General features: G+C 47.7%; 102 protein-coding genes, 4 tRNA genes, 3 pseudogenes and 1 riboswitch (1 of these 110 running past the window's edge). Of the genes and pseudogenes, 67 read left to right on the forward strand and 42 right to left on the reverse strand.

The genetic code is table 11. The features are described from left to right. Positions 1 to 100 precede the first annotated feature (100 nt). The 10 genes from dnaA to ACZ5EJ_RS00050 all read left to right on the forward strand — a co-directional run bounded on the left by dnaA (position 101) and on the right by ACZ5EJ_RS00050 (position 8017). The gene (dnaA, locus tag ACZ5EJ_RS00005; protein WP_011633139.1) at positions 101 to 1480 is read left to right on the forward strand and encodes a chromosomal replication initiator protein DnaA; all 1380 of its coding nucleotides are present in this window, start codon (positions 101 to 103) and stop codon (positions 1478 to 1480) included. Positions 1481 to 1684: 204 nt separating this feature from the next. Further along, positions 1685 to 2806 carry a DNA polymerase III subunit beta gene (dnaN, locus tag ACZ5EJ_RS00010; RefSeq protein ID WP_011633140.1) on the forward strand — a complete coding sequence of 374 codons (1122 nt, stop codon included), beginning with the start codon at positions 1685 to 1687 and terminating at the stop codon, positions 2804 to 2806. Positions 2807 to 2863: 57 nt separating this feature from the next. Then, positions 2864 to 5293 (forward strand): DNA topoisomerase (ATP-hydrolyzing) subunit B, encoded by a 2430-nt coding sequence (gene gyrB, locus ACZ5EJ_RS00015; protein ID WP_464557210.1) that lies wholly within the window; start codon positions 2864 to 2866, stop codon positions 5291 to 5293. A gap of 20 nt (positions 5294 to 5313) precedes the next feature. Continuing rightward, positions 5314 to 5757, forward strand: coding sequence for a YbaN family protein (locus tag ACZ5EJ_RS00020; RefSeq protein WP_011633142.1), 444 nt, complete (start codon positions 5314 to 5316; stop codon positions 5755 to 5757). Positions 5758 to 5812: 55 nt separating this feature from the next. After that, entirely contained in the window at positions 5813 to 6544 is a 732-nt protein-coding gene (locus ACZ5EJ_RS00025; RefSeq protein ID WP_011633143.1) for a pseudouridine synthase, read from the forward strand. A 134-nt stretch (positions 6545 to 6678) separates the two neighbouring features. After that, positions 6679 to 6754 (forward strand) — tRNA-Gly (locus ACZ5EJ_RS00030). Between the two features lie 105 nt (positions 6755 to 6859). Further along, a tRNA-Cys gene (locus ACZ5EJ_RS00035) sits at positions 6860 to 6933 on the forward strand. A gap of 25 nt (positions 6934 to 6958) precedes the next feature. Beyond that, positions 6959 to 7047, forward strand: a tRNA-Leu gene (locus ACZ5EJ_RS00040). Between the two features lie 212 nt (positions 7048 to 7259). After that, positions 7260 to 7583, forward strand: coding sequence for a ferredoxin FdxA (gene fdxA, locus ACZ5EJ_RS00045; RefSeq protein ID WP_011633260.1), 324 nt, complete (start codon positions 7260 to 7262; stop codon positions 7581 to 7583). Positions 7584 to 7654: 71 nt separating this feature from the next. After that, positions 7655 to 8017 (forward strand): exosortase system-associated protein, TIGR04073 family, encoded by a 363-nt coding sequence (locus tag ACZ5EJ_RS00050; protein ID WP_011633261.1) that lies wholly within the window; start codon positions 7655 to 7657, stop codon positions 8015 to 8017. 19 nt (positions 8018 to 8036) lie between these two features. On the opposite strand, the gene mfd is transcribed toward ACZ5EJ_RS00050, so the two are convergent. From mfd to ACZ5EJ_RS00085, 7 genes are all read right to left on the reverse strand, one after another. Further along, positions 8037 to 11501 (reverse strand): transcription-repair coupling factor, encoded by a 3465-nt coding sequence (mfd, locus tag ACZ5EJ_RS00055; protein ID WP_074456192.1) that lies wholly within the window; start codon positions 11499 to 11501, stop codon positions 8037 to 8039. Between the two features lie 26 nt (positions 11502 to 11527). Next, positions 11528 to 12808, reverse strand: a complete 1281-nt coding sequence (locus tag ACZ5EJ_RS00060; RefSeq protein ID WP_074456193.1) for an MgtC/SapB family protein — start codon at positions 12806 to 12808, stop codon at positions 11528 to 11530. Beyond that, positions 12801 to 14564: a single-stranded-DNA-specific exonuclease RecJ gene (gene recJ, locus ACZ5EJ_RS00065; protein ID WP_041353396.1), complete on the reverse strand. Its 1764-nt coding sequence runs from the start codon at positions 14562 to 14564 to the stop codon at positions 12801 to 12803. The genes ACZ5EJ_RS00060 and recJ overlap by 8 nt, the downstream gene beginning before the upstream one ends. A gap of 191 nt (positions 14565 to 14755) precedes the next feature. Next, the gene (locus ACZ5EJ_RS00070; RefSeq protein WP_011633265.1) at positions 14756 to 15352 is read right to left on the reverse strand and encodes a cytochrome P460 family protein; all 597 of its coding nucleotides are present in this window, start codon (positions 15350 to 15352) and stop codon (positions 14756 to 14758) included. Positions 15353 to 15439: 87 nt separating this feature from the next. Next, on the reverse strand, positions 15440 to 16360 hold the full coding sequence (locus tag ACZ5EJ_RS00075; protein WP_011633266.1) for an indole-3-glycerol phosphate synthase TrpC: 921 nt from the start codon (positions 16358 to 16360) through the stop codon (positions 15440 to 15442). Positions 16361 to 16370: 10 nt separating this feature from the next. Beyond that, positions 16371 to 17396, reverse strand: coding sequence for an anthranilate phosphoribosyltransferase (gene trpD / locus ACZ5EJ_RS00080; protein ID WP_011633267.1), 1026 nt, complete (start codon positions 17394 to 17396; stop codon positions 16371 to 16373). After that, positions 17393 to 17995 (reverse strand): anthranilate synthase component II, encoded by a 603-nt coding sequence (locus ACZ5EJ_RS00085; RefSeq protein ID WP_011633268.1) that lies wholly within the window; start codon positions 17993 to 17995, stop codon positions 17393 to 17395. The genes trpD and ACZ5EJ_RS00085 overlap by 4 nt, the downstream gene beginning before the upstream one ends. Positions 17996 to 18121: 126 nt before the next feature. On the opposite strand from ACZ5EJ_RS00085, the gene ACZ5EJ_RS00090 reads away from it, so the two are divergent. From ACZ5EJ_RS00090 to ACZ5EJ_RS00100, 3 genes are read left to right on the forward strand one after another with little or no spacing between them, the layout of a single operon-like run. Next, positions 18122 to 19621 carry a sensor histidine kinase gene (locus tag ACZ5EJ_RS00090; RefSeq protein WP_011633269.1) on the forward strand — a complete coding sequence of 500 codons (1500 nt, stop codon included), beginning with the start codon at positions 18122 to 18124 and terminating at the stop codon, positions 19619 to 19621. 56 nt (positions 19622 to 19677) lie between these two features. Next, a complete protein-coding gene (locus ACZ5EJ_RS00095) occupies positions 19678 to 20157 on the forward strand; it encodes a hypothetical protein (protein ID WP_242500184.1) in 480 nt (159 codons plus the stop codon). 16 nt (positions 20158 to 20173) lie between these two features. After that, positions 20174 to 21541 (forward strand): sigma 54-interacting transcriptional regulator, encoded by a 1368-nt coding sequence (locus ACZ5EJ_RS00100; protein WP_011633271.1) that lies wholly within the window; start codon positions 20174 to 20176, stop codon positions 21539 to 21541. An 8-nt stretch (positions 21542 to 21549) separates the two neighbouring features. On the opposite strand, the gene ACZ5EJ_RS00105 is transcribed toward ACZ5EJ_RS00100, so the two are convergent. After that, complete coding sequence (locus ACZ5EJ_RS00105; RefSeq protein ID WP_464557217.1) at positions 21550 to 22818, reverse strand: ChaN family lipoprotein; 1269 nt, start codon at positions 22816 to 22818, stop codon at positions 21550 to 21552. Positions 22819 to 22875: 57 nt separating this feature from the next. Then, positions 22876 to 26778, reverse strand: coding sequence for a phosphoribosylformylglycinamidine synthase (gene purL, locus ACZ5EJ_RS00110; RefSeq protein ID WP_074456196.1), 3903 nt, complete (start codon positions 26776 to 26778; stop codon positions 22876 to 22878). 219 nt (positions 26779 to 26997) lie between these two features. Between purL and ACZ5EJ_RS00115 the strand changes: the two genes are divergently transcribed. From ACZ5EJ_RS00115 to ACZ5EJ_RS00125, 3 genes are all read left to right on the forward strand, one after another. Then, a complete protein-coding gene (locus ACZ5EJ_RS00115; protein ID WP_464557219.1) occupies positions 26998 to 28014 on the forward strand; it encodes an IS481 family transposase in 1017 nt (338 codons plus the stop codon). Positions 28015 to 28071: 57 nt separating this feature from the next. Next, entirely contained in the window at positions 28072 to 29616 is a 1545-nt protein-coding gene (locus ACZ5EJ_RS00120; protein ID WP_041353627.1) for a c-type cytochrome, read from the forward strand. 92 nt (positions 29617 to 29708) lie between these two features. Beyond that, the gene (locus tag ACZ5EJ_RS00125) at positions 29709 to 29855 is read left to right on the forward strand and encodes a GDCCVxC domain-containing (seleno)protein (protein WP_439895587.1); all 147 of its coding nucleotides are present in this window, start codon (positions 29709 to 29711) and stop codon (positions 29853 to 29855) included. Between the two features lie 101 nt (positions 29856 to 29956). Here the strand turns inward: ACZ5EJ_RS00125 and ACZ5EJ_RS00130 are convergent, their stop codons facing one another. Then, entirely contained in the window at positions 29957 to 30220 is a 264-nt protein-coding gene (locus ACZ5EJ_RS00130) for a type II toxin-antitoxin system PemK/MazF family toxin (protein ID WP_369668792.1), read from the reverse strand. 533 nt (positions 30221 to 30753) lie between these two features. On the opposite strand from ACZ5EJ_RS00130, the gene ACZ5EJ_RS00135 reads away from it, so the two are divergent. From ACZ5EJ_RS00135 to ACZ5EJ_RS00165, 7 genes are all read left to right on the forward strand, one after another. Beyond that, a complete protein-coding gene (locus ACZ5EJ_RS00135; protein WP_074456031.1) occupies positions 30754 to 31188 on the forward strand; it encodes a GFA family protein in 435 nt (144 codons plus the stop codon). A gap of 30 nt (positions 31189 to 31218) precedes the next feature. Next, positions 31219 to 32778 (forward strand): NAD(P)H-hydrate dehydratase, encoded by a 1560-nt coding sequence (locus ACZ5EJ_RS00140; protein WP_464557222.1) that lies wholly within the window; start codon positions 31219 to 31221, stop codon positions 32776 to 32778. 423 nt (positions 32779 to 33201) lie between these two features. After that, the gene (locus ACZ5EJ_RS00145) at positions 33202 to 34020 is read left to right on the forward strand and encodes an ABC transporter permease (protein ID WP_011633279.1); all 819 of its coding nucleotides are present in this window, start codon (positions 33202 to 33204) and stop codon (positions 34018 to 34020) included. Between the two features lie 148 nt (positions 34021 to 34168). Next, complete coding sequence (locus ACZ5EJ_RS00150; protein ID WP_049753073.1) at positions 34169 to 34372, forward strand: hypothetical protein; 204 nt, start codon at positions 34169 to 34171, stop codon at positions 34370 to 34372. 174 nt (positions 34373 to 34546) lie between these two features. Then, positions 34547 to 35101: an ORF6N domain-containing protein gene (locus tag ACZ5EJ_RS00155; RefSeq protein WP_011633281.1), complete on the forward strand. Its 555-nt coding sequence runs from the start codon at positions 34547 to 34549 to the stop codon at positions 35099 to 35101. Positions 35102 to 35182: 81 nt separating this feature from the next. Next, on the forward strand, positions 35183 to 35530 hold the full coding sequence (locus ACZ5EJ_RS00160; RefSeq protein WP_218117883.1) for a hypothetical protein: 348 nt from the start codon (positions 35183 to 35185) through the stop codon (positions 35528 to 35530). 126 nt (positions 35531 to 35656) lie between these two features. Beyond that, positions 35657 to 36706 carry an Rpn family recombination-promoting nuclease/putative transposase gene (locus ACZ5EJ_RS00165; protein WP_464557224.1) on the forward strand — a complete coding sequence of 350 codons (1050 nt, stop codon included), beginning with the start codon at positions 35657 to 35659 and terminating at the stop codon, positions 36704 to 36706. A 475-nt stretch (positions 36707 to 37181) separates the two neighbouring features. Here the strand turns inward: ACZ5EJ_RS00165 and ACZ5EJ_RS00170 are convergent, their stop codons facing one another. After that, entirely contained in the window at positions 37182 to 37487 is a 306-nt protein-coding gene (locus ACZ5EJ_RS00170) for a HigA family addiction module antitoxin (RefSeq protein WP_011633283.1), read from the reverse strand. Positions 37488 to 37496: 9 nt separating this feature from the next. Beyond that, the gene (locus ACZ5EJ_RS00175) at positions 37497 to 37784 is read right to left on the reverse strand and encodes a type II toxin-antitoxin system RelE/ParE family toxin (RefSeq protein ID WP_464557225.1); all 288 of its coding nucleotides are present in this window, start codon (positions 37782 to 37784) and stop codon (positions 37497 to 37499) included. 80 nt (positions 37785 to 37864) lie between these two features. On the opposite strand from ACZ5EJ_RS00175, the gene ACZ5EJ_RS00180 reads away from it, so the two are divergent. The 17 genes from ACZ5EJ_RS00180 (at position 37865) to ACZ5EJ_RS00260 (ending at position 53913) form a co-directional block, all read left to right on the forward strand. Further along, positions 37865 to 39217 (forward strand): ABC transporter ATP-binding protein, encoded by a 1353-nt coding sequence (locus ACZ5EJ_RS00180; protein ID WP_464557227.1) that lies wholly within the window; start codon positions 37865 to 37867, stop codon positions 39215 to 39217. After that, positions 39214 to 39984: a class I SAM-dependent methyltransferase gene (locus tag ACZ5EJ_RS00185; RefSeq protein ID WP_464557228.1), complete on the forward strand. Its 771-nt coding sequence runs from the start codon at positions 39214 to 39216 to the stop codon at positions 39982 to 39984. Before ACZ5EJ_RS00180 ends, ACZ5EJ_RS00185 begins: the two co-directional genes overlap by 4 nt. Then, on the forward strand, positions 39981 to 41069 hold the full coding sequence (locus ACZ5EJ_RS00190) for a DegT/DnrJ/EryC1/StrS family aminotransferase (RefSeq protein ID WP_464557229.1): 1089 nt from the start codon (positions 39981 to 39983) through the stop codon (positions 41067 to 41069). Before ACZ5EJ_RS00185 ends, ACZ5EJ_RS00190 begins: the two co-directional genes overlap by 4 nt. A gap of 9 nt (positions 41070 to 41078) precedes the next feature. Further along, positions 41079 to 41765, forward strand: coding sequence for a WbqC family protein (locus tag ACZ5EJ_RS00195; RefSeq protein ID WP_464557230.1), 687 nt, complete (start codon positions 41079 to 41081; stop codon positions 41763 to 41765). A 31-nt stretch (positions 41766 to 41796) separates the two neighbouring features. Next, on the forward strand, positions 41797 to 42741 hold the full coding sequence (locus ACZ5EJ_RS00200) for a sulfotransferase (RefSeq protein WP_464557232.1): 945 nt from the start codon (positions 41797 to 41799) through the stop codon (positions 42739 to 42741). A 54-nt stretch (positions 42742 to 42795) separates the two neighbouring features. Further along, positions 42796 to 44061 carry a glycosyltransferase gene (locus tag ACZ5EJ_RS00205; RefSeq protein ID WP_464557233.1) on the forward strand — a complete coding sequence of 422 codons (1266 nt, stop codon included), beginning with the start codon at positions 42796 to 42798 and terminating at the stop codon, positions 44059 to 44061. 237 nt (positions 44062 to 44298) lie between these two features. Continuing rightward, complete coding sequence (locus ACZ5EJ_RS00210) at positions 44299 to 45687, forward strand: hypothetical protein (RefSeq protein ID WP_464557234.1); 1389 nt, start codon at positions 44299 to 44301, stop codon at positions 45685 to 45687. Positions 45688 to 45698: 11 nt separating this feature from the next. After that, entirely contained in the window at positions 45699 to 47246 is a 1548-nt protein-coding gene (locus tag ACZ5EJ_RS00215; protein ID WP_464557235.1) for a glycosyltransferase family 4 protein, read from the forward strand. A gap of 2 nt (positions 47247 to 47248) precedes the next feature. Beyond that, positions 47249 to 48118 carry an NAD-dependent epimerase/dehydratase family protein gene (locus ACZ5EJ_RS00220; protein ID WP_464557237.1) on the forward strand — a complete coding sequence of 290 codons (870 nt, stop codon included), beginning with the start codon at positions 47249 to 47251 and terminating at the stop codon, positions 48116 to 48118. 16 nt (positions 48119 to 48134) lie between these two features. After that, positions 48135 to 49166: a GDP-mannose 4,6-dehydratase gene (locus ACZ5EJ_RS00225; protein ID WP_464557238.1), complete on the forward strand. Its 1032-nt coding sequence runs from the start codon at positions 48135 to 48137 to the stop codon at positions 49164 to 49166. A gap of 48 nt (positions 49167 to 49214) precedes the next feature. Beyond that, positions 49215 to 50246 (forward strand): GHMP family kinase ATP-binding protein, encoded by a 1032-nt coding sequence (locus tag ACZ5EJ_RS00230; RefSeq protein ID WP_464557239.1) that lies wholly within the window; start codon positions 49215 to 49217, stop codon positions 50244 to 50246. Beyond that, positions 50243 to 50827, forward strand: a complete 585-nt coding sequence (locus tag ACZ5EJ_RS00235) for a D-sedoheptulose 7-phosphate isomerase (protein ID WP_011633291.1) — start codon at positions 50243 to 50245, stop codon at positions 50825 to 50827. The genes ACZ5EJ_RS00230 and ACZ5EJ_RS00235 overlap by 4 nt, the downstream gene beginning before the upstream one ends. After that, positions 50827 to 51513 (forward strand): nucleotidyltransferase family protein, encoded by a 687-nt coding sequence (locus ACZ5EJ_RS00240; RefSeq protein ID WP_464557241.1) that lies wholly within the window; start codon positions 50827 to 50829, stop codon positions 51511 to 51513. The genes ACZ5EJ_RS00235 and ACZ5EJ_RS00240 overlap by 1 nt, the downstream gene beginning before the upstream one ends. 3 nt (positions 51514 to 51516) lie before the next feature. Then, positions 51517 to 52074, forward strand: a complete 558-nt coding sequence (locus tag ACZ5EJ_RS00245) for a D-glycero-alpha-D-manno-heptose-1,7-bisphosphate 7-phosphatase (protein ID WP_011633293.1) — start codon at positions 51517 to 51519, stop codon at positions 52072 to 52074. Between the two features lie 48 nt (positions 52075 to 52122). After that, positions 52123 to 52995, forward strand: coding sequence for an ATP-binding protein (locus tag ACZ5EJ_RS00250; protein ID WP_011633294.1), 873 nt, complete (start codon positions 52123 to 52125; stop codon positions 52993 to 52995). Positions 52996 to 53012: 17 nt separating this feature from the next. After that, a complete protein-coding gene (locus ACZ5EJ_RS00255) occupies positions 53013 to 53372 on the forward strand; it encodes an STAS-like domain-containing protein (RefSeq protein ID WP_074684617.1) in 360 nt (119 codons plus the stop codon). Further along, entirely contained in the window at positions 53356 to 53913 is a 558-nt protein-coding gene (locus ACZ5EJ_RS00260; RefSeq protein ID WP_219997557.1) for a type II toxin-antitoxin system VapC family toxin, read from the forward strand. The genes ACZ5EJ_RS00255 and ACZ5EJ_RS00260 overlap by 17 nt, the downstream gene beginning before the upstream one ends. Positions 53914 to 53938: 25 nt before the next feature. On the opposite strand, the gene cysC is transcribed toward ACZ5EJ_RS00260, so the two are convergent. Next, positions 53939 to 55678 carry an adenylyl-sulfate kinase gene (cysC, locus tag ACZ5EJ_RS00265; protein ID WP_464557243.1) on the reverse strand — a complete coding sequence of 580 codons (1740 nt, stop codon included), beginning with the start codon at positions 55676 to 55678 and terminating at the stop codon, positions 53939 to 53941. Positions 55679 to 55803: 125 nt separating this feature from the next. Between cysC and cysQ the strand changes: the two genes are divergently transcribed. Together cysQ and ACZ5EJ_RS00275 are read left to right on the forward strand one after the other, a co-directional pair. After that, positions 55804 to 56592 carry a 3'(2'),5'-bisphosphate nucleotidase CysQ gene (gene cysQ / locus ACZ5EJ_RS00270; protein WP_464557244.1) on the forward strand — a complete coding sequence of 263 codons (789 nt, stop codon included), beginning with the start codon at positions 55804 to 55806 and terminating at the stop codon, positions 56590 to 56592. A 21-nt stretch (positions 56593 to 56613) separates the two neighbouring features. After that, positions 56614 to 57558: a glycosyltransferase family 2 protein gene (locus ACZ5EJ_RS00275; protein ID WP_464557246.1), complete on the forward strand. Its 945-nt coding sequence runs from the start codon at positions 56614 to 56616 to the stop codon at positions 57556 to 57558. 365 nt (positions 57559 to 57923) lie between these two features. Here ACZ5EJ_RS00275 and ACZ5EJ_RS00280 read toward each other — a convergent pair whose 3' ends face one another. Both ACZ5EJ_RS00280 and ACZ5EJ_RS00285 read right to left on the reverse strand, forming a co-directional pair. Further along, positions 57924 to 58241 carry a HigA family addiction module antitoxin gene (locus ACZ5EJ_RS00280; RefSeq protein WP_011633300.1) on the reverse strand — a complete coding sequence of 106 codons (318 nt, stop codon included), beginning with the start codon at positions 58239 to 58241 and terminating at the stop codon, positions 57924 to 57926. Positions 58242 to 58253: 12 nt separating this feature from the next. Continuing rightward, positions 58254 to 58577, reverse strand: coding sequence for a type II toxin-antitoxin system RelE/ParE family toxin (locus tag ACZ5EJ_RS00285; RefSeq protein ID WP_464557247.1), 324 nt, complete (start codon positions 58575 to 58577; stop codon positions 58254 to 58256). A 138-nt stretch (positions 58578 to 58715) separates the two neighbouring features. On the opposite strand from ACZ5EJ_RS00285, the gene ACZ5EJ_RS00290 reads away from it, so the two are divergent. Further along, a complete protein-coding gene (locus ACZ5EJ_RS00290; RefSeq protein WP_464557248.1) occupies positions 58716 to 59063 on the forward strand; it encodes a hypothetical protein in 348 nt (115 codons plus the stop codon). 201 nt (positions 59064 to 59264) lie between these two features. Here the strand turns inward: ACZ5EJ_RS00290 and ACZ5EJ_RS00295 are convergent, their stop codons facing one another. From ACZ5EJ_RS00295 to ACZ5EJ_RS00305, 3 genes are all read right to left on the reverse strand, one after another. After that, positions 59265 to 59591 (reverse strand): CopG family antitoxin, encoded by a 327-nt coding sequence (locus ACZ5EJ_RS00295; protein WP_074456025.1) that lies wholly within the window; start codon positions 59589 to 59591, stop codon positions 59265 to 59267. Beyond that, the gene (locus ACZ5EJ_RS00300) at positions 59588 to 59959 is read right to left on the reverse strand and encodes a BrnT family toxin (RefSeq protein ID WP_256211914.1); all 372 of its coding nucleotides are present in this window, start codon (positions 59957 to 59959) and stop codon (positions 59588 to 59590) included. The genes ACZ5EJ_RS00295 and ACZ5EJ_RS00300 overlap by 4 nt, the downstream gene beginning before the upstream one ends. Before the next feature lie 774 nt (positions 59960 to 60733). Continuing rightward, complete coding sequence (locus ACZ5EJ_RS00305; RefSeq protein WP_074709772.1) at positions 60734 to 60982, reverse strand: transposase; 249 nt, start codon at positions 60980 to 60982, stop codon at positions 60734 to 60736. A 623-nt stretch (positions 60983 to 61605) separates the two neighbouring features. Between ACZ5EJ_RS00305 and ACZ5EJ_RS00310 the strand changes: the two genes are divergently transcribed. The 3 genes and pseudogenes from ACZ5EJ_RS00310 to ACZ5EJ_RS00320 all read left to right on the forward strand — a co-directional run. Further along, complete coding sequence (locus tag ACZ5EJ_RS00310) at positions 61606 to 62019, forward strand: nucleotidyltransferase substrate binding protein (RefSeq protein ID WP_074456022.1); 414 nt, start codon at positions 61606 to 61608, stop codon at positions 62017 to 62019. 1 nt (position 62020) lies between these two features. Next, positions 62021 to 62386, forward strand: coding sequence for a nucleotidyltransferase domain-containing protein (locus tag ACZ5EJ_RS00315; protein WP_074456021.1), 366 nt, complete (start codon positions 62021 to 62023; stop codon positions 62384 to 62386). A gap of 48 nt (positions 62387 to 62434) precedes the next feature. Then, positions 62435 to 62770, forward strand: a pseudogene (locus ACZ5EJ_RS00320) (transposase); the annotation flags it as partial. Here the strand turns inward: ACZ5EJ_RS00320 and ACZ5EJ_RS00325 are convergent. The 3 genes and pseudogenes from ACZ5EJ_RS00325 to ACZ5EJ_RS00335 all read right to left on the reverse strand — a co-directional run. Further along, positions 62761 to 63314 (reverse strand): annotated as a pseudogene (locus tag ACZ5EJ_RS00325) (transposase); the annotation flags it as partial. The pseudogenes ACZ5EJ_RS00320 and ACZ5EJ_RS00325 sit on opposite strands and share 10 nt — an antisense overlap. Positions 63315 to 63391: 77 nt before the next feature. Further along, positions 63392 to 64435: an Rpn family recombination-promoting nuclease/putative transposase gene (locus ACZ5EJ_RS00330; protein WP_074456019.1), complete on the reverse strand. Its 1044-nt coding sequence runs from the start codon at positions 64433 to 64435 to the stop codon at positions 63392 to 63394. Beyond that, entirely contained in the window at positions 64413 to 64778 is a 366-nt protein-coding gene (locus ACZ5EJ_RS00335; protein WP_464557250.1) for a type II toxin-antitoxin system RelE/ParE family toxin, read from the reverse strand. Before ACZ5EJ_RS00335 ends, ACZ5EJ_RS00330 begins: the two co-directional genes overlap by 23 nt. A 220-nt stretch (positions 64779 to 64998) precedes the next feature. Here ACZ5EJ_RS00335 and ACZ5EJ_RS00340 point away from each other — a divergent pair, with 220 nt between their 5' ends. Next, positions 64999 to 65721 (forward strand): glycosyltransferase, encoded by a 723-nt coding sequence (locus ACZ5EJ_RS00340; protein WP_074456016.1) that lies wholly within the window; start codon positions 64999 to 65001, stop codon positions 65719 to 65721. 49 nt (positions 65722 to 65770) lie between these two features. On the opposite strand, the gene ACZ5EJ_RS00345 is transcribed toward ACZ5EJ_RS00340, so the two are convergent. Both ACZ5EJ_RS00345 and ACZ5EJ_RS00350 read right to left on the reverse strand, forming a co-directional pair. Further along, on the reverse strand, positions 65771 to 66727 hold the full coding sequence (locus ACZ5EJ_RS00345; RefSeq protein ID WP_074456015.1) for a UDP-glucose 4-epimerase family protein: 957 nt from the start codon (positions 66725 to 66727) through the stop codon (positions 65771 to 65773). Between the two features lie 330 nt (positions 66728 to 67057). Further along, the gene (locus ACZ5EJ_RS00350; RefSeq protein ID WP_074456014.1) at positions 67058 to 70453 is read right to left on the reverse strand and encodes an ATP-binding protein; all 3396 of its coding nucleotides are present in this window, start codon (positions 70451 to 70453) and stop codon (positions 67058 to 67060) included. A gap of 111 nt (positions 70454 to 70564) precedes the next feature. Between ACZ5EJ_RS00350 and ACZ5EJ_RS00355 the strand changes: the two genes are divergently transcribed. Further along, positions 70565 to 70738 (forward strand): hypothetical protein, encoded by a 174-nt coding sequence (locus tag ACZ5EJ_RS00355; protein WP_166484983.1) that lies wholly within the window; start codon positions 70565 to 70567, stop codon positions 70736 to 70738. A gap of 13 nt (positions 70739 to 70751) precedes the next feature. Here ACZ5EJ_RS00355 and ACZ5EJ_RS00360 read toward each other — a convergent pair whose 3' ends face one another. After that, a complete protein-coding gene (locus ACZ5EJ_RS00360) occupies positions 70752 to 72836 on the reverse strand; it encodes an AarF/UbiB family protein (RefSeq protein ID WP_074456013.1) in 2085 nt (694 codons plus the stop codon). A 230-nt stretch (positions 72837 to 73066) separates the two neighbouring features. On the opposite strand from ACZ5EJ_RS00360, the gene ACZ5EJ_RS00365 reads away from it, so the two are divergent. Then, positions 73067 to 73804, forward strand: a complete 738-nt coding sequence (locus ACZ5EJ_RS00365; protein WP_464557252.1) for a hypothetical protein — start codon at positions 73067 to 73069, stop codon at positions 73802 to 73804. A gap of 93 nt (positions 73805 to 73897) precedes the next feature. Here the strand turns inward: ACZ5EJ_RS00365 and ACZ5EJ_RS00370 are convergent. Beyond that, positions 73898 to 74322: pseudogene (locus ACZ5EJ_RS00370) on the reverse strand (transposase); the annotation flags it as partial. A 208-nt stretch (positions 74323 to 74530) separates the two neighbouring features. Here ACZ5EJ_RS00370 and ACZ5EJ_RS00375 point away from each other — a divergent pair. From ACZ5EJ_RS00375 to ACZ5EJ_RS00400, 6 genes are read left to right on the forward strand one after another with little or no spacing between them, the layout of a single operon-like run. Further along, positions 74531 to 76006 carry a DUF3375 domain-containing protein gene (locus ACZ5EJ_RS00375; RefSeq protein WP_074456011.1) on the forward strand — a complete coding sequence of 492 codons (1476 nt, stop codon included), beginning with the start codon at positions 74531 to 74533 and terminating at the stop codon, positions 76004 to 76006. Between the two features lie 50 nt (positions 76007 to 76056). Then, positions 76057 to 76734, forward strand: coding sequence for a DUF4194 domain-containing protein (locus ACZ5EJ_RS00380; RefSeq protein ID WP_074456010.1), 678 nt, complete (start codon positions 76057 to 76059; stop codon positions 76732 to 76734). After that, a complete protein-coding gene (locus ACZ5EJ_RS00385) occupies positions 76724 to 80140 on the forward strand; it encodes an ATP-binding protein (protein ID WP_464557253.1) in 3417 nt (1138 codons plus the stop codon). The genes ACZ5EJ_RS00380 and ACZ5EJ_RS00385 overlap by 11 nt, the downstream gene beginning before the upstream one ends. Continuing rightward, positions 80140 to 81309 (forward strand): DUF3322 domain-containing protein, encoded by a 1170-nt coding sequence (locus ACZ5EJ_RS00390; protein ID WP_218117882.1) that lies wholly within the window; start codon positions 80140 to 80142, stop codon positions 81307 to 81309. The genes ACZ5EJ_RS00385 and ACZ5EJ_RS00390 overlap by 1 nt, the downstream gene beginning before the upstream one ends. A 52-nt stretch (positions 81310 to 81361) precedes the next feature. Then, positions 81362 to 81922, forward strand: coding sequence for a sugar transferase (locus ACZ5EJ_RS00395; protein ID WP_074456036.1), 561 nt, complete (start codon positions 81362 to 81364; stop codon positions 81920 to 81922). Between the two features lie 9 nt (positions 81923 to 81931). After that, positions 81932 to 83914 (forward strand): polysaccharide biosynthesis protein, encoded by a 1983-nt coding sequence (locus ACZ5EJ_RS00400; protein ID WP_074456007.1) that lies wholly within the window; start codon positions 81932 to 81934, stop codon positions 83912 to 83914. Positions 83915 to 83932: 18 nt separating this feature from the next. Here ACZ5EJ_RS00400 and ACZ5EJ_RS00405 read toward each other — a convergent pair whose 3' ends face one another. Further along, positions 83933 to 84520: a guanine deaminase gene (locus ACZ5EJ_RS00405; protein WP_074456006.1), complete on the reverse strand. Its 588-nt coding sequence runs from the start codon at positions 84518 to 84520 to the stop codon at positions 83933 to 83935. Positions 84521 to 84723: 203 nt separating this feature from the next. On the opposite strand from ACZ5EJ_RS00405, the gene motA reads away from it, so the two are divergent. The 3 genes from motA to ACZ5EJ_RS00420 are packed head-to-tail and all read left to right on the forward strand — an operon-like array spanning position 84724 to position 87343. Beyond that, complete coding sequence (gene motA, locus ACZ5EJ_RS00410) at positions 84724 to 85584, forward strand: flagellar motor stator protein MotA (protein ID WP_074456005.1); 861 nt, start codon at positions 84724 to 84726, stop codon at positions 85582 to 85584. A gap of 42 nt (positions 85585 to 85626) precedes the next feature. Further along, on the forward strand, positions 85627 to 86571 hold the full coding sequence (gene motB / locus ACZ5EJ_RS00415; RefSeq protein WP_074456004.1) for a flagellar motor protein MotB: 945 nt from the start codon (positions 85627 to 85629) through the stop codon (positions 86569 to 86571). Then, positions 86555 to 87343: a class I SAM-dependent methyltransferase gene (locus ACZ5EJ_RS00420; protein ID WP_256328316.1), complete on the forward strand. Its 789-nt coding sequence runs from the start codon at positions 86555 to 86557 to the stop codon at positions 87341 to 87343. Before motB ends, ACZ5EJ_RS00420 begins: the two co-directional genes overlap by 17 nt. Before the next feature lie 12 nt (positions 87344 to 87355). Here ACZ5EJ_RS00420 and cysS read toward each other — a convergent pair whose 3' ends face one another. Then, positions 87356 to 88759, reverse strand: coding sequence for a cysteine--tRNA ligase (gene cysS / locus ACZ5EJ_RS00425; RefSeq protein WP_074456002.1), 1404 nt, complete (start codon positions 88757 to 88759; stop codon positions 87356 to 87358). Between the two features lie 121 nt (positions 88760 to 88880). Between cysS and ACZ5EJ_RS00430 the strand changes: the two genes are divergently transcribed. The 3 genes from ACZ5EJ_RS00430 (at position 88881) to ACZ5EJ_RS00440 (ending at position 90562) form a co-directional block, all read left to right on the forward strand. Then, positions 88881 to 89522, forward strand: coding sequence for a peptidylprolyl isomerase (locus ACZ5EJ_RS00430; RefSeq protein ID WP_011633323.1), 642 nt, complete (start codon positions 88881 to 88883; stop codon positions 89520 to 89522). 18 nt (positions 89523 to 89540) lie between these two features. Continuing rightward, complete coding sequence (locus ACZ5EJ_RS00435) at positions 89541 to 90032, forward strand: peptidylprolyl isomerase (protein ID WP_011633324.1); 492 nt, start codon at positions 89541 to 89543, stop codon at positions 90030 to 90032. A 77-nt stretch (positions 90033 to 90109) separates the two neighbouring features. After that, a complete protein-coding gene (locus tag ACZ5EJ_RS00440; protein ID WP_074456001.1) occupies positions 90110 to 90562 on the forward strand; it encodes a rhodanese-like domain-containing protein in 453 nt (150 codons plus the stop codon). Positions 90563 to 90576: 14 nt separating this feature from the next. Here ACZ5EJ_RS00440 and ACZ5EJ_RS00445 read toward each other — a convergent pair whose 3' ends face one another. After that, complete coding sequence (locus ACZ5EJ_RS00445; RefSeq protein WP_011633326.1) at positions 90577 to 91398, reverse strand: undecaprenyl-diphosphate phosphatase; 822 nt, start codon at positions 91396 to 91398, stop codon at positions 90577 to 90579. 47 nt (positions 91399 to 91445) lie between these two features. Beyond that, entirely contained in the window at positions 91446 to 93344 is a 1899-nt protein-coding gene (gene thiC, locus ACZ5EJ_RS00450; RefSeq protein ID WP_011633327.1) for a phosphomethylpyrimidine synthase ThiC, read from the reverse strand. 32 nt (positions 93345 to 93376) lie between these two features. Continuing rightward, a riboswitch (TPP riboswitch) is annotated at positions 93377 to 93483 on the reverse strand. Positions 93484 to 93549: 66 nt separating this feature from the next. Here thiC and ACZ5EJ_RS00455 point away from each other — a divergent pair. Together ACZ5EJ_RS00455 and ACZ5EJ_RS00460 are read left to right on the forward strand one after the other, a co-directional pair. Continuing rightward, positions 93550 to 94206 (forward strand): protein-L-isoaspartate O-methyltransferase family protein, encoded by a 657-nt coding sequence (locus ACZ5EJ_RS00455; RefSeq protein WP_083331342.1) that lies wholly within the window; start codon positions 93550 to 93552, stop codon positions 94204 to 94206. Positions 94207 to 94308: 102 nt separating this feature from the next. Beyond that, positions 94309 to 95631 (forward strand): TolC family outer membrane protein, encoded by a 1323-nt coding sequence (locus tag ACZ5EJ_RS00460; protein WP_074456034.1) that lies wholly within the window; start codon positions 94309 to 94311, stop codon positions 95629 to 95631. A 62-nt stretch (positions 95632 to 95693) separates the two neighbouring features. On the opposite strand, the gene ACZ5EJ_RS00465 is transcribed toward ACZ5EJ_RS00460, so the two are convergent. The 10 genes from ACZ5EJ_RS00465 to groES all read right to left on the reverse strand — a co-directional run bounded on the left by ACZ5EJ_RS00465 (position 95694) and on the right by groES (position 109055). Then, positions 95694 to 98147 (reverse strand): Lon protease family protein, encoded by a 2454-nt coding sequence (locus ACZ5EJ_RS00465; RefSeq protein WP_074456000.1) that lies wholly within the window; start codon positions 98145 to 98147, stop codon positions 95694 to 95696. A 382-nt stretch (positions 98148 to 98529) separates the two neighbouring features. Beyond that, entirely contained in the window at positions 98530 to 99744 is a 1215-nt protein-coding gene (locus ACZ5EJ_RS00470; RefSeq protein ID WP_074455999.1) for a pyridoxal-phosphate-dependent aminotransferase family protein, read from the reverse strand. A 321-nt stretch (positions 99745 to 100065) separates the two neighbouring features. After that, the gene (lon, locus tag ACZ5EJ_RS00475; protein ID WP_074455998.1) at positions 100066 to 102489 is read right to left on the reverse strand and encodes an endopeptidase La; all 2424 of its coding nucleotides are present in this window, start codon (positions 102487 to 102489) and stop codon (positions 100066 to 100068) included. 105 nt (positions 102490 to 102594) lie between these two features. Further along, complete coding sequence (gene clpX, locus ACZ5EJ_RS00480) at positions 102595 to 103878, reverse strand: ATP-dependent Clp protease ATP-binding subunit ClpX (RefSeq protein WP_011633333.1); 1284 nt, start codon at positions 103876 to 103878, stop codon at positions 102595 to 102597. A gap of 59 nt (positions 103879 to 103937) precedes the next feature. Beyond that, entirely contained in the window at positions 103938 to 104582 is a 645-nt protein-coding gene (gene clpP, locus ACZ5EJ_RS00485; RefSeq protein ID WP_074455997.1) for an ATP-dependent Clp endopeptidase proteolytic subunit ClpP, read from the reverse strand. Continuing rightward, on the reverse strand, positions 104566 to 105882 hold the full coding sequence (gene tig / locus ACZ5EJ_RS00490) for a trigger factor (RefSeq protein WP_074455996.1): 1317 nt from the start codon (positions 105880 to 105882) through the stop codon (positions 104566 to 104568). Before tig ends, clpP begins: the two co-directional genes overlap by 17 nt. Positions 105883 to 105961: 79 nt before the next feature. Beyond that, positions 105962 to 106047: transfer RNA gene (locus ACZ5EJ_RS00495), tRNA-Leu, on the reverse strand. A gap of 168 nt (positions 106048 to 106215) precedes the next feature. After that, positions 106216 to 106971 carry an SDR family oxidoreductase gene (locus ACZ5EJ_RS00500; RefSeq protein ID WP_074456033.1) on the reverse strand — a complete coding sequence of 252 codons (756 nt, stop codon included), beginning with the start codon at positions 106969 to 106971 and terminating at the stop codon, positions 106216 to 106218. A gap of 110 nt (positions 106972 to 107081) precedes the next feature. Further along, positions 107082 to 108725 (reverse strand): chaperonin GroEL, encoded by a 1644-nt coding sequence (gene groL, locus ACZ5EJ_RS00505; RefSeq protein WP_074455995.1) that lies wholly within the window; start codon positions 108723 to 108725, stop codon positions 107082 to 107084. A gap of 39 nt (positions 108726 to 108764) precedes the next feature. Further along, positions 108765 to 109055: a co-chaperone GroES gene (gene groES / locus ACZ5EJ_RS00510; RefSeq protein WP_074455994.1), complete on the reverse strand. Its 291-nt coding sequence runs from the start codon at positions 109053 to 109055 to the stop codon at positions 108765 to 108767. 165 nt (positions 109056 to 109220) lie between these two features. Between groES and bioA the strand changes: the two genes are divergently transcribed. Beyond that, positions 109221 to 110531 (forward strand): adenosylmethionine--8-amino-7-oxononanoate transaminase, encoded by a 1311-nt coding sequence (bioA, locus tag ACZ5EJ_RS00515; protein WP_074455993.1) that lies wholly within the window; start codon positions 109221 to 109223, stop codon positions 110529 to 110531. Positions 110532 to 110537: 6 nt separating this feature from the next. Then, a complete protein-coding gene (locus ACZ5EJ_RS00520) occupies positions 110538 to 111944 on the forward strand; it encodes an MBL fold metallo-hydrolase RNA specificity domain-containing protein (protein ID WP_011633340.1) in 1407 nt (468 codons plus the stop codon). Positions 111945 to 112042: 98 nt separating this feature from the next. Here the strand turns inward: ACZ5EJ_RS00520 and ACZ5EJ_RS00525 are convergent, their stop codons facing one another. After that, positions 112043 to 112351, reverse strand: coding sequence for a c-type cytochrome (locus ACZ5EJ_RS00525; RefSeq protein ID WP_011633341.1), 309 nt, complete (start codon positions 112349 to 112351; stop codon positions 112043 to 112045). Positions 112352 to 112512: 161 nt separating this feature from the next. Here ACZ5EJ_RS00525 and xth point away from each other — a divergent pair, with 161 nt between their 5' ends. Further along, entirely contained in the window at positions 112513 to 113277 is a 765-nt protein-coding gene (xth, locus tag ACZ5EJ_RS00530; protein WP_011633342.1) for an exodeoxyribonuclease III, read from the forward strand. Between the two features lie 46 nt (positions 113278 to 113323). Then, entirely contained in the window at positions 113324 to 114436 is a 1113-nt protein-coding gene (ald, locus tag ACZ5EJ_RS00535; protein WP_011633343.1) for an alanine dehydrogenase, read from the forward strand. Between the two features lie 137 nt (positions 114437 to 114573). On the opposite strand, the gene ACZ5EJ_RS00540 is transcribed toward ald, so the two are convergent. Together ACZ5EJ_RS00540 and ACZ5EJ_RS00545 are read right to left on the reverse strand one after the other, a co-directional pair. Then, a complete protein-coding gene (locus tag ACZ5EJ_RS00540; RefSeq protein WP_011633344.1) occupies positions 114574 to 115095 on the reverse strand; it encodes a CreA family protein in 522 nt (173 codons plus the stop codon). Positions 115096 to 115229: 134 nt separating this feature from the next. Then, positions 115230 to 115343: the end of an MFS transporter gene (locus ACZ5EJ_RS00545; protein WP_011633345.1), read on the reverse strand. The gene runs 1059 nt beyond the window's last position; only the last 114 of its 1173 coding nucleotides appear in the window; its start codon lies beyond the right edge, outside the window; the stop codon is at positions 115230 to 115232.

Genomic DNA, 115343 nt, shown 5'->3' on the forward strand with positions numbered 1-115343 from the left:
TGCTTTTACACCGCACTTAACTGTTTGTTTTTCCTCTCTAGTTTTTTTCAAGTTTCACCGGAATACTTTTCTAAATCCGGGTTAATTTCTTCTACTTGTCATGCAGAAAATAGAGACTTTCTGGTATTTCTGTCTTAAGCATTTCAAACAGGAATTGAATGGACAGCAGTTTAATACCTGGATCAAGCCGCTCAAGCTGGAAATCTGTCCGGATGTGGAAAATACCCTGGTCTTAATTGCTCCCAATCGTTTTGTATTGCAATGGATCAAGGATAATTTTGTCAACCGCATCGACGAAATGGCACAAGGTCATTTCAATGAAAAAATCCATTTCAAACTGGAGCTGAAAGATCCAGCCGAGATCAAAACAGCAACAATCAAGGCACCTGAACCGAAAAGCAAGGAAGACAAGAAACCACCTACAGATAAAGCGCATGGCACCACCGCCAGAAAAACCAATCCCAGCCGGCTCAATCCTGCTTTTACCTTTGACGCCTTTGTTACCGGGAAGGCCAATCAGCTGGCACGTGCCGGGGCCATTCAGGTAGCAGAACGACCAGGTATTGCCTATAACCCTTTGTTTATTTACGGGGGGGTAGGATTAGGCAAAACGCATCTGATGCATGCGGTCGGCAATTACGTTATGGAACTGGATGCCGGGGCCAAAATCCGCTATGTCCATGCTGAAAAATATGTATCGGATGTCGTCAGTGCTTATCAGCACAAGTCATTCGATAAATTCAAGCTTTACTATCATTCGCTTGATCTGTTGCTGGTGGATGATGTTCAGTTTTTCAGCGGTAAAAACCGGACACAGGAAGAATTTTTCTACGCCTTCAACGCATTAATCGAAGCACACAAGCAAGTAATCATAACTTCCGATTGTTATCCGAAGGAGATTTCCGGGCTGGAGGAACGTTTGGTATCAAGGTTCGGTTGGGGATTGACCGTGGCGATCGAACCCCCCGAACTCGAAATGCGCGTAGCCATTCTGCTCAAAAAAGCTTTCATCGAGAAGATCGAACTGGACGAAAGTACCGCCTTTTTCATCGCTAAATATATCCGTTCCAATGTCCGGGAACTGGAAGGCGCACTAAAACGGGTTCTGGCGTATTCACGCTTTACCGGTCATCCGATTTCCCTTGATCTGGCCAAGGAAGCGTTAAAGGATCTGCTAGCCATACAAAATCGGCAGATTTCAATCGAAAACATTCAGAAAACCGTAGCGGATTACTACAAAATAAAAGTAGCCGACATGTACTCAAAGAAACGTGTCAGGGCTATCGCCCGACCCAGACAAGTTGCAATGGCTATCGCCAAGGAACTAACTCAGTTAAGTCTGCCTGATATAGGCGAAGCTTTCGGTGGAAGAGACCATACAACTGTACTGCATGCCCATCGTAAAATCGTAGAACTACGTGCTTCTGATCCCGGAATAAACCGGGATTACAGTACATTGATACATATCCTGCGTGGATGACGTAATACGCCAATAACCCCTGCATGTTTTGTGGATAACTCGCATAAAATCCTGATTGGAAAATTTTGTTCACAATTCATCCACAGGCTATACTCAAATCATACAGGATTAATTTAACGTGTAAATATATAATATGTAAGTAATTTTGTTACTTATCCTTATTTTTTTCACTGCTTAATTATTATTATTTAGTTTTTAAATTAAATGAAACTAACAATATCCGACCGGGATTTGCTGTTCAAACCACTACAAACAGTGAGTGGTATCGTAGAACGAAGACACACGCTTCCCATACTTTTAAACGTCCTGATTTCAATCAGGGATGGCAAACTGGCACTGGTGACAACAGATCTGGAAATAGAAGTCGAGGCAACTTCCAATATTCCGGAACTGGAAAATCAGGGTTCACTGCAAATGACTGTTTCTGTCAGAAAATTACAGGACATATTGCGCGCTTTGCCATCTGGTTCCCCAGTCGAACTGATCCGGTCAGAAAACCGGTTACAAATTGTTTCTGGAAAAAGCCGTTTTAGTCTGCAACTACTTCCGGCTGAAGATTTTCCGAGAATGGCCAAGGACAATGAGCGTTGCGATGCCTCGTTCACACTGACACAACAAATACTGAAAAAGCATCTGCAGCGGGTATCACACGCCATGGCGCAGCAGGATCTGCGTTATTACCTGAACGGGACATTATTGCTGATCGAAGACAACAAGCTGATGCTGGTAGCCACTGACACGCACAGACTGGCGATAACTTCTTTCGATCTGGATGGACAGTTTGAAAAATCGGAAACAATTATCCCGCGCAAGACGGTGTTGGAACTGATCAGACAGCTGGAAGATAGTGACAAACCGGTAATTGTCGAAATTTACTCAAAAAAGATCTGCTTCCACTTTTCAGATGCTGTGTTAGTGTCGAAAGTCATTTCAGGAAAATTTATCGATTTCAGACGTGCAATTCCGCAAACCAGTGTTTTTCAGTTCGATATAAATCGTCTTGATTTCCTCCACGCACTGCAGCGCACCGCGATTATTTCCAGTAGTAATGATTTATTTCGCAACGTTCATCTGAATATCACGAACGGAAAGCTGAATATATCCGCCAAAAACAAGGAACAGGAAGAAGCACAGGAAGAAATTGAAATCGTTTATTCAAATGAAACAATTGATACCAGTTTTAATATCGTTTACCTGATGGAAGTATTGAACAACCTGGATAGCGAGCATATCAGGTGCTCTTTTGAGAACATGCAAAGCGCTATATTAATTACGTTGCCGGATGATGATCAGTTCAATCATGTCCTAATGCCAATGCGCGAGTAGTACAAACCTGCTCGCCTTATCAGATTTACCGGAATTACAAAAGAGATAACTTTAAATATGAATACAAGTCAGCCAGAGTCCACCAAAAATACCGAGAGCAGTCAACGCGATTACGACTCGAACAGCATTAAAATTCTGAAGGGACTGGATGCTGTTCGCAAGCGCCCCGGAATGTATATTGGTGATACCAGTGATGGCACCGGGCTGCATCATATGGTGTTCGAGGTTGTCGATAATGCCATCGACGAGGCCTTGGCAGGCTACTGTGATGAAATTTCCGTAATTATCCATGCTGATAACTCCATCAGTGTTCAGGACAATGGTCGCGGGATTCCTACTGATATCAAGCAGGATGATGAGCAGAAACGTTCTGCTGCTGAAATTGTCATGACGGAGCTGCATGCGGGCGGCAAGTTTGATGACAATTCCTACAAGGTATCTGGCGGGTTGCATGGTGTTGGTGTGTCCGTGGTGAATGCGCTGTCAGAATGGTTACGACTGACGATTTACCGCAAGGGAAATGTTCATCAGATAGAGTTTCGGGACGGCGTAGCGGTTGCTCCATTGGCAGTTACTGGCCAAACCGATAAACACGGAACAGAGGTGCACTTCCTCGCCAGTCAAGTGATATTTGGTAATGTAACTTATCATTACGATATCTTCGCCAGACGATTGCGCGAACTCTCCTTTCTTAATTACGGAATCAGGATCAGGCTGGTCGACCGGCGTGATAATCGGGAAGAGACTTTTGCGTTTTCCGGTGGCATCCGTAATTTCGTCGAATACATCAACCGTACCAAAACTGTGTTGCACCCGAGCATCTTTTATGCGAAAGGAATGAAAGATGATATTACTGTCGAAATTGCAATGCAGTGGAATGACAGTTATGCTGAACAAGTACTGTGTTTCACTAATAACATCCCACAGAAGGATGGTGGCACCCATCTGACCGGATTGCGTGCAGCGATGACGCGCACACTCAACAGCTATATAGAAAAAAACGAGCTGGCCAAGAAAGCAAAGGTTGATACCACGGGTGATGACATGCGAGAAGGGATGACCTGTGTGTTGTCGATCAAGCTGTTCGAACCTAAGTTTTCATCCCAAACCAAGGAAAAACTGGTTTCATCCGAAGTACGTCCGGTGGTTGAGGAAGTTGTTTCACATAAACTTTCAGAGTTTATGCTGGAAAATCCCAATGAAGCAAAGATTATCTGCAACAAGATTATTGAAGCTGCCAGAGCACGGGAAGCTGCCAGAAAAGCCCGCGAACTGACACGCAGAAAAGGCGTCCTGGATAGTATGGGTTTGCCTGGAAAACTGGCAGACTGTCAGGAAAAAGACCCGAAACTATGCGAGCTTTATCTGGTGGAGGGAGATTCTGCCGGCGGTTCTGCTAAACAGGGACGTGATCGTAAATTCCAGGCAATTATGCCGCTCAAAGGCAAAATCCTGAACGTCGAGAAATCCCGCTTTGACAAGCTAATTTCCTCCCAGGAAATCGTGTCACTTATAACTGCTTTGGGAACAGGCATCGGCAAGGATGAATACAACCCGGATAAACTGCGTTACCATCGCATTATCATCATGACTGACGCGGACGTGGATGGATCGCACATCCGGACTCTGCTGCTGACCTTTTTCTACCGGCAAATGCCTGAATTGATTGAGCGTGGTCACATTTACATTGCGCAACCACCTTTGTACAAAATCAAACATGGCAAGCAGGAACGTTATCTCAAGGATGATTATGAACTCAAGCGCCACATACTTGGTTTAGCGCTCGTGGGTGCAGAACTGCATCCCGGGATGGATAATCCACCGATTGTCGGAGAAACATTAGCAAAGATTGCAGATGAATACCTGGTAGCTGAGGCAGTGATTGAACGAATGAGCCAGTTGATTGATCGGGCTGTGATGTATGCGCTACTTAAGCAACCTAATATCGATCTAAGTTCAGAAGCCAGTGCACAAGACAGCGCCGTCAGATTGGCATCGTTGCTGGATGATGTTGAAATTACTGCGGAATACGATGAAGATTCTGAGAATTACCAGCTCAGGATTAATCGTAAACAGCACGGCAATCTTCGAACTAGTTATCTGGATACTGATTTTCTGAAAAGTGGTGATTTCGCCAAGATCAGGCAAACTGCACAAATATTGCATGGTCTGATCGGTGAAGGTGCGAAGGTTAAGCGGGGTGAACAGGAAGTACCCATTCTGGAATTTAAGGAAGCTCTGGAATGGTTGCTGGCGGAGGCCAAGAAGGGTGTTACTATCCAGCGTTACAAGGGGCTGGGAGAAATGAATCCGGAGCAGTTATGGGAAACGACGATGGATCCGAGTAATCGCCTCCTGTTACGTGTACAGATTGAGGATAGTATCCTGACCGATGAAATCTTCACTACCTTGATGGGCGATGTGGTCGAGCCTCGCCGGGCATTCATTGAAAGTAATGCTCTTCGCGCAAGGAATATTGACATTTAGGTGAATTTTGAGGATTTTTTATGTCGACAGAATTTAATAAATCAATGAATCAGGCACAAACGAATATTAACCTGCTTCAACTGCATGATTCACCTGTCGTGCGCTGGCTATACTTGAGTATCGGTGTAACTGCCCTGTTTATAGGTATATTAGGCATATTTTTACCCATACTGCCAACAACACCATTTGTTTTACTGGCGGCAGGCTGTTTTGCGCGCAGCTCCGAGCGTTTTCATGGCTATCTGCTCAGTCATCGTATCGCCGGACCGATTATTTACGAATGGTGCGAATATCGCAGTGTGACGCGCCAGGTCAAGCGTTGGGCATATCTGGTGATGTCGTTATCCTTTGGCAGCTCGATTTTGATCGTTTCTTCCTGGGGATTAAAAAGTATGTTGGTTTTACTGGCTGTAATCCTGTTTACGTTTATCTGGCGCTTGCCTGTACGGGATGAGAACAAGTAATACACCTATTTCACGTTTTTGATGATGTGTAGTTCTATAAGCAGTTTGTTTATTGATGGAAAAAGTTCGCTTGTCCAAGCTGATGTCCGCGCAGGGAATGTGCTCGCGCAGGGAAGCAGATGTTTATATCGAACAAGGTTGGGTCTATGTGGATGGACAGCCGGCTCGTGAACTGGGGACAAAGATTTATCCCTGGCAGGAAATCACACTTGATCGAACAGCCCAGATCAAACAGAATCAGCAAGTAACGATTTTGTTGAACAAACCGGTTGGTTATGTATCCGGTCAGCCTGAGCTTGGCTATAAACCAGCGGCCAGTCTGATTTGTCACGATTCTCGTTTTCATCGAGATCGTTCTTCTCTGAAATTTACTTCGCAACACCTTAAAAATCTTGCCCCGGCTGGTCGGCTTGATATTGATTCACAGGGATTGCTGGTATTCACTCAGGATGGCCGTGTTGCCAAACAGTTGATCGGAGAATATTCGCGAATTGAAAAGGAATATCTGGTACGGGTAATCGGCAATCTGACGCGCAAAGGGCTGGCATTACTCAATCATGGTTTGCAGCTCGACGGCCAAGTATTAAAACCCGCCAAGGTGAGTCTCTTAAATCAAGATCAGCTTCGTTTTATCCTGCAGGAAGGTAAAAAGCGGCAAATCCGGCGGATGTGTGAGTTGGTTGGTTTAAACGTGTCCGGATTAAAACGTGTCCGGATTGGCCAGATCAGATTGGCTGACCTGCCAGAAGGAAAATGGCGCTATCTTGGCAAGAACGAATTGTTTTGAATGTCCTGGATCCCGAGTTAGTTTCAATCAAAACAATTATTATCAAAGCCATAATTCTTGACAAATTTGAAGGGGTCTCTATAATCACCCGTCTGTCGAGAGGCAAATCCAAGTTTATTAGTCCGTTGTAGTTTGCGGGAATAGCTCAGTTGGTAGAGCACGACCTTGCCAAGGTCGGGGTCGCGAGTTCGAGTCTCGTTTCCCGCTCCATTTTATTGTTTTATGCTGTGTTCTGCATATTCCGGCGTTTCTTGGTCCACGTCAAATTTCCATGCTTGGCGTCGTAAAGTAAGCGACGCTTATCAAACGGTTCATGGCGGGGTGGCAGAGTGGTTATGCAGCGGCCTGCAAAGCCGTCTACGCCGGTTCGATTCCGACCCCCGCCTCCATACATATCAGAAGTGCTTCGTAATTGCCCGGGTGGTGAAATTGGTAGACACAAGGGACTTAAAATCCCTCGGACATAAACGTCCATGCCGGTTCGATTCCGGCCCCGGGCACCAGGAAGTCACAGCGTACTTACTGAGTATTCTGGTATGCGCTGGATTATCAGCACGATCGGTAGTAAAACGTTCTGTAAAAACAGCATGCCCGTCACAATTGTCGAAATAATGGAATAACCCGCAATTTTGCTGTGTGGTAGTGGAATTCACCCGGATTCTGATAAAATTACAGATTCGTTATAGGAAGTGCCGTTCGAGGACAAAATACCATCATGACTTATGTAGTGACTGAAAGTTGTATCAAATGTAAATATACCGATTGTGTTGACGTGTGCCCTGTGGATTGCTTTCGTGAGGGCCCCAATTTTCTGGTAATCGATCCGGATGAATGTATCGATTGTACGCTGTGTGTGGCGGAATGCCCGGTGGAAGCAATTTATGCAGAAGATGACGTTGCTGAAGATCAGCGACGGTTCATCGCACTCAATGCGGAGTTATCCAAAATCTGGGAACCGATTATCGAGAAGAAAGATGCACTGCCGGATGCAGATGAATGGGCGTCTGTCACAGACAAACTGGATCATCTGGAACGCTGATAAAGGTTGCAATCGCAAAGCCGTTAATCATCATCACAATCACATATAACAAAACGGTCAAGGAGACGTGAATGATGAAAACTTCGATTATATGGATTTTTTTTCTGATGCTGCTTTGTGTACTTCCGCAGACTGTCATGGCAGAGCATGGTTCAGCACAAAGCTATCCGGCCGCAGCAAGTGAAAAACTGGTTAACGGTATTGCTAACGCAGCAACCGGTTTTGTTGAACTTCCCAAAAACGTGATTCTTGCCACTCAGCGGGACGGTGCTGCATACGGGGTGACTATCGGTTTTTTGACCGGTATCCTGCATACCATTGGACGCACTGTATTTGGCGCACTGGATGCAGCAACCTTTCTTATTCCCACTCGACCGACTGTTCGCCCGCCTTATATCTGGCAAGATTTTGATAAAGAAACTACCTACGGGTAATTTTTATTGCCTGCCTGCTTCAGTTTTTCAATTCCGTCATCAATTTCCTGATTTTCTTTATCCGCTCTCCGATATCCGGGATTTGCGCCCGGATGATCAAGCGATCAGGCCCGGACATACTGTATTCCTTACCACTTTGGATAAGCTGAATGATTTTTATAGCTTCGATCGGTGGATCAGTTACAAACTGTAACTGAATACTATCTTGGCTTGCGTCAATACGCGTAATACCCATTTTTTTGGCTTCAATGCGTAGTCGGTGACTGTCCAGTAATGCACGGGCTGGATCAGGTAACAGGCCAAAGCGATCAATCAACTCCTGGTGAATCTCATCCAGCTCCGCCTCATCGCTGCAACCCGCCATGCGCTTGTACAGAACGAGCCGTTCATGAATATTGTTACAGTAATTTTCTGGCAGTAGTGCAGGAACATGCAGCCTAACCTCCGTTGAAATACCGAGAGGTTGCTGCATATCCGGCTCATGACCTGCTTTCAATGATTTAATCGCCGCATCCAGTAACGAATTGTAAAGGCTAAATCCGACCTCTTGCATCTCGCCACTTTGTGAATCCCCCAACACTGCACCTGCACCACGAATCTCCAGGTCATGCATGGCCAGATAAAAACCGGATCCAAGCTCTTCCATTGCCTGAATGGCTTCCAGTCGTCTGATTGCCTGTATTGTCAGTGCTGCTTTTTCCGGTGTCAGCAAATAGGCATACGCTTGATGGTGCGAACGGCCCACCCTGCCGCGCAACTGATGTAACTGTGCCAGGCCGAACTTATCAGCGCGATGGATAATAATCGTATTGGCGGTGGGAACATCAATTCCTGTTTCAATGATGGTCGTACACAGCAGCATATTGAAACGCTGCTGATAAAAATCACGCATAACATGTTCCAACTCGCTTTCCCGCATTTGCCCATGTGCAATGTTTATTTTTGCTTCTGGCAGCAGTTTGATCAGCTTGGTATACATGTTCTGAATGGTGCTGACCTCATTGTAGAGAAAATAGATTTGTCCACCACGTTTCAGTTCGCGCAGGCAGGCTTCGCGAATGATTCCCTCTGTGTAAGGGTGTACGAATGTCCGGATTGCCAATCTTCTCTGGGGAGCAGTAGCGATAACTGAAAAATCCCTGAGACCTTCAAGCGACATTGCCAGTGTGCGTGGAATTGGCGTTGCAGTCAGTGTTAGTACATCTACTTCAGCACGTAATTTCTTGAGTTGTTCCTTCTGGCGCACACCGAAACGATGTTCTTCATCGATGATAACCAGCCCCAGGTTTTTGAATTTGACCTTGTCCTGAATCAGCTTATGTGTTCCGATAATAATATCGGTTGTTCCTTGCGCCAAGCTTTGCAGCGCTTCGGATTGTTCTTTGGTCGAACGGAAACGTGAAAGCTCAGCAATTTTTACCGGCCATTGGTCGGCAATCAGCCCGAAGCGATCAGAGAAACTCTGATAATGCTGCTCTGCCAGCAGCGTGGTTGGCACCAAAATCGCAACCTGCTTGCCATCTGCGATCGCAATGAAAGCAGCGCGCAAGGCGACTTCAGTCTTGCCGAAGCCAACATCTCCACAAATCAGTCGATCCATTGGCTTTCCGGAAACCATATCCTGAATGACCGCATGAATGGCGGCAGCCTGATCTGGTGTTTCCTCAAAACCAAAGCCGTCTGCGAAGACATTGTAATCATGTTGATTAAGGCGAAATGTATGGCCTTTGCGGGCGGCACGCTGTGCATACAGATTCAGCAGCTCAGCAGCGGTATCGCGTACCTGTTGCATCGCCTTGCGCTTGGCTTTTTCCCATTGGCCACTTCCCAGCTTGTGCAAAGGAGCCTCCTCCGGCGCAGCACCGCTGTAGCGGCTGATAAGATGAAGCTGTGTGACCGGTACATACAGCTTGTCTCCTCCCTGATATTCCAGCGCGAGGAATTCGTCAGATTGGTCTGAATTATTCTCGCCAGCATCCATACTTACCAAGCCGAGATAACGGCCGATACCATGTTGTTCGTGCACCACTGGATTGCCGGGTTTGATTTCAGACAGATCACGCAAAATGGAATCAGCAGAAGTGGTTTTGCGTGCATCGCGCGCGCGCTGTCCGCGTACATGGGTAGCATACAGCTCGGTTTCAGTGATCAGTGCCAGTTTTTCTGCAGCCAGAATAAAACCATTGTGCAAGGCCGCCACACCGAGCATGCAGAGCGTGTGATCCGATTGAAAAGCAGCATAGTCTTCGCAGAGTTTTAATTGCAGGCCATATTCACGCAAGTATTCGGCCATCAGCTCGCGCCGCCCCAGGCTTTCTGCCAGCAGTAAAATCCGGCCCCCGTCCTGCGTAAATGTGCTGATAAAAGTGGTTAACTGCTCGATTGGGTCGGCAGCACGACGATCTACCCGCACAGATGGAAGAGGAAGAGAAAACGGCTCACTAATTGTTTGCTGATCACCGCCCTGTATTTCTATCCGACTATATGCTTTGAGGTAGCCGTAAAACTGATCTTCCAGCAAAAACAGATCAGCGGGGGGAAGTAAGGGGCGATCAATATCACTGCGCATCAGCTGAAAGCGTGATCGGGTATCCTGCCAGAAATTTTCAATGGTGGATGCAATTTCACCGTGCAGGCATAGCGTGGAATGCTGTGGTAAATAATCAAATAATGTAGCAGTCTGTTCAAAAAAAAGTGGCAGGTAATATTCAATTCCGGCAGGAATATTTCCCTTGCTGATTTCCTGATACAGCCAGCTGCGTGTTGGATCTCCCTCAAATTTTTCCCGGAAGCCGGTACGGAAACGACTGCGCCCGGTATCGTCGAGGGGAAATTCTCGTGCCGGTAACAGCCGGATTTCATTGACTGGATAAATACTGCGCTGGGTATCCGCATCGAATGTACGTATGGATTCAATTTCATCATCGAACAGATCAATACGATAAGGAAGCGGGCTCCCCATGGGAAACAGGTCGATCAACCCTCCGCGAATACTGTATTCTCCCGGCGAAATTACTTGTGAAACATGGGAATAGCCAGCCAACGACATCTGGCTGCGAAATGACTGCAAATCCAATGTACTTTTTTGTTTGATGAAGAACGAATACGCTGCCAGAAACTCTCGTGGCGGCATTCTGTATAACGCAGTTGTAACCGGTACGATCAATACGTCGCAGGCATTGTTTACAATCTGGTGAAAAGTAGCCAGGCGTTCTGAAATCAGATCATGGTGTGGGGAAAAAACATCGTAAGGTAAAGTTTCCCAGTCCGGCAATAAACTCACACGCAAATCGGGTGCAAAAAAAGGGATTTCCTCAAGTAATCTTCGTGCATCCTGTGCATTGGCGGTGATAACAGCCAACAGCTGGTTGTCCTGATTCTGCTGGTTTGCCAGTTGTGCCAGGGCACAGGCATCACTGGACCCTACAAAACCAGTGTAACGTTGTAGATGTCCTGGACGAATTTTGATTGGTTTGGATGACATGGTTTTACAAACGGAGTTTGGATTGTTCAGAAATATGCCAGATGTGAAGCCAGGAAAAATGCACCAACCAGACCGATAATGGTAGCTATTGTTCCCAGGAAACATCGTTTGGCCAGTACAATGTTTCCGGTAAAAAATATTAGTCCCAGCTTGAAAATGAGATTGGCAATTACTCCGAGCGTAATTGCGATCACAACTTCGATGATTTCCAGTTGACCCATCTCGTACAAACGTAAGCTGCTCAGTGTGATCGCATCCACATTGGTTAGCCCAGAAATAATGGCCACAGCGTATAATCCGCTATTGCCGGCGATCTCTGATAACCAGCCGGAAAGAAACAATACTGCCGCGTAAAGCAGGCCAAATCTTACGGCGATCGAGATTTCTGTCGGATTTTTGGTATCCGGCATTGGAACAGCTTGCTGCTGGCTAAATTCACGCCACCTGAATACTGAAGCGATTAATCCCAAAAAAAGACCGCCACCCAGAATGGGCGTAAGGTAGGGAAAAATAGTTGGAGAAATGATCTCGGTAATCAATGCAAGCCTGACCAGTACAACCAAATTGGCCAGTAAAATTACAATAACTGCCGTATTGATCAGATCAGGCTTATCTCCGTTATGGCGCGTAAACACCATCGTGGTAGCCGTACTGGAAACCAGTCCTCCCAGCACACCCAGCAGAACAGCACCATGACGCTGACCGACGAAACGTAATGCAATATAGCCAGCCAGGCTAATGCCAGAGATCAGTACGATCATCAGCCATATCTGATAAGGATTGAATGCGTTGAAGGGACCATAATCCTTATCAGGCAAAATGGGCAGGATAATGAAGCTGAGTACCGCGAATTGCAGTATCGAAATCAGATCCTTTCGGCTCAGGTTTTGTGAAATTCCCTGAAGCTCGGTTTTAAAATAAAGCAGTATAGTTGTGATAATGGCAAGCATAACTGCCAATATTGATTCTTCATACCATACCAAAGCTCCCAATCCGTAGCAGATCAGTATCGCAGCAATTGTGGTGGTACCTGGATCCTTCTGTTTTTCCCGTTTATCCCGGTAGGATGAAATCATCATGATTCCGGTTAGCAACAATCCGCTGATTAGCAGCCAGGGTGTTTGCACCTTATCCGATAGCACGGCGGCCAGCGTGCCGAACATGGCCACCAGGGCAAAAGTGCGTAACCCCGCTTTGGCTGCTGGATGCCGTTCACGCTCCAGACCGATGAGCAAGCCAATCGCCATACTGGTGGCAAATTCAACCAGATAAACCCGCTCATGTTCAGGAAAAAATAGTTCATCCATATTGTGCGCAACCAGATCCAAACCAGTGTTCAAGTAGTAACTGCATACGAGTGCTTCCGTTATATTCGTTCAGCTGCACCCGGTAGACAGCGTCAATCTCGGCTGGCAAACGTTCAGTATGAAAAAACAGAATGCCATCATATATCCGGCTGGCGCCAGCTTTGCGCAGCTTCAGTTTCAAATGTTTTTCTCCTACAATTCGTTGATTTTCAACCCGGAAGCGGCCGTTGAAACTGGGTTCAGGAAAACCTTGTCCCCAGACTTGATTGGTCAGATATTGTGCCAGTTCCAGAGTCAGATCTCTTTCTTCCAGTTCACCATCGGTTTCAATTACTTGTATCAAATCGACAGGCGTCAGCAGTGACTGCGCAACTTGCTCGAATACTGCGCGAAATTGTTCAAAATGCTGTGCATGTACTGTCAGACCGGCAGCCATAGCATGGCCACCAAATTTGACGATTAATCCTGGGTGACGTTTTGTAACCAGATCCAGTGCATCGCGCAAATGCAAGCCCGGAATTGATCTGCCGGAACCTTTGATTTCCCCATTATTTCCCTGTGCAAACACGATAACCGGTCGATGCAATCTGTCTTTGATGCGCGATGCAATCAGGCCGATAACACCCTGATGCCAATCTGAATCGTACAAACACAGGCTGTAAACAGGGTGCACCCTGTTATTGGCTGGCGCATCGAACTGATCAAGCATATTTATCACCCCTTCCAGCTTGCTCATCGCTTCATCCTGCATGCCTGCCTCGATTTCACGACGCTGGCGGTTCAGTTCATCCAGCTCGCTGGCCAGATGCAGGGCACGGGATTCATCTTCGGCCAGTAAACATTCGATTCCTAGTGACATATCATCCAGCCGTCCGGCAGCATTTAATCTGGGGGCAAGAATAAATCCCAGCTCATAAGTGGTGACGCGACTGAAATCACGCCCAGCTACCTTGAACAACGCATGAATACCAGCACAGCAATGGCCGCTGCGGATTCGCTGCAATCCTTGCTGTACCAGGATGCGGTTGGTTCCTTCCAGCCTGACCACATCGGCAACGGTGCCCAATGCCACCAGATCAAGCAGGTTGGCCAGATTGGGTTCTTTACCTGTCGCAATGAAGGATCCTCGTTCACGCAGTTCTGCTCGTAACGCCAGCATTACGTAAAAAATTACGCCAACTCCGGCAATATGTTTATCAGGAAAATCACATCCTGGCTGGTTGGGATTAACGATAACCGCTGCCTCTGGCAGTTGATCTCCAGGCAGATGATGATCAGTGATAAATACCTGCATGCCCAGCCGGTTTGCTTCCGCAACGCCCTCCACGCTGGCAATGCCGTTATCCACAGTAATCAGGATTGCGGGAGGAGGATTGCAATTTGCTGCCAGCTGCACGATTTCCGGTGTCAGCCCATAGCCGTATTCAAAACGATTGGGTACAAGATAATCCACCACAGCACCAAACTGGCTTAATGCGCGCAAGGCGACTGCACAAGCAGTTGCGCCGTCTGTATCGTAGTCGGCAATGACAAGTAAACGCTTTTTTGCTGCAATCGCATCGGCTAGTAAAACTGCAATTTGCCTGATATTTTTTAGTTGCTGAAATGATGCCATGTGGGAAAATGTTGTATCGAGCTGATTCGGTTTTTCTATGCCACGTGCAGCAAAAATACGTGCAAGTACCGATGGCAGGCCGTGTGCAGTGAGGGTTTCGTATGCGTGAGAGGGAAACTTGCGGATAATAATATTAGTCATGACCAATATGTTATCACCGGGTTGCAATAAGCCGGTTTGAAGAAACAGTTTGCAAGCTGGAGGAGGTGGGTTTTGCTATATCAAGAAATCAGTATCAATCCCGGGAAAAGGAAGTAAAAGGGACAGGAGTATTTCGATTGCGGATGAATTACCGCCGAAAATACTCCTGTCAGATGGGTGGGTATCAGAACTTACTTCGGTGCAACCACACCTGATTCGCCGGTTGCTTTGGCTGCACGCAGTACCGGATAAAACTGTGTGTAAACCATATCTGTCTTGGCATTTTCCTTGTGACATGCAGCACACTCAGCCGTAGGCAAGTTTTTCGCTGCGGTAACCAGCGGTGTACCAGGCACATAGAAAATGTAGAAAGCCCAGTTTCCTGGTTCATCTGGGAAGCGTTTTGAATCCTTGACGGATGCTTCCAGGCCGATATAGTCGCCCATGAAATAGCCATTACCGCTGCCCGGGCCTTTGCGGCCGCCAACGCTGATCAGCTCTTTTACGGTCATGGCGCCATCCCGGAATTCCCCTGTTTTTTTCCAGTGGGCATAGCTTTCAGGATCAATGTAAACGGTTCTGATTTCGGTAAAGGGTGCTTTTCCGTCATTCAGTTCGTCGGGTGTCACCTGAGTACCGACCATTACCCATTCACGATAATTTTTTGGTAACAGCAGCTCTCCCTTATCATTAAATTCGGCCATACTTGCTGCCAACGTACCGCTGACCATCACGGCAGAAAAAACCAGACCACTCAAGCTACTCACCAGTTGTTTTTTAAAGTTCATGAAGATCTCCTTTTAGTTGATGTTGATAACATAATTATTTCATCCCGATCGGGAAGATGCTTATCCGGTCGGCAGGTGCGGCGCAGTTTACGCCAGATTTGTTGTGAACAGGTTTGCCAGCGCAACACCAGGGTCCGGTGCGCGCATGAAGGTTTCCCCGATCAGAAAAGTGTGGATGCAATGAGATAGCATCATTTCTACATCAGCTGGTGTACGAATGCCACTTTCGGTAACGATAATTCGTCCGGACGGGATATGTTTGACCAGCTGCAAGGTCGTATCCAGTGTGGTTTCAAACGTTTTCAGATTACGGTTGTTGATTCCGATCAATGGTGTGGACAATTGTAATGCGAGATCAAGCTCATCTGCGTTATGCACTTCCACCAGTACGGCCATGCCCAGTTCCTGTGCAATGGTTTCCAGTTTGTGCATCCGTTCGAGTGCACTGTCACCTTGATTGATAGCGGAATCATGTTGAAAAATGGGTGAAAAAAAGGCTGCAACGATCAGCAGAATACAATCGGCACCCATGGCACGCGCTTCGTAGACCTGATATTCGTCTAACATAAAATCCTTGCGCAGCACCGGTAAATCACAAGCAGCGCGTGCCTGCCGTAAAAAATCAGCATTGCCCATGAAGAACTGCTCATCCGTCAGCACGGATAGACAGGCCGCCCCGTTTCTGGCGTAACTGGCTGCAATGTCTGTCGGGATAAAATCTTCCAGGATCGGATTCCGCCCGGATAAATTTCCCACATGTCCTGATCCAGAAACATTTTGTGACTCTGTTTGTCCGCGCAATAAGCCCTTGCTTGGGCTGGCCCGTTTGATCTCTGCAATGACAGCAGCGTGGTTTTGATTAATCCGGCTGCGTATGGCCTGGAGAAAATCACGTGGAGCGGGTACTGCCCGTGCTTCGTCATGAATTTTATCCAGTGATTTTTGTGTTTGGGTAGCTGAAATCTCCTGCTTTTTTACGGCGAGGATGCGATCAAGAATATCTGACATGCAAAACTAATTAATGGGTTAACTGATTGGAGAATTTGATTAATGCCAGCATTTTTTCTTTGGCAGCACCACTGGCCAGCTTGTCACGGGCAATTTCCACCCCTTCGGCCCAGGAATCAGCTTTTCCAGCGACATAAATTGCTGCGCCTGCATTGAGTAGAACAATATCTCTGGCAGGTCCGGGATGATTATCCAGCACAGACAGAAGCATTACTCGTGCATCATCCGTACTATTTACCTGCAGAGATTCTATTGCGGTACGTTCCAATCCGAAATCTTCCGGCTGCACCGTATATTCCCGGATTTCTCCCTCCTTGAGTTCAGCAATTTTGGTTGGGCCGGAAATGGTAATTTCATCCAGCCCATCGCTGCCATGGACGATCATTGCGTGCTGGCTTCCCAGCCGGAGCAAGGCCTGTGCCAATATCCCGGTCAGATCTTCATTGAATACACCCAACAACTGGTTTTTAGCACCTGCAGGATTGGTTAACGGCCCCAGGATGTTGAATAACGTGCGCACACCCAGCTCTCGACGAACGGGAGCCGCATGTTTCATGGCATGATGAAAATTAGGAGCAAACATAAAACCAATGCCAACTTCGGTAATGGATTGGGCAATTTGGTCAGGCGTTTGATTAAGATGGATGCCGATTGCTTCTAGTACATCTGCACTGCCCGCTTTGCTCGAAACAGAACGTCCGCCGTGTTTGGCTACCTGTGCATCTGCAGCAGCAGCCACAAAGGCGGAAGCTGTTGAAATATTGAAGGTATTGCATCCATCCCCACCGGTACCGCAGGTATCGACCAGATTGACTGAATCGGCCACTTCAATGTGCAAAGCCAGTTCACGCATGACTTGAGCCGCTGCAGTAATTTCACCGATGCTCTCACGTTTCATGCGTAAACCCGTCATCAGGGCAGCAGTCATTGCCGGTGAAACGTTTCCTGACATGATTGCGCGCATCAGCTCAACCATTTCCTCATAAGGAGTTTCGCGCTGCTCCAGGATTCGAGCGAGAATAGCTTGTGGTTTCACGCTTCGCACAGTTTTGATGAATGGTCTTGAATATGATGTTCGCGCAGAAAATTTTTGAGCAGCTGATGACCATGTTCACTTAAAACCGATTCTGGATGAAATTGCACACCTTCGACTGGCAACGTACGGTGTCGCACGCCCATAATTTCGCCTTCTTCAGTCCAAGCGGAGATAGCAAGACAGTCAGGTATACTTGATGGTTCGATAATTAGTGAATGATAGCGGGTTGCCATGAACGGACTGGCAATTCCCTGGAAAACGCCCCGACCATCATGAAAAACCGGCGATGTTTTACCATGCATGACTTTTTCGGCACGTACAATCCGCCCACCGAAAGCCTGGCCGATACTTTGATGACCAAGACACACTCCCAATATGGGAATTTTTCCACTAAACCGGGTGATCAATTCCATAGAAACACCCGCTTCATCCGGTGTGCATGGGCCTGGTGAAATAACGATGCCGGCTGGATTCAACTGCTGAACTGCATCTAGCGAAATTTCATCGTTTCGAACAACCGTAATTTCCTCACCGAGTTCACCCAGATATTGCACTAGGTTGTAGGTAAAGGAATCGTAATTATCAATCATCAGCAACATGGCGAGTACAATGGTTATTTAATATCCGGGGAAAAATTGCTGTGCAGAGAATCAATGCGTGAAAATGGCCATAATCTTTCTACTCAGGTATTTTCGCCCAGGTCGCACGAAAGGTAAACCTGATATATGAAAATTTCTACAGATGTTTCATCTTCTGAGCGAATACACCGGGAAAACAGATCCAGATATAAACCGAAATCATTTCTGGCTCTAATCCTGCTTGGATTTTCAATTGTCGGCTTGCCTCTGATCAGTGCGCTGATATACAGTGCCATACGTATTGATCAGCTATCCGAACAAAGCCGATACAATGTTTATCAAGCCACCCAGATTACCAATGGTACCGGGGTTATTATTGGTGAAATCATGGCGATGGAGCGTAGTGTGCAACATGCGCTGGTGCTGGATGATGCAACTCTGCTAGAAGGCTATTTTATTGCGCACACCAAGTTTGAAAACATTACCAATCACCTCTCCATTATTTCCACGTATCCGGAACAACAGCTTCCACTGGAAAAGCTGCGGCTACTGGAAACTGGAATTTTTCGGGAAATACTGGATCTGAAAGAACACCCGCAGGATTTACAGTATCTGCTTGAACGTTTCGCTTCTTTGCTCGACCTTGCCCAGGAATTTTCAACCAACAGTTTTCGTATGATCGGGCAAAGTGTCGGTAATGTAAGTGAGATTGCCACACAAACCCGCTCACTGGTTGAATGGGAGTTACTGATTCTGGTTCCACTGGTTATTTTTCTGGCACTGGTTTTTTCCGTATTTATTGCTCGTCCCGTCCGCCAGATTGATGAAGCAATTGCTCAAATGGGGCGTGGTAATCTTTCCCGACCAATCCGTGTCAACGGGCCGCAAAACCTCACCTACATTGGGGAACGTTTGGACTGGCTGCGACAGCGCCTGCTCAAGCTGGAGAACCAGAAAATACAGTTCTTTCGCCATATTTCCCATGAGCTGAAAACACCCCTGACAGCAATTCGGGAAGGCGCTGATCTTTTGGCTGAGGGGGTGACGGGCAATCTCAACCGGAAACAACAGCTCATTGCCGGGATTCTTCATACCAGCAGCATACAATTGCAAAAACGTATAGAAGATTTGCTCAATTTCAGCGCGCTCCAGGCGGAGATCATTACGCTTGCCAAACAGAATGTTAATTTGGAAAAAATGATAAATTCAGTTATTCAAGCGCAAAATCTTTCCATCTTGAGCAAAAGCCTTACAATTAACCTGAATTGCCCGGAGTTATTTCTGGAGTGTGACAAACAGAAGCTGGACATCATGCTTGATAACCTACTTTCCAATGCCGTCAAATTTTCTTCGGCATATGGTCACATTGAAATTACTGCTTTGTGTGATGAAAACAAGGTGCAGATCGACATTATGGATTTCGGCCCAGGTGTTGATAATGCTGATGGAGATCGGATATTTGAGCCGTTCTACCAGGGGCGCAATACGCCTGAAAATCATGCCAAGGGCACGGGCCTCGGCCTGGCGATTGCGAAGGAATATGCCGTCGCACATGGAGGAAATATCGAACTTGTTCGGGATACCGGAAAATGTGGCGCACATTTTCGATTAACACTGCCCACCAACAGTTCTGAATCCACATCATGAAAACAATTTGTAAATTATTGGCAGGGCTGATTTTAATCACGACCCTTCCCGGGTGTATGCGTACACTAGTTCAGCCGGTACATCAGCCATCCGAACATATGGAAACCCGGATTATCCAGGAACCGGATGATCTGGGTGAGCTAATGCGTTACTACAGCGCACTACAAGATAAATCCAAATCAGAGCTCATCGAAGAGTATCAGTACGCCAACAGTCATTATCGCGACAGCATCGATGCACACCAGCGACTTAAATTATTGATACTGTTGTTGTTGCCCGATACCGGTTTTCAAAGTACGCGAGCTGCACTGGATCTAATGGAAAATCCTCCGGAGCAGATCGAGTCGACTCCCGCTACGACCGCCTTTCAAAACTTGCTGATATTATTACTTAAGCAGCAGCGAGCAGCGAATTTCAAAATACGAAGTTTATCTGTAAAGTTACGGACAACAGAGGCAGAAGTAAAAACACTGCAAGATAAGATCAACGCAATTAAAAATATTGAAAAACACTTCATGCGCAAAAGTGCATTCTGATTAATTAGCTGGCTAAATGATGCAAAGTAAAAAAATTCTTCTGGTGGATGATGATCCGGATTTACTTGAGCTGCTTTCCATTCGCCTGACAGCAGCCGGATATGAAACGGTTCCCGCCGAAAGTGCCGAAGCGGCCATCAATTATCTCGACATATCACGACCGCATCTCGTCATTAGTGACATACAGATGAGCGGCATGGATGGTATGGCATTGTTCGAGCATATCCATCGTCATATTCCAACGCTTCCGGTCATTATCCTGACCGCGTTCGGTACCATTCCGGATGCTGTCGCAGCGACGCAGCGCGGGATTTTTGGTTATCTCACAAAACCATATAATCCTAAAATTCTGCTGAGCCAGGTCGAGCGTGCAATTGATCTGGCGCCTGCTGTAGATACAATCTCCAGCAAAGTGCCTGCCCCGACATGGCGGAAAGCGATCATTACTCGCAGTGCGCTCATGGAAGATCTGCTTGCCAAAGTGGATCGCGTCGCGCAAGGCAATGCCAGTGTGCTGCTGTCTGGTGAAAGCGGTGTCGGCAAGGAATTATTTGCTCGTGCCATTCATCAAGCATCCAAACGCTGTGAGCAGCCGTTCATCACCATTAATTGTGCGGCCATTCCTGAACAACTCCTGGAGTCTGAGCTGTTCGGTCATGCCAAAGGTGCATTTACCGGGGCAGTCCGGGAGCATAAAGGGCTGTTCCAGCTGGCAGAAGGAGGTAGTTTGTTTCTGGACGAGATTGGTGATATGCCTTTGCTGTTGCAGGCAAAATTGCTACACGCACTGCAGGAGAGGGTTATCCGGCCGGTTGGAACAGCTCAGAGCATCCCGATTGATGTACGTATCATTTCTGCTACGCATAAAGATCTGAAATCGGAGATCCAGGCAGGAAATTTCCGTGAAGACCTGTATTACCGGCTTTTTGTGGTGGGTTTGACAATTCCTTCACTTGCCCAGCGTGGTGAAGACATTCCTCTGCTGGCCAATCATTTTCTGCGTGTATTTGCCGAGAAGCACCAAAAGGATATCAATGGCTTTTCTCCGGAAGCAATCAGTTTTCTGCTGGCATCTTCCTGGCCAGGCAATATCCGCCAGCTGATGAATGTTATCGAACAAAGTATCGTCATGAGTGCGGTTCCTCTCATCTCCAGCGAACTGATCCGCGATGCCATGCACAAGGATGAAGAGCAGATGATCTCGTTTGAGGAAGCCCGCAAGCAGTTTGAAAGAGATTATCTCGTCAAGGTGCTGAAAATAACTGCCGGAAATGTAACCCAGGCGGCCAGGCTGGCCAAGCGCAACCGCACCGAATTTTACAAACTGCTGCAACGACACCAGTTGGATTTCACACTCTATAAGTCCTTGCAGGAAAAGGTCTGATTTCCCGTTTATTTCACTAAAGGCGGGAATTTCGCAATGATTTCAATGATGACACCTTCCCGCAACACTTTCAGGGGCAACCAGGTACCCGGTGTCTGACGTTTAACCGCAGCAATCACATCACTGCTTTCCTGAAGGGTATTGCCAGCCATTTCAAGAATTACGTCTCCGGCCTGTAATCCGGCAGATTCGGCGATACTCCGTTTTTCGACTTGTAGCACGAGAGCCCCCCCGGTTTTCTTGCTGAACTCAAAGCCGATGCCCAAACGCTGCTGTAATGGAGCGGCGGATACCGATGTAAACGGCATCAGGCCAAATACTGCATCAGCATAACCTTCAACCAGTGGCTTGCAGGATCGGTTGGTATCCCATGGCAACAATGCAGCAATTTTTTTCACACCGAGATCTTCTAGCTGGTGAGGTACACCAAAGCCTTTCAGGATATGACCGGAGCCCATAATGCCCACCACCAGCGGATTTTTGTTCTTGTCATAACTGCTGAGCGTCATATGGATTTCCTGTGCCATCGCGCGATCCCATAACTGCTGACTGACAACAAAGCGCAAAAAATCGGGATCATAAACGTTTGGTTTTTGAGCTTTTCCAGTAGATTTATGAGCGGGGCGATCATGCTGTACATAAATGGGCAGCAGAAATTCCAGATATTCCGGTGTGGGAGGTGCTGGTCGCGTGACGCCTTCCCGATCTTTTTCCGGTACACCATCGAATCCCTTGGAGGTGACAGCCCGTCTCAGTGCAATATCAATGTTAAGGGCGCGCATTGGAATGCGGTTCATCCGCGCAAAGTGGAACAGCGGCAGGTACAGATTGGCATCCGTATTCCAAACCGATTGCCATTCAGATCGAGCCAGAAATTCGGACTCTGTCAGTTCTCCCGCCACCCATTGATCCAGAATTTTCTGCACCCGGCGTGGAAACATCTCAAAGCCGATTACCATGTCCGGACGTGCAGCGTACAAGGTAGCCAACATTTGCAGTTGCCAGCGATGATGTTCAGGATTAGCGTGCATCTCGCCCAGTAATACCACGGATTTGTCCTTTACTGACGTCAGCACGCTGGACAGTGTTGTTTCCCCTTTACCGGGGATTATCCAGCTTGCAACCGGAACACATTTGTCCGGTGTGATCTGCTTACTGGTAGAAACTATTTTTTTCTCCGAAGCAGTTTGGGCGGCAAGATCAGAAACATTCACCATTCCTCCTAGCAACAGTAAACCGGGTATGACAAATTGCCGAGCAGACTTTAAATCAATCATTGTTTTGTTATGTATTTTTAAGTGTTTGGTAACATCAATATATTATTAGAAGTATTCTCAATCCACCCATTTGCGGGCATTCCTGAACATTTTCATCCAGGGGGCATCTTCCGGCCAATCGTCAGGGTGCCACGAATGCTGCACAGTGCGGAATATTCTTTCCGGATGCGGCATCAAAATAGTTACCCGGCCATCAGTTGAAGTCATGCCGGTAATGCCTGCAGGAGAGCCATTGGGATTAAGCGGGTAGGTTTCTGTAAGCTCGCCGCGGTTGTTGACAAACTGTAGTGCAATGTAGGGTTGCGCCGTGAGCAATTGCCCATTATCGCGGAATACCGCCAACCCTTCACCATGCGCAACGGTGATGGGTAAGCGGCTACCAGCCATGCCATCAAAAAACAGCGAAGGACTGTTCCCGATTTTAGCCATGACAAAACGTGCTTCGAACTGCTCGGAACGGTTGCGCTCGAAACGAGGCCAATGAGCGGTTCCGGGAATGATAGCCTGCAGGTGGCTCATCATCTGACAACCGTTGCATACGCCCAGCGCAAAGGTATCAGTGCGAACAAAGAAAGCGGCAAATTCATCCCGCGCCCGCGCGTTGAACAAAATGGATTGTGCCCATCCCCGGCCTGCACCCAGCACGTCACCGTAAGAGAATCCGCCTCCGGCAACCAAGCCCTTGAATTCGGCCAGTTTCACCCGCCCGGACAAAATGTCGCTCATGTGGACATCTACGGTATCGAATCCAGCACGGTCAAAAGCAGCCGCCATTTCTACCTGGCCGTTAACTCCCTGTTCGCGCAGAATAGCAACTGCGGGACGGCTGGCAAGGATGCCTGGTACAGAAGCAGCTTTATCCAGTGAAAACGTCAGGTGAACATGCAGTCCCGGATCATCTGTATCCAGCAGTCGATCAAATTCCTGTTGCGCACATCCGGGATGATCGCGCAGTTTTTGCATCTGAAAGCTGGTTTCCGACCAGATACGTTGTAACGCCACACGTTTTTCCTGAAAGATCACCTTGCCGTCATACATCAGATGGATGTCATCCTGTCGGTTCGGGTGGCCGATCAGGTAGCTGGCTTGTCCCAATCCTGCCCCTGCCAGAATAGTCATCACTGTAGCATGATGCCGGGTTTCGATCTGGATAATGGCGCCCAGTTCCTCGCTAAACAAAGTTGACAGCACTTGTGTGTCTACAACATCAACTGATCTGGAGATCAGTGCATCCAGCGCGATGCTGACGCCGCAATGTCCGGCAAATGCCATTTCACAGAGTGCGACAAACAGCCCGCCATCAGAGCGATCATGGTAGGCCAGCAGCAAACCTTGTTCATTGAGCGTTTGCACGGCATCAAAAAAAGCTTTGAGTGTTTCCGGACTCTCCAGATCAGGTGCACGATCCCCTGATTGTCCGTAAACCTGCGCCAGCGCCGATCCACCAAGCCGATTTTTGCCATTACCCAGATCAAGCAAAATCAGCTCAGTTTCACCTTTATCTAGCCGCAGTTGCGGCGTGAGTGTCTTGCGTGCATCGGAGACTTTGGCAAATGCCGAAATAATCAATGAAAGCGGTGCAATTACTTCTTTTTGTTGTGAATCATGCCAACTGGTTTTCATCGACAATGAATCCTTGCCTACCGGGATACTGATTCCCAGTGTGGGACACAATTCCATTGCTACGGCATGTACGGCGTCATACAATGCGGCATCCTCACCTGGGTGTCCCGCCGCGGCCATCCAGTTTGCAGATAATCGGACGGTTCCAAGGCTGGCAATCGCGGCAGCAGCCAGATTGGTAATTGCTTCCCCTACCGCCATACGTGCTGAACTGGCTGCATCGATCACAGCCAGCGGCGTGCGTTCACCTAGCGCGAATGCTTCGCCCAGATACGTCTGAAAGCCCGAGGTAGTAACCGCGACATCGGCTACCGGCACTTGCCATGGGCCAACCATCTGATCGCGCGCCGTCTGGCCGCCAACTGTGCGATCGCCAATCGTAATCAGAAAGGATTTGTTCGCCACGGCTGGCAGGCGCAGAACGCGACTGACCGCTTCCTGCAGGCGTATACCGGTTTTGTCCAGAGGAGTAGGGGCAGGGTGGATACGTTTTACATTGCGCACCATTTTGGGTGGTTTGCCCAGCAGCACGGATAAAGGAATATCCGCCGGATGAGTGGCCGAATGTTCATCGGCCACAATCAGTTGCGGCTCTGTCAGTGCTTCACCGACAACAGCGAACGGGCAGCGCTCGCGTTCGCAAATTGCCTGGAACAAAGGCAGGGATTGCGGATGAATGGCAAGCACATAACGTTCCTGCGCTTCATTACACCAGATCTGCAGGGGCGACATGCCCGGTTCGTCAGAGGGAACCGCACGCAGATCAAACCAGCCGCCACGTGCTGCACCATACACTAGCTCGGGCAGGGCATTGGAAAGCCCGCCAGCACCCACATCGTGAATGGCCAGAATCGGATTGGGTTGCCCGCTGCGTGCCAATTGCCAGCAGCGATCAATCACCTCCTGCGCACGCCGCTGCATTTCGGCATTACCCCGCTGCACCGAGTTGAAATCAAGCGCTTCCTCATTGGTGCCGGCATCCATACTGGATGCCGCACCACCACCCAACCCGATAGCCATGCCCGGCCCTCCCAGGTGGATCAGCAAGGTGCTTGGTGGAAAAGGTGCTTTGGCAGTGTGCAATGCGGAAATCTGGCCGATGCCGCCCGCCAGCATAATAGGTTTGTGATAGCCGCGTACCTGACCGTTGACTTCTACTTCATAGGTACGGAAATAACCTGCCAGATTGGGACGGCCAAATTCGTTACTGAATGCCGCACCACCAATCGGAGCAGTCAACATAATGTCAAGCGCAGAGGCAATATGCCCTGGTTTGCCATAATTATCAGTCTCCCAGGGTTGGATGGCCTCAGGAATGCGCAGGTTGGATACGCTGAATCCGGTCAGGCCGGCCTTGGGTTTCGCGCCGGATCCGGTTGCACCTTCATCGCGAATCTCGCCCCCCACGCCGGTTGCCGCACCTGGAAAAGGTGAGATGGCCGTCGGATGATTGTGCGTCTCCACCTTAATCAACCAATGGGTCAGTTCCGGTTCGTGCCTGTACGAATTGCCTTGACTGGGGTAAAACCGCTCAACAGTTTTTCCTTCCAGAATGGCAGCATTATCTGCATAGGCAACAATGGTATGTTCAGGGTGGCGCTGATGCGTATGCCGGATCATGTCAAACAGCGAATGGGGTTGCTGCATGCCATCGATTACCCAGCTCGCATTGAAAATCTTGTGGCGACAATGTTCCGAATTGGCCTGTGCAAACATCATCAATTCGACATCGGTAGGGTTGCGCCGAATGCGGATAAAATAATCCAGCAGATAATCAATTTCATCGGGTGACAGCGCCAGTCCCATTTCCCGGTTTGCCTGCAGCAGCGCATCACTTCCCTGGCCAATCAGATCAACTTCAGCCAATGTGCCTGGTGTGGAATGCTGAAACAGGATCGCAGCTTCAGGCAGCGAATGCAGTACCACTTCAGTCATGCGGTCATGAATATACGCCTCGATTTGCAACATCTGCTCCGGCGATAGTGTTGTCTGGCAACGAAACGCGAAAACAATGCCGCGTTCCAGTCGCTCGATTTTATCTAGACTGCAACAATGCGCGATATCAGTGGCCTTGGATGACCAGGGTGAAATCGTGCCAGGACGAGGTACAACCAGCAACAGTTTGCTGCCCAGGGAGAGCGGCGCTGCTGCCCCCTCAACATTGAGCAACTGTCGTAGCCGATCGATTTCTTCCGGCGTCAAATCACGCTGAACCTCACAGAAATAGTGGTAGTCGGCAGTAATACCGGAAATTTCCGGTACGATTGACTGAATTGAATGAAGCAAGCGTTCCAGACGAAAAGGAGAAAGCGCATTGCGCCCGTGAAATTGCAACATCAGGAATGTAGCCAGTTAAATGAAAAGACATGATTTTACACGAGTAACCTACAGCCAGATTATTGTCTGGATGATTAGGTTGGGAAAAACCAGAAACTGATCGCATGGATCAATAATAGTTGCAGTTTCTCCGTTTATACAAAATTCGGAACACCTTCTTAGATGTTTAGTCCCACGGTGTGCTGGTGTAACATATAACCAGCTACGGAGGGATGATTTATGGGACAGATATTACACGGAAGCGCCCGCACGACAGCGGCGGTACGTCGAGCGATACAAAATAGTCAAGAGAGTCTGAATGTTCTGGCCAAGCGGCATGGGATTAATCCAAAAACGGTAGCGAAGTGGCGGAAGCGGGAATTCACCCACGATGCACCGATGGGCCCCAAAGAGTCGCACTCGACTGTTTTAAGTCTGGAAGAAGAAGCCGCTGTTGTGGCGTTTCGCAAACATACGCTTCTACCGCTGGATGATTGTCTATATGCCTTGCAACCAAGCATTCCGCATTTAACCCGCTCAAGCCTGCATCGCTGCTTTCAACGGCATGGCATCAGTCGGTTGCCGGAGGTTGATGGTGACAAGCCAAAGAAAAAGTTTAATGCCTATCCAATTGGCTACTTCCATATTGATATTGCCGAAGTTCGTACGAAGGAAGGTAAACTCTATCTTTTTGTAGCCATTGACCGGACATCAAAGTTCGTTTTTGTTCAACTCCAGAACAAAGCCAACCGCAACACGGCAACCGCCTTCTTGAAGGCCGTGATCGAGACTGTTCCCTACAAGATCCATACAATCCTGACTGATAACGGTATCCAGTTTACGTTCCCGGCGCGTTATCGGAATGGGCCAACGGCTCAGTATGTAACGCATATGTTCGATAGGTGTTGTCAGATCAACGGCATCGAGCACCGTCTCACCAAACCCAACCATCCCTGGACCAATGGTCAGGTTGAACGCATGAATCGAACCATCAAGGATGCGACTGTAAAACGGTATTATTACGACTCACACGATCAGCTGAAGGCCCATCTCCATCGCTTTGTGATGGCTTATAACTTCGCCAAAAGACTAAAAGCTCTCAAAGGCCTAACACCCTATGAATACATCTGCAAAATCTGGAAAAATGAGCCAGATCGTTTTATCTTTGACCCATTCCAGCACACCGTGGGACTAAACATCTTAGGACTTGACTTAGTTATTTCCACCTGTCATTTTTTACATATTCCCCAGATGTAATACTTGCTTTTAGGAAGGAGGACAGCATGAGAAAAATACTACCCGCCGGTATGTTGTATGTTGTATGTTGTTATGGTGTTACTCACAACCGCAGTATGTTTTGCAGGAAATAAAAGGGATGCTGCAGAAGGGCGCAATATCTGGTTCAATAGTACTTTTGGAGGAGAGCGCTTTTTTAGTCTTATCTTGCCTAATGCTCCCTTCAATTTCCAGATTGGCTTTGATCATATGTTAACCTGGCCACGGGATAGTCGGTTTGATGAATATGGAGTTATTAATGATCCGGATTGCACCCCGGGTGATGCGTCAACGGGCTATTTCGATCGATGTGCAGATCCTGAGTCCGCCGGTGTCATAGGAGTGCGAAAATTTCCAAACCCCTCAGGCGGCTCACCGCTTATAGGGATCACCTGTGCCGCTTGTCATGCCGGATTTGATCCCGTTCATCCTCCTTCAAATCCAAATAATCCACAAGAAAGAAACATTCATCCTACTGTCGGAAACCAGTATCTGCGGATCGACAAGCTTTTTAAGAGCCATCTTTCGCCGCATGATCCTCGCTATCAAATCTTTTCCAGCTGGGCTCCCGGCACTGTAGATACTACTTTACTGGAAAATGATCATATTAATAATCCGGGAACGATTACGCCGATCTGGTCACTACCCAATCGTCCATTCTTTAATGTGACCGCTGATGGTGAGCCTGCTCGCGTTCATCGTAACGGACAGGGAGGAGAAGATGATATCGGCTGTGAGCAGGCAGCGCTCCGAGTTTATTTCAACATTGGTATGTGCGCTGCAGAATGCATGGTTGGGCATCTTGCCAACGGACCTGGCGGGAGCCAAACGCCCATTAACCTTGCAGAATGCAGACAGGTCTGCCCAGAGCTCCTGCAAGCAGAAGAGTCGGTAGGCAAGCTCTGTGCGTTTCTGCAAACGCCACATGCTCCACGCCTGGTGCGTGCCCCGAAAGGCGCACATTATATTGATTGGAAGGTTGTAAGGAAGGGTCAGAAAGTCTTTTCTCAGGCATGCGAATCATGCCATTCCGATGGGAATCGTTCGTTAAGGCGAAATGTTCTCTCTGATGATCTGATTCATCCTTTCGCCGAGATTGGTACGAATAGCTGTCGTGCCCGCACGACTAACTGGATGGGTGGCCATATCTGGGCCGTGTTTTCTTCAGATCAATATAAGGAACGACCGAACGGCGGACCAGGTTTTTACCGTGACATGCCTCTTGCAGGCATTTGGGCAACCGCTCCTTTTTTCCACAATAACAGGCTGGGCCAAAGCATCGGCGATCCGTCAGTGGCTGGTCGTATCACGGCATACGAGGATGCAATGGATCTGTTGCTGAATCCTGATAAGCGAGATGAGCCTGGTTCGATCCTGCGTACGACTGACCAGGTACAACTGCCAACCCCATCTGGTGTCGTTATGCTCCCTGCCGGGACTCCTGTTGCTCAATTTGCAAGCCTTGATCCCAGTACTGGCAAAAATCTCTGCCCGGATCTCTCTGAAAATCAGGGGCACTACTTTGGAACAGAACTTTCGGATGAAGATAAGTATGCGCTGATCGAATTTCTGAAGACCCGCTGATGTCGGTTATTTTATGAGTTTCGTATATGAAAAATATGATCACTCAATCCACCATTAGTTGCCCACATTGCGGACATAAAGAAACAGAGGAAATGCCAATTGATGCCTGTCAGTGGTACTACGAATGCAAGTTGTGCCATACATTGTTACATCCACTGGCAGGTGATTGCTGTGTGTTTTGTTCGTATGGTACGTTTCCATGCCCGCCAAAGCAGCAAGATCACTCATGTTGCACTTGACCGCTGTCGGCTCTCGCCTGGCGGTACGAAAATCATCAACATACGCATTACCAAGAGCAGTTATGAAACACCTGTTCTGGCTCGTTCGATCAACTCACAAATCAAAGGTAATTATTAACGCTATCTTTGATAGGATCAGCATATTGGCTTTCAAGCACGCCCTGTTTCTTCCCGGGACGCGAAATATCGACTGCACGTAATTGCTTGAGATTGATATGATGATTTTTATCCAACCCATTTTTTTCTGTGGGCTCCAGATTTACTGCAAAAGGCCAGGGTTTATGTTGAGGAAGTAAAGGAGCAACAATCAATGTTCTGGAATGGACATTGGCCAGGCTACTTTGAAGAATGACACATGGCCTCAGTTTTTTGTTTCTGCCTCCTTGGTCGGTTCAAGATTAATCCAGTAAATTAATCCAGTAAATGTCCAGCTGTTTGAAATCAGTCATTGGCTAATCCATCTGACAGCCTACTACCTCATTCTTGTAATTCCGCCTGGTAGTTCGTGTCTTCTGCCTCTTCCTGGTTTGCTTTACGTAAAGCTGCCTGAAGGAAATTTTTGCGTTCCTGTTTCAAGAGTTGATTGATATAGGCGCTACCGATTGTTATTCGCAACATTGTTCAAAAAAGTAAATACTTCATCGTCAATCGTGATGGTTATTCTATGATTCAGGTAATTAATTACACCATCAACAGTAAAACAGTAATCGAGCAACAGATGCAGGTGGTGCCCAAAGAAGTTTGGGCCATGACGATAAGGCTAGATCATCAATGACAAAGCCAAGGGTAGCAACGCGCGCTTGACAAGATACATAACCTGCCGCCATTCTCAAACATAAAGATACGAATAAGGGAAACAATCAGCCCCTATGGGTATTAATAACCTCGGAGGTATATCATGGGTAACGAAAAATCTTATACGGGCAACTGCTTTTGTGGAGCAGTTCAATTCACAGTTACTGGAGAACCCGCTGCTATGGGTTATTGTCATTGTGAATCGTGCCGGCACTGGTCTGCAGGGCCAGTCAATGCGTTTACTTTGTGGAAGCCCGAGGCAGTTAAAATTACACAAGGTGCTGACAACATCGGAACCTATCACAAAACACCAGCAAGTTATCGTAAATGGTGTCAAACCTGTGGTGGCCATCTTTTTACAGACCATCCAGGCATGGGACTCATCGACGTTTATGCAGCATTACTACCGGAATTGCCTTATACACCCGAAGTTCATGTGCACTACCAGGAAACGGTATTGCACGTCAGGGACGGCTTGCCAAAAATGAAAGACCTGCCAAAGGAGATGGGCGGATCAGGTGAAAATGTAGAGGAATAACATAATCTTCACGAATAATCTTGCGATCAAATGAATACCACGCCCATCTATACCACTGCTGAAATTCGCGAGATTGAATCGCTAGTGCTATCCGTACCCAATCCGCCGCCATTGATGGAGAAGGCAGGGTTGGCGGCAGCAGAAATTGCCCAAGCCCGATTGCTGACAGGTAACAATCACCGGATATTGATTCTGGCCGGACCGGGCAACAATGGCGGGGATGCGTTGGTGGCTGCGCGCCATTTGCATGGCTGGGGAAAACAGGTAACGCTGGTATTTACCGGAGAATCCGCACGGCTGTCGCGGGATGCCAGACAAGCGCTGGAACAATGGCAATCCATCGGTGAAATGATCCATCGGGAGATTCCGGCTAATGGCCAATGGGATGCCGTGATAGACGGCTTGTTTGGTATCGGCCTGAACGAAGCACGCCCGCTGGAGGAAAGGTACCGGCAGCTCATCGGGCAAATCAATCATCTGAATCTCCCGATACTGGCGCTCGATATTCCCAGCGGTTTGCTGAGCGATTCCGGTCGTGTGTCGGAGGTTGCGGTTAGGGCGGCGATTACGGTTACTTTTATCGCCTTCAAGCCAGGCTTGCTGACGCATGACGGCTGTGATCATTGCGGCGAAATCATTGTGTGCAATCTGGAGCTGGACACCACCACACTGCTTTCTCCACGGAACTGGCTGTTGGATCGAGCGAGTATTGCCTCGAGATTGCCGCCTCTCCGACAGGCAAACAGCCATAAAGGTACTTACGGAAGACTCGGTATTCTGGGCGGAGCCGGCGGCATGATTGGTGCGGTTCTGCTGGCCGGGCGTGCCGCACTCAATCTGGGAGCGGGACGAGTTTATCTGGGGCTGCTGACGCAGGAGGATGCACCGGTAGTTGATCTGACCCAACCTGAGTTGATGTTGCGTCCCCCTTCCGGCTTTTTTGAGCCAGATTTTCTGGATGCTCTGGTAATTGGTCCCGGCTTGGGGGGAGAAATCGCTGCGTGCATTTATCTGGAACAAGCGCTGCAAACCAGCCTGCCATTAGTGCTGGATGCTGATGCACTCAACTTGATTGCCTGCCATACAGAGCTCAGCAATGCCATCAAGGTACGTGAAGCACCCGCCATACTCACACCCCATCCGGCAGAAGCAGCCCGTTTGCTGAATACAACCACTGTTGAAATACAGCACAATCGGCTGGAGGCCGCCCAAACCCTTGCCCGACAGTTTAATTGCATCATCGTCCTGAAAGGGGCGGGTAGCATTTGCGCTTTTCCGGACGGACATTGCCATTTCAATACCAGTGGCAATCCTGGTTTAAGCACTGCTGGCACTGGTGATGTCCTTTCAGGTTTTCTGGGTGCATTGCTGGTGCAAGCATTACCTCCGGAAAATACTCTGTTATTGGCCGTTCACTTGCACGGCGCAGCAGCGGATACACTGCTGGAACAGCAACATGGCCCTGTCGGCATGACGGCATCGGAAATTATTCCCGCTGCCCGCCACCTGCTGAATTGCTGGATCGATCAGAAAACCTCCGGGTACCGATATGCCCGGTTTGGCGGGCAGTTCAAACCAAACAACCAATAAAATACGGACAATCAAGCCCAGCAGTACTGAAAAGCCAGGTATCCACCAGCATCGTGCGGATCTGACAACTGCCGAACCAGAGCAGTAATCTATCCGGCTGGAATTATTGAACCGCTACATGCCGCTGTGGTAAAGTGCCGTCAAACTGGCGGCAGCCTTTGTCGCATTTTACCCATTGGATTCCCCGGTTAGGCTCTGCCGATCGCGCTTATTGATAGATAGTGAAACAGCATGGCAGTAACGTGCCTGAAACACTTTGAGATCAGTATCCCGCACACAATAACGCATGGTGGCGCTTGAAAATTTCGTGAAGGACACTTTACAGTTTGTGTCGGATATCAACCAGATTTGGCGAACGACAATCGGAAGTAGTTTTGATGATCGCGGAGCCGGCTTGTGTCAGTAAACAAAAATACTTAACCGATGCGCGAATTTTCAGCAACACCAATAGAAATGTTCGTCAGTCTCTGGCGAAATCGCAGCCTGGTTCATGCCTCTGCCAAACGGGAAGTGCTGGGGCGCTATCGTGGCTCTGCTTTAGGATTGCTGTGGTCCTTTTTCAATCCGATTTTTATGCTGGCTGTGTACACTTTTGTATTCAGCGTGGTGTTCAAGGCGCGCTGGAATACCGGCAGTGATTCCAAAACCGAATTTGCCCTGGTGTTGTTTGCCGGTTTGATTGTATTTAACCTGTTTGCCGAGTGCATCAATCGCGCCCCCGGGCTGATACTCTCCAACGTTAACTATGTCAAAAAAGTGGTCTTCCCGTTGGAAATCCTGCCCTTCGTTGCGCTACTTTCCGCCCTTTACCACGCAGTGATCAGCCTGATTGTCTGGCTTGTGGCCTACCTGGTCCTGTTTGGCGTGCCGCACGCTACCTTATTATTTCTTCCGCTAGTCATTTTGCCATTTTGTTTATTCATCATGGGCCTAAGCTGGGCCCTGGCTTCACTGGGAGTATTTTTGCGGGATGTATCTCAATTCATCGGCGTCCTCACCACGGTATTGATGTTCCTGAGCCCTATTTTTTACCCGGCAACTGCCTTGCCAGAAAACTATCGGCACTGGCTGTACCTGAACCCGCTTACTCCGGTCGTCGAAATGGTTCGGGATGTACTGTACTGGGGAAAAATACCTGAGTTCGCCATGTTAGGACTCTACTGGCTGGCCACTGGCTTCATCGCCTGGCTGGGCTTTGCCTGGTTTCAGAAAACCAGAAAAGGATTTGCGGATGTTCTTTGATATCAATTCAATCATAAATTATTCCTGTTAAAGGCATGCTGGCCCACAATCTATCTCGCTACATCCCTGCGAGCCTCGTAATCACCAAGTAAATCAGTATTCCCGAGGGGTGGAGAAAGCCCATATAATTTCCAGCGAACATCAACAAATGAGACTCTCACCGTACACACAGCGGATCATTTGCGAAAGCGATCAGGATATCTTTGGCACCGATGCCTATGTCAAAGTATTCGGTTCCAGGCTGGATGATAATGCTCGGGGCAATGATATTGATTTGCTGGTTGAACTGCCATCTATCACGCAGGAGGTTGAACGCAAAGCTCTGCAGCTTATCGCCAGACTGCAATACTGATCGGTAACAACAACATTTTTCACAAACCCTGGAGATAGTTGCGAAGAAGGCAAACATCTTGCTATAGCTGGCATAACTTGTTCATGCAGAAGAATACCGTTTTGTTGTGAATTTCTCGCTTCGGCCTATCCAGTTTGATGAGACTCTGTTTTAATTTTCACACGTGAAAGAATTATGAGCAGCATTATCAAGACTGAAAATATCGAATGCATGATTGAGATCATTCGAGACCAGAGAGTCATACTTGATTACGACATTGCACGTATATATGGTGTTGAAACTAAACGTATAAACGAAGCTGTCAAAAATAATCCAGATAAATTTCCACAAGGTTATTTCTTTGAACTGAATGCTGAGGAATATGCTAATTTGCGGTCGAAAAAAACGACCGCAACCTTCGCCAAGGTTCGCGTACCTCCCAAGGCGTTTATCGAAAAAGGCCTCTATATGCTAGCCACTATTCTAAAAAGTCAGGACGCAACGCAGGCCACGCTCAACATTATCGAAACCTTTAGTAAGTTGCGTGAGCTTTCTCGCAATGTTAAGGAACTCGCTAACTTAGAAGACAAGCCAAAGCAAAAGACACTTATGCAGCGGAGTGGCGAGCTGATTGCTGAAATCTTGGATGGTGATCTGCAAACGCGAGACGCAGAAACCACTATTGAGCTGAATTTCGCTGTCCTGAAATTCAAGCACACTGTCAAAAAAAGTGGAGGTGGTAAAAGCTGAAGGGCCGCTTCAGTTGATAGCTAAAATGGGCACATTAGCATTACCAATTTGGGCAAGACCCGCAAATTACACCGTACCATCATGGCTCGCCCTATCCTGGATCCCGAGGCGTTTGCACACGTACACATTGCTGAATGCAGGGGTGTCGAGTGGTTCGATACCGAGTTTGGTCAGAGCAACATTTATGCCTGGGCCAAGGAACAGGCGGGCGAAACCAGCCATGAAATGTTTGGTGACTGGATGCACCGGAATAACCTGATCGCTGATCACTGCCGAGGCGCCGGGAATCAGCCGGCGGATGGCAAGTTACTGCCGTACCGCGCACAAAGCCATCCCGCGCACTGTCTGCAGCCCGCACTCGGGGAGCTCCCGTTTCGTTGCGATGGTGACGCTGCTCTCAACCATGGGTTTGTTGTTGGTGAAATATAGACTGCTCGCGATGATCCGGCCAGTTGTCTTTACGAAACTGTAAGGTTTTAGTCGCAACCTCGAACGTAGTATGGCGGGAAGCAATACAGAACTGCTTTATTTCTTTTGTTCTATGACACTTTGCTGATGAATCACGATCATGGCTACAAACTATTGTTCTCCCACCCTGAAATGGTGGCGGATTTGCTGCGCGGTTTTGTTCGGGAAGATTGGATAAAACACCTGGATTTCTCCACGCTGGAGAAGATCAACGGCAGCTATGTCAGTGATGACCTGAGAGAGCGGCACGATGATGTCATTTGGCGTATTCGCTGGAGAAAAGATCAGGCAGGAGAAACGGAAAGCGACTGGCTGTATATCTACTTGCTGCTTGAATTTCAGTCTACCGTGGATTGGTTCATGGCAGTGCGGATTATGACTTATGTTGGTCTGTTATATCAGGATCTGATCCGCAGCGAATCGATTGGCACAGATAAGCGGCTACCGCCGATACTGCCAGTGGTGCTGTACAATGGAGAACCACGTTGGCAAGCGCCGGTGAATATTGCCAATCTGATTATGCCAGTACCGGGCGGGCTGGAACGCTATCGGCCGCAGTTGCATTATTTACTGTTAGACGAAGGTAACTACAGCGAACATGAACTGACCAGCCTGCACAACCTCGCGGCAGCTTTGTTCCGGCTGGAGAACAGCCACACTCCGGAAGATGTCCAAGAAGTATTGCAGGCGTTGATTACCTGGCTACAATCGCCCGAGCAAAGTAACTTGCGACGTGCATTTTCTATATGGATACAACGGGTATATCTGCGCAACAGAATGCCGGGAATCAAATTTGACGAAGTTCAGGATTTACAGGAGGTACACAGCATGCTTTCAGAACGTGTCAAGGAATGGACCAAAGACTGGAAACAACAGGGAATTGCAGAGGGACTTCAAGAAGGTTTGCAAGAAGGTTTGCAAAAAGGTTTGCAAGAAGGTCTACAAGAAGGCCTGAAAAAAGGACGACTGGAGGGTGAGGCTGAGTTTCTACAGTATTTGCTGGAGCAGCGCTTTGGTTCTGGTGCAATCAGTGAAGCAGTACGCAAGCGAATTGAGGCGGCAGATACACATACTTTGCAGCGCTGGGGAAAACAGATACTGACAGCACAAACCATCGAAGAAGTTTTTGAAGCGTAATGGTTTCTATGTTTGCGTATCCTTCCACCCTGTTTTTGCGAGGCGGTACGCCGAAGCAATCCAGCAGCGACATCAGCAGAATACGTGACGTACCCTTAACCCCGACCACAACCATGCTGGATCTCCGCACTGGTTGCACCGCCTCGCGAAGACGGGATTATTCAGGCAGCATACGAGAAAATACTGTCTTTATGGATCCTAACAGACCTTTAGCTGCGAGAGTAGCGTGGTAAAAGAAGTAATCCAGCCACTCCCTCTTTTGTCGTCTTTGCAAAACCCAACAGGTTGAAACAATCCAGTAAAATACAGCTTTTACTCCCATCAAAACGTAATGCCAATCCGGATTGACAAGCAATCTTCAAAAGAAAAATCAAGAGAGAATCTGTTTGCAGCAAGCAATAGAAACACAAGGGATAACATGAAATCTATCCCGAGCAGTACAAGGGTAATTAGCCGTTGCCAGTACCAGTTCAAATCACCGGTGTTCCTCACGTCTTTGCACGCGGCGTTCAATTTCATCGCGCGTGGGCAGTGTTTTCAGATCGTAGCTGGCCTGCAAAGCAAGCCAGGAAGCGGCATCACCCCCGAAATAATGCGCCAGCCGTTCAGCAGTATCAGCGGTAACGGCGCGCCGCTCCTTGACGATTTCATGAATGCGGGTGGCTGGCACACTCAAGGCAATCGCCAGAGCGTTGACACTTATTCCAGCTGGAATCAAAAAATCTTCACGCAGTACCTCACCGGGATGGACGGCACGCATGCAGTTTACAGGTCTAGTCATGGTTATTTCTCAATGATAATCAACAATCTCTACATCGGCAGGACCAAGATCAGACCAAGTAAAGCATATACGCCATTGTGCGTTGATACGAATGCTCCATTGACCTTCCTGGTCGCCAGCCAGTTTTTCCAGCCGATTTCCTGGTGGAGAACGCAAAAAATCAAGTGTTTGTGCTGCCTCCAATTGTGCCAGCTTACGTTCAGCTGCAGCTTGGATAGCACTAAAACGCTGAGGATATTCACCCTCAAACACTGCTTGCGTACTCTTACATCGAAAAGACTGGATCATACAGCCCATGATATTACGTCAAACGTAATACGTAAAGCGAGAAAAATTTCAGGCTATCTACCCTGCTATGGGCAGTCAGCGGAGGCAGCGTGAACAAAGAACAGAACGACATCGCCATTCGCGTGGAAAACCTCAGCAAGTGTTATCAAATCTACGACACCCCGCGTGACCGGCTTAAGCAATTCATCCTGCCCCGCGTGTATCACTTAACTGGGCAAACGCCTCGGCAATACTTCCGCGAATTCTGGGCACTTAAGGACATATCGTTTGAGGTGAAGAAAGGTGAGACTATCGGCATCATTGGCCGCAACGGCAGCGGCAAATCGACCTTGTTGCAAATGATCTGCGGCACACTCAGCCCGACTTCTGGCAGCATTACAACCCATGGTCGCATTGCAGCGCTACTGGAGCTGGGTTCCGGATTCAACCCAGAATTTACTGGTCGGGAGAATGTCTATTTAAGTTGCGCGTTACTCGGCCTTGGCAAGGAAGAAACCGATGCATGTTTTGATGATATCGTCATGTTTGCCGACATTGGTGACTTCATTGAGCAGCCTGTAAAAACCTATTCCAGCGGCATGTTTGTGCGCTTGGCTTTCGCAGTTAACATCGTATTCCAGCCTGAGATTATGGTGGTAGATGAGGCTCTTGCTGTCGGTGATATGGCTTACCAGGCCAAATGTATGACAGCACTTCGTCGCTTGCAAGATAAAGGTGCAACAGTTCTTTTTGTGAGCCATGATATCGGGAGTATTAAAAGCCTGTGTTCTCAGGCTGTTTATCTCGAACATGGATTACTGAAGAGTTTTGGCAAGGCAGCTTCAATCGCTGAGGATTATGTGCGAACAGTCCGTGAAGAAATGAATTGCGATCTAAAGGCAGCGCCGATGCAGATTGATGATTTATCATCCAAACATTTTCTTCCCTCATCAAAAGTAGGCCAATCTTTGATTTTCAAAGTATCAGATGAATTCGATGAAAGAACAAAGTTGTTCCGCTATGGTAAAGGAGGGGCACGGATCCGGTTTGCCGAGTTGGTTGATATGAATGATCAGCCAGTGGTATCGGCTGAATTTAACCAGCAAGTGAAAATAAAAATCTATCTGGATGTACAAACAGATATGGTCATATCTGTTAACTACTATATACAGGATGACAAGAAAAACCTGATTCTGGGGGCGGGATTGTCAACAGTTGGTGAGCCACTATTACACGGCACTCCTGATAGTCGTTACTCGGTCGTTTATACAACACAGCTACCATTACAGGAGGGGAATTATAGTATTCAATTACAATTAACGAAGCCTATCATCGCAGATCAATCTGCGGAATTCCTTGATGTAATAGATGATGCGATTGTTTTCAATGTTCAACGAAGAGCAAATAGACGTATATGGACGAAAGTTTATATTGAAAACTCTCTGGAAGTGAATGTGGTATGAAATATATGCGTAATTTCCTTAATCAGATAAAACTGGTTGGTGCTAAGACCTATTGTCCACTTTGCCAAATAAGGAATGGTGGATTTAACTCCTTGCCTGATTTTTATAAACTTAACGCCGAGCAACATGGATTTGTCCATTTTGGCAAGGGTGAGATGACAGCGCACGAAACCTATTCATGTGCGGAATGCGGGGCATCAGATCGTGAGCGTTTGTATGCTTATTGGCTGGAATATTTTTATAAAATTGAAGATAAATATACGAGTAAAGCGGTTCATTTTGCACCTGAGGTAGGTTTATCTATTTTTTTACGAAAACTTGGGCTATTTGAGAAATATGAAACCGCTGATTTGATGATGAGCGGAGTTACCCATGAGATTGATCTCATGAATCTTCCTTTTGCTGACGGAAGCTATGATTTTTTCATCTGCAGTCATGTGCTTGAGCATGTTGACGATGATGCTGCTGCTATTCGTGAGCTATTTAGGGTGACTAGGAAAGGAGGGCAAGGGATATTGATGGCACCAATAATTGTTGGGTTGTCTAAAACCATCGAGGACCCATCTATTACAGATGAAGGAGAACGTTGGCGTTTGTTTGGACAAAATGACCACGTCAGACTGTATGCTCATGATGACTACGTTGCTCGCATTGAAGCATCTGGGTTTAAAGTTCACCAGTTTGATGAATCATATTTTGGGAACTGGCTGTTTAAAAAGTTAGGACTTAAATCCAGCAGCATTCTTTATGTCGTTTCCAAACCATGATTCCTGTTACCCGTACAACTCTGCCCGATCTCGAAGAATACCAAGCCTATCTCCAGCAAATTTGGCAGTCTGGCCAGTTGACCAACAATGGTGCACTGTCCAGGCAGTTACAGACTGAGGTGATGACATTCCTTGGTGCTAAGAATCTTGCGTTGGTATCCAACGGTACACTCGCACTTCAGTTGGCTATCAAAGCCTTGGGACTCCAATGCGAAATTATTACTACCCCCTATAGCTATGTAGCTACAGCCAACGCGATCTTGTGGGAGGGCTGTATACCTGTATTCGTAGATGTTGATCCCGAATCGTTTTGTATTGATCCTCATTTGATCGAAGCAGCGATTACAGAGAATACAACCGCAATCCTGGCCACCCATGTCTATGGCTATCCCTGTGATGTTTCACGAATTCAGGAAATTGCCGATCGCCATAACTTGAAAGTAATTTACGATGCCGCTCATGCATTTGGTGTGCGCTTGCATGGCGAATCTCTTTTGAATCACGGTGACTGCAGTACGCTGAGCTTTCATGCCACCAAACTTTTCCATACCGCCGAGGGTGGGGGCATTGTCTGTCGGGATGAAGAGGTGGCAAAACGAGTCTTTCTCATGAGCAAATTTGGGCACTTGGGCGAAGATGAGTATTTTGACCTTGGTATCAACGCCAAAATATCTGAACTGCACGCCGCAATGGGGTTGGCTATCTTGCCCAAGGTACCCAATGTTATCGCTGCACGACAAAAGTGCTCGGCATGGTATGACGAATTGTTAGATGGCCTTGGCTTGCAACGCCCGAAGACGGTGAATGGGTTGGAATACAACTACGCTTACTATCCGGTTGTATTCCCATCACATGAAGCCATGATGAAGGTCCGTGCAGCGTTGCAGGCGCGTGACATCTTTCCGCGCCGTTATTTCTATCCTTCGCTCAATACATTGCCCTTTCTACCTGAACTTTTGCGTCGATCTTGTCCCGTTTCGGAATCTCTGGCGCATCGTGTGCTGGCGCTGCCGTTGTACCCTGCATTGGCTCGGCAGGATGTGGAAAGGATTGCAGTTTGTATCAGGAGAGTGGTGGTTGCATGAGTGTTTGAAATGAAGCTTGCCATCATGCAACCCTACTTTTTTCCCTATATGGGATACTTTCAGCTTATTCACTCGGTGGATGCGTTTGTAGTGTATGACGACGTGAATTATATTAAGGGGGGCTGGGTCAATCGCAACCATATTTTCGTCAATGGCGATAGGCGATTCATCACTTTACCACTACATGGTGGTAGTCAAAACAAACTCATCAACCAAGTTGAGATCAGTAACCAACACAAGATCCTGCAAAGTCTGCGTCACTGTTATGGCAAGGCGCCGTACTTCGACATCGTCTACCCTGTTATCGAGGAGATTTTTTCTCAGACAGAGAAAAATCTTGCCCGCTTCCTCGACTACCAGTTACGACTTATCTGTAGCTATCTCAACCTGAGCCCACAATGGCATATCTCCTCTACACTGAACAAGGATAACGGATTGCGTGGACAGGAAAAAATTCTAGCCATCTGCAAAGAGTTGAGTGCTACTCATTACATCAACATGTCCGGCGGCAAGGAACTTTACGACCGCAATACATTTGCACGTAATGGCCTGCAATTATCCTTTATTCAGCCACATTTGCTCAGTTACCGCCAGCTCAACAAGCCGTTCGTGCCAAACCTTTCCATCATTGATGTCTTGATGTTCAATAGCCGAGAGCAATGCGCCAGATTGTTGGAGGGATACAATCTTGTCTGAGTTAAGAACCACAGCATTTCGCAGAAACGAATTGCTTGAAGAGCTACTTACGGAATTGAATGCTGATTTATGGCCTTCAGAAGAGCGATTGATCGCTCAACAAGATATTGGGTTTTCATATCCACTTATTCTAGTGATGGGGCCTTTGCGCAGCGGCACCACCTTGTTCATGCAGTGGCTTGCCAATACTGGTCTCGTCGCCTATCCAACTAACTTACTATCACGTTTCTACCAAGTTCCCATCATCGGAGCCAAGATACAACTGTTGCTGACTGATCCGCGCTTCAACTTCCGCAATGAATTGGGTGAATTTGTACAGCAGGCTGAGTATCGTTCCGAGAACGGCAAGACTAGAGGAGTGTTGGCTCCAAACGAATTTTGGTATTTTTGGCGTCGTTTCCTGGCTGATCCTGCGCGTGATGGATGGATGGATGGAGAGTTGAGACAAAGCATGGATACGCGCACCATGCTCGCCGAGCTGGCGGGCGTGGTGGAGGTTTTTCAGAAGCCGTTCGCAGCCAAGGGCATGCTGTTCAACTACAATATTCCTTTCCTTGATACCGTTCTTGACAAGGTGTTGTTTATCCAGATAAAACGCGATACTGCTACCAATGTAGCCTCGGTGCTGGATGCTCGTAAACGTCAACTGGGCAGCGAATCGGCTTGGTATTCATTTAAAATTCCTGAGTACGAGTTAATCAAGAACCTTGATCCCATCGCTCAGACAGCAGGGCAGATATGTTTCATTAATAAAGCGATTGAACATGGACTTGCAAATGTAACGAAATCCAGAAAGCTGGTGATTAGCTATGAAGAGTTTTGTTCTGATCCTGAAAGGATTTTTCAACAGATCAAACAAAAGCTCAATCTGGGACAGGCTCATTCATATCAAGGTCCTGCGAGCTTTGATCTGTCTCGCAAGCCCGATCCATTTTTAGAGATAGCAGTCCATCGTGCGATTGAGCGTTTTATCTAGCGTTATTGTTATTTCACCCGCAACGACTTTTGAAAATCCAGTGGAATTATAAGAATGCCAAAGGTTTCCATCATTCTCACTTCTTTTAATCACGCGAAATATCTGCGTGAAGCCATTGACAGTGCACTTAATCAGACCTTTACCGATTTTGAGCTAATCATCTGGGATGATGCCTCTATTGATGAATCGTGGGACATTATTCAGAGTTATAACGATTCACGCATCAAAACCTTTCGTAATGATGAACAGAGGCGAGGTATTTATGGCATCAACAAGGCGATCTCAGAAATCGCGCAAGGTGAATACATCGCCATTCATCATTCGGATGACGTATGGTTACCCGAAAAACTTAAAAAGCAGATTACCTTGCTCGACACTCATCCTGATGTTGGAGCGGTTTTTACCAATGCGCAAGCAATTGATGAAGAAGGAAATTCATTCCCAGACAAAAATCATTTTTATTACAAAATTTTCGATCAGCCAAACAGATCTCGTCGTGAGTGGCTAAGGTATTTCTTTGAAAAAGGTAATGCGCTTTGCCATCCAAGCATCCTTATCCGCAAGCAATGTTATGGTAATTGTGGGTTATATCGGTATGGTCTTGCCCAAATAGGTGATCTTGATATGTGGGTTAGGCTATGTCTTAAATACGAAATTTATGTTCTGCCAGAAAAATTAGTAAGATTTCGTATCCGTGATAACGAGGCCAATACCAGCGGGCAGAAGCCTGAAACAGAAATTCGGGGGCAATATGAGTTCTACCATGTCTTGTCAAACTACAAGACGATTATAGATCGTCAAGAGTTGGTCAAAATTTTCCCGTATGCATCAAAATATGAATCTGATAAGTTGAGCCCAGAATACACCCTCGCTCGTGTTGCCTTGGAAGTAAAAAATTTTAGAGCTCATGAGGTTTTAGGGCTGAATATTATTTTTGATCTATTAAATATCGACTCTGCTGAAAAAAACTACAAAGATATGAGCTGTGAGTATATTGAATTGACAGGGCAACAAGATATTTATGGGCTCAACTCTATTCGAATGGCATCGCTCCAATGTAAAGAGCAGATTGATGCATTAACCGAGTGGGCGGCTAGTGCGGACACCTATGCTAAATCCAAGGTGGAAGAAGTGAGACAGCTTAAAGAGCAGGTTGATGCATTAACCGAGTGGGCGGCTAGTGCGGACACCTATGCTAAATCCAAGGTGGAAGAAGTGAGACAGCTTGAGGGAGAAGTGGGATCTCTAAAAGATAAGCTTGAGTTGTACCAGCGGCACTGGATATTTAAAGTATTTCCTCAATCCAAACCAGGGGGCTAAATAGAGAGCCTCAGATCTACACTAATTATTCTCTGGCCAGAAAAATTTTTAATTGAGAACGGTAATTAGCAAACCGTGCACTGATGTTGTGAATTATTTTGATAAGCTGACAATGATTGATATTGGAATAGTCAGCGATCTGGGCTATGGAATATAAAGCATATTTTTCATGTTAGATATAGAAAAAGTATTTGGTTTGTTTACAAAACGATAGCTTAATTTTAAGTGGGGAGCAGTATGAAAATCGGTGTTTTTACGATCGCTTCAAAGAATTATCTCGCTTATGCTAGAACATTGATGGCATCAGTTAAAGAGCATTTGCCAGAATGCCGGCGCTATTTGTGTCTTGCTGATGAGGTGTCAGGTGAATTTGAGCCTTCGAAAGAGGTTTTTGAAGTCATTCAGGCAGATCAGATCGGAATTGATTCATTTCAGGATATGACAATCCGTTATGACATTATGGAATTTAACACGGCAGTTAAACCTTTCATGATTGAATGGTTGTTCAACAATACTGATCTGGATGTCGTCATCTATCTGGATCCAGATATTCAGGTTTTCTCCAAATTTGATCGGCTTGAGGCGGTAATTGAAAGAGGGGCGTCTGTTGTCTTGATACCTCACATTACTCGACCAGTGGAAGATGGATTCAATCCCAATGACCACACTATGTTGCAGGCTGGTGTTTTCAATCTTGGTTTTATCGCGGTAAGGCGCTGTGATGAAGCCAGGCAATTCATACGCTGGTGGGGGCGGCGCCTGAAAACGCAGTGTGCTTCAGATTTTTCTCGTAATTTGTTTACAGATCAACGCTGGTGTGACCTGGCACCGTGTTTTCTCAACAATCTCCACGTATTCAAGGATCCAGGCTACAACATCGCATACTGGAATTTGATGCAGCGCAAAGTCGAGCATACTGCAGAGGGAAAATGGTTGGTGGACAGCCAGCCTCTAGTTTTTTTTCATTTTAGCGGGGTTAGCGCTGACAATAGAGAACTGGTTTCAAAACACCAGAATCGTTTCAACTGGAATGACATTGAGTTACTACAACCACTTTTCAAGGCATACTTGGATAATCTCCATCTGGCAGGGTGGAAAGCCTGTAAAAACTGGGATTATGCGTACTCTGTAATAAAACCTTCTCTTAAAATAGCCACGGTGATGCGGCAGTTTTACCGGGAAAAGCATCCGGAAACGGTTTTTTATGAAGAAAATGATATTTCAAGTTATTTAATAAATCTTTGCAACCAGCCTTCATCTATCAATGCATATGGTGATGAAACTATTATCACTGAACTCATGATGTATATCTATCAAATCCGCCCTGATTTGCGGGCGGCGTTTAGTCTTGCCACTCAAGAAGGAAGACGTGGTTTTGCTCATTGGTTTGAAATCTCGGCAGTGCGAGATTACGGTTTGCCTCAGCAGGTAATGAGGCAACTCTTATCATGTGAAAAGGAAGAGCCACCCGGGCTTAAAAAAAGAATTATCAGAATGATCTTGTCGCTGATGCATCTACTCAGGAAGCAAGCGGTGCAGTTTGGAGAGTACCTTCCTGAGGTCGCGCGCAATAAATTAAAGTATGTATGGCGCAAATTTGAGTTGACACTTTTTCGAAATTTATAACGAGCAAAATTATGGGGCTTGAGGTTTTGCATTCTTCAGCTGAGATTCCACAATTGCTGGTAGAAGATTCAATCACGCAGCTGATGTATTTAATTTGGTGCAGCAGGAAAGATCTACAGCTTGCGTTCGACCTGAGTTCGGTTGATGGTCAGCGCGCATTTTGTCAGTGGTATATGAATTCTGCATTTCGTGAATATGGACTTTCGCCAAGCAGAAAAGAACAAACTGGTAGTGAGGAGAGGGAACCAATAAAAATAAACTTTCCCTATACCATCATGATCCGGATGCAAGATGTTCTGGTGAAGCTGGCTTCGATTTTGCCTAGCTCGTTCAGGGAGAAAGGAAAGGTTGCATGGATTCATCTTCTCACTTGGGGGTTGAAAAATAGCTACGAGGTAAATGTTAATGCCATAAAAAAACCAGCGGTTGCTGTTGCTACTCATTCAAGGGAGGGAGAGCCTGGTACCAATTTGATTGGGTATGCATTTTCTGCACTTGGGATGGGGGAGCATGTTCGCATGTCGGCTGCTTCTATGGCAACAACCGATATTAATTTTGGTGTCATCAATTTTGATGTTGGCGTTTCCTCTCGACAGAAAGCTGAGCTCAGACACGGCACTTTAGAAACTACCAATCGATATAAGGCCAACATATTCCATATCAATGCCGACCAGATGTTGAGAGTGTATACAACACTTGGCGAAGATTTTTTTACTGATCGTTTCAATATTTCCTATCCATTTTGGGAACTTGCATTATTTCCAAAGGAATGGACGCCTTTTTTAAAAATGATGGATGAAGTTTGGGCACCTACAGAATTTATTCAGGAGGCTCTATCCAACGCCTTGGGCAAGGAAGTGGTTTATATGCCGGTTGGTGTTCAGTTGCCTTCGGTGAAAAACATTGACCGAGATCGCTTTGGTATCCCCCATGATAAATATGTTTTTCTTATGACTTTTGATTTTTTATCTTATATCCATCGAAAAAATCCATGGGCGGTAGTGCGTGCTTTTATCTTGGCCTTCCCAAATAAGAATGAAAACGCTGGATTGGTTATCAAAGTGATGAACGCCAATACCAGTGATGAGGGATGGAAAGAACTCATGGAGATTGCAGCATGCGACAAGCGTATCGTGATCATCAACAAAGTGATGCAGACAGAAGAGTTGTTAAGCTTGAAATTGGCATGCGATTGCTATGTTTCACTGCATCGGGCAGAAGGGTTGGGCCGTGGACCGATGGAAGCGATGCTTTTGGGCAAGCCAACGATTGTTACCAACTATTCAGGTAGTACAGACTATGCTCAGGAGACTAACTCCTGCCTTGTTGATTATTCATTGGTTCCAGTGCAAGAGGGACAATACGTTCATTGGTCTGATCAGGTATGGGCTGACCCCGATATTGAACATGCCGCATGGCACATGAGAAGACTTGCAAACGATACGACATTGTCTTCTGATCTTGGCAAGGAAGCACAGCAATTCATAGCGAACAATTTTAGTCCGAGTCGTTGCGGTAAAATTTATAAGCAACGACTTCGCAAGCTTGGACTGATCTGATCTTGAATTACAAAATGAAACGTATAATCGTTGTTGGTGCAACTGGCTACATTGGCCAATACATATTTAATAAAGCCAAAATCTATGCTCTGGCTATTGGGACATCAACAACCGGAAAGAATAAAACATTCCAACTCGATCTGGGGTATTCATCCAGTTTTGATTGGTCTTTCGTTTCTCCTGGCGATACAATTTTACTGGCCGCCGCGATCTCAGCTCCAGATATCTGCGCGAGTGAGTATAAACGAGCATGGACTGTCAATGTTACAGGCACTTCTGCATTTATCTCTGGCGCGATTGATCGCGGTGCCCGTGTGATCTTCTTTTCAAGCGATGCCGTCTATGGTGAACGCGAGGATGAGTTTGATGAGCGCGCTGCATGCAACCCGGTTGGGGAATATGCGGTAATGAAGCACGAAGTCGAACAACGCTTTGCTGGAAACACTTTGTTTAAAGCGATTCGCCTATCTTATGTGTTTTCACGTGAAGATAAGTTTACCCGTTACCTTGCCGGATGCGCCCAGCGAAACGAGCAGGCTGATCTGTTTCATCCTTTCTCCCGCGCCATTGTTCATCGTGATGATGTGGTGGCTGGGGCATTGACACTAGCCGAACATTGGGATGATTCTCCTGAACAAATTATCAACTTTGGTGGCCCACAGATTCTTTCTCGGGTGGATTTTGCGGAATGCCTTCGCGAGATTCATTTCCATGATTTGCGGTTCAAGATAATTGAGCCCGATGCAGATTTTTTTAAAAACCGACCCCGCATTATCGCGATGACATCACCAATCTTTGCCAGACTACTCGGACGGCCGCCGCACAACCTCTGTGAGGCAGCTCAATTAGAGTTTGCATTGCCATCAAAGTAACTAACAAAAGAGTTTTATGACCAAGAAAATACTGATTACCGGAATTACCGGGCAGGTTGGCTCGCAGCTTGCCGATTACATATTGGAGAACACGCCCTATGACGTAATTGGTCTGATGCGCTGGCAAGAGCCTATGGATAACCTTTACCATTTGACTGATCGGATCAACCGCAAAGACCGGATCAGCTTGTTTTATGCAGATCTCAATGATTATTCCGTGATTGCCAGGATGATCAGAGAAGTCCGGCCCGAATATATATCCCATCTGGCTGCCCAATCGTATCCGAAGACCTCATTCAATATTCCAATTGAAACATTGCAGACAAACATTATTGGCACAGCCAATCTCCTTGAAAATATTCGACAACTGAAAGAAGTCGATGGCTATAACCCTGTAGTACATGTTTGCTCTTCAAGTGAAGTGTATGGCCGGGCAAAACCAGGGGTTGCGTTATCGGAAGAGACTCGGTTTCATGGTGCCAGTCCGTACAGTATCAGCAAAATTGGTACAGATTATCTTGGGCAATTTTACGGAGAGGCTTATAGGATTCGTACGTTTGTTACTCGCATGGGTACGCACTCCGGCCCCAGACGTAGTGATGTTTTTTTCGAGAGTACCGTTGCCAAGCAGATTGCTCTGATTGAAGCCGGGCATCAGGAACCGGTTATTCGTGTGGGGAACTTATCGAGTACGCGAACCTTTCAGGATGCGCGTGATGCGGTGAGAGCGTATTTTCTGCTGCTGGAGGCAAGCGAGCGGGACAAGATTCCTTGTGGGGAATATTTCAATATTGCTGGAGAGGAAGCATTCAAACTCCCGGAAGTAATTGAAATTTTGCTTGGGATGAGTACGCGGTGCGATATCCGGGTTATCACAGACCAGGAGCGGCTTCGTCCCATTGATGCTGATTATCAGATGTTCGATAACACGAAAATTCGATCAACAATCAACTGGAAGCCGGAGATCCCGGCTCGTCAGATGTTTGCGGATTTGCTGAATCACTGGCGGGAAGAAATTTCAAAAGGAAAAATTCCCTTGAATCGGTAAGCACTTCAGTACGCTTTTTATCTTGCTCTTCACAGAATAATCCAGGTAATGACAATAATCAGAAGTCGGGCACCACTACGCCTCGGGCTGGCAGGTGGCGGTAGTGATGTGTCGCCGTACTGTGATGTTCATGGCGGCTATGTTCTTAATGCCACGATCGATCGCTATGCCTATGCTGTAATCAAGAAATTAGACGAAAATATTGTTCGTCTGATTGCAACGGATCAGCAGATGGAAATTTGCAGAGGTTTTATATTTCCACTGCCTTTGAACGGAAAACTGGATCTGCATAAGGCAGTCTATAACTACTTCATCCTGAATTACAATAATGGGATACCAATCTCCCTTGAACTGAGTACATTTTGTGATGCACCACCTGGGTCAGGTCTGGGTTCTTCTTCAACTTTAGTCGTTGCGATGATACGAGCCTTTGTTGAGCTGCTGAATTTACCCTTCGGTGATTATGATGTGGCTCGCATTGCCTTTCAGATAGAGCGTATTGAGTGCGGTCTGCTGGGCGGCAGGCAAGATCAATATTCAGCAACATTTGGTGGTTTCAACTTCATGGAATTTTATGCGGATGATCGTGCCGTTGTGAATCCGTTACGCATCAAAAATTGGATTATCTGTGAACTGGAGGCTTCGCTGGTATTGTATTTCACCGGTATTTCGCGGGAATCAGCGAAGATTATTGCAGACCAAAGTAACAATGTTAATTCAGGTGTCACCGGTGCTTTGGAAGCTATGCATGGCATTAAACGCGAAGCTTTACTAATGAAAGAATGCCTGTTGCGTGGTGACTTTGGTGGTCTCATTGAATCAATGCGTATGGGCTGGGAAAGCAAGAAACGCTCAGCCAAGACAGTTTCCAGCCCTCATATTGACGCAATCTATGAAGCAGCACTGCATGCCGGTGCGCTGGCAGGTAAGATTTCAGGAGCGGGTGGTGGCGGTTTTATGTTGTTTTTTGTACCTACAGAAAAACGGATGGATGTGATTCGCACTCTGAATAATTTCGGCGGGCAGGTAAGCAACTGCCATTTCACCAAAAATGGTACACAAGCCTGGAAGGTTAAATGAGAAGCTACATTTATTCCCAGATTCAGGAAACCCAGCAGATCGTATCAGCTATGCTGGCGGATGAGGGGTTACTGTCCCGTGTTGAAGCAGCAGCCCAAGCTTGTATCGGCTGTATGCAAGCAGGTAATAAAATCCTGCTGGCAGGTAATGGTGGCAGTGCTGCTGATGCGCAGCATATCGCTGGAGAGTTTGTCAGCCGTTTTGCTTTTGATCGGCCGGGTCTGCCGGCAATTGCGCTGACTACAGATACATCGATTTTGACTGCCATTGGTAACGACTATGGCTATGAAAATCTGTTTGCCCGGCAGGTGCAGGCGCATGCGCAAAAAGGCGATGTATTCATTGCCTACTCTACTTCGGGCAAATCTTCCAACGTTTTGGCGGCATTGCAAATAGCCAGGCAGAAAGAAGTTATTTGTATCGGCATGGCGGGTAACCGGGGTGGCCCGATGAAAAATTTATGTGACCATTATTTAGACGTTCCGTCGGCGGATACGCCGAAGATTCAGGAAGGTCACGCCGTACTGGGCCATATCCTCTGTGGCCTGGTGGAACGCACGCTGTTCAAGGCTCCCATTTGATGGAAGCCATTATTCTGGCTGGGGGGCTGGGCACGCGCTTACGCAAGGTTGTGGCCGATGTACCCAAGCCCATGGCGCCTATTGCGGGTCGTCCATTTCTGGAAATTCTGCTTGATGTGCTGGCACGTAAAGGTTTCAAGCGGATCATCCTCTCGGTGGGATTCATGGCAGAGAAGGTCAGTAGCTATTTTGGCTCGCTTCATGCGGGTATGGATTTGATTTATGTAATGGAAGATCAACCGCTTGGTACAGGCGGTGGGGTACGTCTGTCGCTTGAACAGGTGGTTTCTGACCATGTGTTTGTGTTTAACGGAGATACATTTCTGGATCTGGAAATCGATCAGGTGGAACAGCAATGGCAATCCAGGCGGCACCCGATTATTGTAGGACGGGCGGTGGCGGATACATCGCGTTATGGTCGTTTGCTTGTAAGTGATGGTGTGGTCCAGGGATTTGCCGGGAAAGATATCGCCGGGCCCGGACTGATCAACGCAGGGTGTTATGTATTCAAACGCCAACAACTGGATGATTTTCCTGCCGATCAACCTTTCTCACTGGAGTCTGATTTTCTTGCTCTGGCTGTGGCGCGTGGAGAATTTGATGTATTCGTCACGGCAGGGAAGTTCATCGATATTGGAGTGCCAGAGGATTTCCTGCGCGCGCAGACTGAACTGGCCGGATTTTGATCCGTGACCAATGCAGCACTATTCCTGGATCGTGATGGAGTGATCAATATCGACCACGGGTATGTTTATCAGTCTCAGAATTTTGAATTCGTGCCGGATATATTTGATCTGGTTCGTACAGCACGTAATCTGGACTACAAGATAATTGTCATCACTAATCAGGCCGGGATTGGTCGGGGTTACTATACCGAGGCGCAGTTTCATACGCTTACACAATGGATGCGACAGCGCTTTGAAGATCAAAATGCAAGCATCGATGCCGTTTATTTTTGCCCCTTCCACCCCGAGCATGGCGTGGGCTATTACCGGCAAGAGAGTGAGTTTCGCAAGCCTAATCCGGGTATGTTCTTTCAAGCAGCACGTGAGCACGGGTTGGATTTGGATCGGTGCGTGCTTGTTGGTGACAAGATCAGTGATATTGAAGCGGCCGCCGCTGCTGGTATTCCTGTGCGTTTTTTATTTCGTTCTACAGATTCTTGTCATGCAGCCATTTCCATATCGGAATTGGTAGAAGTGGAACAATTTCTTTTGAAAAATTTACTCGAACCTGATAAGCAATGATTCCAGTATTATGGAGATTTTGTGAAATAAAACTGCGAACCTGCTGCTATGAAGCTGAATATTGGGACTGTGCGAAGTGATTATGCTGGATTTAACAGCATCGCTCGTGTAGCTGAACAGTCGCACGGAGCATTTTCAGATTCTGTTGAAGTGGATTTCTCCAGTTGCGATTTCTTTGAAGCCAATATGGCCGCGCCATTATATGTCGTTGTAGCAAGACTTCGGGATGAATTGAACGATGTTTCACTCATCAATCTAAAGCCTGATTTAGATACGATCCTCAGAAAAAATCATTTTCTGACCAAATTTCAGAAGACGGCTCTGATAGATACCAATCAGACAACCGTTCCATTTAAAGTATTCAAGCTTCAAGCGGGGGAGCAGTTTTTCGAATATCTTGAATCTTACATGTATGGAAAGGGGATTCCGGCTATGTCAGCGGTGCTTACTAAACGATTTCAACAAAGTCTTTTTGAGATATTCCAGAATGCTGCCATCCATTCCAGATCAATATCTGGAATTTTTACCTGCGGACAGTTCTTTCCTCAAAAGCATCGACTTGATTTTACGATTGCTGATGCTGGGGTGGGTATACGAGATAATATTCGTCAATATACTGGAAATACAAAGATGAGTTCCTGTGCGGCTATTAAATGGGCGCTTACTGAAGGAAATACGACAAAAACAGGAAATCAACCTGGTGGCCTGGGTTTGAAATTGCTCAAGGATTTTATCCGGATGAATGAAGGAAAGCTTCAAATTATTTCTCGATCTGGCTATTACGAGTTCTCTGCGACTGGTGACAATTGTAAAAAGCTTGATCATGATTTCCCTGGAACATGTGTAAACATCGAGATTAACACTCAGGATACAAACAGCTATTACCTGAAATCTGAACTGAGCAGTAACGATATTTTTTGATTTTAAAGGATTCCATAATGAACGATCAGGTAAGTATCAGAGTTGCAGATCTTATTGGAGGGCCGCTGGGTATATCTGCTGAGGATGGGCAGAAGGTATTTGAAAAGGTATTACCCCTTCTAAAAAAGAGTAGGCCGGTAAACATTTCATTTGATCATGTGGACATGGTAATTTCTCTTTTTCTCAATGTTGCAATTGGCCAACTGTATGGCTCGTTCAGTGAGGATGAAGTAAAGGCACTGGTTAGAGTTGAAGGTCTTTCCGGGGACGATATGGAGCTTCTGAAGCACGTTGTTGACAATGCCAAAAAATATTATTCGAATCCGAAAGGTTATGATGCAGCATGGCAGGAAGAAGCGAATGAAGATGAACAATAAGGTGTATGACCTGTCTTCTTATTCCTTTTCATCCGGAGAACAGATTCTGGTGGATACCAACATCTGGCTTTATTTGTTTCCTGCGCCTGGAAATCCTCAGCAATTTTTTGCTCATCAATATTCAGCTGCTTTTTCGAGGCTTGTCAGTGCCCGGGCACAACCTGTTCTTGATCCTATGGTGTTGAGTGAATATTTGAACCGCTATTGCAGAATAGAGTGGGAAGGAAACTTCAAATCACAATGCCGGACTTTTAAGCAATTCAGGCAATCTTCTGATTTTCAGAAAATAGCTTTATCTGCTCATATATTTGCATCAAAAATTCTAGGCGCTTGTCAAATCCATTCAATTCCAGCGGATCAACTGGATTTCAATCAGGCTTTGGCAGATTTTAAATCCAGACGGGTTGATTTCAACGATGCGCTCCTCATAGATATCTGCAAGAAGCAAAATATGAAGTTGATGACTAATGACGCTGATTTTCAACATGCAGGTATTGAAGTACTGACAACAAATCCCCGGTTGCTGAAAGCTGGTCTGTAAAGATCATCATAATTTCTCTGACATGTTATTGAAGGCTGCTGACAAGTTGAAGTAGCGGCCTTAGTATTGCGGAAATGTTCTGGTTTGTACCATTGATGATCAGGCTGGGGTGTTCTGGTGGCTCGTAAGGGCTATTAATCCCCGTCATGTTAGGTAGCTGTCCACTCCGTGCTTTTTTGTACAATCCTTTGGGGTCGCGCTGTTCGCATACCTCTAGCGGTGTACTGATATAAACCTCGACAAAGTTTTCTTTCCCGATAAGTTGTCGGGCCATTTCGCGTTCCGCTCTGAATGGACTGATGAAAGCGGTGATCACGATCAGGCCGGCATCCATCATCAGTTTTGCTACTTCTGCAACACGGCGGATGTTTTCTACCCGGTCGGCATTGGTAAAACCAAGGTCTTTGTTTAATCCGTGGCGCATATTGTCGCCATCCAGGATATAGGTTCGTTTGCCTTGTGAGTGCAGCTCCTTTTCAAGTGCGTTGGCAATGGTGGATTTGCCGGAGCCGGATAATCCGGTGAGCCAGATGACCTTACCTTTGTGACCATTTAAACGTTCACGATCTTCACGACAAATGCTGAGGGCCTGCCGGTGCACATTTTGTGCCCGGCGCAGATTATGCATAATCAATCCCGTGGCTATCGTGGCGTGGCTGTATTGATCCACCAGCACAAAATTGCCCAGTACGGGCAATGTGGTATAGGTATCGAATGCTACCGGATGGTTCAGCGCCAGATTGCATACCGTAATATCATTTTGTTTTAGCTGTTGGCATGCTTCGTGGGCGCCAGTATTTATATCAAGGCGATATTTGATGGTAGTAATGGATGCATCGGCTTGCTGATTCGCCAGGATTAGCTGGTAGTTTCGACTAACTAATCCTGGTTCAGCATGCGTCCAGATTACTACGGCAGTAAATTGATCCGTTGTTTCCAGAGGTGAATGCGCGGCTGAAATAACATCATTGCACGAAATTTTCACCTCTTTATCCAATGCCAGAGTGATAACTTCATTCGTACGCGCTTCAAATACATCGCTATTTAAAGTGCGAATATTTTTTACCTGCGCGATTTCTCCGGAGGCAGCAATACGTACCACGTCACCTATAGTAATTTGACCATTAGCGATCATTCCGTTGCAACGATCAGAGCGGATGTTCGCTGGATTGTTTTCTTGCACCAGAAATATGAAGCGGTTGTCAGTTATTCTTGCTGTTTCTATGGTTGTCAGATAGTCAATCAGTGAGAGGCCGTCATACCAGGGGGTATGGACGGAGGGATTGAGAACGTTATTCCCCTGAAGCGACACCGTGGGTATGATTGCGGTGCTTGCAAAATCCAGGTGACTGCACAGATCGTGAAAGTCCTGTTCGATACCGTGAAAGATGTGGGGATCAAAATCTACCTGATCCATCTTGTTGACGCCGAGAATGAGATGGCGAATTTTGAAGGACGATGCCAGATAAGCGTACCATTTGGCCTGGGTTTGTATTCCGCAGGCGGCATCGATCAGAATGATTGCGACGTTTGCCTTGAAGAGTGCAGCATGTATTTCGCGGTTGTTTCTCTCGGGTTCTGTTGCAATGGTGATCGAGAATTCACGTCCTGTCGTTGAAAAAATGGACCAGGTTTCACTATCGACTGCGCCAGATTTGTGTTTGAAGTTGAAATTGTTGTCTTGTGCTGGTTGGTGGTCTGCTGCTTTGGAGAGAGTACTCAACAGGAAGTCGAATAGGGCACGCTTGCCGCTACTTTTATCCACGCAAATGAGAACGTGCAGTCTGTCAGATTGAGTGGATGTTATTAGCGGTTTGGTTGTTAAAGTCTCTTCCTGATGCATTATTTGTTAGCAGGCTGATGTGGTTGGTTACGAAATATAATTTCATTATGCAAAAAATTGATCTTACCGCCTTGCTGACAGAATTGTTGCCGATTATTCAGGCGGCAGGTGACGCTATCATGGCAGTATACCGGGCCGGGGAGATTGATTTTCAGCAGAAGGCTGATCAAAGTCCGGTTACCCGAGCTGATCTGGCAGCGCATGATGGGTTGGTGCAACGCTTGAAGTTACTGATAGCGGGCTGCCCGGTCGTATCGGAGGAAGATAAGACATCCCATCAATATCGGGATGATAAAAATCGTTTTTGGTTGATTGATCCGCTTGATGGCACTCGGGAATTTATTAACCACAATGGCGAATTTACCGTGAACATCGCTTTGATTGAAGAAGGCCGCAGTGTACTCGGCGCTGTATACGCGCCTGCTATGGATTGTATGTATTGGGGTGGTCCAGGTTTGGGAGCATTTAGAAGAACGGAATCAGGTACCCAGACGATTTGCGTGAGTTCGGAAGAGCCTGAAGATATTTGCCGTGTGGTAGCGAGCAGAAGCCATCTCGATGCCGGAACGCAGGCGTTTATAGATCGCCTGGGAGAAGTGCTATTGTTACAGGTTGGCAGTTCCTTGAAATTTTGTCGCGTGGCAGAAGGCATGGCAGATATTTATCCGCGCCTTGCACCAACCAGCGAATGGGATACCGCAGCTGCTCAGGCTATTCTGGAGGGAGCGGGTGGCAAGGTGATCGACCTAGATGGGCGAGCATTGCGTTACGGCAAATCAGGCGTACTGAATCCGGCATTCATTGCCGTGCGCGATGTTGCATTGATTCCTGTTTGATTGGCTGTGGACAGTTCAGGGATGGCTGGGGACGAATTGAGTGGTTTGCTTGATCAACAAGTAGCCGTTCTGATGTGCACATACAATGGTGCACATTACTTGCAGGATCAACTTGATTCCATCGAAAACCAGAAATACAAGAATTGGTATTTATATGTATCGGATGACGGTTCGCAAGATTCCACGCGGGATATTTTGCGCGCCTTCGAGGCAAAAACGGATCGGCTGCGTGTTATTCAGGGGCCAAGAAACGGGTTTTGTCAGAATTTCCTGTCGCTGATTTGTAATGGATTGATCAAGGCGGATTACTATGCGCTGTCTGATCAGGATGATATCTGGCATGAAGACAAGCTTTTGCGTGCTGTTAAGGTGTTGTCCGATATTTCTTGTGAAACCCCGGCACTTTATTGCTCCCGGACAAAATTAGTGGATGAGCGGAATAATGAAACAGGCTTGTCACCCTTATTCAAACATGCTCCCGGTTTTCGTAACGCACTTGTGCAAAATATAGCGGGCGGTAATACCATGGTGTTCAACCATGCGGCCAGAAAACTCATGCTGGAAGCAGGGCCGGATGCTAATTCTGTTGTACATGACTGGTTTTTGTATATGGTAGTCAGTGGTTGTGGTGGTGTTGTGATTTACGATCCTGTTCCCAGCTTGTGCTATCGCCAGCACGCCGCTAACCTAATCGGAGTAAATGATGAATTTATTGCCAGGCTCAGGCGCTTTGGCCTGATGCTGTCTGGGATGCATCGACGGTGGAATACACGAAATATCGAAGCACTGTCAGGTTTACGTGAAAAACTGACCCCGGAAAATCGTTACATTTATGATGAATTTTCCCGTTTCCGTAATGCTTCATTATGGAACCGATTGGTGGGCTTGTATCGTACCGGGATTTATCGACAGACTCTTGCAGGAAATGTCACTTTGTGGCTGGCTGCGCTATTCAAACGTCTTTAATAGTGCTGTTGCATGATTACAATCTTTGTTGTCAATTATGGCCAATCACTTTGGTTGAGCATTGATAGCAGAAACAAAGGTGCCAGTCATCACTCCGCTGTGCCGGGTTGCTGACATTTTTCTGGATTGCTTCACCTTTGCAGGGTTCGCAAAGACAGCGAAGAGACTCTGTAATTGCAAAAATAACCATCTTGCGACTGCAGGCGAAGTAAGGCAGGAAGTAATCCAGAAAATGATTCTGAAGCTTTGAATGCTCTCGCATCATCCGAGTGGGAATCTTGTATCGAATCACGCCGACATAGATGCTCTTGGGACCCGGTATTCTTACTTTTGTGGTGGCTGAAACCATCCACTGGAAACAATGATCAGGCCGGTGTCTCATGCTCTTGGGTATTTGCCCACGGCCTGATCTTTGCCAATGTTTCTTCCAGCGCACCGCGTGCCATCTCGATATCGTAGTCCACTTGTAGGCGCAACCACCATCCGTCTGACAGACCAAAAAATCGGCATAGGCGCAAATCTGTATCTGCGGTAATGGCACGCTTACCCGCTACGATTTCACCGATGCGCTGCGCTGATACGCCGATTTCCTTTGCCAGCCGGTAATTGCTCATACCCAGCGGAATCAAGAATTCATCTGCCAGCATCTCGCCGGGGGAAACCGGCGTTAATTTATTATTCATGGTTAATCTCCATCAGTGGTAATCCACAATCTCAACATCTTCTGCATCCGTGCCTGTCCAGCGGAAGCACACACGCCACTGGTCGTTGATGCGGATACTGTGCTGCCCGGCACGGTCGCCTTTCAATATCTCCAGCCGATTCGCGGGCGGTACGCGTATATCCTCAATGCACCGTGCCAAATCAAGTTGCTTGAGCTTGCGTAACGCAGGACGCTCAGTGTTGACAAATCGTGCAACTCGCCTCAACTTGGATAGGGTTTTAGTATCCGCGCACCGAAATGTCTTGATCGTCATGAGTACATAGTATTGCGTTACGATATTAGCGTCAAACGACATTACAGATTAATGCCAACTTGGAGAAACGCTGATTTATTCCGTCACCCTACGCTTTTATGCCTGCCCGGAATAAGCGTGTTTTGTGTAAAAGAGGAAAAGAGTGGAGGGGCAGGTTTGTCATGAATTGTCCTGTGGTGCATGACTGGTTTTTGTTATATGGTCGTCAGCAGTTGTGGGAGTATTGTGATTTACGATCCTGTTTTCAGCCTGCGCTATCGCCAGCATGCTGCCAACTTGATCGGGGCAAATGGTGGTTTTATTGCCAGGCTCAGGCGCTTTGGCTTGATGCTGTCTGGGATGCATCGACGGTGGAATACACGGAATATCGAAGCACTGTCAGGTTTACGTGAAAAACTGACCCCGGAAAATCGTTACATTTATGATGAATTTGCTCACTTTCGTAATGCTTCATTCTGGAACCGGCTTGCAGGTTTGTACCGCACGAGACTTTATCGCCAGACTTTTGTAGGAAATATCGCCTTGTGACTGGCCGCGCTATGCAAGCGCCTTTAGCAGTGCTGTTATAACGATGACAGAAACCGGCAACTGCATATCTGTTAGTGTTGTTTCTGGTTGTTTCTGCATTGCTTCACCTTTGCAGGGTTCGCAAAGACTACAGAAGTTGAGGTGATCATATCGTGCCCGCTTTGTCCTTGCGAGGAGGCGTGGCCGACGTGGCAATCCAATTCAGCAGGGGTGCTCATCCTCACCGCACCTGTCGGACTTATCCGATTTTCTGGCTGTGAGATCTTGCAGTGAGCCGGATATGTATTTATGAATAATGCTGGAGACAAGCGTTTGATATGGGATGCCTTCTTCAATTGCTCTGGACTGAATAGCGACAAGATCCCTGTTCGATATGCGAATATTTATTCTCTTATCCTTCTTGAAGGTAAGGTTGGCCGCAGCCTCAAGTTCTTTTCTGCGTGATTTGGTTAACGTCGATTCGTACTCGCCGGACTCCACCGCATCAAGCAGCGTTTTCTCTTCCTGTGATAGTTTTTCTTTGTTCATATTTTACCTCCGAGGTATATCCTGGTGAATTTTCTGCTGGGGATAATCGTTTTAAGAAAAATCTCATCCTGGCTTTCCACGTAGGGCACCAGATAGACATAATCATGAATCTGGATCACAAATATTCGTTGATTTGGGTAATCCGTATTATTCGGATGGACGATGTCATCCAGCAGTCCTCCGTTCAGAATACTAAAGACAGCCTCTTCAAATGACTTGCCACGATCAACTATAAGCTGTTGATTCTTGTCAGGACTCCAGTTGAAGATTTTCATGAGCGTAATACTAGCATGTGTGCGTTTTGTCATCAAATCGGGTGGAAATGGTATGGCTGGATTGTCGTAGCCTGCAAAGACAGAGGTAGTCAAAAGGGGCGATTACGATAATTTCTCCACTTTACTATTGATAATTTGATAGGTGGTATTTCCCGCGCAACATTGAAGCAATGTCGGGCCTACATGAAAAATTACCCCCGGAAAATCGTTACATCTATGATGAATTTGCTCGCTTTCGTAATGCTTCATTCTGGAACCGGCTTGCAGGTTTGTACCGCACGAACTTTATCGCCAGACTTTTGCAGGAAATATCGCTCTGTGGCTGGCCGCGCTATGCAAGCGTCTTTAGTAGGGCTGCTGTAGGGTTACGATTTTTGTTATCAATCATGGCTAATCAACTTTGGTTAAGTATTTAGCAAAAACAAAGATGCCGATCAGCATTTGGCTACAGCTTTCCAGAATCCCAGGGCGCCATCGCCGACAGCTAATTTTGGTGCATCTTTGCGACCGCGCTGTTTCAAATCCATGCTTTACGCCCGGTCTCATCAGAACCGATAATCACCAAAAGACATAATCGGTCATCCATTCGTACAGTGCTGTAGATTCCATCAGCCCAGACATAAACCTACCGTGCCACTCAGATCACGACGCGTCCAGTTTTGATAATCCTGCTCCTAGTCCTGTTTCAGGCGGCTGATCGTGGCTGCCGATAATCCCGTTGCTTCTGGCCCGAATAGATGTTTCAGCGCTTCGGAAAAATCTCCCGTTGAAATTCCTCTCAGATATAACCAGGGCAAAAACTCCTCAATGTTCCGGGTGCGCTTCAAATACGGTGATATCAGATTGCTTACCCAACTTGGAGCGATCTCAAACTTTCGGAACTTTGACTGCAATGTCTCCAAGTCCCGTTTGTATCGAACGTGCAGGCAAATAGCCATTTCTGGCTAATATCATCTTACCTTCGCCAGTTTTTAAAGTGGCGTGCTGCTCGATAAAAGTGGATACCTCCGCTTCAATAACTGCAGCCAGCATTTTGCGTGCGCCTTCTCGAAGTACTTCCTGCAATGGATCATTTTGCTCTGGTTTGTTCAGCTTTAAAATATTACTATCTGTCATACGGTGTTTTTCTTTTTATTGGTTGGTCTGCTCAGATCTTTACCAGCAGGTTACACCGCTTTTCCCTCTACTGGCATACACCAGAAATGATCATACCTCGCAGCTTGGAGACATCAAACCAGCAGGTATCCTTTCCCCTGGTAAAGGACTTGTATGAAACCCTTGGCAACAGCGTTTTGAACACAACAGTGTGATTTGACCTGCGCTTGGCCGGGCACTCCAGGGCTTATATCGGCACCCGGAAAAGAGTTCGATTTTTTACGCGTTAAACGTTAAAAATAAACTACTCACCACGCCCAGGTGCAAACAACTGTAGCGTATGGGGTTTATTTTGTTCAGTGGCCTGTGGTTGCAAAGTGTCAGTGTTGCAGTAATCATAATTGGGAAAATAGGGCACATAAAATAGTAAAATAGGAGACAGACCAAGTTTTCTACTAAGAGTGGTAATTTTGTCTTGGATAGTGGCGCTTTGGTGAAGAGATTGCAGCCACTTTGGGGCGACGGGTGACCCCGGGAAAATCCGGGTGACCTCGGAAGGTGATAGCACCAGAGTTAGGAGGATTGTTTGACTAAACGGTGAAAACCGTGGTCTGTCCCCATTTTTCTTATTAAGTAAATTTCTTATGCCCACTCAAGACGTACGTTGGCTCCAGCGCCTGGCTAACTATCAAAAAGTGCGCCAACGCTTGGTGAGTGCGGTGGAGCTGGCAGCTACCCGGGAGTTATCCGAATTGGAAAAACAGGGGCTGATTCAGTCCTTCGAGTTTGTTTTTGAGCTGGCGTGGAATGTAATGAAAGATTACTTTATTTATCAGGGTAATCCAGAAATAACCGGTTCACGCGATGCTATACGCCAGGCTTTTAAAGCCGGGCTTATCACCGACGGTGAGGGTTGGATGGAGATGATCAAAAGTCGCAACCAAACATCACATACTTACAATGAAGCGGTAGCTAATGAAATTTGTGAGAAAATTCTGAGTAGCTACCACCTGCTTTTTGCAAAATTTGAAGCAGATATGCAAACCAGGGGCGCGTGAAATGCCGAAAAAATTTGGTCTGCCTCAAGCTGCTATTACCAGGCTATGCCATATTTTTAGTCAATATCCACAAATCGACAGCGTAATTCTTTATGGGTCGCGCGCCAAAGGCAATTACCGCCCGGGTTCTGATATAGACTTAAGCATTCAGGGTGAACAGCTAGACCTGACGACTCTGCTGGCCATAGAAAACCAGATAGACGATCTGTTGTTGCCCTGGATGGTGGATTTATCATTATTCCATAAGATAGATGATCCAGACCTGATTGAGCATATTCAAAGAATCGGTATCCCCTTTTATATCCAAGTCACTCCCCGCAGGCTGGATCAGCGCAGCGCATCCGGTATCAAGGTACATCTGGCATGATTCTTAATTGTGTTGTAGCCTAAATAATGTAGTCGTGAGATTGAAAATATGAAATCCTTTTATCCTTTAAAAGGACTTCATATAACACAATCACATCGCAGACATGATATCTCGGATAAGGCATGGGTGTTATTTGAGGAGCATTTACCAGGACGCGAAAGAGCATGGGATGGAGTAGCCAGAGATAATCACCAGTTTATTAATGCTGTTTTCTGGATCATACGAACAGGAGCTCCATGGCAGGATTTGCCGCCAGACTACGGGAACTGGAGCAATACACATCGTCGTTTTATCCGCTGGCGTGACAAAGATATTTGAAAAAAGCTGCTGGAAATCCTGATTGATGATTCTGATTATGAATGGCTGATGATTGATGCCAGCCACATGCCCAACAGCTCTTTATGGCCCTCCCTATTGATGCCAAGTGCAAGGTACATCAACTTGTTGATAACCCGGTTGTTCTGCCGGATTTTCAGCACAATACAGTCCAGATAAACGATCGGGTAAATTGCATCCAGGGTAGGCGACACATCAGCGTCGTACATTTCCCTGAACGCATCAACGATGTCGCGCGTGCTCATGCCCTTGGCGTAAAGCGCCAGAATCTGGTCATCCATCTGCGTTAGACGAGTCTGGCCCTTGCGCACGATCGGTGGCTCGAAAATACCAGCCCGGTCACGGGGCACCTCAATACCAACCTTGCCATGGGCGCCCTTCAGTTGCTTGGATGATGTGCCGTTGCGGCGGTTGCCTGAACCACGCCCGGCAGGGCATAACCAAGGTGCTCGTCCAGCTCGGCTCCAAGGGCTGCTTCCACGGTCATTTTAACTAGCTGCTGGGTCAGACTACCCAGATCTGCTTCAGATTTGATATTTTTCGCCAAGCAGCCAATATGGGCTTGCCACTGGTTCAGGTCGAGTTCATTCATTGTGTCAGTAGTCATGGAAAATTCCTTCACGGGGGATGAAGGCTCGGGCACTTACACAAGATATTTTACAGGCTCCATTATTCTTCAAATATTTCTTCAATGGTCTGTGCTGTCAGAATCCGCTCACCCCAGTACAGCAGGGTTTGTGAATCTGCAGATTTGATACGGGTCTGGATAATTTCATCTGCTGGACCAAATTTTCGCTCCAGTAACCTCAGGAAAAATTCTGCTTCACCTTCCAATCTTCCTTCCTGCCGCCCTTCCTGCCGCCCTTCCTGCCGCCCCTCCTGAATACCAATCTGCCGCCCTTCCTGAATACCTATCTGCTTTCCTTCTTCAATTCCCTGCTGTTTCCAGTCTTTGGTCCAATCTTTGACGCGTTCTGAAAGCATGCTGTGTACCTCCTGTAAATCATGAATTTCATCGAAACTGATTTTTGGCATTCTGCCTGGTAAGAATACCCGTTTCAGCCAGACAGTAAATGCGCGTCGCAGGCTGTCTTGTTCCGGGGTGTGCAGCCAAGTGATTAATGCCTGTAACACTTGTTGGACATCTTCTGGGGTGCGGCTGTTCTCCAGTCGGAACAAAGCGGCTGTCAGGTTACGCAATGCTGCCAGTTCGTGTTCATGGTAACGTCCTTCATCCAGCAGTAGGTAGTTGAGCTGTGGCCGGTAACGATCCAGTCCGCCAGGCGCAGGGAAAATCAGCTCAGTTATGTTTGCCGGTGCCTGCCAGCGGTTGTCTCCATTGTACAAAACTACCGGTAGTACTGGTGGTAGCTGTTCCCCCGTTTTAATGGATTCACTGCGGATGAGGTCCTGATACAGCAGGCCGATGTAAGTCATGATTCGCACCGCCATGAACCAGTCCACGGTAGATTGAAATTCCAGCAATAAATAAACGTACAGCCATTCGTCTTGCTTGCCTTGCTTACGGCGCAAGCGCCAGATGATGTCATCCTGACGTTCTCTCAAATCATCGCTGATATAGCTACCGTTAATTTTCTCCAGTGTGGAAAAGTCGAGTTCATTAACCCAGTCTTCTTTAACAAAGCCGCGCAGCAAGTCTGCCACCATTTCAGCGTGGGAAAATAGCAGTTTATATCCGTGATCGTGATTCATCTCTCAGATTTTTATCGTGTCGCAAATACTGTTTCAGTTTGTCGTAAAAGTTCTCGTACGTACCGATTTGATAGAAGTCGATGATCATAAATTCAATAGGTATGTTTCTGGCCGGCGATCGATAAGCTATTGGATACTCTTGCTGGTTGAATCGGGACTTGTAAGCCCGAACATCGGCCAGACCTCCCGCTTTGAGCTCGCCAATTTCTGGTGTTTCGCATATCATTTCTACCTTATCTTCAATTGCCAGTTGCAGCGGCCTGTTAGCTTTATTGACATACTGGGCGAACGGATGCTTGAAACTGGTTCTCATGGACCGATATTGGATAGCAATCGACTCCATGTCAAAGCAAAAATAATCTGCCAACCGAAAGGATAGTATTGCCAAATCTGCATGGAAAATTTCCCCTGGAAAATCGCGACATCTATGACATGATGAATCTTCCCGATTTCAGGATGCTTCATTATGGAACCGACTTGCAGGTTTGTATCAACAGGCTTTTACAGGAAATATTACCCTGTGGCTGGTTATACTATGCAAGCGCCTTTGGCAGTGCCGTTGCATGATCACGATTTCTGTTGTTAGTCACAGTCAATCAGCTCTGGTTGAGGAATTACTCAAGGATTTAGCCAGGCTGGATATGTCTATGATCGCCGAGGTGTTGATTACCCTCAATATTCCCGAAGAAATTTTATTTGAACCTGATGATTTTCCCTATCCGGTCAGTGTGTTGAGAAATACTGCGCCCCGGGGATTTGGTGCAAATCATAATGCTGCTTTCCGGCAAGCAAAGGGAGAATGGTTCTGTGTTCTGAATCCCGATATCCGTCTGGTTGAGAATCCGTTTCCAGTTTTGCTTGAGGAGATTACTCGGTTATCCGCCGCAGTGATCGCACCGATGGTGATCACGCCGAATGGTGGGGTCGAGGACAGCGTTCGGCGATTTCCCACTCCTTTTTCTCTAGTCATCAAATTTCTCGGATGTGGTGATGGCCGATATATCTTCGCTGCCGAGGATGTGACGTTCAGAGCAGACTGGGTGGGTGGAATGTTCATGCTGTTTCGCGCAGGAGATTTCCGTGCGATTGCTGGTTTTGACGAGAAGTATTTTCTGTACTACGAGGATGTGGACATCTGTGCGCGCTTGTGGAAATCTGGGCGGTCAGTCCTGGCATGTCCAAAGGTCCGGGTAATTCACGATGCGCAACGGGCCAGCCGGAGAAGTTTGCGCTACATGAGGTGGCACATGGTCAGCATGTTGCGGTATCTCTGGAAGCATTGGTGACGTTTACCAAGGACGTTGGCAAATTCTGCAGAGTAAGCACATGGCAAGATCATCCCTGGTGCTCCACCAGCTTTTTCAAGCCTTCGTCTACTGATAACGGCGGCTGCCACCCGAGCAGGGTGCGGGTTTTACTGATATCCACCTGCAACGAACCTAGCAAACGCTGCGCTATTGCACCTTTACTCAGCAAGCGCGCCGCCAGGTGTAGCAGCCACACCGGTATGGCAAGTAAGTGTACTTTTTTGCCCATCGCTTGGCCCAGCCGCTGCAATAAATCGGCAGTGGATAGATCTTCTCCATCGCTTACCAGAAAAGTCTGATTGGCTGCGTTTGGGTGATTCACGCAGGTGCAGATAAGATCCACCAGATTGTCCAGCGCCACCAGACTACGACGATTTTTCACCACCGCACCCAACGGCAGAGGAAAACCACGCCGCACCCAACGCAGCATGGTCAGAAAATTACCCTTGACGCCAGGGCCATAAACCAACACGGGGCGAATGATGACCAGCTCCATGCCCATCTCCTGAGCCAGTTTGTGCAAGTCCGCTTCGGCCTCGGCCTTGGAAATGCCATAAGCATCTTCTGGCGCAGGCGTGTCATCTGCTGAATAGGGTCGCCCCGGCTGCGTGCCTTCGCCGTTGACCTTAATTGAGCTGATAAACACAAAACGCCGCATTCCGGCAGCGGCAGCCTGCTGCGCCAGGCGCAACGTGCCATCCACGTTCACGCGGCGATATTCCGTGAGTGGGTCAGTCACGTTATCTTGCATTACATGGACGCGGGCAGCGCAATGTACTATCACATCCACTCCTACCAGGGCTTGTACCCAGTCGGTGGCCGCATCCAATGTGGGTACGATTACTGCTTCATCAACCGGACACCCTGCTGTCAACGCTGAGGCTGACGTGCGAAATACAGGTCGTACCGTTACCTTTCGCTGACGCAGTGTCTGCCAGATGGCACCGCCTATAAAACCGCTGGATCCAGTCAGCAAGATGTTCATTTCATGTCCCTTGGCGTAGTATCTGTGCGCACAACAATGAACGGGCACAATTACATTCATAGCCAGGATGATTTTGTCTGTCAATTTTCTGATATTTGTTGGTAGGCATATTAGAAAATCTGGGTGGCAAAGTCTTTGAAATTGATCAAATGTTGTTCGCGATAAGCCACAGTTATGGGACCTCTGCGCGGATCCTCCATGAGCCGCGTTGCTGGCAAAATCGCAATGATCGCAAGCGCTTCAAAAAGGCATAATTGTAGAATGATGATCTATCTTGCTATACAGGCTCGTATCGTTGAACTTCAAATCCAGATTACAACAGCAGCGATTTCACGCACCCAGCTGTTCAAGGACTGTTTTCGCTTCAATCAAGTCGAGGTTGTCTACGCGTTCATTGAATCTGGAGTACACCGCATTTAAGATGCGTTTGGCATCGTCTGCTTTATTGTGTTTTCTCCAAAGTTTAGCTAGGCTCGTGGCGGCTCGAAGTTCAAATATTTTTGCATACTGATCCTGCGCGATCTTTAAGGCTTCACACAAACACTCCTCTGCTTCTTGGACTGATTGCTCGGACTGTCCGAGCAACAGTTCGCCTTTCAATCGAAACAACTCCGCTTGCCAAAACAATTCTCCTCCAGTAACAGCAAGTTTCTGTGCCTCCTCAATGGCGACCAATCCTTCGTCAATTCTATTTCTGCGTAAATAGATTTCTGCCAGTAACGCCAATGTAGACGTGTTGTTGGTAATCGCACCTGTGGCCCGGGTAGCAGCAATCCCATTAATTAATTTGACGAGGCCTTCCTCCCGTCCAATTTCGGCCAATGCCCAACCCTGAGAGGCTGTCGCCCACGCCAACCCCAATTCAAATGAGTATTGTGTTGAAACCGTAATTGCTTCATCGGTGAGCTCCAGCGTTCTCTTCGCGTTGTGGGCGCCGGCATAGATCCAGGCAAGAAAAATGAGCGTAAAAACACGAGTGAATGGGTGCTCCAGCGCCCTCGCCATACCTATCGCCTCCAATGCCAACGTTTCGGCTTGCTCAATCTCACCTAATATCCATAACGTCCTGGCCAGCAGAATCCTCGCGCTTATTCCTGAATCTTGCCCGTAGAAAAAGACTTGTGAGCGGTGTTCATCCGGAACGTCAAGGGATTTTGCGGCGGACAGATGGGTTCTGGCTTCGTCAAACCGACCAGAAAATAAGTTGATTGCGCCCAAAGCATGGTGAGCTTCAATCAGCAGTTCTGCTATTTGCTCGCGGTGAGCCAGTGCCAAGAGATCTTCAGCCAGGCCGCGCGCACGGACGAGGTGCCCTCTGAGCATAAGAACGACCCACAATCCCCGAATAACTCGAAATTGGTCCACGGAACTGCTTTGCTCCGACAACAAATCCTTCGCTCTTCGATAATTACGTTCCATTTCGTCGGACGCATATCCTTTGACGGCCAGCAATGGGCCTCCGCGTGCAAGCAGGAGTTCCAATTCCAGGGCATTTCGCTCCGGGCCTTGCGGCAGTTCCTTTAGCAAATCCAGTGCTTTGTTAAAATGATTAAGCGATTCGATATTGGCTGATTGTTTCGCATCTCTACGGGCCGCGCGATGCCAATAATCAACTGCCGGACCAATCAAACCTGCCTGTTCCAAGTGATAAGCCAAGAGTTCCGGTTCCATGTTTACCCGTTCTGGGAACCGGCTCTCCAGGGTTTTGGCAATGCGAGCATGAAGCATGCGCCGAGGTTTCTTGGGTAACATGCTGTAGGCCGCTTCCTGGACGAGGACATGCTTAAAGTAGTATGTCGCAAGAGGTATCTTGCCCTCTTGAAGAACGAGCCCGGAAGCAACGAACAGGTCGAGTGCATTCCTTAACTCGCTGTCCGGCACTTCGACAGTGGCTCGCAACAGCTCGTAGGTAAATTCGCGCCCTATTGCCGCACCGGTTTGCACAATTTCCCTGGCCGACCCTAACCGATCCACCCGTTCCATGAGCAACGCTTGCAGACTGTCTGGAATGGGCAATCCCTTTAGTGGGCCCTTCAGAGTAAATGAATTGTTGCCCTCGATCAGGAGCCCAGATCCAAGCACATTTTCCGTCAATGTTTCAATATAGAGGGGTATGCCATCGGCCTTGGCCAGAATGGCCTGCTGCACCTCGGGCGGAAGCACTTTTCCTCCTGTTATCGCCGCAATGAGTTCAGCGCTATGCCGACGTGGAAGTCGGTTGAGCGTCAGGGACGTCACGTAACTATATTCCGACCACAACGGCTTGAAGTTGGGGCGAGTTGTGATCAACAACAACACGCGCATCTGCCGAATGCGGCCAATGATTCGCGTCATGAGTTCCTGCGTTGTTGGATCAAGCCAATGGGCGTCTTCCACCGTGAACAACAGTGGACAACGATCGGCCAGCCTTTGTAGATAGTGCACAAGTGCTTCCAGTGTCATGTCTTTGCGTTTTTCGGATGGCACATTGAGAAGCGGATACCGATGATCTCCCTGGATCGAGAGCAGATCTGCCAGCAATGAAACCGTTTCCTGGCTATCGATTCTGCCTTCGATAGCCAGGGCGTCGAGCTTGTCCAGTTGTGCCTGGGCACTGTCATGACTTGCGAGTCCCGCTGTTTGCCGCAGAAAATTGATGGCCGGATAGAGCGCCGTATTGGTATGGTAGGGTGAACATTGAAACTGAATCGTCTGATACCGTTCATCTTTGAGGCGCTCACATAAACTACAGACGATTCTCGATTTTCCGATGCCGGCCTCACCGGATAGGAGCACGACTTGTCCTTCACCGCTGATGGCCTCGCGCCAGCGACCCAACAGGAGCGAGATCTCCTGTTCTCTGCCTACAAATTTGGCTAAGTGGCTGGATCGATAGGACTCAAACCGGCTGACCGACAGCCTGGTACTCAGAACCTGCCAAGCTTGGACAGGTGTGTCGAACCCTTTCAGCGAAAAGGAGCCGAGATCCAGGAATTCGAATTCATTTCCGACAAGCCGTTTCGTCGCTGGATCAATGATCAATTGATTGGGTTTTGCCAGCGTCTGGAGGCGGGCGGCGAGATTTGGGGTTTCACCAAACACTGACCGTTCCTTGGCAAGGTCCTGTCCTATTAGCTCGCCGACTACGACTTGACCAGTAGCGACCCCGATTCGTGCAGCAATATCAAACTGTAAATGGGGGTTGTCTCGATTAAGTTCCCCCACTGTATCCAGAATAGCCAGTCCAGCATGGACCGCTCGTTCCGCATCATTTTCATAGGCATGGGGGTACCCGAAATAAACCAGCATCCCATCCCCCATGTATTTTGCGATATAGCCATTGAGCCGGTCAATTGCTTGGCTACAGGCGTCCAAGAACCGTCGGATCACATCCTGGAGGTCTTCAGGGTCCAATCGGCAGGACAGTGCTGTCGAATCCACAAGATCACAAAACATCACCGTCAACTGTCGGCGTTCTGCTTGATCCCGTTCTGGACGGAATAGCTGCTCCTCCTGAATGACGTCAGCGGGCATAGGCCTCGAATCCATAACCTCAGTGTTTTGCGACAATTGAGCGATCGCGCGCAAGATTTTTTTCCGATGTCCCAGCAAAACACCCAGCGCCTCCAGATCGCCCTCATTCAGCTCGGGCAGGACATCCCAAGTGATCGCATTTTGCTGAAACGACTCGCGATATATACCTAGGCCAAGATTATCCAGCCATTCTGATATGTGATCATTCGTCATGAACAAAGTCGATGGTAGATATTCCGGCCTGCCATGGACAGGATTAACTGAGTTAAGTGCAGGAAGTTACTCGTTGCGGATCGTAATCCTTTAATCGATAATAGATTTGTGATGAACAACGCTTCCAAAAATATGATTCCTAAAGGATCTTTCACTCGAAAAATGGAACGTCAACTGGTAGGCATGGTAATGGCGGTCATCGCCTACGTGATCGAGAAAGCCGTGTTGCGTTCGATCAAGCGTAGTGGCACAAAATCTTCGGCACTGAACAGCCCGCCATCGTAAACTATTTTTGTCTTCAATGCCTTTGCAGCAGATCGATAACCAGGCCAAGGGTCAGCAGGCCTCCGACGATCCCGAATGTTATCGGCACCCACTCGGCAGTAACCGTTGACGCTGCTGTGAATCCACTGGCCAGGATACTTGCCGCAGCGGTCAGGCCGAGCGCTAGTCGTCGTCCCGTATGGCGTACTATATCCTCCAGCGAATTGGCCCGGAAATTCACCACAAGCTTTGGGCCGCCAGGGCGGGCACCAACGAAATTTTCAACTGCTTCGATCATGCGCAGGGTTCGTACTTTCAACTTCTGAGATTGATACAGCAATGTCTTCGGATTGAACGCGGTACCCATGCGTTTGGCCATCAAGCGCATCAGATACTTTCCCGCTACGTCATACGGATCGAGTGCTGGATCAAGCTCGGCAGTCGCCAGCTGTACCTGCGCGAGTGCCTTGATGGCGAGCGTGAGCGAAGCTGGTAGCGGTACTCCGTGCCGTAACGAGACCGCGCTCATTTCTTGTAGAAGCGGCCCGATCTGCATCTCGGCAAGCGAGGCAGTGCGATATTTTGCCATCACTTCCCCGATCTCACTCTGGAATCGGGCCACATCGAGGGTGCTACTATTGTCGGCGCTCGTCATCATGAATGTGACATCGGTGAGAAACGCCGCATCTTCCTGCCATAGAGCCATCAACATTAACAAGAGATGCTCACGGAGATCGGTTCCTACCACACCGACCATTCCGAAATCAAGAAAATAGATGCAATCCTTCCACCACATCAGATTGCCTGGGTGGGGATCGGCATGGAAGAAGCCATCGACGATGATCTGTTTGTAGTAGCTCTCCAACAGTTGACGAGCAGCCTGGATGCGCGCTGGACCAGCCGGCGCCTGCCTGATCGGTATACCCTGGATCTCTTCCATTACTAATAACCGAGACGTGGACAGATCCCGGTGTACGCTGGGTACGGCAAGGCGATTATAGTCTGCGAGCACCACTTGCATGCGCTCGATGTTGTCGGCCTCCTGACGGAAGTCGAGTTCACTATGGAGCGAGGTGGAGAGATGTTTGAACACGGCTTCCATATCAATCACCTGATTGAGCGCAGGACGCTTTCCGACTTTCTTCACAAACACCTGGAGGAGGGCGAGATCCTGTTCGATATCCGTGCGAGCAGTCGGTCGCTGAACCTTGACTACGACCCGTTCACCGCTTTCGAGCGTTGCACGATGGACCTGAGCGATCGTGCCAGCGGCGAGAGGCTTCGGGTCAATCGACTTGAATACATCCTCCCAGGGGACTCTCAATTCCTGCTCGGAAACTTGGACCACCTCGCTTTCCGTCATCGGCGGCACCCGGGACTGCAACAAAGAAAGCTCCTCAATGTATTCAATTGGAAGGAGATCCGGGCGAGTTGACAACACCTGTCCGAGTTTCGAGAATATCGGGCCAAGCTCTTCCAGGGCTGCTCGTAAGCGCTTGGCTTGCTGACGGCGGATAGATATATCTGGTTCGTTAGATTGGCCGAACAGTTTGAGGCCATGTTTCGCTATTACAGCTGCGATATGCGTAGCGCGGGCTGCCAGTCGAGGCTCAAAAGGCGGGATTTCACCCTCGGATAGGTGAGTTCGAGCCAAACCCGATGTCTGCTCACCAGTAGAATGCGCGGTATTTACAATAATCACGGTGCAATGGGCACTATGACTGATGCGGTTCGGTATGTTACCGAGCAAAAACTTTTTTCGACCTGCCATGCCAAAATTGCCAACCACCAGGACATCGACTGCCTTCTGTTCAGCGGCGCGGACGATTGCCAATGCCGGATCCGTATCAATGACGACCAAAGCATGCCCGCGATCCCCGGCAACCTGCCGCACAAAGTGTGCCAAATCGTTGTTGGCTGCCGCAGCGCGCGTTTGTTCGGCTTCGCCGAATTCTGTGGCGGACGGATACTGCGGCACCACTACCTCAACCGCGAACAGCTCCGCATTGTAGCGGTCGGCAAATCCAGCGGCCCACTGGACAGCTCGGTCGGCGGCTTCAGAGCGGTCGGTGCCTACCATCACGCGTTTTATGACTTTACTCTCCAGATGATTTTTCATAAATGTTGTAGAGTGGTGAGCAGGGATAGCATCGATATGACAGGATCAGCCTGGGTGGCAGGGTGTTTAAACACCCTGCCCAAACGCTTATCAGCGTGCTATTGATCTGAAACAGCCAATAGATGCTGGTTACGTAACATCTTTTTTCTCAGAGTTACCTTACATGAGTCAACGTTCCTGGCCTCCGGCAATCTTTGTTATGCAGAAACGTACAGGTATAATCAAGTCGTATGGAATTCGTTATATTAAACGATGAACTTCAAGATGAAGCTAGTTTTTTGGAGTTGCTCGCGCGTGATTTAAAGCCATTTTATGAGCCGCGTTTACCCTATCACAACTGGGATGAACATATTGAGCACGGTCTTGGTATCATCGACGACCTTTGTAAGCAGGAAAAGGCCAAAGGCAACCTAATCAATTCTTTCATGGCCAAAATTGCTTATATGGGGCATGACGCTGGTTTCCCCCATGACCTCATAGCACCTGTCTGGGAAAAATATGGCAGTAAAGAGGAGTATTCAGCTCATATAATGAATGTCCTCCTGCAAAATTACGGGTTCGAAGAATCATATATTCGAGATGTTCAAACATGCATAATGTTTACAAGGATGGGTGAACAGCTACCAGAAAATGTAGATGAAGAGCTTGGTAACACAGCTAAAGCTGTGCGCACCGCTGATCTTTCTCATGTCTTTGGGCCTTACAAGAACTTCGTTATCAATAGCTTCAAGCTTATGGAAGAAGTTAAAATGTACGGTCGAGAGCCAGTCCTGGCAGAATTCAAAAATAGAACCAGATTTGTGCTGACAAATTACTTGAGTCCCGATTTTATTCCTTCTGGTACTTACAGTATTGTTGATGGCATGAAAAATATTGAGCGTTTTTGTAAAGATTCACCAAGCCGTTTATTGAAAGTTGTCGGGAAACAGGCCAACCGTTTCGCAAGTCTTATAAAGAAAGCTGCTTAAAGACCTTTAGATACGATACTAGCTGTTTAGTCCCACAATATGTTGGTATGAATTGATCTTGAACCTTTCCGGCTCTTTAGAACCTGTTTGTGCTCTTTTGGGCAATAGCGTTAAAAGTATCAGGTGGATAAATTGCAGGCTGGTATTGAGTTTGCGCGCGCAGTTCTTCCATAATCGCCGGTATTTTTCCAGCCATGAAAAAGTTAGTTTCGCAATTCAACACCCGGGAATGACCGCAAAAGTGTGCGGTTCACTTCTCCTGGTGATCTGCACCGTGATCACCTCACCCAAACACGACCTGACTACCTCGGTAAATGGTCGACCTGTATAGCCAGAATCCGCAAGTATGCTCACAATACGACTGGACAGTCGGGATGCTTGGCGTTAATGCAGCAATAGTGCCCTTGCGATCGGTAACGTCCGCAAGGTTGTCGCAGCAATGGTGTGAGGCAATCCCAAGGTGTCAACAGCAATATGTTGTCTCGTTTGATTCCGGACACTTTCTTACCTGCATTGTATGTTTCTGCCAGCCCGAATACGGGGCTCTGATCTCAAATCGACCAAATCTATTGGTCGGCCCGTGGATTCGGCTCATCCATTGATAAGTGAAATTTTCTTTTGGACTGAGGGCAGTTTTTTTCCAAAATAGCAATATCAAGGTCACTTAGTGTTTTATCAATTACTTGTGCTTGTTTGTTACAAATTTCCCGGATTGATCGCTCGCTGATGTTTCTCGATTTCGCTGCCCTCGATACTTTACGTAACCATCATCCGGCATGGCGGTTGTTGCGCTCGGATCATGCACCGCTGGTGGCGAGCTTCCTGCATCGCGTGTTTGTGGTGCCTAACGTGCGAGTGATGGCGGCGGCAGATCTGGCTGAAGCACTGGAGGATGAGCTGTATGCCCTGCGTCAGCAGTTGGGTGAGGCGGCTTTTCCCAAGTCGGCACTAGATTATCTGAACGACTGGACAGCGCCGGATAAAGGCTGGTTGCGCAAGTTTTATAAAACAGGCACGGACGAAGCGCAATTCGATCTCACACCGGCCACTGAAAAAGCGATTGCCTGGTTGGAGCAGTTGTCTGAGCGACGGTTTGTCGGGACTGAATCACGCTTGCTCACGCTGTTTGATCTGCTTAAACAAATGAGTGAAGGCAGCGAAGCCGATCCAGCCATCCGTATTACCGAGCTGCACAAAAAACGTGAGGAGATTGATGCCGAGATTGCACGGATAACGTCGGGTGAGGTTCCGCTGTTGGATGACACGGCAATCAGGGATCGTTTTCAGCAGTTTATGCAGGGTGCGCGTGAGCTGCTCACCGATTTTCGCGAGGTGGAACACAACTTTCGCCAGCTCGACCGGCGTGTACGCGAACGCATCGCCCTGTGGGAAGGTAACAAGGGCGAATTACTGGAAGAAATCATGGGCAAACGTGATGCCATTGCCGATTCTGATCAGGGCAAAAGCTTTCGCGCCTTCTGGGATTTTCTGCTGTCCAGCCGCCGGCAGGAAGAGTTGACCGAATTACTGGAACGAGTACTTGCGCTTCCGGCCGTGGCCACCTTGCAACCTGATGTGCGTACGCATCGCGTGCATTATGACTGGATGGAAGCTGGGGAACATACCCAGCGTACTGTGGCGGTTTTATCACAGCAGTTGCGCCGTTTCCTGGATGATCAGGCCTGGCTGGAAAATCGCCGTATCATGGATATTCTGCATGGTATCGAAAGTAGGGCATTGGCACTGCGTGCCCATTGGGGTAAAGATTGGCCACCATCAGGTGCGATGATGGAGATAGCACAAGCGCAGGCTGATATTGAGCTGGTCATGGAGCGTCCCTTGTTCACCCCCGCTGTAAAACCGGTTATCGCCAACCTTGCTTTGCAGGCAGGTGACGTGGATATAGATCCTTCTATCTTGTTCGAGCAGGTAATTGTGGATAAAGCGCAATTAACTCGCCATATCCGCCATGCCTTGCAGGATAAAGCTCAGATCACCCTGCGTGAACTGATTACTGCTCGACCTTTACAGCATGGTTTGGCTGAACTGGTAGCTTATCTGCAGTTGGGGAGTGATCACTTTAACGCGGTGATTGATGAAAACACTCTGGAATTTATTCACTGGCAATCTCTGGCGGTCAATGGTGAGCCCATTAACCGATGTGCGCGATTACCACGGGTTATTTTGATGCACCTGTCATGAAAAATAATTAGTGTATTACCAAAAATCAGTTTGAGAAAAACAGGGAAGTGATGGAAGAAGATTTTAGTAGCAATGACGACAATACACCAGTCAGAGAACCGGATCTGTCAGTGCTGTTAATCGGGCTGCTCAAGGGTGTTCAGTATCGTGAGCAGGATGAGCGCCAGTGGGCAGCGTTGCTGAACCTGCAAGCCCGCGTGCGTGATTATGTGGCGGTACTCAATCTGGATCTGGTGCTGGACGAGGCTGAAGGTTACGCTTTCCTGAAAAGCCGTGCAGAACCTTCAGAGGATGATCCGGCGCCGCGTCTGCCTCGATTGATTGTACGGCGCCCATTGTCGTTTCCGGTCAGTTTACTGCTGGCTTTGCTGCGCAAAAAGCTGGCTGAATTTGATGCTGGAGGCGGTGACACACGCCTGGTGCTTTCCCGCGATGAGGCTGTGGAGCTGGTGCGAGTATTTCTGCCGGATGGAACTAATGAGGCCAGGCTGATTGATCAGATCGAAGCCACACTTAATAAGGTGGTGGAATTAGGTTTCCTGCGCAAGCTCAAGCCTGTCGGCGGAAGTTCAGCAGGAGAGATCAGCTTTGAAGTACGGCGCATTCTCAAGGCTTTTGTCGACGCACAATGGCTGGCCGAATTCGATACCCGGCTGGCGGTATACCAGACTGCCTTGTCGGGAACCCTCTCGGACGCGGTATCCGCCAAGGAGGTGCATGATGAGTGAACCACAGACCTTGAATCTGAATTTTGTGGCGGACGATGCTTTGTCGGGATTCCGGCTTACCCGGCTGGAGGTATTCAATTGGGGTACTTTCGACGATCGCGTCTGGACGCTGCAGCTTGATGGCAAAAATGGCCTGCTTACTGGCGACATTGGTTCTGGCAAATCCACGCTGGTAGATGCGATTACTACCTTGCTGGTTCCTGCCAACCGGATCGCCTATAACAAGGCAGCGGGCGCGGACAGTAAGGAACGCACCTTGCGTTCCTATGTACTCGGACATTACAAGTCCGAGCGCAACGAAGTTACTGGTGCGGCCAAGCCTGTTAGTTTGCGCGGCCATAATAACTATTCCGTCATCCTCGGCGTGTTCCACAATGCGGGCTACGATCAGACAGTGACGCTGGCGCAGGTGTTCTGGATGAAGGAAGCACAGGGGCAGCCTGCTCGTTTTTTTCTGGGAACTGAACGTGATTTGTCGATTGTGGAGGATTTTTCCAATTTTGGCACCGATATTACTGCCCTGCGCAAGCGGCTGCGCGGATCGGGTGCAGAGCTGCGTGACAGCTTTCCGCCCTATGCCGCGTGGTTCAGGCGCCGTTTTGGGATTGAGAATGATCAGGCATTGGAATTATTCCATCAGACAGTATCAATGAAATCAGTCGGCAATCTGACCGATTTTGTGCGCAGCCACATGTTAGAGCCATTTGAAGTCGCTCCGCGTATTCAGGCCTTGATTGGCCATTTTGATGATCTCAATCGCGCACATCAGGCTGTACTCAAGGCACAACAGCAGGTGGAACTACTTACACCACTGGTGGCTGGTTGTAAGCAGCATAGCGAGCTGGTAGCGGAGATGGCTCATCTGCGTTATTGTCGCGACAGCCTGCGGAGTTACTTTGGCCGGCTGAAGCTGGAGTTGCTGGACAAACGCCTGGGCTTATTACATGAAGAATGGAACAGGGCAGATGCGCAGGTGCGGCGGCTGGATACGATACGTGAAGAGCAAGGTGGTCAGCTCGATGAGCTGAAGCAGGCGATCAATGATAACGGTGGAGACCGTCTGGAACGATTGGCGCGCGATATTCGTGAAAAGGAGCAGCGCCGGGATGCGTGCAAGGCTAAAGATGAGCGTTACCGCGAACTGATTGTTGTTCTGGATGATGGGGCTGTGGCCGCCGCAGCAGATGAAGCTGCTTTTGCCGTACAGTATGCCCGGTTCAAGGATTGGCGTGAAGAAACCCGCAACCGCGATGCAGATCTGCAAAACACCCTGACCGAGCAGGGAGTGACCTTGCGTCAGGGTAAACAGGAACACGAGTTGCTGACCGCTGAAATCGACAGTCTTAAACGTCGGCGCAGCAATATCGATGATCAGCAGATCCAGATCCGTGCTGCTTTGTGCACCGCACTGGGGTTGGATATTGATGCCATGCCTTTTGCTGGTGAGCTGATTCAGGTGCGTGAAGATGAACGTGACTGGGAAGGTGCAGCCGAACGTCTGCTGCGTGGTTTCGGGCTAGCCTTGCTGGTGCCGGACATACACTACAAGGCAGTGGCGGAGTGGGTGGATGGTAGTCATTTGCGCGGCCGTCTGGTCTATTTTCATGTGCGCGCCCGCAAGCCATCCGATCTGCCAGAGCTGAACCGCGATTCATTGGTGAGAAAACTCTCGATCAAACCCGATTCACTCTATTACGATTGGCTGGAACGCGAGCTCGCGCATCGCTTTGATGTGGCCTGCTGTGTAACGCAGGAGCAGTTTCGTCGTGAAACACGTGCGATCACCCGTGCCGGGCAGATCAAGGATCCGAGTGGTCGGCACGAAAAAGATGATCGGCACCGCATCGACGATCGCAGCCGCTATGTGCTGGGTTGGAGCAACGGTGCCAAGATCGCAGCGCTGGAAGCCAAACAACGCCAGCTTGAAGTTCGTCTGAGCGAAGTTGGCAGCCAGATCGGCAAGATTGATGCAGAGCGTAAAGTGTTGCAGGTGCGACTGGATGCACTCACACGACTGGAGGAATTTACAAGTTTTGAGGAACTCGATTGGATCAGTGTGGCAACAGACATCGCGGCACTGGAAGATGAGCACCGAAAACTGGAACAGGCTTCCGACGTTCTCAAACAATTGAATGAACGTCTGCGGGAATTGCAGCGAATGTTCAAGGAAACCGAGGGGGAGTTGCATGCTGCGCGCGACCGTCGCGCCAAAGTGGAACAACGCCTTGCGGATACAAAAGAGTTGCGCGCACAAACGGTGATACTGATTCAGGATGTCGTCATTGATGCTGCTTTTGCGGCTACCCTTGAAATTTTGCGTGCCGAGGCGCTGGGCGAACATCAGCTGACGGTGGGATCCTGCGATAACCGTGAACAGGATATGCGCGCCTGGTTGCAAGGTAAAATTGATGCTGAGGATCAGAAAGTCAAACGCCTGGCCGAGAAGATCATCAAGATGATGACCTCATTTAAGGAGGTCTTTAAACTTGAAACCGCTGAAATCGATGCCAGCCTGGAAGCGGCGTTTGAGTATGAAAATCTGCTCGGTCAGCTGAATCGGGATGATTTGCCGCGCTTTGTTGCTCGCTTCAAGGAGCTGCTGAACGTCAATACCATTAATGAGATTGCCAATTTCAACGCTCAGCTGGCGCGTGAACGCGAAACCATTAAGGACCGTATTGTTCATATCAACCGGTCATTGGGTGAGATCGACTATAACCCAGGACGCTACATTGTGCTGGAATCGCAGACCAGCCCCGATGCAGAGGTTCGTGATTTCCAGCAGGAATTGCGCATTTGTACCGAGGGCGCAGTAACCGGATCTGACGATGCGCAATATTCCGAGGCTAAATTCTTGCAGGTTAAGGCGATTATTGATCGGTTCCGTGGTCGCGAAGGTTTGTCGGAGCAGGATCGACGCTGGACGGCCAAAGTGACGGATGTGCGCAACTGGTTTCTGTTTGCGGCCAGTGAACGGTGGCGTGCGGATAATAGCGAATATGAGCATTATTCGGATTCCGGTGGTAAATCTGGTGGCCAGAAGGAAAAGTTGGCCTACACTATTCTGGCCGCCAGCCTGGCTTACCAGTTCGGTCTGGAATGGGGTGCGGTACGTTCACGTTCTTTCCGCTTTGTGGTTATTGATGAGGCATTTGGACGCGGCTCGGACGAATCGGCCCAATACGGCTTGAAGCTGTTCCGGCAGCTTAATCTGCAACTACTGATCGTTACACCACTGCAGAAAATCCACATCATTGAGCCCTTCGTTTCCAGCGTGGGTTTTGTACACAACGAAGGTGGCCGCGCCTCTCGCCTACGTAATCTGTCTATCGAGGAGTACCGGGCGCAAAAAGACGAAGACACAACGATTGTGCAAGCATCCATTGCCCACAAATTTCCACAGTGATGTGGACTCGCTCGAAAGATCTGCAAGCACAGTTGGCACGGTTATGGGTGCGTGGTGAGTTGCTGCGTGATGTTGTCACTGGCAATACGCGCTTTCCGTTGCGCCTGACGCTCAAATCGCCAGGTTCGACAGACATTACCGAGCGATTTGATGCTGTCCGCACATGGGTTGCGGAACTGACCAATGTTAATCGCTTGCGTGTGGAATGGCAGGAAGTCCGCCATCGGGTGCAGGGTTTACAGAAGCTGCCTGCCAGTGTCTGGATCGATTCGATGGATGATGCACTGACCTGGCTTGGCAAACGCGATGATTGGCTGCGGTTTTCCAGATTGGTTGAGGCGACGCGACAGCAATATCCATCCCTGTTGCCCTGGCTGGAAAGACGACCCTTGCAGGCGCTGGAACTGGAGGCCGAGTGGTTGCGCTTACTGGCAGTGGTGGACTGGGTTGCAAATCATCCCCGCCCGGGGATTTATCTGCGTCAGGTGGATGTGCCTGGCGTGCACAGTAAGTTTATTGAAGCACAACGTGCAGTGTTGTCTGAGTTGCTTGATCTGGCATTGCCTGTCGACAACGTGGATGCCAGTCAGACTGGTATTGCCCGATTTGCTGCCCGCTATGGCTTTGTAGAAAAGCCTGCCAGGATTCGTTTTCGTATCCTGGATCCTGAAATACAAATCATCGTGGGTATCTGTTGTCCGGATATTACGCTGGATGCTGGTAGCTTTAGCCGATTGACCATTGGTATCCAACGGGTGTTTATCACTGAAAATGAAATCAACTTTCTGGCTTTGCCCAATGTCCCTGCTGCCATGGCTGTTTTCGGCTCCGGCTACGGTTGGGAAGCGCTTGCTCGGAGCCGTTGGTTGGATCGCTGTGTGATCCATTACTGGGGAGATATCGACACTCACGGCTTCGCCATTCTTGATCAACTGCGCAGCCATTTTCCGCATGTTTCATCTCTGCTGATGGATCGCGCGACTCTTGAGGCGCACACTGCTTTCTGGGGCCGGGAAGACAAACCACAGCGGAATGATTTGCACCGATTAACTCAGGAAGAATCGGATCTATACGATGCTCTGCGTGACAACCGTATCCGTGAGGGGCTGAGGCTGGAACAGGAGCATCTGGGCTTTGGCTGGGTACGTGAACGGATTGATCAGCTGTGATGCGATATGATATTTGGGTGGATTTTCAAGTGAACCTGTAAACCGGGATATCATGTTACGTTTACTGGATATTGTGCTGGCAGTCTTGGGTATTCTGGTTACCCTGCCGCTGTTGGCGATTCTTTATGTGGTTGGGTTGTTCGATACACGATCACCATTATTTCGGCAGATAAGGGTAGGAAGACAGCAGAAGCCATTTGTCCTGGTTAAATTTCGTACTATGCGGCCAGGTACGGCTTCTGTTGCCACGCATCTGGCGGATGTCTCGGCTATTACTTCTTTTGGTAATTTTTTGCGAAAAACTAAGCTGGATGAGCTGCCGCAACTATGGAATGTACTCAAGGGGGAGATGAGCCTGGTTGGCCCCCGGCCTTGCTTGCCAAATCAGCTTGAGTTGATCGGAGAACGAGTGCAACGGAGAGTCTTTGATGTGCGTCCGGGTATTACAGGGTTGGCGCAGATTCGGGGTATTGATATGTCTACCCCTGTGCTGCTGGCAGAGGTTGATAGGCAGATGATCAAGACGTTGTCGGTGGTGAATTATTTTAAGTACATTGTACTGACAGCGACAGGTCGTGGTGCAGGGGATCGTGTAAGAGAAAAATCCGGTTGATTAAGTTTTATGGTTAAAAATTACTTCAGACAGTTTGCACCCTCAGTGTTGACCTTGTCCCGTACGATGAAACGGCTAATTGCCCTTTCTGTAGACTTCAGTTTGTGTGTTTTGACAGTCTGGCTGGCTTATTACCTGCGTTTGGGTGAGTTTGTCAGTTTTACCAGGCAGGGTCCATGGGCAGAGGGCGCCATTTGGGCAGCGGTAACCTCCGTTGTACTGGCGCTGCCTATTTTTATTGTTACTGGTCTTTATCGTGCCATTTTCAGATACAGTGGTTGGCCGGCGTTATTGACGGTAGCACGTGCTATCAGTATTTATGGGCTGATCTATGCCACCATCTTTATGGTTATCGGGCTGTCAGGTGTTCCACGAACAATCGGTATCATTCAGCCGATTCTGCTACTCCTGTTTGTCGGTGCATCGCGTGCGCTGGCACGTGTGTGGCTAGGAGATCAGTACCAGAATATTTTGAGACATATTTCCCGGCCCCGGGCACTTATTTATGGTGTTGGCCGAACAGGTCGTCAGTTGGCAGTAGCCATGGCCAATAGTCCGGAAATACAGATAGCGGGGTTTCTGGATGATGATGATCGCTTGCATGGACATGTACTCAATGGTTTGCCTATCTATAACCCGGGTGATCTGACGGCCCTGGTTTCCACCTTGAATATCAGCGATGTCTTGTTGGCAATGCCGGGTGTTTCACGCCGTCGTCGTAATGAAATTTTATGCCAGATTCGTGATGCGCGTGTTTCGGTACGGACATTGCCCAGTGTGACTGATCTGATCCAGGGTAAGGTGGGTATTACAGATTTGCGTGAACTGGATATTGATGATCTGCTCGGGCGTGAACCGGTAACACCGAATCATATTCTGTTAGCGAAGAATATCCTGGGTAAAGTGGTGTTGGTGACGGGGGCGGGTGGATCGATTGGTAGTGAGCTTTGCCGCCAGATTCTTGTTGTGGGGCCGATCAGGTTACTGTTGGTCGAACAGAATGAATTTGCGCTTTATATGATTCACGAGGAACTGGAGGGGAAGCTTGCCGGCCGTGATATTGTGTTGGTGCCTCTGCTGGCATCAGTACAGGATGAGGGCCGTATGCGGGAGATCATATCTACTTGGCACCCGGATACTGTCTATCATACCGCTGCCTATAAGCATGTGCCGCTGGTGGAGCATAATCCGGCAGAAGGCATTAAGAACAATGTGTTTGGTACGCTCCATCTGGCACGGGCCGCCGAGGAAAATGGTGTGATGGATTTTGTGCTGATCAGCACAGACAAGGCAGTGCGACCTACCAATATCATGGGTGCGAGCAAGCGCTTGGCAGAACTGGTATTACAGGCTCTGGCCGATAACAATTCCGCTACCCGATTTTCCATGGTGCGTTTCGGTAATGTACTGGGTTCATCGGGCTCAGTGGTGCCGAAATTCCGTCAGCAAATCCGGGAGGGGGGTCCGATTACGCTGACTCATCCGGAGATTACCCGCTATTTCATGACAATTCCGGAAGCGGCTCAATTGGTTATCCAGGCAGGGGCAATGGCCAGGGGCGGGGGGGTGTTTGTGCTGGATATGGGAGAATCCGTGAAGATTATGGATCTGGCACGCCACATGATTGAGCTTTCTGGTTTGACTGTCAGAGATGAGCAGAATCTGGAAGGTGACATTGAAATTGAGATCACCGGTTTGCGCCCCGGTGAAAAGCTTTATGAGGAGCTGTTGATTGGGAATAACCCGGAACTGACCTCCCATCCGAGGATTATGAGAGCGCATGAAGATTCTGTTCCTTGGGCAGAGCTGGAAGGTAAGCTGAGTGCTTTGGAGATGGCTTTAAATGTGAATGATGTCGGTGTCATCCGGTTGATGATGGCACAACTGGTTCCTGGTTATATCCCCAATCAGGAGATCGTAGATTGGGTGTATCTTGCGCAGGAAGACGAAGCACGGGCAATGGAGTTGGGCAGCAAGGGGACTTCCGGATAAAAGTAAGTAACTCGCTGTTCATTTGTGTATTCCGCAGCGTGCGTTATAAATCACGCCGTTGCAGGCAACGTAGTCGCGCAGGAGCGTGCAGGCGGTATCACGCAACAGATCAGTTGTCACGATGATACCGCGAATTTCCAATTCATCAATCCAGTTCTCTGGTCGAGGACCTTCGTCGAAACCGATTGCCTCCACATCCTCACCGCGTGCAGCACAGACCAAACTGCGTACGCCGGACCAGATCACTGCACCAAAGCACATTACACAAGGTTCGGCACTGGTTACCAGTTCACAGGCAGGCAGACCGTCAGCGCTCAGATCGTGGCTGCCCAGTTTTGCCTGCGCCAGCGATAACGCAAGTATTTCGGCGTGAGCAGTGGAACAGTGGCTTGATACCACCCGGTTGGTACCGGCTGCAATCAGCAAGCCGCTGTCGCGCTCGAATACCGCCGCAGCAAAGGGGCCACCATCTGTAGCTATATTGATACGCATGAGTTCAAGCACATAACTCATGCGTGCTTCAGGTTTAATCAGCACGCGCGGCTCCATATTTGCCTGTACAAGGAAAGCTGGCAGTTTGATGTGCAATGTAGTGCTTATGCTCATAGGGCAACTTTACACTACTGTCGATCAATGCGGGTAGCGCTTAGTGTTACTTCGGCACAATCGAATCTTCATTGTTATAAAAATTGATTTTTTTGTCTGAAAGCCATTGGTACTGGCCTGATATCCAGCTGGTGTGGTTACCAGATTAAAGTCAGCCCGCAAGCAGCCGATAAAGTCTGAAATTCATAAAAGGTTTTTCAGTCATGTTGGTAAGTATCGGATATCTTATTGTCATTGTCTCTGTGTTTGGTGGATTTGCTCTAGCGGGCGGCCATCTGGGATCATTATTTCAGCCGGTCGAGCTGCTCATGATTGCAGGTGCCGCGCTGGGTGCATTCTTCGTCGGTAATTCCGGCAAAGCAATCAAGGCTACTTTCAAAGCGCTTCCTGGTGTTTTTCAGGGTGCCCGATATACCAAGGTGGTCTACATGGAGCTGATGACACTGCTCTATGAAGTGCTCGGCAAAATCCGCAAGGAAGGACTGATGTCGATTGAGGCGGATGTGGATGATCCTGCTAAAAGTCCGTTGTTCACAAAATATCCCAAAATCCTGTCGGATCATCATGCCATAGAATTCATTACCGATTATCTGCGGCTGATGGTTGGTGGCAATCTTAACCCCCTGGAAATTGAAAATCTGATGGATGGTGAAATCGAAACGCATCACCAGGAAGGGGAAGTGCCCGTGCATGTTATCGGCAAGATGGGGGATGCACTCCCAGCTTTCGGAATTGTGGCAGCCGTGATGGGTGTGGTGCATACCATGGCGTCAGTCGGCATTCCACCGGCAGAGCTGGGCAAATTGATTGCTGCGGCATTGGTTGGGACGTTTCTTGGGATTTTGCTTGCCTATGGTTTTGTCAGTCCTCTAGCCAGTCGCCTGGAACAGAGATTGCATGAATCAAGCAAGTTGCTGGAGTGCATCAAGGTTACGCTGCTGGCTAATCTTAACGGCTATGCACCGGCGCTGGCAGTGGAGTTTGGCAGGAAAGTGCTCTTTTCCACTGAACGGCCATCGTTTATCGAGTTGGAGAAGCATGTCAAACAGAGTAAGGCCAAGTAATGTTGTTTTCCCGGGTTTTTTTGTTTCTGTATGAGGTCGCGAATGGCTGAGGACTTTTCACAAAAACCAATCGTCATCAAACGCATCAAGAAGATAGCGGGAGCGCATTATGGTGGCACGTGGAAAATTGCCTATGCTGACTTCGTTACCGCCATGATGGCCTTTTTCCTGTTAATGTGGTTGTTGGGTTCAACTACGCAGGGGGATAAGGAAGGTATTTCTGAATATTTCAAGATGCCTTTAAAAGTTGCGCTGCTTGGGGGAGATGGCAGCGGGGACAGTACCAGTGTCATTAAAGGAGGTGGTGATGATCTGAGCCGGCGAATCGGTCAGATGAGGCGATCCGATTTTGATGACTTGAAGCAATCTCTTGATATGGATGCGCTGCAGACTCTCCAGGATCGTGTTGAACGGGAACAACTGGAAAAACTCAAAGCCAAAATAGAAGATGCAATCAACAGTAATCCGGTACTTAATAAATTTAAGAGCCAGCTGTTACTCGATATTACCTCGGAAGGTTTACGCATCCAGATTGTTGATGAAAAAAACCGTCCGATGTTTGCTATCGGAAAAGCAGAATTGCAGCCGTATACCAAAATGATTCTGCATGAAATCGGCAAGATGCTGAATGATGTCGGCAATAAAATCAGTCTTTCTGGCCACACTGACGCGACTCCCTATCCCTCCGGTGAAAAAAGCTACAGTAACTGGGAATTATCGGCGGATCGTGCCAATGCTTCCCGGCGTGAGCTGATCGCGGGTGGAATGAATCCGGAGAAAATGTTGCGAGTGGTCGGGCTGTCTTCCGCGGTGATGTTTGATAAAGAAGATTCATTCAGTCCTTTTAACCGGCGGATCAGCATTATCGTCATGAATAAAAAAGCCGAGGATGCCATTACTCGTGAAAGCCTGGGTGAAGTAAACATCCATAGTGAAGAAGAAGTCAGTCCGCAGATTGTGGATGGAAACAATGCCGTATCCAACTGAGACTGTTCATCGGTGTGCTGCTTCCGAATCACTGCTGAAAAAGATCTTTGTAGTGCTGCCGGGCAGTATTTTGCTTGTATGTTTGCTTGGGGTAATTCTGCCGTGGCCGCTCACGCTGCTGCACGCAATCTGGCTGCAGGGAGTGATTGCTGCGCTCATGAGTTTCTATCTGTTGCGCTTGCCAGTCTGGCAGGCGGTTATTCATCTGTTCTTTTTCCCGGCGCTGCTGTCGGCGATATCAACACTGAAGCTGTCTGCTGACTGGTATCTGGCTGGTTTTATTACACTCATGCTAATTTTTGGAAGAATACATCACACACGGGTGCCGTTGTTTTTGTCTAGCCAGGAGGCGGTTGATACACTGGCTGGATTGCTGCCGCAGGATTGCAACTTCAAATTGATTGATCTGGGCTCGGGGTGTGGCGGGCTGGTATGCAAATTGGCGCGGATGTTGCCGCATGGCAGCTATCACGGCATTGAGACCGCCATGCTGCCCTGCTGGATCAGTAAGTTGAGAGCAATGCCATCCGGGCAGGATTGCCGGTTTCAGTGGGAAAGTATCTGGCGGCATGATCTGTCTGGATACGATGTGGTATATGCCTATCTTTCCCCTGTGCCCATGCCCCGTTTATGGGAGAAAGTATGCCGGGAAATGCGTCCGGGCAGCCTTTTCATCAGTAACACCTTTATTGTTCCAGGCGTCATGCCTGATCGGTGTATCCAGCTGGATGATTTCAGTGGTGCTGCACTTTATATCTGGCAAATACCTTGATGAAATTCTGCGTTATTGTCGTCGCCAGGTTGTTCCTTGCGGACCGTCTTCCAGAATAATGCCGGCTTCGGCCAGTTGCTGACGCAGTGCATCAGCCTGCGCAAAGTTCTTCTCCTTGCGCGCCTGTAATCGCTGCTGGATCATGCGTTCAATTTCTTCTGTGGAATGGTGGTCATTCTGTGGGTGTGCGGGATGTTGCAAATATTGCCTTGGTGATTGCTGTAACAGACCCAGTATTCCACCTAGAGCCTTGAGCAAACTGGCATAGTGTGAATCGCCCGTCCGGTTTGCTTCGCTTGCCAGATCGAACAGCACCGCAACTGCCTCTGGTGTGTTGAAATCATCATTCATCGCTGCCATGAAACGCTGAGCGTAGCTATCATTTACCCAGTCAATCGTAGTAGTTGCTTCTTCAGCTGCCTGTGTCTGTGATGGCGCATGATTCTTCAGCGCTGTGTAGAGACGTTCCAGTGCGTTTCTGGCATCGTTGAGGTGGGCATCAGAATAATTGAGCGGGCTGCGATAGTGTGCCCGCACAATGAAAAAACGAACTACCTCGGGCTGGTAGCGTGCCAGCACTTCCCGCACAGTGAAAAAATTACCCAGCGATTTGGACATTTTTTCATTGTCTACGCGCACAAATCCGTTGTGCATCCAGTAATTAACATGGGGGTGGCCGTGGACGCCTTCACTTTGCGCGATTTCGTTCTCGTGATGCGGGAATTGTAAATCCTGACCGCCCCCATGGATATCAAACCGCTCACCCAGGTAGTGTCCGCTCATGGCGGAGCATTCAATATGCCAGCCCGGGCGTCCCTTGCCCCACGGCGAATCCCAGCTGGGTTCATCGGGTTTGGCAGCTTTCCATAACACAAAATCCAAGGGATCCCGCTTGTTGGTATCGATCTCCACGCGCTCACCGGCACGCAAATCATCGAGTGATTTACCCGAGAGCTTGCCATAGCCGGGGAAACGGCGTACATCGTAAAATACATCGCCGTTGTTTGCTACGTAGGCGAGCCCTTTGCTCAGTAATGATTCGATCATTGTGACCATACTCTCGATGCATTCAGTTGCGCGCGGCTCGAAAGAAGGACTGATGATGCCCAATGCCGCAGCGTCTTCTTCCATTGCTTGAATGTAGCGGGCAGTCAGTGCTCCAAACGGCTCATGGTTTTCCAGCGCGCGGCGAATAATCTTGTCGTCGATGTCAGTGATATTGCGGACATAAGTCACCTCGTAGTCAAGAGTCTGTAGCCAGCGTACTACGCTGTCAAATACGACCAATACACGAGCGTGTCCAAGATGGCAGTGATCATAAACAGTCATGCCACACACATACATTTTGACTTTCCCGGGTGTAAGAGGGATAAATTCGCGTCTGGAGCGGGTGAGCGTATCGTAAATTTTGAGCATCGGAGGCGTATGCAAGAGAGATAGTTGTGAGAAGTGCTTATTTTATTGATAAAATCAGGGACTTTTCTTTATAACCGTCCGCCCGGCAGAACCAGGGGCAAAACCGTGTGAGTATAGCATAATGATAATCTTCTCCTTTGAGCGGCATACTGCTCGTTCAATAAAAATAGTTACCTCCACTACGCTTTTCTTTACCTTATGCCTGACGATGTTGGCAACATCCGTTTTTGCAGCTAATCCTAAGGTTGAAATTAAAACCAATCTTGGCGCGATACAGATAGAGCTTTATGCCGATCAGGCGCCAAAGACTGTCAAGAATTTTCTGAACTATGTTAATGATGATTACTATACCGGCACGATTTTTCATCGGGTTATTGCCAAGTTCATGATTCAAGGGGGTGGATTCGATCAGAATTACGTACAGAAGCCTACCCGGCAGCCTGTCGAAAATGAAGCTGCCAACGGGCTTAAAAATACACTTGGTACGATTGCGATGGCGCGCACCAATGAACCACACTCTGCCTCGTCACAGTTTTTTATTAATGTCGCAAACAATAATTTTCTTGACTACACCGCTCCTACCATGCAGGGGTATGGTTACGCAGTCTTTGGTAAAGTTACAGCCGGCATGGATGTTGTTAATGCTATTGCCGGGACGCCAACCGGAGCAAATGGGCCTTTTAACAGAGATGTACCACAAAACATGATCGTTATTGAAAGTGTCAAATTGCTCCCGGCTTCTGCCAATTCCGAAAATCCGTAAACTCAGGACAAAATTAAAATGGTTAAAATACATACAAATTACGGCGCCATTACTTTGGAACTTGACAGCGATAAAACGCCTGTCACTGTCGAAAATTTCCTGCGTTATGTTGATAGCGGACATTACGACAACACTTTGTTTCATCGTGTTATCGATGGTTTTATGATTCAAGGTGGTGGTTATGCACCGGGAATGAAAGAAAAATCAACTTTGGCACCTATTCAGAATGAAGCTGCTTTGGGTTCTGGTAACGAGACCTATACAATTGCCATGGCTCGCACTTCCGATGTGCATTCTGCCACTGCACAGTTTTTCATTAACGTTGCCAATAACGGTTTTTTGAATCACACTGGCATGACGCCACAAGGTTTTGGTTACTGTGTATTTGGCCGGGTTGTGGAAGGCAAGGAAGTGGTGGATGCAATCAAGAAAGTGAAAACAGGTCGTTCTGCCGGACACCAGGATGTACCGCTGGAAGATGTCATCATTGAAAAAGCTGAGCGGGCTTGAGCTAAAATTCTGATAAATAATTTGTCTGGCACCAAAAATAATTTGGCCTGTGTTTTACAAATGGAAATTCAGTAGAAATGATGGAGATCAATAAAATTCTGGAAACAGCTCAAAATCGGGCGCAAGAGTTGGGTGTTTGCTACAGGGGAGCACTGTTGCCATCAGAGGCGCATAAGGTGCTGCAATCCATGCCGGAAGCCAGAGTTGTGGATGTGCGCTGTCGAGCTGAACTGGACTGGGTTGGGCGTATTCCCGGGGCAATTGAAGTCGAGTTGCTGACTTACCCGGGAATGCAGCCCAATCCTGATTTTCTGGAACAGCTTACTGGTCAGGTTGCAGATGATGCCATCCTGCTGTTCATCTGCCGCAGTGGTGGCCGGTCTGACCAGGCAGCAACCCTTCTGAGCCAGAATGGTTTTACGGAGTGTTATAACATTCTGGAAGGTTTTGAAGGCGATAAGGATGAAAGTGGTCACCGCGGGCGACAATCCGGCTGGAAAGCCGTTGGATTGCCGTGGATTCAGGGCTAAAGAGGGCTTTAATATTAACCTGCAGACCAGTTAATCAGGCCAAAATGGGCTGTAAGCAATACAATCAGGCCAAAACCAATGCGGTACCAGGCAAACAGGGTGAAATCATGATGGCTGACATAGCGTATAAACCCGCGTATCGCAATTAACGCGCTAATGAAAGCTGCGATTGATCCCACCACAAACATTCCCAGATCATCGCTATGTAAAAATTCCCGGTGTTTGTAGACATCATAGAAGGTTGCAGCAAACATGATTGGGATTGCCAGAAAGAAAGAAAATTCTGCAGCAGCTTTACGTGATAATCCGGACAATAATCCACCGATAATCGTTGCGCCGGAACGGGAGGTGCCAGGGATCAGTGCCAGACACTGTGCGCAGCCAATTTTCAGCGCATGCTTCCAGTTCATATCATCTACATTTTCAACCTCAATTCTGTGTTCCCGACGCTCGGCCCAGAGTATCAGCACGCCGCCAGTCACCAATGCAATAGCAACCGGCAGCGGGTGGAATAAGTAATACTTTATCGTTTTGATGAATAGCAAGCCCAGTATTGCGGCTGGCAAGAAAGCAACGCACAGATTCAGTACGAAACGATTTGCCCGTCGGGTGCCCCACCCCCTGGCCACATTTATTAGCCGTGCACGATATTCCCAACAAACGGAGAGAATCGCCCCCAGCTGTATTGCTACCGTAAAAACCTGAGCTTTATCGTCATTAAAATCCAGTAAATCGCCCGCCAGTATTAGGTGTCCGGTAGATGAGATTGGCAAAAACTCGGTCAGTCCTTCAACAATACCAAGCAGAAATGCTTTGATGAGAATCAGCCAGTCCATAGCGGCCTAATGTGAATTGTTTAAGCAAATGAAATCACCAGGAAAGATCATAGTTTTCTATAAATCTCACCGCCTTTTTCAATGAATTCATCCGCTTTTTTGGCCATGCCTTCCTGTAACGCCTCATTTTCAGAAATACCCTGTTGTGCAGCATAATCACGCACATCCTGGGTAATTTTCATTGAGCAGAAATTGGGCCCGCACATTGAGCAGAAGTGGGCAAGCTTGGCACCTTCCTGCGGCAGGGTTTCGTCATGAAATTGCCTGGCCTTATCTGGATCCAGGCTTAAATTGAATTGATCGTTCCAGCGGAACTCAAAACGCGCCTTGGACAGTGCATTGTCACGAATCTGTGCGCCTGGGTGTCCTTTAGCCAGATCAGCAGCATGTGCGGCGATTTTATAGGTAATGATCCCGTCCTTGACGTCATCCTTGTCCGGTAGACCAAGATGTTCTTTGGGCGTGACGTAGCACAGCATGGCAGTTCCATACCAGCCGATCATGGCTGCGCCGATTGCCGAGGTGATGTGATCATAACCAGGTGCGATATCGGTGGTGAGTGGCCCCAATGTATAGAAAGGTGCTTCATGACAATGTTCGAGTTGCAGATCCATGTTTTCCCGGATCAGGTGCATGGGCACATGCCCCGGTCCTTCAATCATGGTTTGTATATCGTGTTTCCACGCAATTTTTGTCAGTTCACCCAGCGTTTTTAATTCTGCGAATTGTGCCTCATCATTGGCATCATAAATTGAGCCAGGACGTAAGCCGTCTCCTAGGGAAAAGCTGACGTCATAGGCCTTCATGATTTCGCAGATATCTTCGAAATGTGTATACAGGAAACTTTCCTTGTGATGTGCCAGGCACCATTTGGCCATGATGGAACCGCCACGAGAGACGATACCGGTCATGCGTTTGGCTGTCATTGGAACGAAAGGCAAACGTACCCCGGCGTGAATGGTGAAGTAATCCACGCCTTGTTCTGCCTGTTCAATCAACGTATCGCGGAAAATTTCCCAGGTTAGTTCTTCGGCCTTGCCATCCACTTTTTCCAGTGCCTGATAAATTGGTACAGTACCAATTGGAACTGGACTGTTGCGAATAATCCATTCGCGTGTTTCGTGGATATTTTTTCCAGTGGAGAGATCCATGACCGTATCACCGCCCCAGCGAATCGCCCAGGTCATTTTTTCCACCTCGTCCTGAATGCTGGAACCCAGTGCGGAATTACCAATATTGGCATTGATTTTGACCAGAAAATTACGGCCGATAATCATGGGTTCTGCTTCCGGATGATTGATGTTGGCTGGAATAATGGCACGCCCGCGTGCTACTTCATCACGAACAAATTCTGGGGTGATCCATTCCTGAATCGCAGCACCAAAACTTTGTCCGGGGTGTTGTCGAGTTAGTAACTCGCTTTTCGCCAGATCGGTGACACGCTCTCTGCGCTGATTCTCCCGAATTGCGATGAATTCCATTTCCGGTGTAATAATGCCGCGCCTAGCGTAATGCATTTGAGTAACATTGCTGCCCCCTTTGGCGCGACGAACCGGGCGTGTGAGATTAAAACGCATTGCTGTCAAAGCGGGATCTTGCAACCGTTTTAAACTGTAACTTGAGGATAATCCCGAGAGAACTTCTGTATCTTCGCGCTCTTCAATCCATTTTTCACGCAAAGGGAGCAGACCGTGGCGGATATCTATATTGGTGTCAGGATCCGAGTAGGGGCCCGAAGTATCGTAGACGCAGATGGGCGGGTTTTTTTCGATTCCCTGGCTGGTGTTGGTATCAGACTGGCTGATTTCCCGCATCGGTACCCGGATATCTGCGCGGGAGCCTTGAATATAAATCTTGCGTGAATTGGGGAGAGATTGTATTGCAGCTGTATCTACCCGTGCATTGTCACTGGTGAATTTTTCCAGTCTGGAAACAGGTATTTTCATGCTATGCTCCTTAAGAAAGCCGCAAGGAGCAGGGAAATTACTCCCAGCTTCCCTCCGGCGGCGTTATCCGCATCAGGTATTAAGGGACTGTCTCACCGACATTCCAGTTTTCTGCGAATGCGGACCCCTAGCCAAAGCTGCCAAGCTAAAGTAAATATGGAATAATTGCAAGCCCGATTCTTTCGTTGATAACAGAATTAGATCTATGATGAACCTCGAACAAAGTCGTTTCAATATGGTGGAACAACAAGTCCGGACCTGGAATGTTCTGAATCAGGATATTCTTGACTTGTTATATCAGATAAAGCGTGAAGAATTTGTACCTGCAGCTTATCGTTTTATGGCATTCACGGATATGGAAATTCCGCTGGAGCATGATGCGGTAATGCTAACGCCCAAAATGGAGGCACGTATTCTGCAGGAATTGAACATCAATAAAACTGATAAGATCCTTGAGGTTGGTACCGGAACGGGGTATATGACTGCGCTGTTGGCTAAACTTGGTGCACATGTTTATAGTGTGGAAATCGTACCGGAACTGCATGCCATGGCGCGTATTAATCTGCAGGCACATGATATCACCAACATAACACTGGAGCAGGGTGATGCTGCACGCGGCTGGCCTGATCACGGTCCGTATGACGTAATTGTCCTGACAGCTTCCACACCAGTGCTGCCCGAGGCATTTCAGCAAAGTCTGGCACCGGGAGGCCGGTTGTTCGCCATAGTTGGTGAGGAGCCTGTTATGGAGGCAATGTTGGTAACCTGTACCACACCAGGTAACTATAGTTCGACCCGCTTGTTTGAAACCTGTACTGCGCCATTCAGAAATGCATTGCAGCGCGAGCAATTTCATTTTTGAAGCCCTGTGTCCGCTAACCGCTTCATAAAAGCCAATGTACTGATAACTTCAGTGGCAATCATCAAACCACGAAAATACGAAGATAATGAAATCAGCCGGCTAATGATGAAAAGCTTACGAGGTTTAGCGTGTCTATTATGCTTGAGCATGTTTGTTTGTGTTCAGTTAGAAGCTGCCGATCTGATGCAGATTTACCGTGAAGCGCTGGAAGAGGATGCACAATACGGCGCGGCGCGCGCCGCCTATGTGGCTGCACAAGAACGGATGCCTCAGGGAAGGGCAGGGTTGTTGCCCGATATTCGCCTGACTGGAGTTGGCCAAAATCAATATATTGAAACAAGTGGTTTGCCAAGCCGAGAGATCAAAAATCGGGGAATTACCGCGACTCTGACTCAACCGCTCATTCGTTTTGAGAATTTTATTATTTATCAGCAATCTAAAAATGAGGTGGCGCAGGCAGATGCGCAATTCATTATCGCAGCGCAGGATTTGATCTTGCGGGTTGCACAAACCTATTTTGATATACTCAAGGCAAAAATTGACCTTGAGGTAGTCGAGTCGCAGAAAAAAGCGATTCATGAACAGCTAGAACAGGCTAGACGAAATTTTGAAGTTGGTGTTTCGACCATAGTCGATACACACGAAGCCGAAGCGCGTTACGATTTAACCTTGTCACAGGAAATCGCTGCCAGAAACAAACTGGAAATCAGTCAGCATGCATTAGAAGTTCTAATCAATCGACTCCCGAATGATCTGCAGGATGCAAGCCTGGACAAGATTATCGCCGATCCACTTTCTTTGCCTCACGATGGTATGGATGAGTGGGTCGGGCTAGCGGAAGAAAAGAATTTCCAGCTGAAAGTACAGCGTATTGCTTACGAGATTTCCGAGCAAGACATTGACCGTGCCAAAGCTGGTCACTATCCAACTCTTGATCTGGTTGCACAATATAGTGATCAGCATGGTGTCGGCGGTGCTTTCACCGGGCGAGGGCTGGATATCGTCAATAAATCTGTTGGATTACAATTGACGGTTCCTATTTTCCAGGGATTGTCAGTGCAATCTCGTGTTAGAGAAGCTTTAGCTAACCGGGACAAGGCTCGTAAAGATATGGAAAATGTGCAGCGCACGATCGCATTGCAGGTTCGCCAGAATTATCTCAATGTAACTAATGGTATTGCTCAGATCAAAGCGCTGAAGCAGGCATTAACATCCAGCCGCAGCCAGCTTGATTCAACCACGTTGGGTCAGGAGGTAGGTGTACGGATGGAAATAGATGTACTCAATGCGCAGCAGCAATATTTTTCGGCGCGCAGAGATCTTGCTCAGGCCTATTATGATTATCTGATGGCCCGGCTCCAGCTTAAAGCTGAAGTGGGTGATCTGGATGAAGATGATTTGCTGGAAATTAATGCATTACTTTGATTCTTCTTGTTTATTTTTAGTAAAAAAGCCGAAAAATTAGTGTAATCAAGGTAGTAGAAGAATTATTTTTCTGGATGTTCGCTTGATCGTTTAGAGGATATTTTTGTGCGTTGTGGTTGCTGATGGCAAGCCATGCGGTAAGCGCGTAATGCTTTTTGTGCGTGGCTCAGAACGGTATCCTGTGGATAATTGATAATTTCGCGTGGCTCGACATCATCACTGATTCCGGCAGGAAAGCCGGATAGTAATTCCAGGCCATCATACATATGATCGATAGTGTAAATGTGGAACATACCTTTGGATACCGCATTAATTACACTATCATCCAGTATCAGGTGACGGCAATTGCGATCCGGGATCAGCACTCCTTGAGTACCATCAAGACCGGCAGTTTCACAAACCCTGAAAAATCCTTCTATTTTTTCATTAATGCCTCCTACCGGGAGCATTTCACCAAATTGATTGATCGCACCAGTGACTGCGATACCTTGTTTGAACGGTAATCCCGACAAGGCTGAAAGTAGTGCATACAATTCCGCGCATGAAGCAGAATCGCCTTCTACGCCATAGTATTCCTGTTCAAACACGATAGATGCATTGAGTGCGAGCGGTGCATTATGGTGAAACAAAGCAGATAGAAAATTTTGTAGGATGAATACGCCTTTATCGTGGATCGGCCCGGACATGCCGACTTCACGTTCAATATTGAGCAGACCGTCTTCTCCAGCGAAGGTGTGCGCAGTAATGCGTGTAGGAATACCGAAACTGTGATCACCCATCTCGATCAAGCTCAAACCATTGATCTGCCCGACTTTTTCACCATGTACGGTGATGACTATATCTCCGTCAGCAATAGCTTCTTGTGCACATTGGTCCGGGTAATTATGTCGCAGTGTCCGAGCCTGGCGGGCAGTTGTAACATCTCGCTCCTCAACAATAGTATTTCCGCGCGCTTTGCATTGCAGGGCGCTTTCCACAACCAGCATTTCTGTATAACTGAAGTTTGCACTTAATCGCTTCTGGTCTTCTGTGGTTCTGTGGCAGGTTTTTAGCACACAAGCAACCGCTCCGCGTGAGAAATGTGGCAGAGAGGATTGTTTACAGAGATGGGATATAAAAATAGACAGAGCCCGGTAGGCTTGTATACTGGCCAGGAATGAGACTGCAAAATCAACTTTTACCCGGAATCGCCGCGCTAGTTCGGGATTTTCTTCCTGAATTGTGTAATATTGCTCACGCGAGCCAATCAGGATGATTCTGACATCAATCTTGACAGATTCAGGTTCAATGGGTATGACCGGTGTTGCGGCATTAGCAGTCCAGGATTCTTCAATCTGCAATATGTGGTTACGCAGAAAGCGACAAATTTTTTCCCACAAGAAAGTATCAACCAATAAATCATCCAAATGTAACATCAGGAAGCCACCATGCGCCTTCAACAAACTGCCTGCGCGGATACGCGTAAAATCTGTCACCAGCATACCTTCAATGGATTGGTACCCGATACTGCCAATCATCGATTTAAAAGATGGATTGTCATCGACCACAACCGGTGCGCTGATTGAATCTCGGTTGTCTACTACGATATTTACCCGGTAGCGCTCAAACAACTCCTTTAGATCTTCCGGGCTCTTTTCTTCATCTAAATCAGCTGGCTGGAATATATCCAGGTTTTCAAGAATATCGTGTTTGATCCCGTTCAAGTGGTGTTCAAGCCTGGCATAATCTTTAAAGGATCGGTCCAGTTCGCCCGGTACGGCATCCAATACCTGATTTAGCAGAGGTTCAATCCAATTCCGACATAATGTGGAGAGCTCCTTATCCCGGTTTTGGCCAAGCATACGAATTTTTTGGAGATAAGATGCAATTTCATGGCGTAGTGCTTGTTCGTCCTGATCGAGAGCAGCTCTCCGGTCTCTCGGTAGCGTCAAGATTTCTTCTTCGGTCAGTGGTTTTCCGGATTCATTTAAAAGCGTAAAAACCAGGCGTCCAGATTCACGCCGAATTGCAAATTTTAATGATTCCGCATATATATTGAGTTTTTCAAAATTATTGCTTTCTTCCAGCTTGAAGCGGTTTTCAATGTGCTCCGCTTCTGCCTTGAAATCATCTCTATTCAGCTGTTCCGGTATTTCCTGCAATAAATCGCTCATGGATTGTGCAAGTTGTTGCCGTAGCCAGCTACCTTTGCCTGCTGGTAAGCGTAATGTCAGAGGTCGTTCCGGCACATCGAAGTTGTAGACGTAGCATAAATCAGATGGTACAGGCTTCCCTGCTGCAACTTCTGTCATCGCCTGTCGCAGCAGGGAAGATCTGCCACTGCCCGTTTCGCCCAATACAAAAAGGTTGTAGTCCGGGTGTTCCATTTCGAGGCCAAAATAAGTTGCCCGCTTGGCACGTTCCTGACCAATCCAGTCATGTGGTTGATCAATCAAAGCAGATGTATCTGAGAACTCCAGAGAACCGGGATCAATCGTTAAACTGAGCGCATACGGCTCTAATCTGGTTATTGGCATATGGGCTATTGTAGGACTAGGGGGATTTGAAGATTACCGGATATTCTCAGTATTGTTCGATACTGGAAGCTGGTAAAGATACGTGCTTCAGGCAGGGCGAATGAATAGTATTTTGAGATCCTGAGTGGGCAGAGTACCTGGGTACTAATCTTGTCCAAATGAGTTTGATTACTCGATCATCTGTTATCGCATGTGTCCTAAAGGTCATGATGGAAAATCACTTGGCGATTGTTCATAAATCAAGTGGAATTAGGTGGTGATGCCAAATTTTATTAGAGAAATAACAGAAAATACGAGCAAAAATTTAGTTTTTCGCCGGAGCAGTAAATTTCTCCTGTTACAAAATGGAGAAATTTACTTTTTAGCAACAGCTACCAGTCACCTATACAGCGGGATTATTTGCATAATATTGATGCGCAGCAGATGATGCTGCACCTTTATTGACTTTCGTGCCCAAATCGGCCAATACATGCTCTAATGCATCCAGGCAGAATATGACGTTTTCCAGTTTGCTTGAATTACCCATCAAGCCGATGCGCCAGATTTTTCCGGCAAAATCACCTAAACCAGCACCAATTTCTAGATTGTAATCGGCCAGGAGTCTGCGGCGTACTTCTTTTTCATCTACGCCCGTCGGGACATGCACAGAGTTCAACTGTGGCAGACGATATGCTTCATCCACGACATATCCGATACCCAGTGTTTTCAATCCAGCTTTTAATGCTTCGTGATTACGACGATGCCGGGTCCAGGAATGCTCAAGCCCTTCTTCATACAATATAACCAGTGATTCATGCAAGCCATATAGAGAGTTGGTTGGTGCGGTGTGATGATAGGTACGGGAAGATCCCCAGTAACCGAGTAACAAACTGATATCCATAAACCAGCTGTGTACTTTTTCAGTACGATTCCTGACCAGATCTACTACTCTTTCTGAAAAACTGACGGGAGACAATCCCGGTGGACAGGATAAACATTTCTGGCTGCCGGAATAAATGGCATCAATATCCCATCCATCCATATAAACAGGTGTCCCGCCTAATGACGTGACAGTGTCCATAATTGTTAGGCAATCGTACTTTCTTGCTATTTGGCCGATGGTCTTGGCATCCGACTGAACACCTGTAGAAGTTTCGGCATGTACAAACGCCACAATTTTAGCATCCGGATTCTTTTTCAGTATATCTTCCACTTTTTGAGGATCAACCGGATCGCCCCATTTATCCTCCACTACCAATGGAATTCCGCCACAGCGTTCGACATTCTCGATCATCCGTCCGCCAAAGACACCATTTCTGCAAACAACAACTTTGTCTCCAGGCACAATCATGTTAACAAAACACATTTCCATTCCGACCGAACCCGGTCCGGAAACTGGAAAAGTCAATAAATTGGTCGTTTGAAATACATATCGCAGCAAGCCTTTCAATTCTTCCATCATTTCGATGAAAACCGGATCAAGGTGACCCAGTGTCGGGCGAGCCATAGCGGATAAAACGCGCGCGTGTGTATCGGATGGTCCCGGACCAAGCAAGGTACGCTGAGGCGGATAGAAAGTGGTTATTTTTTTTTCTGGACGAAAGCTATCAATGGTCATCGATATTCCTAATATGAGTGAATGAAAATGTTGTTCTCTAGAATCCGGTTTCTATCAGTAACCAGAATCTTCAGGGAAGTATCAGATAGCCTACTGGTAGTGAAAACCAATAGGCTATTTACTTTGACTTCAGATTAAGTCAAATGGTACTTCCTTGGGATTCATCTTAAGGATTCAAGCAAAGATTCTATCAAGTGATCGTAAAATTTACTATGCGCTTGTCTGCGGAAAACAAAGCCAAATCTATCTATAAAATAGCAGCCTTAAAGGAGGATACTTTCAAATTTTATTGAAGCTCTTCCGCTATGTGTATCCAAATAATCAATGCTTGATTGAAGAAGCTCTTGTAACTCTATCTTTAGGTGTGGATGCAATAACTTGACCAGGGATAGCTGACGGTATCGCATCAGGCTTATATTCCAGAGCAATTTCTAGTACCTGGTCAATCCATTTTACTGGCTTGATATCCAGTTTGTTTTTAATGTTTCCAGGAATCTCACTCAAATCCTTGACATTATCTTCCGGGATCAACACTGTGCTTATTCCACCACGATGAGCAGCCAGGAGTTTCTCCTTGAGCCCACCGATTGGAAGAATTTCGCCTCTTAGTGTAATTTCCCCGGTCATCGCAACGGATGCTCGCACCGGAACTCCGGTCAATGCAGAAACCATAGCCAGACAAATACCAATACCTGCACTCGGCCCATCTTTAGGCGTGGCCCCTTCAGGCAAGTGAATATGAATATCGTTCTTCAGATAAAAATCATCTGATATTCCCAGAACGATTGAGCGGCTTCGAACAACAGACAGGGCTGCCTGAATGGATTCCTGCATGACTTCACCCAGTTTACCGGTCGTAATCGTCTTCCCTTTGCCTAGTAGCACTACTGCCTCAATTCTCAGCAACTCACCGCCTACCTCCGTCCAAGCCAGTCCCGTAACCTGTCCAACCTGATTTTTTTCGTCAGCCATGCCATAAGCGTAACGGCGCACTCCAAGATATTTATCGAGGTTGCGGGAGTTGATAATAATCTTTTCCTTATTTTTTTTAACCAGCAAAATTTTGACGACTTTCCTGCAAATCTTGGAGATTTCTCTTTCCATTGAACGCACTCCCGCTTCTCGGGTGTAGTAGCGGACAATGTCACGTAATGCAGATTCAGAAACAGACAACTCCCCCTCGCTTAAACCATGATCCTTCATTTGCTTGGGTAGAAGATATCGTTTTGCAATATTTAGTTTCTCATCTTCGGTATAGCCTGAAAGTCGAATAACTTCCATTCGATCAAGGAGTGCGGGAGGAATGTTCAGTGTGTTTGCGGTAGCAACGAACATGACATCCGATAAGTCGTATTCAACTTCGATGTAGTGATCAACAAATGTATTGTTTTGCTCCGGATCAAGTACTTCCAGCAAGGCAGAAGAAGGGTCGCCACGAAAATCCATTCCCATTTTGTCAACTTCATCTAACAGAAACAGTGGGTTTTTGACACCGATTTTTGTCATACTTTGCAAAATCTTTCCGGGCATCGAACCGATGTAAGTTCGACGATGCCCACGGATCTCAGCTTCGTCTCGCATGCCTCCGAGAGACATACGAACAAATTTACGGTTTGTCGCGCGAGCTATAGATCGACCTAGCGAAGTTTTACCTACCCCAGGCGGGCCGACAAGGCAAAGAATGGGAGCCTTGGATTTGGCAACCCGCTGTTGTACTGCAAGGTATTCAACTATCCTTTCCTTTACTTTCTCCAAACCATAATGATCTTCATTCAGGATGGATTCGGCAATCTTTAATTCTTTGCTGATTTTGGTTTTCTGCTTCCAGGGCAATGCAACTAGCGTGTCAATATAATTTCGTACAACAGTTGCTTCGGCTGACATAGGAGACATCAGGCGCAGTTTTTTCAGCTCAGACTCTGCCTTGGCTAATGCTTCTTTAGGCAAGGAAGCTGCCTTTATTTTTCTTTCGATTTCTTCAAGGTCAGTGCCATCTTCGCCTTCGCCCAGTTCTTTCTGAATAGCTTTAACCTGTTCATTCAGGTAATAGTCCCGCTGGCTTTTTTCCATCTGGCGCTTGACTCTACCGCGAATGCGCTTTTCTACCTGGAGGATATCCAGTTCGGCTTCCAGAAGGCCAAGTAAACGTTCTAAACGTGGCTGAACTTCAAAAATTTCCAGAATTTCCTGTTTTTGCTCCAGTCTCAAAGGAAGATAAGCAGCGATCGTATCAGCTAATCGTCCGACCTCGTCAATTCCTGTCAGGGAAGCAAGAATTTCTGATGGGATTTTTTTGTTTAATTTGATATATTGGTCAAATTGGGAAAGAAGAGCGCGTCGTAATGCTTCAATTTCTGACGTATCGATCTCATCAATCGTGACTGGTATAGCCTTTCCAGAAAAACAGGTTTCGGAATCATTAAAAGATTCAATTTCTGCCCGATAACTTCCTTCTACCAATACCTTGACTGTTCCATCGGGGAGTTTCAGCATTTGCAAAATGCTTGAAACACAGCAAACTTTATAAAGGTCTTGGGGAGAAGGGTCATCTTTAGAGGCTGATTTCTGAGCAACTAGCAGAATATTTTTTCCAGCTTCTGTCGCAGCTTCTAAAGCCTTGATAGACTTTGGACGTCCCACAAATAATGGAATAACCATGTGTGGAAAGACCACCACATCACGCAGTGGGAGCAGTGGTAAATCAAGCTCGTTTGGTTCTTGGGTGTCGAGAATATCTGATGTCATGTCATTTACATCCTGCAGAAAACATGGATAGGATAAGATATGGTGACACCTGTGAAAAACAGGTACCCGCAGTGTGCTAAAAACAAACTCTTAAAAGAATTTGTACTATTTCGAGCTTCTGGCCAGCTTGGGCTTTTCAGCATAAATTATGATAGGTTGAAGATCATCATTTGTAGAGCTGCTTTCGATCACCACTTTTGAGACGTTTTTGATTGAAGGCAGATCATACATAATATCCAGCAGTGTTTCCTCAAGAATGGAACGTAATCCACGTGCTCCAGTTTTCCGTGCAAGCGCTTTTCTGGCAATTGTTACAAGAGCCTGTTCGCGGAATTCCAATTCAACTCCCCCTTCCATGCTGAATAGCTTGCTGTATTGTTTAACCAGTGCATTTTTGGGTTCAATCAAAATTTGGATCAGTGCTGCCTCGTTCAATTCACGCAACGTTGCCACGACCGGTAAACGCCCGATAAACTCCGGAATCAAGCCATATTTAATTAGATCTTCTGGTTCAATGTCACCCAATATCTTGTTTAATTCCTTGCGATCGTTCTGGTTGATGACATCCGCACCAAAGCCTATGCCACTTTTTTCAGATCGTGCACGTATGATTTTATCGATACCATCAAATGCCCCACCGCAAATGAACAGAATATTTGTGGTATCAACCTGAATAAATTCCTGATTGGGATGTTTGCGCCCGCCCTGAGGAGGTACCAAGGCTGCTGTACCCTCAATCAGTTTGAGTAGTGCCTGTTGTACACCTTCTCCTGAAACATCCCGAGTGATGGAAGGGTTGTCTGATTTACGCGAAATTTTATCTATCTCGTCGATGTATACGATTCCGCGCTGGGCCTTTTCAACATCGTGGTTGCTTGCTTGCAGCAACTTCTGAATAATGTTTTCTACATCCTCTCCGACATATCCTGCTTCTGTCAGCGTCGTTGCATCAGCAATAACAAACGGTACATCTAGCAATCTTGCCAGTGTCTGTGCCAGTAAGGTCTTGCCAGATCCGGTAGGGCCAATCAGCAATATGTTGCTCTTGGCAAGTTCAATGTCATCGCTACCAGCATTAACTTTTGATAGATTTCTTAATCGCTTATAGTGGTTGTAAACCGCAACAGACAGTATTTTTTTTGCAGATTCCTGTCCAATGACATATTGATCCAGTGTTTCACAAATTTCATGTGGGGTCGGCAAACTTGTTTTAGATAGTTTGGCCGTTTCATCAACCTGTATTTCTTCGCGAATAATGTCATTACAAAGGTCGATACACTCATCGCAAATGAATACAGATGGCCCGGCAATTAACTTCCTGACCTCTCGCTGACTCTTTCCGCAAAAAGAACAATACAAAAGTTTTTCGTCATTTGTTTTTTCAGACATTACTCCACCCCACAATCATCAAACGAATATTGCTCTTGTTCAACAGGAGCAATTTGATTTTACTCCTGTTTTACTTTCCTGCTCGTTAATACTGCATCCACTAAACTATACTTTACGGCAGCTTCTGCGCCAAGAAAATTGTCACGATCAGTATCTTTTTCAATAGTTCTAGTCGTTTGACTGGTATGTTTAGCCAAAATTTCATTTAAACGACCTTTCAGTGCCAAAATTTCCTTAGCGTGTATTTCTATGTCGGATGCTTGTCCCTGAAATCCGCCCAGTGGCTGATGGATCATAACGCGTGAATTGGGTAGGCAATAACGCTTGCCTTTGGCGCCCGCAGTAAGCAGCAAGGCACCCATGCTGGCAGCTTGTCCTATGCAAAGTGTGCTGACATCCGGTTTAATGAATTGCATGGTGTCATACACAGCTAGTCCTGCCGTGACAAGCCCGCCGGGCGAATTGATATATAAGGAAATATCTTTCTCTGAATTTTCGGATTCTAGAAATAAGAGCTGCGCAATTACCAAGTTGGCAGATGTTTCTGTAACCGGGCCCACTAAAAAAATGATTCTTTCTCTGAGCAGCCTTGAATAAATATCGTAGGCGCGCTCTCCGCGACCACTGGACTCGATTACCATGGGAATCAAACCCAGTCCTGTAGTATTCAATTCGTTTTTCTCCCAATCAAGTATTGGTTGCATGTGAATATCCCATTAGTTCATCGAAAGTGACATTCTGATCAACGATATTGGCTCTGTCCAGTATCCATGATACGGCGTTATCCTCCAGAACAAGCGGTTCTATTTCCTTGATTCGTTCAGGTGAAGCGAAGTGCCATTTGACGACCTGTTCAGGATTTTCGTAACTTTGAGCATGTTCTTCAATAAAACTTTTGATTTGCTCAGGCTTTACACCTAATCCGTGTGTTTCGATCAACCTGGATAAAATGAGTCCCAGCCTGACGCGCCGCTCAGCTCTTTCCAGAAAGGTATCTCTTTGCAAATTGGAGGCTTTAGGAAAACCACGTGCTGTCCGGGTATCTTGTACTTCTTCTATTAGCCGATCTATTTCCTGTTGAACCAAAATTTTGGGGATATCTACTGAAATCTTATCCAGTAGGGATTGCATGACTTGTTCTTTGAGTTTTACCCGGATACGCTGGGTTGTTTCACGCTGAAGATTAGCCTTGATTTCTGATTGCATTTTTTCAACATTACCATCTTCAATCCCTAGCGACTTGGCAAATTCACCATCCACGTCCGGTAGCTTAGGAGCTTCAACCTTATTGAGTGTAATTGTAAAAGTTACTTTCTTTCCGGCAACTTCTTTTCCTGAATAGTCTTCAGGAAAAGTCATATCAAACGTTTTCTCCTGTCCTGTACTCATGCCCAGGATAGATGCCTCGAAATCTTCCAGAAGATGCCCGTTTCCAAGAATGACACTGTAATTATCTGCCTGGCCACCAGCAAAGTTCTTTCCGTCCAGGGATCCCCGGTAATTGATATTAACCCGGTCACCCGTTTGTGCCGGACGATCTACCGACTCATAGTTTGTTCGCTGTTTACGCAGAACTTCCAGTGTTTTCTGGATTTCCACGTCGCCAATCTGTAAAACAGGTTTGTTGATTGTAATCGAATTTAAATCACCCAGTTCGATATTAGGATAGATTTCAAATGTTGCGCGGAATTCATAGTTTGAATTATCTGTTCCGGGATTTCTGGATTCAAAGTTTGGAACACCTGCAATGCGATAGTTTTCTCGATTAATACTTTCGCTAAACTGTTGTTGCAACAACTCTCCCAGCACTTCGTGCTCAATCTGATGGCCGTATTGCTGTGCAACTATTTTCATAGGAACTTTGCCCGGACGGAATCCCTGTATCTTGATTTTTGGAGCCAGGCGCTTCAGGCGCTGACCCACTTCGGCTTCGACTTTTTCCCGTGAAACAGAGAGTTCAATATTGCGCTCCAGTGGATTGGAGGCTTCCTCTTGTGTCTGCATCTATTTTCCTGAGCTGATACGTAACATTGATTAAACAAGTGGTATGATCGTGCTAGGTTGGCCAAGCCTGAATATTCCGTGGTGCGAAAGGGGGGACTCGAACCCCCACACCTCATCGGCGCCAGAACCTAAATCTGGTGCGTCTACCAATTCCGCCACTTTCGCGCGCCGGGCTATTCAAAAATTAGCGGGATTCAGAATTCCCAAAAACAAGATGATTTTTGCTCACACAGTTGTGCCGCAGCTTGTTTTTCAGCGAATCACACCACACCCCTTTATAGCCAATTATACTCGCTTCTAACAACCGGGGCAGATTTCCTGTCCGTTGTGCGGTTAATCTTTTTGGCAATTGAACGTTTTGCCAGTTACTCCAGTACTATTTGGTCCCATCAGGAAGAGATAAGTCCCCATCAGATCTGCCGGTTTGGGTAATAAACGGTTATTGCTGCCCGGATGAGTTTTGGTACGTTGTGGCGTGTCTGTAGCTCCAGGAATCAGTGCGTTAATGCGTAAATTTGGATAAATCTCCCACTCCTCAGACTGAATTTTGACCAATGCTTCCACCCCTGCTTTCGCTACTGCAAAAGCACCCCAGTAGGCTGTGGGTACTTGGCCGTGGGTGTCTCCCGTCATGATTACACTGGCATCCTGGGCGGTCTTGAGCAACGGAAAACAGGCGCGAGTCAGCATTGCAGGGATGAGAAGATTGATCTGCATGGTGGTTTGCCAGTGCTCAAGTGTATGGAATTCAAGTGGCATTGGGCCGGTGGTCCAGGCGACATTGTGCAAAATACCATCCAGCCGACCAATTTGGGAGGCTATTGCCCCAGCTAGTTCCACAATGCCAGTTTCAGTAGCCTGTTCGAAATCAAATGGCAGAATGATTGCTGATGCTCTGCCGAGCGTCTCGATTTCATCATAAACCTGCTCAAGCTTCTCGGTTTTACGGCCATGTAAAATAATCGTGGCGCCATATTTTGCGAAAGTGAGTGCTGCAGTGCGCCCAATACCTTGTCCTGCACCTGTAACCAGGATAACCCGGTCTGCAAGCAAATTCCGGTCATCCGGATAAGTTTTTAAAGTATCCAATATATTTATCTCAGCACGACCGATAGAAGTTAAAAACCACAACGTCCGGTTTTTTGCATACCGATCCGTTGTGGTTCATTATTGTTAACAGATAGACCGATTGGAGTCGGTTACATGTCCATACCGCCCATGCCACCCATACCGCCCATGCCGGCACCTGCCCCAGGCGAATCTTCTTTTGGAAGCTCTGCAACCATTGCGTCCGTCGTCAGAATCAATCCTGCAACTGATGAGGCGTTTTGCAGAGCCGAGCGGGTTACTTTGGTAGGGTCCAGCACGCCCATAGCAACTAGATCGCCATATTCACCCGTTGCAGCATTGTAACCAAAGTTACCTTTACCTTCCTTAACTTTGTTGACGACTACAGAAGCTTCATCTCCGCAGTTGGTTACGATCTGGCGTAGTGGCTCTTCCAGTGCACGCAAAACAATTTTGATGCCGGAATCCTGATCATGGTTGTCGCCTTTGACCTTGCTCACAGCATCAATTGTACGCAGCAGGGCGACGCCACCACCAGGAACAATACCTTCTTCAACCGCAGCGCGTGTTGCGTGAAAGGCATCTTCAACGCGAGCTTTTTTCTCTTTCATCTCCATTTCCGTGGCAGCGCCAACCTTGATTAGAGCTACACCCCCAGCCAGTTTGGCTACGCGTTCTTGAAGCTTCTCGCGATCATAGTCACTGGTTGCTTCTTCGATTTGTTTGCGAATCTGTGTAACGCGTGCTTCAATGGCTTTGGTATCTCCGGCACCATCAATAATGGTGGTGTTTTCCTTGCCAACTTCAACGCGTTTAGCCTGGCCCAGATCTTCCAGTTTAGCTTTTTCCAGGGATAAACCGACTTCTTCGGCAATCACCGTACCACCCGTCAGGATCGCGATATCTTCCAGCATAGCCTTACGACGATCACCAAAACCAGGTGCCTTGACTGCGCATGTTTTGAGGATGCCGCGAATATTGTTCACGACCAGTGTTGCCAGGGCTTCACCATCAACATCTTCAGCAATGATCAGCAGTGGTTTACCTGCTTTGGCTACTTGTTCGAGTATTGGCAGAAGGTCACGAATATTGGATATTTTTTTGTCGTGCAACAGAATGAAAGGGTTTTCGAGTGCTGCAATCTGTTTCTCAGCGCTGCTGACAAAATAGGGAGAGAGATAACCTCGGTCAAACTGCATGCCTTCCACGACATCCAGCTCATTTTCCAGGCCGGAACCATCTTCAACCGTAATGACGCCTTCCTTGCCGACTTTATCCATTGCTTCAGCAATGATTCTGCCGATTTCGGCATCGGAATTGGCAGAAATGCTGCCAACTTGAGCGATTTCCTTGCTGGTGGAACATGGCTTGGAAAGTTTTTTCAATTCTTCAACAGCGGCGCTAACTGCCTTTTCGATCCCGCGCTTCAGATCCATTGGATTCATTCCGGCTGCGACATAACGCATACCTTCCTTGACGATGGCTTGTGCTAAAACAGTTGCCGTCGTTGTGCCATCTCCTGCTGTATCCGAGGTTTTGCTGGCGACTTCCTTGACCATTTGTGCGCCCATGTTTTCGAACTTGTCTTTCAGTTCAATCTCTTTCGCAACCGATACGCCATCCTTAGTAATGGTGGGGGCGCCGTATGAACGCTCCAGTACAACATTGCGTCCTTTAGGGCCCAACGTCACTTTAACCGCATCTGCCAGTACATTTACGCCAGTGATTACGGCGCTGCGCGCTGCATCTCCAAATCTTACTTCTTTAGCTGCCATATCTTTACTCCTGATTTCAGTTGGTTATTCAACGATCAATTAACCTTCAATCACACCCATGATGTCTTCTTCACGCATTACGAGGAACTCTTCGCCCTTAATTTTGACAGCCTGGCCGGCATATTTGCCGAAGAGTACCTTGTCTCCGACTTTAACTTCCAATGCGCGGATTTTGCCGTCTTCGCCCGCCTTTCCTTTACCTACAGCGATGATCTCACCCTGATCCGGTTTTTCTGCGGCGGTATCGGGAATTACGATACCGGACGCGGTCTTGCGTTCTTCTTCCAGCCGTTTAACAATTACACGGTCATGCAAAGGGCGAATATTCATAGTCCTTTTCTCCTACAATGGTTAACAAAAACGAAAGATCTGGTCATATTTGAATCTGATTCAATGAGTTTCATCAACAATCGCTGAGTCTCGTAACAACCTATTATTAGCACTCAACGACGTTGAGTGCTAATAATAGAGGCTATTATAAGGAATTTCAAGACAGTGAATGATAAAAAAGTAACTTTGCACACCCATCAGAGTGTCTGGCATCCCTGCACCCAGATGAAGCATCACGAAGCATTTCCCCCGATATTAATCACCAGGGGAGAGGGTGTGTGGCTGTATGGTGCAGATGGTAAGCGCTATCTGGATACAATCAGTTCATGGTGGGTCAATTTATTTGGGCACTGCAATCCTCGTATCAATGCTGCCATCATTGACCAACTTAGCAAGCTGGAACACGCGATGCTGGCTGGATTGATTCATGAGCCAGTAGTAGAGCTGTCAGAACGATTGAGTGCCATAACGCCAGGAAACCTGAGTCATTGTTTCTATGCCAGCGATGGTTCGTCAGCCAATGAGATTGCGCTGAAAATGAGTTTTCACTACTGGCAGCAATGTGGTTTCCCCGATAAAACCCAATTCGTTAATCTGCAGAATGGTTATCATGGAGAAACCCTGGGGGCGTTATCGGTCACCGATGTCCCGCTTTTTAGACAAATTTATGCACCGCTGTTACGCCCTGCGCATCCGGTACCTACCCCTGATTGGCGTGTTGCTGAAACTGGAACAACCCCGGAAACTCATGCGCTGAAGGCTGCCGCTGAATTGGAGAGTTATCTCGCACAACATCATGCCAGTACAGCGGCTCTGATTCTGGAGCCTCTTATCCAGGGAGCGGGCGGAATGGGAATGTACCACCCGGTTTATCTGCAACGGGCACGGGAAATATGCGATACCTACCGGGTTCATTTAATCGCAGATGAGATTGCGGTTGGATTTGGTCGAACAGGCACTCTGTTTGCATGTGAACAAGCTGGAATCACGCCGGATTTTATGTGCCTTGCCAAAGGGTTAAGTGGGGGCTATTTGCCGCTTTCAGTGGTCATGACTAATGATGCAGTCTATCGTGCGTTTTACCGTGATGAAATTAACCAGGCTTTTCTCCATTCGCACTCCCATTCCGGCAATATTCTTGCCTGTCGGGCAGCCCTGGCAACGCTCGATATCATTGAGCAGGATAATGTGATCGAAACAAACCGTAAAAAAACTGATTTTCTCAATCAATGTTTACAGCCTGTTCGGGAGCACCCGGATGTCAAGAATTTCCGCAACTGCGGTATGATTTGGGCGTTTGAAGTGGATAACCCCCAACCGGATTTCACACACCGCTTTGCGCAAAAGGGACTGGAACAACAACTTCTGATTCGTCCCATGGGCAACTCGGTCTACATCATGCCGCCGTACATTATTAATGAAGAGGAAATGGAATTGATGGCCCGGGGTATTCTGCACATTCTCAATAGAATATAAATACCCATGCAGATTACCTTTCTGGGCGGTGTTGGAGAAGTCACCGGATCATGTTACCTGGTTGAAACGGATGATGTGCGCTTTCTGGTGGATTGCGGTATGTTCCAGGGCGGGCGGGATGCAAGTCGTAAAAATCATACCGCAATCAATTTTAATCCGGAATCAATGGATTTTGTTTTGCTAACACATGCCCATGTGGATCATTCTGGGTTATTGCCGCGCTTGAGTGTGCTCGGATTCAGAGGGCCTGTCTACATGACCCCGGCCACGGCAGATCTGCTTTCAATCATCCTGAAAGATAGTGCTCATATTCAGGAAAAAGAAGCAGAGTGGCATACAAAAACGGCATTGCGTAATAAACGTTCGCTACGTTATGAAAATGTCCCGCTCTACACTGTTACCCAGGCAGAAGCATTTCTTAAACAAATGCGAGGTGTCAATTATGACGAAACATGTCAGCCGCATCCATTAGTGCAGTGTCGATTTCGTGATGCTGGACACATTATTGGATCAGCCATCATTGAGGTCTGGCTGAAGTCCGGTTCCAGGCAGAGAAAAATTGTTTTCTCGGGTGATCTGGGGCAGCCGGGCCATCCTATCGTGCGCGATCCGACATTTATCAAAGAGGCTGATTATCTGTTGGTTGAATCCACTTATGGCAACCGTTGCCATCGCAGCATGCAAGACACACGCGATGAAATGGTGGAAATCATTTGTCAGACACTGATCCATAAACGCGGCAATATCATCGTACCGGCGTTTACTGTTGGCCGTACTCAGGATTTGTTATTTCTGCTGACGGATCTGCAGCGTCAGGGGCGCCTGGGAGTGATGGATATTTACGTGGATTCACCTATGGCGTTGGCTGCTACGGAAATCACACTCAGACATAGAGAATTATTTGATAAGGAAACTATCGATATCATGAACTGGCACAGCCAGCATAATAAGAATCTGCGGATTCATTTTGTGCAGGAAGTCGAGGATTCAATCAGGCTCAATCACATACAATCCGGCGCAATCGTTATTTCTGCCAGTGGTATGTGCGATGCCGGGCGCATTAAATATCACCTGAAATATAACTTGCCCAGACCTGAATGCAGCATTTTGTTTACCGGCTTTCAGGCTGCGGGTACCTTGGGGCGCAGATTAGTGGATGGTAGTAAAAATGTTCGTGTTTTTGGTGAACAAATTCCTGTGCACGCATCTATTCATACGGTTGGCGGGCTTTCTGCCCATGCTGATCAGGAGAATCTGCTTGATTGGTTAAGAGGATTCAGCCAGCCTCCGCGAAAAACTTTCATCGTGCATGGCGAACCGGGTAGTGCCGAAGCTTTTGCCTGTGCAATCCGGGAACAATTACAGTGGCCGGTGAGTATTCCTCAGCGCATGGATTCAGAACGACTGGGCTGATTCTATTTTCAGCTGAAAGTAGAATCAGCAATTTTCAAACTTCTTCCCGAATCATTATTGCGTTGTATCAACCAGAAAACAGCATTAGCAGCAGTCGATTATTTGGTTTTGCTGTTTGTCAGAACGAATTCAGCCAGACGTTGCGCGGGTTCGCCGGTAATGTTGGGGAAGGCTGTCATTGTCATGCCGCCTTTTTGAACTTTCTCGATAATAGCTTCTTTGGTATTCATCTTGGCGCTCAAGAGCATGACCTTGCCATCTGTTTCAGGTTTGTGACATTTAGTGCAGCTTGCGAAAAAAATATCTTCGCCACTAGCATTTTCTGCCGGGGTATAAGTGTCGGTCTTCGCACATCCTGTCAAGCTGATTACTGCAGAAACCACCAACAATCCAATCGTTCTTTTCATTTTTCTCTCCGTTTAACAAGGGCGGACATTATAGCCGCTATCCATCTTAATTTAATTATTGCTGCAAGCTTATGTGGTGTGCTTGTAAAAATGTTTGATGTTAGTATCTTCAGCCCGGTTAAACAGTTGGAAAACAAACCTCTCTTGCTACGGAATAGATCATGAAAATTGCCACCTGGAATGTCAACTCACTCAAAGTTCGATTACAGCAGGTAATCGACTGGCTGAACGTCAATCAACCAGATGTATTGTGTTTGCAGGAAACCAAGCTTCAGGATGAATTCTTCCCGGTGGATGAACTTGCGCAGGCGGGTTACCAGTCAATCTATGCTGGTCAAAAGACATATAACGGCGTTGCTTTACTGAGTAAAGTAACAGGAGTGGATGTTTGCGCGGCCTTGCCCGATTTTGATGATCCACAGAAAAGGCTGATTGCAGCAACCTATGGAGATTTGCGTATTATTTGTGTGTATGTGCCGAATGGGGAGCGTGTTGATTCAGAAAAATATGCCTATAAACTGAGGTGGTTGTCGATACTCAATTCTTTTTTGCAACAGGAGCGGACACGTTACGGCAAGGTGGCATTACTAGGAGATTTCAATATTGCTCCGGAGGATCGTGATGTTTATGATCCTGAGGCCTGGAAGGGACAAGTGTTGTGCAGCGAGGCTGAGCGGCAAGCCTTTCGCGGATTGTTAGATACAGGATTTGTTGACAGTTTTCACCTGTTCGAGCAGCCTGAAAAAATATATACCTGGTGGGATTATCGTATGATGGCTTTCCGCCGGAACAGAGGGTTGCGTATTGATCATATTTTGCTGAGTCATGAAACGGCAGACAGTTGCGCTACCTGGCAAGTGGACAAGGCACCCAGGAAACTGGAACGGCCGTCAGATCATGCACCGGTTTGGGTGGAGCTGGCGTAAGCAGCAAGAAATCTGAATTTTATGTGTGAAAAGCTTGAGGGCGTGAATGATTATCGGATTACCCAAAGAGACGAAAGAGGATGAATACCGGGTCGGACTTACTCCGGGCAGCGTACATACACTGACTGAGCGAGGGCACCGGGTGCTGGTTGAAACCGGAGCAGGTGCGGGCAGTATTATTTCCGATCAGGATTACCGGGAAGCCGGTGCAGAAATTGTGATGCGCGCCGCAGATGCCTGGGCAGCTGAATTGGTCGTCAAGGTAAAAGAGCCAACCGAAGTGGAATATCAGTATTTGCGAAAGGATTTACTGCTGTTTGCTTATCTACATCTGGCTTCAAATAGAGCCCTAGCAGAAAAACTGCTCGCCAGCGGCGTCAGTGCAATTGCCTATGAAACAGTGCAGACGGCATTCGGCGCATTACCGTTATTGACACCCATGAGCGAGGTAGCGGGGCGCATGGCGGTGCAGATTGGCGCAACCTATCTGTTAAAAACCCAAGGGGGGCGGGGAGTGCTGATGGGTGGGGTGCCAGGCGTTGCCCCAGCCAATGTAGTCATTCTGGGCGCAGGGGTAGTGGGCACCAATGCTGCAGTAGTAGCAACCGGAATGGGGGCGATGGTGACAGTGCTGGATATCAATCATGATCGTTTGAAAGCGCTGGATGACCGTTTTTCCGGACGGCTGCAAACTCGATATTGTGATGCGGTCAATGTGCGTCAGGCAGTTTACGAGGCAGATCTTGTCATCGGTGCCGTATTGATCCCCGGTGGGCGCTCACCTTGGCTAGTAACTCGGGAAATGTTGCCGCAAATGCGTGTGGGTTCAGTGATTGTTGATGTGGCAGTTGATCAGGGAGGGTGTGTGGAAACAACCCGACCGACCACACACAGCCATCCTGTTTTTGAAGTGGATGGTGTGCTGCATTACTGTGTGACGAACATGCCGGGCGCAGTTCCGCGTACCAGCACCTTTGCGTTGAACAACCAGACTGCCAGCTATGTTGCCTGTCTGGCAGATGAAGGGCTGTCAGCCTTGCAGAGCAATCAGGCGTTGATGAATGGCCTTAATATCTATCGTGGACAAGTCATGCATCCGGCAGTAGCTGAGGCTTTCGGTTTGCCGTATACATCACCGCTGGAAATACTGGTTGCTTAAAGATGGTCTGTATAACTTTCATATCGTCCTGCGGTATTGAAAACAGGCTCAAAGTACTCTTTATCGTATGTAAACTGCGTTTTTTCACCTATTTTCATCTTACCTTGACGATCTTGTTGATGCTTTTCAACACCTTGTTAATGCCAGGGCGTAACCGGGATTACAGATATGCTGTTTTGTGGTGATCCTTCAATGACTCGATCGCTATAGCTGAGATAGATCAGCACGTTACGCCTGGCATCATAGAAACGTACCACTTGTAATGTTTTAAACAGCAGCGAGGTACTTTTCTTGAATACTTCGTCTCCATCCGCCTTACCATTTTTTATTTTCTCCGGCAATGCAATTGGCCCTGTCTGACGGCAGGCGATAGAAGCCTCCGATCTATCTTCAGCCACACCTACTGTGCCGCTTATTCCCCCTGTTTTTGCTCGGCTCAGATAACACGTAGCGCCTGCTACATCCGGATCATCAAATGCCTCTACTACTATTTTATCGTTGGCACCCAGCAACTTGAATCGTGTCGATACACTGCCGATATCCTCTGCCAGTAGCGGCAGCGAATATGAACCGATAATAGTTGCCGTCCAGATCAGTATTCCCCGTTTGATCCAGCCTGGCAGGTTGGTCTGGCTGACTCTTTTCTGATGGTGTTTCATGGAAATCCTCCTTTTTTACGATAGCGCTATGACAATCCGGATGACAGAATTGATTATAGCTTTCCGGAGTATCTGCTACAGCCGAAACTTTTTGTACCAGGATACGTTTGTATTGATCACTTTACTATCCACAGTTATCCTCGCTTGACCAGTGCAATTAATGTAATACCGCAGAACCCGGCGCTGGCATAGAACGTGAAGGACGCTCCCATCTGATCCCAAAGCAGACCGGCGACCACACTGGCGAT

It is taken from the genome of Nitrosomonas sp. TNE100, assembly GCF_055387135.1.

Bases quoted from the DNA above. Each gene is read 5' to 3' on its own strand.
- xth (WP_011633342.1), top strand. From the start codon at position 112,513: ATGAAAATTGCCACCTGGAATGTCAACTCACTCAAAGTTCGATTACAG.
- ACZ5EJ_RS00460 (WP_074456034.1), top strand. From the start codon at position 94,309: ATGATGAAAAGCTTACGAGGTTTAGCGTGTCTATTATGCTTGAGCATG.
- ACZ5EJ_RS00285 (WP_464557247.1), bottom strand. From the start codon at position 58,577: ATGTCGTTTGACGCTAATATCGTAACGCAATACTATGTACTCATGACG.
- ACZ5EJ_RS00085 (WP_011633268.1), bottom strand. From the start codon at position 17,995: ATGTTGCTGATGATTGATAATTACGATTCCTTTACCTACAACCTAGTG.
- ACZ5EJ_RS00340 (WP_074456016.1), top strand. From the start codon at position 64,999: ATGATCACGATTTCTGTTGTTAGTCACAGTCAATCAGCTCTGGTTGAG.
- dnaA (WP_011633139.1), top strand. From the start codon at position 101: ATGCAGAAAATAGAGACTTTCTGGTATTTCTGTCTTAAGCATTTCAAA.
- ACZ5EJ_RS00405 (WP_074456006.1), bottom strand. From the start codon at position 84,520: ATGAGCATAAGCACTACATTGCACATCAAACTGCCAGCTTTCCTTGTA.
- ACZ5EJ_RS00360 (WP_074456013.1), bottom strand. From the start codon at position 72,836: ATGAAAAATCATCTGGAGAGTAAAGTCATAAAACGCGTGATGGTAGGC.
- ACZ5EJ_RS00470 (WP_074455999.1), bottom strand. From the start codon at position 99,744: ATGACCATTGATAGCTTTCGTCCAGAAAAAAAAATAACCACTTTCTAT.
- clpP (WP_074455997.1), bottom strand. From the start codon at position 104,582: ATGCAACCAATACTTGATTGGGAGAAAAACGAATTGAATACTACAGGA.
- ACZ5EJ_RS00195 (WP_464557230.1), top strand. From the start codon at position 41,079: ATGAAGCTTGCCATCATGCAACCCTACTTTTTTCCCTATATGGGATAC.
- ACZ5EJ_RS00115 (WP_464557219.1), top strand. From the start codon at position 26,998: ATGGGACAGATATTACACGGAAGCGCCCGCACGACAGCGGCGGTACGT.
- ACZ5EJ_RS00540 (WP_011633344.1), bottom strand. From the start codon at position 115,095: ATGAAACACCATCAGAAAAGAGTCAGCCAGACCAACCTGCCAGGCTGG.
- ACZ5EJ_RS00095 (WP_242500184.1), top strand. From the start codon at position 19,678: ATGCGTACACTAGTTCAGCCGGTACATCAGCCATCCGAACATATGGAA.
- ACZ5EJ_RS00440 (WP_074456001.1), top strand. From the start codon at position 90,110: ATGATGGAGATCAATAAAATTCTGGAAACAGCTCAAAATCGGGCGCAA.
- ACZ5EJ_RS00295 (WP_074456025.1), bottom strand. From the start codon at position 59,591: ATGAACAAAGAAAAACTATCACAGGAAGAGAAAACGCTGCTTGATGCG.
- purL (WP_074456196.1), bottom strand. From the start codon at position 26,778: ATGTTGCAATTTCACGGGCGCAATGCGCTTTCTCCTTTTCGTCTGGAA.
- ACZ5EJ_RS00145 (WP_011633279.1), top strand. From the start codon at position 33,202: ATGCGCGAATTTTCAGCAACACCAATAGAAATGTTCGTCAGTCTCTGG.
- ACZ5EJ_RS00445 (WP_011633326.1), bottom strand. From the start codon at position 91,398: ATGGACTGGCTGATTCTCATCAAAGCATTTCTGCTTGGTATTGTTGAA.
- ACZ5EJ_RS00350 (WP_074456014.1), bottom strand. From the start codon at position 70,453: ATGACGAATGATCACATATCAGAATGGCTGGATAATCTTGGCCTAGGT.
- ACZ5EJ_RS00190 (WP_464557229.1), top strand. From the start codon at position 39,981: ATGATTCCTGTTACCCGTACAACTCTGCCCGATCTCGAAGAATACCAA.
- recJ (WP_041353396.1), bottom strand. From the start codon at position 14,564: ATGACTAATATTATTATCCGCAAGTTTCCCTCTCACGCATACGAAACC.
- ACZ5EJ_RS00380 (WP_074456010.1), top strand. From the start codon at position 76,057: ATGGAAGAAGATTTTAGTAGCAATGACGACAATACACCAGTCAGAGAA.
- ACZ5EJ_RS00020 (WP_011633142.1), top strand. From the start codon at position 5,314: ATGTCGACAGAATTTAATAAATCAATGAATCAGGCACAAACGAATATT.
- ACZ5EJ_RS00275 (WP_464557246.1), top strand. From the start codon at position 56,614: ATGGCTGGGGACGAATTGAGTGGTTTGCTTGATCAACAAGTAGCCGTT.
- clpX (WP_011633333.1), bottom strand. From the start codon at position 103,878: ATGTCTGAAAAAACAAATGACGAAAAACTTTTGTATTGTTCTTTTTGC.
- ACZ5EJ_RS00465 (WP_074456000.1), bottom strand. From the start codon at position 98,147: ATGCCAATAACCAGATTAGAGCCGTATGCGCTCAGTTTAACGATTGAT.
- ACZ5EJ_RS00100 (WP_011633271.1), top strand. From the start codon at position 20,174: ATGATGCAAAGTAAAAAAATTCTTCTGGTGGATGATGATCCGGATTTA.
- ACZ5EJ_RS00150 (WP_049753073.1), top strand. From the start codon at position 34,169: ATGAGACTCTCACCGTACACACAGCGGATCATTTGCGAAAGCGATCAG.
- ACZ5EJ_RS00050 (WP_011633261.1), top strand. From the start codon at position 7,655: ATGATGAAAACTTCGATTATATGGATTTTTTTTCTGATGCTGCTTTGT.
- ACZ5EJ_RS00155 (WP_011633281.1), top strand. From the start codon at position 34,547: ATGAGCAGCATTATCAAGACTGAAAATATCGAATGCATGATTGAGATC.
- ACZ5EJ_RS00310 (WP_074456022.1), top strand. From the start codon at position 61,606: ATGCCCACTCAAGACGTACGTTGGCTCCAGCGCCTGGCTAACTATCAA.
- ACZ5EJ_RS00430 (WP_011633323.1), top strand. From the start codon at position 88,881: ATGATAATCTTCTCCTTTGAGCGGCATACTGCTCGTTCAATAAAAATA.
- thiC (WP_011633327.1), bottom strand. From the start codon at position 93,344: ATGAAAATACCTGTTTCCAGACTGGAAAAATTCACCAGTGACAATGCA.
- ACZ5EJ_RS00135 (WP_074456031.1), top strand. From the start codon at position 30,754: ATGGGTAACGAAAAATCTTATACGGGCAACTGCTTTTGTGGAGCAGTT.
- ACZ5EJ_RS00355 (WP_166484983.1), top strand. From the start codon at position 70,565: ATGAACAACGCTTCCAAAAATATGATTCCTAAAGGATCTTTCACTCGA.
- ACZ5EJ_RS00060 (WP_074456193.1), bottom strand. From the start codon at position 12,808: ATGGATGAACTATTTTTTCCTGAACATGAGCGGGTTTATCTGGTTGAA.
- ACZ5EJ_RS00215 (WP_464557235.1), top strand. From the start codon at position 45,699: ATGGGGCTTGAGGTTTTGCATTCTTCAGCTGAGATTCCACAATTGCTG.
- ACZ5EJ_RS00255 (WP_074684617.1), top strand. From the start codon at position 53,013: ATGAACGATCAGGTAAGTATCAGAGTTGCAGATCTTATTGGAGGGCCG.
- ACZ5EJ_RS00365 (WP_464557252.1), top strand. From the start codon at position 73,067: ATGGAATTCGTTATATTAAACGATGAACTTCAAGATGAAGCTAGTTTT.
- ACZ5EJ_RS00025 (WP_011633143.1), top strand. From the start codon at position 5,813: ATGGAAAAAGTTCGCTTGTCCAAGCTGATGTCCGCGCAGGGAATGTGC.
- ACZ5EJ_RS00435 (WP_011633324.1), top strand. From the start codon at position 89,541: ATGGTTAAAATACATACAAATTACGGCGCCATTACTTTGGAACTTGAC.
- ACZ5EJ_RS00075 (WP_011633266.1), bottom strand. From the start codon at position 16,360: ATGTCAGATATTCTTGATCGCATCCTCGCCGTAAAAAAGCAGGAGATT.
- ACZ5EJ_RS00315 (WP_074456021.1), top strand. From the start codon at position 62,021: ATGCCGAAAAAATTTGGTCTGCCTCAAGCTGCTATTACCAGGCTATGC.
- ACZ5EJ_RS00305 (WP_074709772.1), bottom strand. From the start codon at position 60,982: ATGACAGATAGTAATATTTTAAAGCTGAACAAACCAGAGCAAAATGAT.
- ACZ5EJ_RS00250 (WP_011633294.1), top strand. From the start codon at position 52,123: ATGAAGCTGAATATTGGGACTGTGCGAAGTGATTATGCTGGATTTAAC.
- ACZ5EJ_RS00170 (WP_011633283.1), bottom strand. From the start codon at position 37,487: ATGACTAGACCTGTAAACTGCATGCGTGCCGTCCATCCCGGTGAGGTA.
- ACZ5EJ_RS00185 (WP_464557228.1), top strand. From the start codon at position 39,214: ATGAAATATATGCGTAATTTCCTTAATCAGATAAAACTGGTTGGTGCT.
- ACZ5EJ_RS00420 (WP_256328316.1), top strand. From the start codon at position 86,555: ATGCCGTATCCAACTGAGACTGTTCATCGGTGTGCTGCTTCCGAATCA.
- motB (WP_074456004.1), top strand. From the start codon at position 85,627: ATGGCTGAGGACTTTTCACAAAAACCAATCGTCATCAAACGCATCAAG.
- ACZ5EJ_RS00090 (WP_011633269.1), top strand. From the start codon at position 18,122: ATGAAAATTTCTACAGATGTTTCATCTTCTGAGCGAATACACCGGGAA.
- ACZ5EJ_RS00395 (WP_074456036.1), top strand. From the start codon at position 81,362: ATGTTACGTTTACTGGATATTGTGCTGGCAGTCTTGGGTATTCTGGTT.
- cysS (WP_074456002.1), bottom strand. From the start codon at position 88,759: ATGCTCAAAATTTACGATACGCTCACCCGCTCCAGACGCGAATTTATC.
- lon (WP_074455998.1), bottom strand. From the start codon at position 102,489: ATGACATCAGATATTCTCGACACCCAAGAACCAAACGAGCTTGATTTA.
- motA (WP_074456005.1), top strand. From the start codon at position 84,724: ATGTTGGTAAGTATCGGATATCTTATTGTCATTGTCTCTGTGTTTGGT.
- ACZ5EJ_RS00385 (WP_464557253.1), top strand. From the start codon at position 76,724: ATGATGAGTGAACCACAGACCTTGAATCTGAATTTTGTGGCGGACGAT.
- cysQ (WP_464557244.1), top strand. From the start codon at position 55,804: ATGCAAAAAATTGATCTTACCGCCTTGCTGACAGAATTGTTGCCGATT.
- ACZ5EJ_RS00175 (WP_464557225.1), bottom strand. From the start codon at position 37,784: ATGGGCTGTATGATCCAGTCTTTTCGATGTAAGAGTACGCAAGCAGTG.
- ACZ5EJ_RS00105 (WP_464557217.1), bottom strand. From the start codon at position 22,818: ATGATTGATTTAAAGTCTGCTCGGCAATTTGTCATACCCGGTTTACTG.
- ACZ5EJ_RS00235 (WP_011633291.1), top strand. From the start codon at position 50,243: ATGAGAAGCTACATTTATTCCCAGATTCAGGAAACCCAGCAGATCGTA.
- gyrB (WP_464557210.1), top strand. From the start codon at position 2,864: ATGAATACAAGTCAGCCAGAGTCCACCAAAAATACCGAGAGCAGTCAA.
- groES (WP_074455994.1), bottom strand. From the start codon at position 109,055: ATGAATATTCGCCCTTTGCATGACCGTGTAATTGTTAAACGGCTGGAA.
- ACZ5EJ_RS00280 (WP_011633300.1), bottom strand. From the start codon at position 58,241: ATGAATAATAAATTAACGCCGGTTTCCCCCGGCGAGATGCTGGCAGAT.
- ACZ5EJ_RS00230 (WP_464557239.1), top strand. From the start codon at position 49,215: ATGACAATAATCAGAAGTCGGGCACCACTACGCCTCGGGCTGGCAGGT.
- ald (WP_011633343.1), top strand. From the start codon at position 113,324: ATGATTATCGGATTACCCAAAGAGACGAAAGAGGATGAATACCGGGTC.
- ACZ5EJ_RS00390 (WP_218117882.1), top strand. From the start codon at position 80,140: ATGTGGACTCGCTCGAAAGATCTGCAAGCACAGTTGGCACGGTTATGG.
- ACZ5EJ_RS00205 (WP_464557233.1), top strand. From the start codon at position 42,796: ATGCCAAAGGTTTCCATCATTCTCACTTCTTTTAATCACGCGAAATAT.
- ACZ5EJ_RS00210 (WP_464557234.1), top strand. From the start codon at position 44,299: ATGAAAATCGGTGTTTTTACGATCGCTTCAAAGAATTATCTCGCTTAT.
- ACZ5EJ_RS00240 (WP_464557241.1), top strand. From the start codon at position 50,827: ATGGAAGCCATTATTCTGGCTGGGGGGCTGGGCACGCGCTTACGCAAG.
- dnaN (WP_011633140.1), top strand. From the start codon at position 1,685: ATGAAACTAACAATATCCGACCGGGATTTGCTGTTCAAACCACTACAA.
- fdxA (WP_011633260.1), top strand. From the start codon at position 7,260: ATGACTTATGTAGTGACTGAAAGTTGTATCAAATGTAAATATACCGAT.
- ACZ5EJ_RS00345 (WP_074456015.1), bottom strand. From the start codon at position 66,727: ATGAACATCTTGCTGACTGGATCCAGCGGTTTTATAGGCGGTGCCATC.
- tig (WP_074455996.1), bottom strand. From the start codon at position 105,882: ATGCAGACACAAGAGGAAGCCTCCAATCCACTGGAGCGCAATATTGAA.
- ACZ5EJ_RS00225 (WP_464557238.1), top strand. From the start codon at position 48,135: ATGACCAAGAAAATACTGATTACCGGAATTACCGGGCAGGTTGGCTCG.
- ACZ5EJ_RS00165 (WP_464557224.1), top strand. From the start codon at position 35,657: ATGAATCACGATCATGGCTACAAACTATTGTTCTCCCACCCTGAAATG.
- mfd (WP_074456192.1), bottom strand. From the start codon at position 11,501: ATGTCATCCAAACCAATCAAAATTCGTCCAGGACATCTACAACGTTAC.
- ACZ5EJ_RS00520 (WP_011633340.1), top strand. From the start codon at position 110,538: ATGCAGATTACCTTTCTGGGCGGTGTTGGAGAAGTCACCGGATCATGT.
- ACZ5EJ_RS00375 (WP_074456011.1), top strand. From the start codon at position 74,531: ATGTTTCTCGATTTCGCTGCCCTCGATACTTTACGTAACCATCATCCG.
- ACZ5EJ_RS00140 (WP_464557222.1), top strand. From the start codon at position 31,219: ATGAATACCACGCCCATCTATACCACTGCTGAAATTCGCGAGATTGAA.
- ACZ5EJ_RS00455 (WP_083331342.1), top strand. From the start codon at position 93,550: ATGATGAACCTCGAACAAAGTCGTTTCAATATGGTGGAACAACAAGTC.
- ACZ5EJ_RS00260 (WP_219997557.1), top strand. From the start codon at position 53,356: ATGAAGATGAACAATAAGGTGTATGACCTGTCTTCTTATTCCTTTTCA.
- ACZ5EJ_RS00330 (WP_074456019.1), bottom strand. From the start codon at position 64,435: ATGAATCACGATCACGGATATAAACTGCTATTTTCCCACGCTGAAATG.
- ACZ5EJ_RS00525 (WP_011633341.1), bottom strand. From the start codon at position 112,351: ATGAAAAGAACGATTGGATTGTTGGTGGTTTCTGCAGTAATCAGCTTG.
- ACZ5EJ_RS00335 (WP_464557250.1), bottom strand. From the start codon at position 64,778: ATGGAGTCGATTGCTATCCAATATCGGTCCATGAGAACCAGTTTCAAG.
- ACZ5EJ_RS00125 (WP_439895587.1), top strand. From the start codon at position 29,709: ATGCCAATTGATGCCTGTCAGTGGTACTACGAATGCAAGTTGTGCCAT.
- groL (WP_074455995.1), bottom strand. From the start codon at position 108,725: ATGGCAGCTAAAGAAGTAAGATTTGGAGATGCAGCGCGCAGCGCCGTA.
- ACZ5EJ_RS00120 (WP_041353627.1), top strand. From the start codon at position 28,072: ATGTTGTATGTTGTTATGGTGTTACTCACAACCGCAGTATGTTTTGCA.
- ACZ5EJ_RS00070 (WP_011633265.1), bottom strand. From the start codon at position 15,352: ATGAACTTTAAAAAACAACTGGTGAGTAGCTTGAGTGGTCTGGTTTTT.
- ACZ5EJ_RS00290 (WP_464557248.1), top strand. From the start codon at position 58,716: ATGACTGGTTTTTGTTATATGGTCGTCAGCAGTTGTGGGAGTATTGTG.
- ACZ5EJ_RS00160 (WP_218117883.1), top strand. From the start codon at position 35,183: ATGGCTCGCCCTATCCTGGATCCCGAGGCGTTTGCACACGTACACATT.
- ACZ5EJ_RS00400 (WP_074456007.1), top strand. From the start codon at position 81,932: ATGGTTAAAAATTACTTCAGACAGTTTGCACCCTCAGTGTTGACCTTG.